Raw genomic sequence first — 114,041 nt, 5'->3', positions numbered from 1 at the left:
CCGTTCGTCCCCGTCGTCCCGGACCAGCACCCGCCGTGCCACGCCCGCGGAGTCCACCTCCGCCACGTCCACCGGTACGTTGTCCAGCCACTCGTTGGCGAACAGCAGGCCCGTCACCCCGCCGCCCGGCGGCTCGGCGAGCCACTCGATCCGGTGGTCCAGTCCCTCGGGACGGCCGGCGACCTCGACGGCGTACGCGCGCGTGCGGGCGGCCACGCCGGCGGGCAGCGCGGCCAGTACCCCGGCGACCAGCTCCCCCCGGCCGGCCGCCATGTCCACGAAGTCCAGCGACGCGGGCCGGCCCAGCGCCTCGTCGACCCGGCACAGCAGCCGTGCCACGGCACCGGCGAACTGCGGCGACGCGTGCACGGAGGTGCGGAAGTGCCCGGCCGGCCCCTCGGACGCGCGGTAGAAACCGGCCGGTCCGTAAAGAGCGTCGTGCGTCGCTTCCCTCCAGCCCCGCCAGTTCTGTTGCGCTCCTGAAGCCCCTCTGACCCCTGTTGTCCCTCGTCTCACAGGGCCAGGCTAGGCGCACAGGAGAACGGAGCCTCCACCTTGCGGAGTATGCGCGGGGGACGCGGATCGGCCCTCCGGTTGACCCCTGCACCTATCTCTCTTCCCTACGCTGGGTTACGTGCAGCGCCTCTACGACTTCCTCCGCAGACACCCGATCGGGTTCGACTGTTTCTGGGCCCTCGTCCTGCTCGGCATCTCCGTCATGTCCGTGGCTCCGCAGGAGGAGGCCCGGGGGACGGACACGACGGCGCTGATCGTTCCCTTCGTCCTGCTGCTGTGCCTGGTGATCGCGCTGCGCAGGCTGATGCCGGAGAGGATGCTGCTGCTGGCCGTCGCGCTGGGCCTGGGGCAGGTGGTGCTGGACGTGCCGACCATGCCGGCCGACTTCGCCCTCCTGGTGATCGTCTACACCGTGGCCGCGACCGGCGCCCGCTGGGCCTCCCGGACCGCGCTGGCCACGGGGCTGTGCGCCGCCCCCGTCGCCCAGCTCCGCTGGCCCACGGACGACGCGGGCATAGCGAGCAACATCGCCATAACGGTCTTCCAGGCGGTGCCCTTCGCCCTCGCCTGGGTGCTCGGCGACTCCATGCGCACCCGTCGCGCCTACTTCGCGCAGTTGGAGGAACGCGCCGCACGGCTGGAGCGGGAGCGCGAGGCGCAGGCCAAGGTCGCGGTCGCCGCCGAACGCGCCCGGATCGCGCGCGAGCTGCACGACGTCGTCGCGCACAACGTCTCCGTGATGGTGGTGCAGGCCGACGGTGCCGCCTACGTCCTGGACGCGGCCCCCGACCAGGCCAAGAAGGCCCTGGAGACCATCTCCTCCACCGGCCGCCAGGCCCTCGCGGAGATGCGCCGCCTGCTCGGCGTGCTGCGCACCGGCGAGCACCAGGAGGCCGGCGAGTACGTCCCGCAGCCCGACGTCCAGCAGATCGAGGACCTCGTCGAGGAGTGCCGCGGCTCCGGGCTGCCCGTCGACTTCAAGGTCGAGGGCACCCCGCGCCGGCTGCCCAGCGGCCTCGAGCTCACCGCGTACCGCATCGTGCAGGAGGCGCTGACCAACACGCGCAAGCACGGCGGCCCCAACGCGGGCGCGAGCGTGCGCCTGGTCTACTTCGACGACGGCCTCGGGCTGCTCATCGAGGACGACGGCAAGGGCGCCCCGCACGAGCTCTACGAAGAGGGCGGCTTCGACGGCCAGGGCCACGGCCTGATCGGGATGCGCGAGCGGGTCGGCATGGTCGGCGGCACCCTGGACGCGGGCCCGCGGCAGGGCGGAGGATTCCGCATCAGTGTGCTGCTGCCGCTGAAACCCGCACACTGACACCCGCGCCCACACGCACGTACCGCGTTGACACCTGTAAGGAAGAGGCCCCGATGGCTATCCGCGTAATGCTCGTCGACGACCAGGTGCTGCTGCGCACCGGGTTCCGGATGGTGCTGGCGGCCCAGCCGGACATGGAGGTCGTCGCCGAGGCGGGGGACGGCGTCGAGGCCCTCCAGGTGCTGCGTGCGACCGCCGTGGACGTGGTCCTGATGGACGTCCGGATGCCCAAGCTCGACGGTGTCGAGACCACCAGCCGGATCTGCGTGGACCCCAACGCGCCGAAGGTGCTGATCCTGACCACCTTCGACCTCGACGAGTACGCCTTCTCGGCGCTGAAGGCGGGCGCCTCCGGCTTCATGCTCAAGGACGTGCCGCCGGGCGAGCTGCTCGCCGCGATCCGCTCCGTGCACAGCGGCGACGCGGTGGTCGCCCCGTCCACCACCCGCCGGCTCCTGGACCGGTTCGCGCCGATGCTGCCGGCCACCGGCCAGGAGCCCCGGCACAAGGAACTCCAGCGGCTCACCGAGCGCGAGCGCGAGGTGATGGTGCTGGTCGCACAGGGTCTGTCCAACGGGGAGATCGCGGCCCGGCTCGTGCTGTCGGAGGCGACCGTCAAGACGCACGTGGGCCGCATCCTCACCAAGCTCGGGCTGCGGGACCGGGTGCAGGTGGTGGTCCTCGCCTATGAGACCGGGCTGGTGCGCGCGGGCGGCGGACAGGGCTGACCGCGCCCCGAGACGGGGCCCGCGTCGGTAAGGTGCCCCGCATGCTCCTGTGGATCAACGGCCCCTTCGGGGGCGGCAAGACACAGACCGCACACGAGATACGGCGCCGGCTCCCCGGCAGTGTGATCTGCGACCCCGAGCACGCGGGCTTCGGCCTGCGCCGCATGCTGCCGCCCGAGCTGCGCGGCGCCCGCGGCCGGAGGCCGCTGCTGGACGACTTCCAGGATCTGGCCTCCTGGCGGCAGGGCGTGGTGGAGGTCCTCGACCTGGCCCTCACCCGGCACGACGGTGTGGTGATCGCACCCATGACGGTGACACACTCCGGTTATTTCGCCGAGACCGTCGGCCGGCTGCGCGAACTGGGCCACGACGTCCGCCACTTCACCCTCCTCGCGCAGCGCGAGACCGTACTGCGACGGCTGCACGCGCGGGGTTTCGGGCAGGTCCTGCGGTACGTCGCCGGGAAGGACGCCGGACTGCGCCGCGAGAGCTGGGCCGTGCGGCGACTCGACCACTGCCTGGAGCGGCTGGCCGAGCCGGAGTTCGCCGAGCACCTGTGGACGGATCACGCCACCGTCCCGAAGACCGCTGACCGGATCGCCGTGCTGGCGGGACTCACCCTGGAGCCCAACCGCGAGGGCGCGCTGCGGACACGGCTGCGGCAGGCGGGCGTGGGACTGCGGCACATCCGGTTCGACTGACCGCGCTCCCGCGGCCGTTCAGCGGCGGTTCACCGGAGGATCCCCTCCAGGAAGTCGCTGCCCAGCCGGGCCACCACCGTCACGTCCAGTTGGTGCAGGACGTACCGCCCGCGGCGCCGGGTGGTGATCAGGCCCGCCTTCTTCAGGACGCCCAGGTGCCGGGATATCTCCGGGGGCGTCATGCCGTGCGCCTGCGCCAGCTCGCTCGTGGTGTAGGCGCTGCGGGCCAGGTGGCGGCAGATGCGCATCCGCACCGGGTGGGACAGCGCGGTCATCCGCAGCGTGAGCTGCTCGACCGACGGCGGTGAGGCCAGCTCGGGGGAGCCGACGGGGTAGTGCAGCACCGGCTGCCAGTCGTGCCGGTGCAGGACCATCAGGTGCGGCCAGCCCAGGCTCGTCGGGACGAGCAGGAGCCCGCCGTCCGCCGTCGCCGAACGGCCGTCGCCCAGCTTGTCGACCGTGATCCGCGCGGCGCTCTCGTCCAGCGTGACCGCCGGGGACACGGCGGCCAGCGCCTCGGCGAGGCCCTTGCGGTGCAGCAGGTCCGTCTTGTGGCGGGCGTCCGCCGCGAGCTGGTGGCGCAGCCGCGCCCAGGCCTCCGCGAAGAACGCCTCGTCGCAGTCCCGCGCGAACTGCCTCAGCCAGCCGCGGATCAGCGGCGGATCGGCCAGCAGCCGCTCGCTGAAGCGCAGTTGCTGCGGTCCGCGCGCGGCGGCCAGGTCCAGCGCGCGCCGGCGCACCCCGGCGTCCGTGAGCGCGCAGGCCCCACCGGTGCTGTACGGCAGGGCGCAGGTGAACTCCAGCGCCGCGTCCACGAACTGCTCGTCGGACAGCTTGTCGAGCAGGTCCAGATCCTCGGCGAGGGTGGCGCCGGGCAGGGTGCTTCGGCCGGGCACGCCGGCGAAGGGCATGAACAGGTCCGAGAAGGTCGTCCGCCACAGGAAGTCGGCCTCGCACATCCGGTCCGCCAGATGCGAGTCGAGCCGGGCGGTCACGCCCGTAGCCCAGCCCTGCAGGCCCGGGTGGTGCCCCGGCTCGGACAGCGCGTGCAGCGCCATGCCCAGCTCGGCCAGGGGGGAGGGCACGACGGCGATCCTCTCCGGCCGCAGCCCCGTGATGTCGATGCGCACGCTCATGTCCTCATGGTGCACCCCGCCACCGACAACGCCGCCGCCGATTGACCGCCGCAGTCAATCGGCGCGACCGCGGCACCGTACCGGAGCAGTCTGGAGTGACCGGGGCCGCCGCGGAGCCCGTTCCTTCCTCACCCCTACGTCTCCCGAGAAGGCGATCCCCATGAGCATCACGCAGCAGTACCTCCTCGACACCTACCGTGCCCGGCAGCTCGGCGAGCCGGCGCCGCCCGCGCCCGGCGCCCACGACTGGCAGGTCGTGCGCGAGTGGCACGACCGCCGCCAGTTCCAGGCCGCGCTCGCCGGCCGCCCGGCGCACGGCCGCCCGGTCCACGGCCGCGTGCGGCGGGCCCTGCGACGGTGGTGGTCCCGGTGGCCGCGCGCTCTCGGCTGACCCGGGCAGCCGGCGCCCTGGCGGTCAGGCTTCCAGCCGGGCCGCGAAGTCGGCGACCGCCGCCTTCACCTCGTCGGCCGTCCAGTCGAGGCCCGCTATATCCACCCCGACCTCGGTGATCGCGAGCCCCGGCCCGGGCGTGCTCCAGCCCCGGGAGAAGAGCAGGGTCCCCGTCTCCTCGCCCTGCCGGACCGCGGCCTCGCCGACGACATCGGCGTCGTACGGCAGCCAGACCTGGAACTCGTGGGTGTGCGGCTCCTCGGGGTGCACCCGCGCCCACGGCAGTCCGGCCGCCGCGAAGCCCTCCCGCAGCGCGGCGGCCACCACGCGCGCGTGGGCGACGTACTCCGGCAGCCGGGGCAGCTCCCGCTCCAGGCCGGCCAGGGCCGACAGCACCGTGGGGAACTGCTGGAACACCGCGCCGCCGTACCGGTGCCGCCAGGCCCTCGCCTCCTCGACCAGCGTCCGGGGGCCGGCCAGGGCGGCGCCGCCGTAGCCCTTGAGGGACTTGTAGAACGAGACGTACACGCTGTCCGCCAGGCCCGCGATCTCGGCCAGTGGACGGCCGAAGTGGACGGTGGACTCCCACAGGCGGGCCCCGTCGAAGTGGACCACCGCGTCGCGCTCCCGCGCGGCCTCGACCACCTCGGTGAGTTCCTCCCAGGTGGGCAGTACGAAACCGGCCTCCCTGAGTGGCAGCTCCAGCATCAGCGCCCCGAACGGCTCTTCGAAGTCGCGCACCTCGTCGGCGGTCGGCAGCCGGGGCTCGCTGGTCACCCGCACCGGGCGCAGCCCGCTGACCCGGCTGAAGGCGTTGCGCTCGTGCATCTCGGGATGGCTGAGCCCGTGCAGGGCGACGACCGGATTGCCGGTGCGGCCCGCCCAGCAGCGCAGGGCCACCTGCTGGGCCATGGTGCCGGTCGGGAAGAAGGCGGCGGCCTCGGTGCCGAACAGGGCGGCGACCTTCTCCTCCAGGGCCTCCACGACGCCGTTGCCGTAGAGGTCGGACGGCTCGTCGAGGTCGTACAGCTCGGCGGCCCCGTCCAGCAGGGCGAGCCGCTCGCGCAGGGTGGCCGAGAACCCCGGGCTGACGAGCACGCGGCGGGCGCCGCGATGGGCGGCCACGCGCCGTTCCCGGAGCCGCGCGCCGCGCTCCTCCGCCGCTTCCGCCTGATGTGCCTGGTCCGCTTGTTCCGCCGTATCGCTCATGCCGGGATCATGCCGCGCTGACGTCGGCGCGGGCATCCGGTTTCCCCACAGGTTTCACACGTTCCCGCGCGGGTCGGGGCGTGCCCCGGCGTCTTCTCCACGCGCGTGTGGGTGTGCCCCGTCGCCGCACGGAAACCCACAGCCTGTGGACAACCGGACGTCCTCCGAACCAATCGCGTTAACATGACGAGAAATCGTCCGGTACCCGGAGCGGACTGGAACGGGAAGGCCGCCGTCGCGTGAACACAACCCCACAGCCAGACCCCAGGGACCGCCCCGCGCGGCTCACGGTAGGCGTCGTCGGCGCCGGACGCGTGGGCCCCGCGCTGGCCGCGTCCCTCCAGCTCGCCGGGCACCGCCCGGTGGCCGTCTCCGGTGTCTCCGACGCCTCCAGACGGCGCGCCGCGGCGCTCCTGCCCGACGTGCCGCTCATGCGGCCCGCCGAGGTTCTCCAGCGCGCCGAGCTGGTCCTGCTGACGGTCCCGGACGACGCCCTGCCCGGCCTGGTGACCGGGCTCGCCGAGACCGGCGCGGTGCGGCCGGGCCAACTGCTCGTGCACACCTCCGGACGGTACGGCGCGAGGGTCCTGGACCCCGCACTGCGGGCCGGCGCGCTGCCGTTGGCCCTGCACCCGGCGATGACCTTCACCGGCACCCCCGTGGACGTCCAGCGCCTGGCCGGCTGCTCCTTCGGCGTCACCGCGCCCGAGGAGCTGCGGCTGGCCGCCGAGGCCCTGGTCATCGAGATGGGCGGCGAACCGGAGTGGATCGCCGAGGACAAGCGGCCGCTGTACCACGCCGCGCTCGCCCTCGGCGCCAACCACCTGGTCACCCTGGTCGCCCAGTCCATGGAGCTGCTGCGCACGGCCGGCGTCGAGGCCCCCGACCGGATGCTCGGCCCGCTGCTGGGCGCCTCCCTCGACAACGCCCTGCGCTCCGGCGACGCGGCCCTCACCGGCCCCGTCGCGCGCGGTGACGCGGGCACGGTCGCCGCGCACATCGTGGAGCTGCGCGCACACGCCCCGCAGGCCGTCGCCGGCTACCTGGCCATGGCCCGCGCGACCGCCGACCGGGCACTGGACCACGGGCTGCTGAAGGCGGAGTTCGCCGAGGACCTGCTCGGCGTACTCGCCGACGGCACGGGCGCCACCGACGGCACGGGCGGCACGGGCGCCACCGACGGCACGGTCGGCACGGGCGGCACGGACGGCCCCGACGGCCCCGACGGCCCCGACGGCCCCGACGGCCCCGACGGCCCCGACGGCACTGACGGTACCGACGGCCTCGGAGGAGACGCCCGATGACCACCGCCCCGCCCGCCCTGCTGCGCACCGCCGGCGAGCTGCACGCGCGCGTGCGCCACCGCCGACGGGCCGTGGTGATGACCATGGGCGCCCTGCACGAGGGCCACGCCACCCTGATCCGCACGGCCCGCGACCTCGCCGGCCCGGACGGTGAGGTGGTCGTCACCGTCTTCGTCAACCCACTGCAGTTCGGCGCCGGCGAGGACCTCGACCGCTACCCGCGCACCCTGGACGCCGACCTGGGGATCGCCGGGCAGGCGGGCGCGGACGCCGTCTTCGCCCCCTCCGCCGACGAGGTCTACCCCGGCGGCGAGCCCCAGGTACGCGTCACGGCGGGCCCCATGGGCGAACGCCTCGAGGGCGCCTGTCGCCCCGGCCACTTCGACGGCATGCTCACCGTCGTCGCCAAGCTGCTCCACCTCACCCGCCCCGACCTCGCCCTCTACGGCCAGAAGGACGCCCAGCAGCTCGCCCTGATCCGCCGCATGGTCCGCGACCTGAACTTCGGCGTGGAGATCGTCGGCGTCCCCACCGTGCGCGAGGAGGACGGCCTGGCCCTGTCCAGCCGCAACCGCTACCTCTCGACCCGGGAGCGCCGCACCGCCCTCGCCCTCTCCCAGGCTCTGTTCGCCGGCCTGGACCGGCACGCCGCTCAGGAGGCGCTGCGCGCCCGGGCCCGCGAGGTGCCCGCCACACAGGCACGCGCCGAGGCGCTCAGCGCCCTGGGCGAGTCCCGCGCGGCGGCCGACGCCCACGCCGTCGCCACGTCCGCGCCCGGCAGCGCGACGGCCGTGCGGGCCGCCGCCCGCCTGGTACTGGACGACGCGGCCCGCGCCAACCCGCCGCTGGAGCTGGACTACCTCGCCCTGGTCGACCCGTCCGACTTCACCGAGATCGGCGACGACCACACCGGTGAGGCCGTCCTCGCCGTCGCAGCCCGGGTCGGCACGACCCGGCTGATCGACAACGTCCCCCTCACCTTCGGAGCCGCCTCGTGACCAGCACAGGCATACGACTGCACGCACCCGCGCCCGGCTGGGCCATCGCCGCGGACGTGGTGGTCGTCGGCTCCGGCGTCGCCGGCCTCACCGCCGCCCTGCGCTGCGAGGCGGCCGGCCTGCGGACGGTCGTCGTCACCAAGGCCCGCCTCGACGACGGCTCCACCCGCTGGGCCCAGGGCGGCATCGCGGCGGCCCTCGGCGAGGGCGACACCCCCGAACAGCACCTGGACGACACCCTGGTCGCCGGCGCGGGCCTGTGCGACGAGGAAGCCGTCCGCATCCTGGTCACCGAGGGACCCGACGCCGTACGGCGGCTCATCGAGACCGGCGCGCACTTCGACGAGTCCACCGAGGGCGGCCTGGCCCTCACCCGCGAGGGCGGCCACCACCGACGCCGCATCGCCCACGCCGGCGGCGACGCCACGGGCGCGGAGATCTCCCGCGCCCTGGTCGAGGCGGTACGCGCGCGCGGGATGCGCACGGTGGAGAACGCCCTCGTCCTCGACCTGCTCACGGACGCGGACGGCCGCACCGCCGGCGTCACCCTGCACGTCATGGGCGAGGGCCAGCACGACGGCGTCGGGGCGGTCCACGCCCCCGCCGTGGTCCTGGCCACCGGCGGCATGGGCCAGGTCTTCTCGGCGACGACCAACCCGTCCGTCTCCACGGGCGACGGCGTCGCGCTCGCCCTGCGCGCGGGCGCCGAGGTGAGCGACCTCGAATTCGTCCAGTTCCACCCCACCGTCCTCTTCCTCGGCCCGGACGCAGAGGGCCAGCAGCCCCTGGTCTCGGAGGCGGTACGCGGCGAGGGCGCCCACCTGGTGGACGCCGACGGCGTGCGCTTCATGCAGGGGCAGCACGAACTCGCGGAACTCGCCCCCCGGGACATCGTCGCCAAGGGCATCATGCGCCGCATGCGGGAGCAGGACGCCCAGCACATGTACCTGGACGCCCGCCACTTCGGCGCGGCGATGTGGGAGCACCGCTTCCCCACGATCCTCGCCGCCTGCCGCGCGCACGGCCTCGACCCGGTCACCGAGCCGGTCCCGGTCGCCCCGGCCGCCCACTACGCCTCCGGCGGCGTCCGCACCGACGCCCGCGGCCGTACGACGGTCCCCGGCCTGTACGCGTGCGGCGAGGTCGCCTGCACCGGCGTGCACGGCGCCAACCGCCTGGCCTCCAACTCACTCCTCGAAGGCCTGGTCTACGCCGAGCGCATCGCCGCCGACATCGCGGCGAGCCACGCGGACGGCACCCTCCACGCGCGCGCGGCCGCCCCCCTCCCGCAAGCCGCCCACCCGGCGAACCCCCTCCTGCCGCCCGAGTCCCGCCTCACCATCCAGCGGATCATGACGGAGGGCGCCGGCGTCCTGCGCTCGGCGGGCTCCCTCACCCGGGCCGCCGACCGGCTCCACCACCTCCACAGCGAGGCCAGCGAAGCCCTGCACGAGAACGGCAAGACGTCCGAGCCGGGCGTCGACACCTGGGAGGCCACCAACCTCCTGTGCGTGGCCCGCGTCCTGGTGGCCGCGGCGGCACAGCGTGAGGAGACCCGCGGCTGCCACTGGCGCGAGGACCACGCGGACCGCGACGACACGACGTGGCGCCGTCACATCGTCGTACGCCTGAACCCGGACCGATCCCTCGCCGTGCACACCACGGACACGCCAGAATTCCCCTCGACCACCCACAGTCCCCAGCCGGCGCAGCGTCCCCAGGAGCAGTGACAGCAGTGAACACCCCCGATCTTCCCCTCGCCTCCACCGGAGGCTGCGGCGACGGCTGCGCCTGCGGCGCGGACACCGACGAAGAGGCCTTCATGGAGTGCGGCCTCGACCCCGCGCTCGCGGCCCTGATGCTGGACTCCGGACTCGACCCCGTGGAGGTCGAGGACCTCGCGAACCTCGCCGTCCAGGAGGACCTGGCCGGCGGCGTGGACGTGACGACGGTCGCGACCATCCCCGAGGAGGCCGTGGCCACCGCCGACTTCACCGCGCGCGAGGCGGGCGTGGTGGCCGGCCTCCGGGTCGCCGAGGCGGTGATGTCGGTCGTCTGCACGGACGAGTTCGAGGTGGAACGCCACGTCGAGGACGGCGACCGCGTCGAAGCCGGCCAGAAGCTCCTGTCCGTCACCACCCGCACCCGCGACATCCTCACCGCCGAGCGCAGCGCGCTGAACCTCCTGTGCCGCCTGTCGGGCATCGCGACGGCCACGCGCGCGTGGGCGGACGTCCTGGAGGGCACGAAGGCGAAGGTCCGGGACACCCGCAAGACGACCCCCGGGCTGCGCAGCCTCGAGAAGTTCGCGGTCCGCTGCGGCGGCGGCGTCAACCACCGCATGTCGCTCTCGGACGCGGCCCTGGTCAAGGACAACCACGTAGTGGCCGCCGGTGGCGTGGCAGCGGCCTTCCAGGCCGTCCGCGAACGCTTCCCGGACGTGCCCATCGAGGTCGAGGTAGACACCCTGCACCAGCTCCGCGAGGTGGTGGACGCGGGCGCCGACCTGATCCTCCTGGACAACTTCACCCCGGACGAGTGCGAGGAAGCCGTCGCCCTGGTCGCCGGCCGGGCCGCCCTGGAGGCCTCGGGCCGCCTGACCCTCGACAACGCCAAGGCCTACGCGGCCACGGGCGTCGACTACCTGGCCGTGGGCGCCCTCACCCACAGCTCCCCGATCCTGGACATCGGCCTGGACCTGCGAGCGGCGGAGTAGAACCCATGCTGCTGACGATCGACGTAGGCAACACACACACCGTCCTGGGCCTCTTCGACGGCGAGGACATCGTCGAGCACTGGCGCATCTCCACCGACTCGCGTCGCACGGCCGACGAGCTGGCGGTCCTCCTCCAGGGCCTGATGGGCATGCACCCGCTCCTCGGCGGCGAGCTGGGCGACGGCATCGACGGCATCGCCATCTGCGCGACGGTCCCCTCGGTCCTGCACGAACTGCGCGAGGTGACCCGCCGCTACTACGGCGACGTCCCCGCGGTACTGGTCGAACCGGGCGTGAAGACGGGCGTCCCGATCCTCACCGACCACCCCAAGGAGGTCGGCGCCGACCGCATCATCAACGCGGTCGCGGCCGTCGAGCTCTACGGCGGCCCGGCGATCGTCGTGGACTTCGGTACGGCGACGACGTTCGACGCGGTGAGCGCGCGCGGGGAGTACGTCGGCGGGGTCATCGCTCCCGGCATCGAGATCTCGGTCGAGGCACTCGGCGTCAAGGGCGCCCAGCTCCGCAAGATCGAGGTGGCCCGGCCGCGGAGCGTGATCGGCAAGAACACGGTGGAGGCGATGCAGTCCGGCATCGTGTACGGCTTCGCCGGCCAGGTCGACGGGGTGGTCAACCGCATGGCCCGCGAGCTGGCCGACGACCCCGACGACGTCACCGTCATCGCGACGGGCGGGCTGGCACCGATGGTCCTCGGCGAGTCCTCGGTCATCGACGAACACGAGCCGTGGCTGACGCTGATCGGGCTCCGCCTGGTGTACGAGCGGAACGTGTCCCGCATGTAGCGGCCGAGGTGGGTGACGCGGCCCGGAGCCACCGGGGCGCCTCCCCGGCCCCACACGCCGAGCCCGGTCGGGCACGGGGGGACGCACGACCGGGCGCGGCCGCACGGACGGGAGCCGCGTACGGCGGGCGGGAAGGGCACGTGTCGGGGTGCCCGCCCGCAGCGGTTGGCGCGTCGTGCCGGCACAACCATGGCCGACCGGTTCCGCACCGTCCCGAGGGCGGACACCCCCGGCGCGGCCCCCGCCCTCAACTTGACCCAACGCGCTACCCGCCGCCCACCGGCCCTGGTCGCCCGCAGCGGTTGGCGCGTCGTGCCCGGCACAACCATGGCCGACCGGTTCCGCACCGTTCCGAGGGCGGACGCCCCCGGCGCGGCCCCCGCCCTCAACTTGACCCAACGCGCTACCCGCCGCCCACCGGCCCTGGTCGCCCGCAGCGGTTGGCGCGTCGTGCCCGGCACAACCATGGCCGACCGGTTCCGCACCGTTCCGAGGACGGACACCCCCGGCGCGGCCCCCGCCCTCCACCTGCCTCAACGCGCTACCCGCCGCCCACCGGCCCTGGTCGCCCGCAGCGGTTGGCGCGTCGTGCCCGGCACAACCATGGCCGACCGGTTCCGCACCGTTCCGAGGACGGACACCCCCGGCGCGGCCCCCGCCCTCCACCTGCCTCAACGCGCTACCCGCCCCCCCACCGGCCCAGGCCAGCCGCCGCAGCCGCTCGGCCCCTACTGCCCTCTCCCACCGGCCCCGCCCTGGCCCCCCTCGCCCGCTCCGGTTCCCGTCGCCCGCGCCCTGGCCCTCGTCGCCCGCGCCCCGGTCCTCGTCGCTCGTCCCGGCCGACCGCCGCGGGTGCCCCGCCCCCCGGCCGAACCCGCACAGGCCGCCGCAGGCACCCCGCCCCCACCACCGCCGGAGGCGCACGCATACGAGTGGCCCCCCACGCCACACCCACCCCTTATGTCGAGTTTGTCTGATTAGCGCGTATCGTCGCCACATGCCCACGCCCTACGGATCTCGCGGCGGCATGGCGTTCGGTGCTCAGGAGCTGCGTGTGCTCCGGCGCGCCCTCGCCCTCGCCCTGAACCCCAGCCCCGTCTCGGCGGAGGAGGCCCAGGACTGTCTCCGCCTCGCAGAGTCGCTCGACGAGGCGACGCGGGAGAGCGCCCGGCTGCGCGCCTTCCTGGTGGCCGACCTCGCCCGGTACCGCGCCGCCCTCCCCGGCACCGTCACCGGCTACCTCGCCCTCCTGGACGAGGCGCTGGGTGCCGGGCACCGCCCGGACGCGGACGACCTCGCCGCCCTCGGTGCCCTGCGCGGCAATCCCGCCGCGGCCGCCCTCCTGGCCCGGTGCAGACCCCCGGCGACCACGGTGACCACGGTGACCACGGCGGCCAACGTGGCCACGGTCGTCCTGCCCGCCGCGCGCACCCGTCTGCACGCTCTCCCCGGCGGCCGGCAGCCCGACAAGAAGCCCGCGCAGAAGCCCGCCCAGAAGCCGGCCCCCGGCCCCGCCCCGGCCACCCCCAAGCGCCCCGTCCCCACCCCGGGCGAGGTCTTCCCCCGCCGCAGGCCGGCGCCGCCCGCCCCCGGCTCCCGGCACCACCTCGCCGCCGGCTGACACGGCCTGGCTACCCTGGATCCATGGACTACGTCTCCGCGCTCCTGCCCCCGGCCGTCATGGCCGTGTTCTTCATCGGCGTGATCAGGGTGATCGTGAAGACCCAGGGCGGCGCCAACAAGGCCAAGGAGGACGCGGCCGTCGACGCCGCCCTCGCCCGAGCGGAGGGCGCCCGCCAGACGCCCGCCCACCCCGAGGCCTGACCGGGCCCCCGGACCCGCGTACGACTCCCCGCACCCGTCATGGGGAGTCGTGCGCTTCTTTTGTGCCCATTTGCTGACAAAAGTGCACGTCCGGCAAGCGATGTCCGAGATCTACCACTATCGTGCAGAGCGTGCCTCGCCCATTGGGAGAACTCGAAGACGCGGTCATGACGAGGGTGTGGAAGTGGAACCGCCCCGTGACCGTTCGAGAAGTCCTGCAAGATCTGCAGCAGGAACGGTCCATCGCCTACACCACGGTGATGACCGTTTTGGACAATCTCCATCAGAAGGGCTGGGTGCGTCGCGAGTCGGAAGGCCGGGCCTATCGATATGAGGCGGTCTCCACCCGCGCCGCCTACGCCGCCGCGCTGATGAACGACGCATGGTCCCAGAGCGACAACCCCACCGCCGCCCTCATCGCCTTCTTCGGCATGATGAGCGAGGAACAGCGCGAGGCACTCGGAGACGCCATCCGCATCGTGCAGGGACCGGAAACCCCCGCGCCCAACCCCGGCTCGGTACCGGACGCGGGCGAGCGATAGCGTCCCCACATGTCAAAAGCCATCACCGTCCGACGGGCCCGCACCAGCGATGTCCCGGACGTACGCCGGCTCCTCGACACGTACGTCCGTGACCGCATCCTGCTCGACAAAGCGATGGTGACGCTTTACGAGAGCATCCAGGAGTTCTGGGTCGCCGAACGGGACGACAACGCCGAGGTGGTCGGCTGCGGCGCCCTGCACGTGATGTGGGAAGACCTCGCGGAAGTGCGGACTCTCGCGGTGAAGCCGGGCCTGAAGGGCGCCGGCGTCGGACATCGGTTGCTGGAGAAGTTGCTGGACACCGCCCGCTGGCTCGGTGTTCGGCGCGTATTCTGCCTGACCTTCGAAGTGGACTTCTTCGGCAAGCACGGCTTCGTGGAGATCGGGGAGACACCCGTCGACACCGATGTCTACGCGGAGCTGCTGCGTTCCTATGACGAGGGCGTAGCCGAGTTCCTGGGTCTCGAACGAGTGAAGCCGAACACCTTGGGTAACAGCCGGATGCTTCTGCATCTGTGATCGTCGGGCAACGGCGGGCATCGGTAGACATCGGTAGGCATCGGCAGCTCTTCGCGGCCCTTCGCCGGGTTTATTCCGCCGACGGACCGCTCACGGGTTCGCACGGGTTCCCTATGTCCGAAACGCGCACCTTTTCGGGCCGGAGCAGGGGTGCCGGTCTCCGCCGAGGGTTTGTGTTTTTCCGGCAAAAGCGGTTTGCTTTCCGACGTACTGCAGTACTGCATATAACAAGGGGCGGAGATACGGCGGACGCCGACGACCTCCGGCCCTCAAGTTATCGATGAAAGGAAATCCGGTGGCACAGAAGGTTCAGGTCCTTCTTGTCGATGACCTCGACGGCGGCGAGGCAGACGAGACCGTGACGTTCGCGCTCGACGGCAAGACGTACGAGATCGATCTCACCACCGCCAATGCGGACAAGCTGCGTGGTCTTCTCGAGCCTTACCTGAAGGGTGGCCGCCGTACCGGGGGCCGTGCTTCGGGCGGTCGCGGCAAGGCGCGCGCCTCCTCCGGCGGCAGCCAGGACACCGCGGCGATCCGCGCGTGGGCGAAGGAGAACGGCTACGAGGTCAACGACCGCGGCCGTGTTCCCGCGATGATTCGTGAGGCGTACGAGAAGGCCAACGGCTGATCACCCGACGCGCGCCACGGACTGCGTCCGGACCGCTCTCAGCGCGTCGCCGGGCGGGACTCGCGGCGCTGACGGGACTCGCGGGACTCGCGGGCCTGGACAGGCCCGGGCAGCCGGGGGAGTCCAGAGGGCCGAGAGGGCTGGGAGAGGCGGGAGAGCCGGATCCTGTGGCACTGAGTCGCCAGCGTGAGGACCAGCCGCGCGAGATCGGGGGCGGTTCCCGCGCCCCCCATGGCCGACAGCGTCGGCAGCGAGGCCTCGACCTCGCACCCCGGCTCCGGGGGACGCAGCCATACGGCGTCCCCCCGCAGGCCGTCGCGATCCGGGGGACGCGGCGGCGGCCAGGCCGGGCCGGACTCGGTCGAGCCGGCCTCGGAAGCCAGGGGCGCCTCCATGAGGCCGCCCGCGCCGACCGCCGTCAGGTCGAGCGGCAGCGAGCCCCACTCCAGCCACTCCAGCAGTCCGGGCAGCTCCTCCGCGCCGCCGGCCGCCACGAGCAGCAGCATCCGCTCGCCCCGGACGGCCACCGGAAAGCCGGGGCGCCACGGGACCGGACCGGGGCGCCGGAAGGGTCCGAGCCGCTCCAGCGCCGCACGGCCGGCCTCGGCGGGAACGTCCAGCACGTCGAAGCGGACGCCCACGCGCAGCCGCACCGGGTTCCCGGGCGCCGTCGGCCAGCCGAGCCCGCTCTCGTAGTACCACCGCACCCGCTCCCACGTGCCGCCCGGGTCGAGCGGCCGACGGGGGAACGGCACCGAAGGTGCGGCGGGGGCGGGGGCAGGGGCGGGGGCTGTCCGGGCCGCTGGGTCCGGAGGAACCTGGGAAACCGGGGGCTGGGCGCCGACCATGCCAAGTGCAACAGCCGGAAGGGCACTGAGGTTACGCTGGGTGGTGCGGTGAATGCGTAGAGTACGGAAAGTGGGGGTGCGCGGGGGTGCGGTCAGGCGCAAGGTTGTTCGCCCGTAGCGGAGGGAACCGGTGCGCGCGGCATGGAGTGTCAGTCCCAGCGGGTAAGACATGCCTAGTGGGAGGGGGCGACACGCAGATTGGGCCGTCTCACGTTCGCCATCGGCGTACTGGCGAGTGGGGTAAGTGCCTGGCCTGCGGGAACATCGTCTCGCACCATCGGGTTGTGGCAGATGTCGGCGTCAGGGGTCAGGAGGCCATCGACGGTGTCGGCAGTTGGAATGAGCGGTCCCCGCTTGCGGGACTAAGCTGCGGAAGGACAGGGAGGGGAAGTTCCCCTTACTGCCTGACCGCTCTGAGGAGCGATTAACGATGTTCGAGAGGTTCACCGACCGCGCGCGGCGGGTTGTCGTCCTGGCTCAGGAAGAAGCCCGGATGCTCAACCACAACTACATCGGCACCGAGCACATCCTCCTGGGCCTGATCCACGAGGGTGAGGGTGTCGCCGCCAAGGCCCTTGAGAGCCTCGGGATTTCGCTCGAGGCGGTCCGCCAGCAGGTGGAGGAGATCATCGGGCAGGGCCAGCAGGCCCCGTCGGGTCACATTCCCTTCACCCCCCGTGCCAAGAAGGTTCTGGAGCTTTCGCTCCGCGAGGCCCTCCAACTGGGTCACAACTACATCGGCACGGAGCACATCCTGCTCGGCCTGATCCGTGAGGGCGAGGGCGTCGCCGCCCAGGTCCTGGTCAAGCTGGGCGCAGATCTGAACCGGGTGCGGCAGCAGGTCATCCAGCTACTCTCCGGTTACCAGGGCAAGGAGACCGCCACCGCCGGCGGTCCTGCGGAGGGCACGCCTTCCACGTCCCTGGTCCTCGACCAGTTCGGCCGGAACCTCACCCAGGCCGCTCGTGAGTCCAAGCTCGACCCGGTCATCGGGCGCGAGAAGGAGATCGAGCGGGTCATGCAGGTGCTGTCCCGCCGTACCAAGAACAACCCGGTGCTCATCGGTGAGCCCGGCGTCGGCAAGACCGCCGTCGTCGAGGGCCTCGCGCAGGCCATCGTCAAGGGCGAGGTGCCCGAGACCCTCAAGGACAAGCACCTCTACACCCTGGACCTCGGCGCGCTGGTCGCCGGCTCCCGTTACCGCGGTGACTTCGAGGAGCGCCTGAAGAAGGTGCTCAAGGAGATCCGCACGCGCGGCGACATCATCCTGTTCATCGACGAGCTGCACACGCTGGTCGGTGCGGGTGCCGCCGAGGGCGCCATCGACGCCGCGAGCATCCTCAAGCCGATGCTGGCCCGTGGTGAGCTGCAGACCATCGGTGCGACCACGCTCGACGAGTACCGCAAGCACCTGGAGAAGGACGCGGCCCTCGAGCGCCGCTTCCAGCCGATCCAGGTCGCGGAGCCGTCGCTGCCGCACACGATCGAGATCCTCAAGGGCCTGCGCGACCGCTACGAGGCGCACCACCGCGTCTCCATCACGGACGAGGCCCTCGTGCAGGCGGCGACGCTCGCCGACCGCTACATCTCGGACCGCTTCCTGCCGGACAAGGCGATCGACCTGATCGACGAGGCCGGCTCCCGGATGCGCATCCGCCGGATGACCGCGCCGCCGGACCTGCGCGAGTTCGACGAGAAGATCGCCGGTGTCCGCCGCGACAAGGAGTCCGCGATCGACTCGCAGGACTTCGAGAAGGCCGCCTCCCTCCGCGACAAGGAGAAGCAGCTCCTGGCCGCCAAGGCCAAGCGGGAGAAGGAGTGGAAGGCCGGCGACATGGACGTCGTCGCCGAGGTCGACGGCGAGCTGATCGCCGAGGTCCTCGCCACGGCGACCGGCATCCCGGTCTTCAAGCTCACGGAGGAGGAGTCGTCCCGCCTGCTGCGCATGGAGGACGAGCTCCACAAGCGGGTCATCGGCCAGGTCGACGCCGTCAAGGCGCTGTCCAAGGCGATCCGCCGTACCCGTGCCGGTCTGAAGGACCCGAAGCGTCCGGGTGGCTCGTTCATCTTCGCCGGCCCGTCCGGTGTGGGTAAGACGGAGCTTTCCAAGGCGCTCGCGGAGTTCCTCTTCGGTGACGAGGACGCGCTGATCTCCCTCGACATGTCGGAGTTCAGCGAGAAGCACACGGTCTCCCGTCTCTTCGGTTCGCCCCCCGGCTACGTGGGCTACGAGGAGGGCGGTCAGCTCACGGAGAAGGTCCGCCGCAAGCCGTTCTCGGTCGTCCTCTTCGACGAGGTCGAGAAGGCCCACCCGGACATCTTCAACTCGCTGCTGCAGATCCTGGAGGACGGTCGCCTGACCGACTCCCAGGGCCGGGTCGTGGACTTCAAGAACACGGTCATCATCATGACGACCAACCTCGGCACCCGGGACATCTCCAAGGGCTTCAACCTCGGCTTCGCCGCCGCGGGTGACACGAAGAGCAACTACGAGCGCATGAAGAACAAGGTCCAGGACGAGCTCAAGCAGCACTTCCGGCCCGAGTTCCTCAACCGTGTCGACGACGTGGTCGTCTTCCCGCAGCTCAGCCAGGACGACATCCTGCGGATCGTCGACCTGATGATCGACAAGGTCGACGAGCGCCTCAAGGACCGGGACATGGGCATCGAGCTCTCCCAGTCCGCGAAGGAGCTGCTGTCCAAGAAGGGCTACGACCCGGTGCTGGGCGCGCGTCCGCTGCGTCGCACGATCCAGCGCGAGGTCGAGGACACGCTGTCGGAGAAGATCCTCTTCGGCGAGCTGCGCCCCGGTCACATCGTGGTCGTGGACACCGAGGGCGAGGGCGACGCCAAGACCTTCACCTTCCGGGGTGAGGAGAAGTCGGCGCTCCCCGACGTCCCGCCGATCGAGCAGGCGGCCGGCGGTGCCGGGCCGAACCTGAGCAAGGAGGCGTAGCCCTCCGGGGGTGAGCCTGGAAAGGGGCCGCTCCGGGACTTCGGTCCCGGGGCGGCCCCTTTCGTCGTGCTGACGTTCTCAGTCCACGGTCACTTCGGCGTCCGGAAAGAGTGCGGCGATCCGTTCGGTGTCCAACGGGGCGTCGGAGGCGGAGTCGAGGACGACGGTGCGCACGTCCGGGAGACGGGGCGCGAGCACCGACAGGTCCTCGTCTCCCTTGCAGCCGATGAGGCTGAGTTCGAGGATGCCCGGCAGGGGCGGCAGCGGCCCGATGCCATCAGGGAAGAGGGAGCCGTGCAGCAGCAGGCCCCTGAGCTGAGGCAGACGCTGGACCTCGGCCCAGTCCTCGGCGGTGAGCGGCGTGGTCGGGGACAGGTACAGGGTGCGTAGCGTCCCCCAGTGCGCCAGTCCCCGCAGACCCGTGCCGAGGGTGGCGTCGGCGCCGAGGTGGAGGTACTGCAGAAGCGCCCCCGCGGGAAGGGCATCGGTCAGCCGGACACCGGGGAGTCGGTCCGCCACCGACAGATGAACCAACGAGGTCAGCTCCGAGAGCCCGGCGAGATCGGCGGCCCGGCCGATCACGAGATCTGTGAGCGACAGCCGCGCCAACTGCTCCAGCTTCCGGGCCGACGGGCAGTTGACCAGGAGCACCCGCAGGGCGGGGAAGGCCGCCAGACCGCCGAGCTCGGTCACTTGCGGGTTGTCGACGAGTTGCAGCGACGTCACCGCTCCCGGATCCGGTGCGGAAGCGATGACGTCGGCCATGCGGCACGCCCCGCGCAACGTGAGCCGAGCCCACGGCGCCATCGAGGCGGCCGCCTCACGCTGGGCCGGAGTCCTGCACACCACGAACAGGTCTGTCTGGTCGAGGTGGTCCAACACCTCCGCCGCGTACTCCCGCGCATCGAACCGGTCCCACGTCCCCGCCAACTGCCGCCGCACATCGAGCGAAAGATGCTCCCGGAACCGGCGCAGCACGGCGAGTGCTCCGCCCGGTTCGTGTTCGGCCAGGAGGGAGGCGGTCACCGTCACCCCGTGCGCCTCCGCGTCCGTGAGCCCCTCCGGGCCCGGCAGCAGCTCCAGCACCAGTGGCCCGGCCTCCGCCAACGCCCTGGCGTCCTCCTTCGAGCCCGGCGGGATCAGCGCCCCCGCCCGCGCCTCGACCTCCGCCCGCACCGCCGGGTCCAGCGCGGTGGCGTGCTCCAGGCAGGCCAGAGCCAGCAGGGTCAGCCGCGGGGTGTTCTCCGCGAGGAGCCGCCGTAGCAGCACGGCCCGCTCGCCGGGCCGGGCGTGGGCCACCGCCATGCGGATCACGTCTTCCCACTGGGTGTCGTCCGCGTGGCCCGCGATGACGTCGAGGTGGCCCTCCTCGACCGCGTACCGCGCGCCCAGGTAGTCCTGGAAGGTGCGGTGGACGAAATCCAGCACCTCCTCGGCGGGCCGCCGGAGCAGCCCGCTGCGCAGGACCAGCGCCCGCAGGACCGTCGACGCGTCGCCCTGCCCCGCCGCCGAGGCGACCGACGGCAGCGCGCGTTCCACGATGCCCTCGGCGCTCTCCACCTCCATCTCCGTACGCCCGCTCAGCACCAGCGCGTACGCCAGCCGCTGGAGCAGCTCCAGTTGGGCCTCCTCGCTCAGTTCGACCGCCGCCATGCCACGCTCCCGGTCCCGGCGGGCGAGCAGCATCGTGAGGGCGGCGTCGTACAACTCCTTGCGCCCCGTGGGGAGGTAGCCGCGGCGCTCGCGGTGCAGGGCGCAGATCAGGCCGCACATCAGCGGGTTGGTGGCGAGGCGGGCCAGGTCGCGCTTGGTGCGCAGGGCGTCGAGCAGTTGCGTCTCGTACCCGGGGGCGTCGGCCGCCGCGTGCCAGCGCCGGACGAAGGTCGTGACGTCGGCCCCGCGCATCGGGGTGAGGGCGAGTTCCCGGAAGCCCTCGGCGGCCAGCCAGTCGGGGCGTACGGCGGTGGGGCGGGAGGTGAGCAGCCAGCGGTTGCCGGGGAAGGCGCGGATGAGGGCGAGCAGCCAGTCGCGGGTGCGGTGCCGTTCGGCGGCGGGGATCTCGTCCAGGCCGTCGACGAGGACCAGGCCCCGGCCGGCCGTGAGGACCCGCTCGGCCCAGCCCTCGGGCGGGGTGAGCGGGCAGCCCACGGCGGTGAGGAAGGCCGCCGGGGAGGGAAGGGCGCCCGCACGGATCAGGGTGCGCAGCGGCAGGACGTACGGGACGCGGTCGCCGTCCCGGGCGGCGGTCACGGCCAGCCACTGCACGAGGGTGGTCTTGCCGGAGCCCGCGTCGCCGCGCAGCAGCACGCGGTCGCAGGTCAGGAGGGCGTCCTCGGCGGAGAGGCGGACGGTGCGTTCCGGTTCGGTGTGCTCTCCCGGGAGGACGGCCCGTTCCTCGATGGCGGTCGCCTCCAGGCTGAGGTAGGCGACCTCCAGCGGCCACCTGTCCGGAGAGTCGCGCAGGTCGATGCCGTAGATGGTGATGCGGTTGTGCTGCTCGGCCGCGTAGGGCAGGTACCGGCGCTCGAAGGCGGTGTCCCGGGAATCCGGCCGGGGCGTGCGGGTGATCAGCTCGTCGACCTTGGCGATCAGCTCGGCCTGTCCGCGGGTCTGTTCCACCAGCGTGCGGGCGACGAAGGTGGAGCGCCGGGTGAAGAACTCCAGGATGTGCAGGCAGGCCCATTCCGTCGCGGAGTCGAGGAAGTAGCAGGCGTCGGCGGATAGGACGCCGAAGGCGCCGTCCCCCCGGTACTGCAACCGCTTGGCCAGTTCCCGGTGGCCCAGCCGCACCGCCTGCACGTCGTCCATGTCCAGGTCGCCGAGGGCGAGCAGCCGGGCGGTCAGGGCGTCGGCGACGGCGGTCTCCTCGTCGCGCGGGAAGGGCGGCTCGCCCGGGGAGTCCAGGGAGTCCCCGACCAGCCGCCCCGCCAGCCTGCGCACCTCCTTCTCGCCGAGCGTGCGCCGCTCGCCCCGGAACGCCACGAGGTGGGTCAGCCGGACCGGTCTGTCGACCAGCCCGGCACCGGGGCCGCCCGTGACGAAGAGCTTCCGCACCAGCGGGGCGACCAGGCTGGACGCCAACTTCCCGCCGAGTACCGCCGGTTCCATGCGCCACCCCCGTGGTCGGTCTACGAGGGGAGCCTATCGAGGGTCAGGAGAGCCGGCCGTCGTAGTCCGGGAGTTTGAAGGTCTTCTCGGCGTGGCCGCCGGACAGGTCGGTGGCGCTGTTGCCGATGTTCGCGATGATCGTGTAGCCCTTCGACTCGATCTCGGCGCGCTGTTCGGTCTTGTACTCGGCGACGTCGCGGAACAGGTCGAGGAAGCCGCGGACGTACAGACCGGAGGACTCGTAGCCGGCGTGGTCGAGGTTCCACTCGGTGGGCGCCTCGATGATGCCCGGACGGGCGGTCACGAAGAACAGGGCGACGCCGTGCTCCTGGGCGTACCGGGCGGCTTCCAGGACCGGCCGGTTGGCGGGCTGCGGGTAGCTGAAGCCGAAGTCGGTCTCCAGGGAGGTGTTGTCGATGTCGAGGACGATCGCCTGCTTCTCGCCGGGTCCGGCGTCGGCGATCCGTTTCTTCAGGTAGGGCATGGCCTGGTCCATCACGGCCCGGCAGTCCTTCTGCCAGGTGTCGTAGTCGACGTCCGCCGCTGCCGCGGCCGCGGTGACCGTGGCGCGCGGCGTCTCGGCCGGGGCGGCGACGGACGGCGTGACCGTCGCGGTGAGCGCCGCCGCGGTGACGGCGGCCGTGCCCGCGGCCAGCTTCCAGGTACGCCGGGTCTGTCTGGTCTGTCCGGTCTGTTCGGTCATGGGGGGTGGGGTCCTCTCATGCCTGCGCGGATGCCTGACGGCAACAAAGTTGTCGCGTGCATGCTGGCCCGAACAAGTGGCCGGACGGCAACGATTGGGTTACTGAGCAGTAGTCGGCCGGCGGGCGCCCGTCGTCACGCCGTGATCTCCACCCCGTCAGGCACGTTCCGCACCCGCGGCAGACGGGGGTTGACCCGCAGTACCCGCAGCCGGGGGAAGCCCGACAGCCAGGAGACGTCCGTGTCGGGGAGCTCCGCGTTGAGCCACAGGTGGGTCAGTTGGCCGGGGGACAGGCCCGCCAGCAGTTCCTCGGCGCGCATCACGCCGGCCACCTGGATGCGCGGGCGCCCGCCGAGCTCGCGCAGGGCGGCCAGTTCGGCGGTGTCGGCGACGGGGAAGTAGAGGCCGTCCTGGTCCAGGTGGGCGATGATCTCGTGGGCGTACCGCTCGGTGTCGAAGTGCCGCCAGCCCCGCGCGAGTTCGGTGCGGACCGGGAGGGCGGAGCGGGACCGGAGACGGACCAGGTAGTCGATGGCGGCGTCGTCCTGGACGCGGGTGGCGGTGATGGCGAGCAGCAGCGCCTGCCGGTCGTCGGGGACCTGCCCGGGGTCCGGCAGCAGCTCCAGGACGATGGGCCCGACCCAGCCCAGGCCGCGGGCGGCCGGCTCGGTCGTGGGGCGTACCAGGTTCTTCGTGCGTTCGTGGACGAGCCGCTGGACGGCCGGGTCGAGTTCGGTGACGTGGTCCAGGCAGGCCGCGGCCATCAGCCGGCGGTGGTTGATCTGCGGGCGGCGCAGTCCGGGCGCCGCCGCGAGCAGCCGCTCCAGGAACTGGGAGCACTCCTCGGGGCGGGCGTGGGCGGCGGCCATGCGGATGACCTCCTCCCACTCGGACTGGTGGGCGTGGTCCACCAGGGTGGGGAACCGGCCGCGCGCCACGATCTCCTTGGCGGCCAGGTAGTCCTGGAAGGTGCGGTGCACGAAGTCGACCGACTCGCCCGAGCGTTCACGCAGCAGTCCGGTGCGGTGCAGCAGATGGCGGAAGATCTTCGCGCCGTCCCCCTGCGCGCGGGCGGCGGGCATGGCCGGCAGCGCGGCGTCCAGGATGCCGACCGCCCGCTCGCGCGTCAGCTCGGAGGCGTCCTCCTCCAGCATGGCGTGGGCCAGCTTCTGCAGCAGCCGTTCCCGGGTGCTCTGCTGGAGCCGCACGTCGTCGGCGTACAGCACGTCCCGTTCGGGGTCGCGGCGCTGCAGCAGCATCTCCAGGGCGGCGTCGTAGAGCTCCTTGCGGCCGCTGGGCAGGGAGCCGGCGCGGTCCCGGTTGAGTGCGCATATCAGGCCGCACATCAGGGGGTTGGTGGCGAGCTGGCGCAGCTCGCGGTAGATCCGTACGGAGTGCAGCAGCCGCTGCTCGTACTCGTCGAGCGCGGCCCGCTCCCGGGCCCCCGGTGACCTGCTCTGCTCGTCCAGCCGGGCCGCCGAGTGCCAGTCCCGGATGAACCGCGTCACCTGGTCCCGCGACATGGGCGCGAGGGACAGCTCGACGAAGTCCTCCTCGGCGAGCCCGCCGCCGGAGAGCCAGCCGTCCGACACGGCGGAGGGGCGGGAGGTGACCAGGCAGCCGTTGCCGGAGAAGACGCGCAGCAGCCGGCGGAGCCGGTCGCGCAGTTCGCCGCGCGCCTTCTCCGGCGCCTCGTCGATGCCGTCGACCAGCAGCAGGGCACGGCCGGAGAGCAGGGTGCGCACCACCCACCCCTCCGGCGCCCGGTCGGCCAGCGGGTGCCGGACCGCGTGCAGGAAGTCGTCCGGGGCGGGGAAGCCCTCGCGGGCGAAGCGGCGTACGGGCAGGACGAAGGGCACCCGGGAACCCTGGCGGGCGGCGGCCACGGCGAGCCACTGGACCAGGGTCGTCTTGCCGGAGCCCGCGCCGCCGCGCAGCAGCACCCGTTCGTGGTCCTCCAGGGCGCGGTCCGCGAGCAGGACGGTGCGCTGCTCGTCCTCCGCGCCGGCCACGCCGCCGCTGCGCTCCTCCGCCTCCAGGCTCAGGTAGGTCTCCTCCAGCGGCCAACGGTCGGGCGCGTTGGGGAAGTCCACGCCGACGATGGTCAGCCAGCCGTACCGCCGGGCCACCCACTGGGCGTACTCGGCCTCGAACGCCGCGTCCTGCTGGGAGCGTTCGGGCTGCCGGGCCGCCGCCTCGGCGTCGCCCAGGTCGACGAGCTGGGCGATCCGGCCGGCCCGCCCCGCCAGGTGGCGCTGGAGGTAGGGCGAGCGCCGCACCAGGTGGTGCAGGACGTGCAGGCACACCGAGACCAGCAGCGCGTCGTGGAACCAGGCGGCGTCCGGTGACAGTTCCCGGTCCGCGCCCTGCACCGCGCCCCGCAGGCGCCGCGCGTAGTCCTGCGGCCCGAGCCGTACGGCGTCGGCGTCGGTGACGTCGACCTGCGCGATCGCGAGCAGGGTGCGGGCCAGGACGTCGACGACGGGGGCCAGTTCGGCGGTGGGCGCGGCGTGCCGCTCGGCGGCGAGGTGGACCAGGTCGGCGGCGGTGCGGTGGACGTCGTCCTCGGTGGCGGACGCGTCCCGGCCGTGCCAGGCGACGAGGCCGGGGACCGGTTCGGAGAACACGGGCGGCCGGACGGGGTCGCGGAAGAGCCGGTGGACGAGGGGGGCGGCGAGGTGGGAGGGCGTGCGGACGACGGCATCCATGTATGTGGGTTACCCCTGTGGTTGGGAGGACGAGCCGGGTGAGGCGATCTGGACCTTCACCGCGTCCGGCACCTGCCGGACCGCGGCCGCGTCCGTCTCCGTCAGCACGGTGACGGTGCGCAGACCGGGGAACGCCGACAGCCAGGCCAGCCCCTCCACGGGATGCGCCGCGTCCAGCGTCAGGTGGACCAGGCGCTCCGCGACGATCAGTTCGGTCAGGTCGTCGACCCGGTACGCGCCGCGGACGTGGACGTGTTCCCAGCCGCCGAGCGAGCGCAGCGTGCGCAGGTCGTCGGCCGTGGACACACCGACGGCCCACTGCCGGGGCAGGTGGGCGAGGATCTCGTGGGCGTACTGGTCCCGGTCGAACCCGTGCCAGGCGGCGGCGAGGGTCTGCTGCACGCCGGAGCCGGGGTGATCGCGGAAACGGCGCAGGAACTGCAGCGCCGCATCGCTGCCCACGCTGACCGCCGTGTGCACCACGCGGGCCGCCGTGCGCGGATCGACCTCTTCCGGCCCCGGCAGCAGCCCCAGCACCAGGTCGCCCCCGGCGCGCGCCACCTCCCGCGCCGCCTCGAAGTCCACCGGCGGTATGTGCGCCCGCAGGCCGTCCTCCACCCGCTCGCGCACCCCGGGTTCCACTTCCGCCACGTACCGCAGCCCGGCCGCCGCCAGCAGCGTGCCGCGCGCGGGCCCCGAGTCCGCCAGCCGGCGCAGTATGTACTCCGCCTCCCTGGGCCGGGCGTGCGCGAGGGCGAGCAGGATGACGTCCTCCCAGTCGTCCAGCTCCGCGTGGTTGACCAGCAGGTCGAAGTCCATCTCCTGCACGGCCAGCCGGGCCCCGAGATAGTCCTGGAAGGTGCGGTGGAGGAAGTCCACCCGCCCCTCGGCGGGCTCGCGCAGCAGTCCGGAACGGAGCAGCAGCGCGCGGTAGACCTCCTCGTCGCCGGTGTCCGCCAGGTTCAGCGCGGGCAGCGCACGGCCGATGATCCGCAGGGCGTCGGCCCGGTCCATCTCCTGGCGGCCGTTGCGGATCAGCCACCACGCCAGCTTCTGCAGGAGCTGCACCTGGACGGCGTACGGCAGTCGCGCCTCGTCGGAGTCGTGCAGCTCGCGCTCCCGGTCCCGGCGCTCCAGGAGCATGGTCAGGGCGGCCTCGTACAGGGACCTGCGGTCCTGCGGCAGGAAGCCGCGCCGGTCGCGGTGCAGGGCGCACAGCATGCCGCACATGAGCGGATTGGTGGCCAGTCGGTTCAGCTCGGCCGTGGTCCGCACGGACCGCAGCAGCGACTCGCCGGTCGCGGGTTCCGCGTCGGCCGCGCGGTGCCAGCGCCGTACGAAGGTGGTGACGTCGTCCTGGGACATCCGGGCGAGCACGCGCTCACCGAAGCCCTCGGCGGCCAGCCAGTCCTCCGGTACGGCCGAGGGGCGGGAGGTGACCAGCCACAGGTTCCCGGGGAAGGCCCGCACCAGCTCGCGCAGCCAGCGCCGGGCGGCGGCGCGGCGGTCGCCGGCGATCTCGTCGATGCCGTCGACCAGCAGCACCCCGCGCCGGGCCCGCAGGACGCGCTCCGCCCACCCCGGCGGCTGCTCCCCGGCGACCGGACAGCCGACCGCCCGCAGGAAGTCGCCGGGGAAGGGCAGCTCGGCCCCCGGCCGGACGATCCGGCGCATCGGCAGCACGAACGGCACCCGTCCGATGAGGTGGGTCAGCCCGTGGTCGTAGGCGCGGCTCGCCGCCGTCACCGCGAGCCACTGCACCAGGGTGGTCTTGCCGGAGCCGGCGACGCCGCGCAGGAACACCTGGTCCTGGCCGGCGAGCACCTGCTCGGCGGCCACGGTCGGGTACTCCGTGTCGCGGCGGCCGTCCTCCCGCCCGGACCGCGCCCGGGTCGCCTCCAGGCTCAGGTAGGCCGTGTCCAGCGGCCACTCGCGGGTCCCGGCGTCCAGCCCGTAGATGGTGAGCGTGCCGTACCGGCCGGCGATGTGGTCCGCGTAGCGCTCCTCGAACCCGGCGTCCTCGGCCGACTGGGACGGCAGCCGTTCCAGCAGTACGTCGACGGCCTGGACCAGCTTGGCGAGCTGCTGGGTCTGGACGGTCTGCTGGCGGGCGACGTAGGTGGAGCGCTGGGTGAGGAAGTTCAGGATGTGCAGCGAGGCGGTGTGCAGCACCCGCTCGTACAGCAGCAGGCCGTCCTCGCCCAGGCCGTACGGGGACAGCGGCACGTTCGCGCGCAGCTCCCGGGCGAAGCGTTCCGGTCCGAGCCCGACGGCCTCGTAGTCCTCGATGGTGATCTCGCCGAGCCGGGCGAGGGTGCGGGCCAGGGCGGCCTTGACGGCCGGTGCCTCGGCGGCGTCGACGGGCCGCTCCCCGGGGCCGACCGCCGTCAGCGCCCTGCGGACCAGCTCCCCGGCGACCTTGTCGACGTCCCTGGGGGTGACGCTGCGCTTCTCGCTGCGGAAGGACACCAGCGCCGATATCCGCACCGGCCGGTCGACGAGCCCGGCCCCCGGCCCGTCCCGGACGAAGAGCCGGCGGACGAGCGGCGCGACCGCGCTGGACGCGACACGGGCCCCGAGTGCTGTGACGTCGACCATGGTCCGAGCCTAGGTGAACCCCCTTGAACGGGGGGCGGGTTAGCCGGGACGGGAGTAGCCCCGGTCACATTCACCGGGCCTTCGATCATGGCCGCCGGTGACATGCCGCACAGGGGGTTCGGGCTGTACTACCCGGAATAGTGTAAGCCGCAAGAACTACGAAAACGGACACATCGGACTGGAGGGGCGGTCGTTTTCCGGGGCCCTGAGCTGGTTTTGTCCAGAATGGGGGCTCTGTCGAGACTCGTGAAGTTTCGTGCTGAAGTACTAAATAGGGTCGTAGGTCACACCTTTGTGCGGTTCGGGGCCGCCGGGTTACCAAGGTGGAGCCCGCCCGACGAGCGCCCTGTGCGTCCCGCCGGAGGGGCTTTCCTCTGTTCCCGTCCCCATGAGGTTCGAATGTTCCCGCGTGTCACGTCCCGTTCTTCCCGTACGACCATCCGCACCCGCGCCGCGGTGATGGCCGCAGGCCTCGGAGCCTCGGTCGCACTGGGAGCCGGGGTCGCGGCCGCCACCGGCACCACGGCGGCTTCCAGCACCTCCACCGCCGCGAGCGCCGTCGAGGCCCAGGCCGCGGCGCAGGCCAAGGCGGCGAAGGCCGAGAAGGCCACGAGCGCGAAGACCGTCGCCGCCAAGAAGACGGTCACCAAGAAGAAGGCCGCCTCCTGGGTGGACCCGGTGAAGAAGTACAAGCTCACCGCGAGCTTCGCCCAGAACGGCGGCATGTGGGCGAGCAAGCACAGCGGCCAGGACTTCGCCGTGCCGATCGGCACCAACGTCGTCGCCGCGCACGGCGGCACCGTCGTCAAGGCCGGCGGCAACGGCGCCGGTGACGGCCCCGCCTACGGCAACGCCATCGTGATCAAGCACGGCAACGGCACGTACTCCCAGTACGCCCACCTGTCCAAGATCAACGTGAAGGCCGGCCAGATCGTGAAGACCGGCCAGTCCATCGCCAAGTCCGGCAACACCGGCAACTCCAGCGGCCCGCACCTGCACTTCGAGATCCGGACGACCCCGAACTACGGCTCGGCCGTCGACCCGGTCGCCTTCCTGCGCGACAAGGGCGTGACCGTCTAAGGAGCGGGTGCCGCGCGCCCGGCCGAGCCCCGGTGCGCCTGGGTCACCAGATCGGTGGCGACCTCGAGAACGGCCGCGCGCTGTTCCTCGGGGTCGCCCTCGAGGTCGCTCAGGACGAACATCCCGGCGTGCAGCGTGAACAGCGCACTGACACAGCGGACCTGGTCGACCAGGTCCGCTTCCGGGTCTATGAGGCTGTCGCGCAGCCCGAGCATGCGGGTCTTGAACATCTCGCCGATGCGCAGGTCCCGGACCGTCGCCTGGTTCTCCTGCATGAAGCGGAACAGTGGCGCCGCGCCCGCCAGCGCCTCGCTGTAGCGGCGGATGATCTCCTGTTTCGTCTCCAGGGTGTGCGGCTGCTCCCGCGCCCACGCGATCAGGTCCTCCATGGGCCGGGAGAGATCCTCGAAGATGCCGACCAGGATCTCTTCCTTGGTCTTGAAGTGGTAGTAGAGCGCGGCCTTGGTGACGTCGAGGCGCTCGGCGATCTCGCGCAGCGAGGTCTTCTCGTACCCCTGCTCGGCGAAGAGTCCGAGCGCCACGTCCTGGATGCGCTGGCGGGTGTCCCCGCGGCGTCGCTGCTGCTTGGTGCCGTCCATCGTGCCGCCCATCCTCCTACGCACCTCCTGTTCCGCGCACTTTCCGAAAAACTTACTTGACGCCCGGCTAGTTACGCGTCTACCTTCCCGAGTGTAGTCAGCTTGCCGGGCGGCAAGTAAGTGGGCGAGTGGAACAGCGGTAGCTGGGGGAGTGGGAGCGATGGCGGACACACCGGGGAAACGGGCGGGCACACCGGAAGGGCCACCGGCCGGTGGTGGCAAGCAGCCGAGAAGCGTGCGGGTGGTCCTGCTCGCGCTCATGATCGCGATGATGCTCGCGATGCTCGACAACATGATCATCGGTACCGCGATGCCGACGATCGTGGGCGAGCTGGGCGGCCTGGAGCACCTCTCCTGGGTGGTCACCGCCTACACCCTCGCGACCGCGGCCTCCACCCCGCTGTGGGGCAAGCTCGGTGACATGTACGGGCGCAAGGGCTCGTTCATGACGTCGATCGTGATCTTCCTGATCGGCTCGGCCCTCAGCGGCATGGCCCAGGACATGGGCCAGCTCATCGGCTTCCGCGCCGTCCAGGGGCTCGGCGCCGGCGGTCTGATGGTCGGCGTCATGGCCATCATCGGCGACCTGATTCCGCCCCGGGAGCGCGGCAAGTACCAGGGCATGATGGCCGGCGTCATGGCGCTGGCGATGATCGGCGGACCGCTGGTCGGCGGCACCATCACCGACCACTGGGGCTGGCGCTGGTCCTTCTACATCAACCTCCCGCTCGGCGCGGTCGCGCTGGTCGCCGTCAGCGCCGTACTGCACCTGCCGAAGAAGCGCAGCCAGGCGCGCATCGACTATCTCGGCGCCGCGCTGCTGACCGTCGGCATCACCGCCGTCGTGCTCGTCACCACCTGGGGCGGCACCGAGTACGCCTGGACCTCCGCGCGGATCATGGAGCTGATCGGCATCGGCGTCGCCGCGCTGGTCGGGTTCGTGTTCCGGCAGACCAGGGCCACCGAGCCGATCATGCCGCTGCACATCTTCCGCAACCGCAACTTCACGCTGATGTCCCTCATCGGCTTCATCGTCGGCTTCGTGATGTTCGGCGCCACCCTCTTCCTGCCGCTCTACCAGCAGTCGGTGCAGGGCGCGTCCGCCACCAACTCCGGGCTGCTGCTCCTGCCGATGCTGGGCGCGATGCTCGTCACGTCGATGGTCGCGGGGCGGATCACCACCAACACCGGCCGCTACAAGATCTTCCCGGTGGTGGGCGGCGCGCTGATGACGGTCGGGCTGTACCTCCTGTCGCTGATGGACACGGACACCAGCCGGTTCACCTCCGGGGTGTACATGGCCGTCGTCGGTCTCGGCATGGGCTGCCTGATGCAGATCACCATGCTGGTGGCGCAGAACAGCGTGGAGATGAAGGACATGGGCGTCGCGTCCTCCACCACCACCCTCTTCCGCACCCTCGGTTCCTCCTTCGGCGTCGCGATCATGGGCGCCCTGTTCAACCACCGGGTCCAGGACGTCATGGCGGAGAAGGCCGGCGCGCTGGGCTCCAAGGTGACCGAGCAGTCGGCGCAGTTGGACGCGGCGAGCCTGGCCAAGCTGCCGGAGGCGGCGCGCGTGGCGTACCAGGACGCGGTGTCCTCCGGGACGCACGGCGCGTTCCTGCTGGGCGCCGCGGTGGCGGTCGTCGCGCTGGTGGCGGCGGTCTTCGTGAAGGAGGTGCCGTTGAAGGGGGCGGGCCCGAAGGCGGCCGACGCCCCGGCCGACGGCGACGACGACACGGCCACGGCGAAGGCACCGGTGACCGAGGCGGTGTGACGCCTGCCCGCCGCGAGGGCCTCCGGGTGGTTGTGGCCACCCGGAGGCCCTTTGTCGTCGGTCCGGTCAGTTCCGGCGCGCGGTGACCAGGGCGAAGGAGAGGAACTCCCCACCGTCGGTGGTGAGCATGTCGATGACGGCCCGGTCGTCCGCGTTCCGGCCGTCCGCCCGGTACTCGGCCCCCGCCCGGGCCCACAGCAGCCAGTCCCGCCAGGCGTCCGGCTGCAGCCGCGCGGAGGTGACGTCCACCAGCTCGGTGGTCCCCCACTGGAAGCGCCACCACTCGGCGGTGTGCCAGGCCATCGCCTCCCAGCCGACCACGTCCTTGATGTGGGGCGGGATGGCCCCCAGCTCGCGCACCTCCCGCGTCAGGGCGGGGGTCGCCATGCCCAACTGCCCACCGGGACGCAGGAACCGGACCAGGTACGGCAGGTAACCGTCCGCCGTACCGAAGTACTCGAACGCGTCGACGCTGACGACGGCGTCGAAGCTTTCCTCCTCGAACGGCAGGGCGTGCGCCTCCGCCCGCACGGCCGTCACCCGGTCGCCGACCCCCGCGCCGGCGAAGACGGCCGCGGCCTCCTCGGGGGCGACCCACCAGTCGGCCGCGACGACCTCGGCGCCGTACTCACGGGCCAGGAACACGGACGTGGCGCCCTTGCCGGAGCCGAGGTCGAGGATGCGCGTCCCCGGCCGCAGATCGAGGTCCCGGGCGAGGTCCTCCAGCAGCCACAGCGGGTTCGGTCCCATGTCGAGGCCGAGCAGCCAGGCGGGGTCGTAGCGGGAGGAGCGCGGATAGCGGTCGGGACGTACGAGATCATTCAAGGCGGTCACGATCACGGACCCAAGCGGATCGCGCTCCCGGGCACAACCGGGTTTCGCCGCCCCGACGGCCCGGGCGGCGGGTACGAAGGCGCCGGAGCGAGCGGGAGCCGGGGCGCCGCCACGAGAGGCGCGAGGCCGGGAACGTGCTGCCGGTACCGGCGGTCGCCGCCCGGGAGGTACGCCTCGCCGCCCCGTGGCACGCGGCCGGCCGGCGGTCGGTTCACGGACGCGGCGCGGGCGGAGCCGCGCGGCTGCCGCACTCGAACCACACCGTCTTGCCCCGCCCTTCGGTATGCGGTGCGACCCCCCACCGGTCGGTCACGGCCGCGACGATCACGAGTCCGCGCCCGCCGTCGTCCAGCGTGTCGGCGGCTGCCGGGACCGGCAGCTCCGGGCAGCCGTCGGCGACCTCGACCCGTACTCCGCCGGGGCGAAGCAGGAAGCACACGCGGCAGCGGCGGCCCGGCACGTGCCGTACGACGTTGGCGACCAGCTCCGTGAGCGCGAGCTCGGCGGCGTCGGCGCGGATGGCGGGCCGAGTGCGCGCCCATGGCGAAGTCGGCGTGGTACTGGCTCTCAACGTCCGTCACCTGCGGACCTGTTACGTGATGGGCTCGGCGAGATCATCTTCTGCGCCGGCTCACTGGTCGGTCAGATCGAGACCACGAAGAAGGTCCCGACGCGGGACTTCTCCGAGCGGGTGGACGCCGCGCTGGAACGCTATGAAGACCGCACCGAGCGAGACCCAGTGGCGTAGGTCCAGCTACAGCGGCCCCAACGGCGGCGACTGCGTCGAGGTCGCTGAGAAGTGCCCCACCGGGGCCGTGCCCGTGCGGGACAGCAAGGTCCCGGGTGGTCCGGTCGTCACCGTTGGTGCCGGTGCTTGGCAGTCGTTCGTCGACGGCCTGCGATAGCCCCCACACCCTCCCCCTCCAAAAAGCGTGAGCACATCACCCCCAACTGTCATCGAACCGCTCATCCGAGCGGCTCGATGACAGTTGCCCCCAAGTTGCTCACGCTTGCCACTACTCACCCCGGTCTGCCTGCCGGGCAAGGAACTCCTCGAACGCCGCCTTCTGCCTCGGGTCCATGAAGCCCTGGCGGACACTGCGGGCCTGCTCCTCCAGCCAGTGCGCCTCGCCCGGGTCCATGAGCTCGGCGACCACCACGCCGTCGCGGGCGACCGCCGTACGGCCTCCCACACGACGGCGGAAGAGCGTGAAGGCGCCGTGCTTCACCGGATGAGCCAGCTCCGGCTCCTCCTTGTCCTCCGCCTCGGCCCGGTCGGCGGCGACCCGCGGCGGGTAGGCGGCGGGAGACCAGTGCTCCCAGAGCGCCAGCGTCGCCGCGGGCACCAGCACCGCGTGCTCCGAGGGCCGGCCTCCCTCCCACACGAACGTGACCGTGACCGGCTCGCCGACGGCCTCGGCCAACCCGAGCACCCGCTCCACCTCGTCGTTGATCGGGTAACTCACCTCTGCGTCGATCCGTATCCCCATGGCGCCCAAGGCTACGGGCGGCCTCTGGCGCCGCCCGCGCCTCCACCGGCCGCTGTCAGTGCCCCGTGCCACCATCGGCGTATGGACAAGTTGCGGCAGTTGCGGCTGGCGAAGGACGCCATGGACCGCGACTGGGCCGACCCGGCGCTCGACCTCGACGCCGTCGCCGCGCACGCCGGGTACTCCCGGTATCACTTCCTGCGCGCCTTCAAGGAGGCGTACGGCGAGACACCCGGCCAGTACCTCACCCGCCGCCGCATCGAGCGCGCCGAGGACCTGCTGCGCACCGCCAACCTGTCCGTGACCGAGATCTGCCACCTGGTCGGCTTCAGCAGCCTGGGCACCTTCTCCACCCGGTTCAAGGCGTGGACCGGACTGACCCCGAGCGAGTACCGGACGAAGCACGTGGGCCGGGGGACCGCCCTCATACCCGGCTGTTACGTCATGCACTGGGCGGGCGGGGTGCGGCGCAATTCCGGAGAAGCGGACTGAGACCCCCGCTGCCTACCGTGGCAGAGCAAGCGGGAACGGCCGCGGAAGCAGCGCGAACAAACAGGAGCACGCCATGATCAAGGGTCTCGCCATCTCGACCGTCTGGGTCCTCGACCAGGACCGGGCCAAGCAGTTCTACACCGAGAAGCTGGGCCTGGAGGTCCGCACCGACATGACCATGGGCGAGGGCGGCATGCGCTGGCTCACCGTCGGCTCTCCGAACCAGCCCGACGTCGAACTGACGCTGATGATTCCGTCCGGCCCCTCGATGGACCCCGAGTCCGCCGAGATGATCGAGAAGCTGGTCGCGAAGGGCGCGCTCGGTGCCGGCGTGCTGACCACCGACGACATCCACGGCGACTACAAGAAACTCAAGGACCGTGGGGTCGAGTTCCTCCAAGAGCCGCAGGAGCGCCCGTACGGCACGGAGGCCCTCTTCCGCGACGACTCCGGGAACTGGTTCTCCTTCACCCAGCCCCGCGAGGGCGGCCTCGACATGGACCAGGACTTCGCCTGCTGAGCGGCTGAGCCGGGTCTAGGGCCGGCGGCCCGGGGGGCCGCTGTGGGTCCGGTCCGGCAGCATCGGGTAGCTCCCGGTGTTCGTCGGCGCGTGCTCCGGCAGCCACAGCACGGCGACCGCGCCCTCGGCCGGTACGTGCTCCGGTGCCCCGGCGGGCCGGACGTTGCGGAAGGTGAGCCGTGCGCCCAGTACCCGGGCCTGGCCGGCCGCGATGGTCAGGCCCAGCCCGTGTCCGCGCCCCGCCCGGTCCGTGCTGCCGGTGCGGAAGCGGCTCGGCCCCTCGGCGAGGAGGTTCTCGGGGAAGCCGGGCCCGTGGTCGCGGACCCGGATCACCCGGCCCTCGACGCTGACCTCGACGGGGGGCCGGCCGTGCCGGGCGGCGTTGGCGAGCAGGTTGAACAGCACGCGCTCCAGGCGCCGCGGGTCGGTGGTGACCTCCGACTCGTGGATCACCCGCACCTCCACGTCCGGGTCCTTGGCCGCCACCCGCCGGGACACGAAGTGGCCCAGCATGATGTCCTGCAGCTCGGCCCGCTCCGAGGCCCCGTCCAGCCGGGCCACCTCCAGGACGTCCTCGACGAGCGTGCGCATCGCCTTCGCCCGGTCCAGCACCAGCTCGGTGGGCCGGCCCGGCGGCAGCAGCTCCGCGGCGGTGAGCAGACCGGTCACCGGGGTGCGCAGCTCGTGCGCGATGTCCGCGGTGACCCGGCGCTCCGCCTCCAGCCGCTTCTGCAGGGCGTCCGCCATCGCGTCCACGGCACTCGCGAGGTCGTCGGTCTCGTCCCGCACGACCCCGCCGATGGCGTCCCTCACGCGCACGTCCGGCTCCCCGTTGGCGACCTGGTGCGCGGCGGCGGCCGCCTTGCGCAGCCGGCGCGACAACTGGCCGCCGATGAGCACGCCCAGCGCGCTGCCGCCGAGCACGACCGCGATGGATCCGATGACCAGGGCCTGGTCGAGGTCGTCGAGGATGTCCGCGCTGCGGTCGGTGAACCCGGAGTGCAGGGACATCACGTGCCCGTCCTTGAGCGGCACGGCGGCCCAGATGTCCGTCACCCCGTCGGCCCGCTCGGAGACGTACGTCGCCCGCCGCCCGGCCTCGGCCTTGCGGCGCAGCTCCGCGGGCAGCTCGGGATCGTCGATCTTGGCGTTCGGGAAGTTCTGCCGGCCGGACAGCTCGTAGTTGCGCTGGGCGATCAGGACCCGGTCGTCCGCGAGGTCACGCGCGTTGTCCAGCATCGACACCCGGGCCGCGTTGTGCACGACCAGGCTCAGCGCGACCGCCACCAGAGCGCCGACCAGCGCGATGGCCGCGCTGAGCTTCCAGCGCAGCCCGGTACGGATGCTCAGTCCCGCGCGGATGCCCGGCACGGTGCGGACGCCCGGCACCGTACGGCTGTCCGGCACCGTACGGCTGTCCGGCACGGTGCGGCTGTCCGGGCGCCCCGGTGACGAGGCGGTCAGGCGTCGGAAAAACCCCCGCATGTCCCTGTATCCCCGTATCCCCGCTCAGGCCTTCAGCTTGTAGCCGAAGCCGCGGACCGTCTCGATACGGTCCTGACCGATCTTGGTGCGCAGCCGGTGCACATGGACGTCGACGACGCGGGTGTCGCCACCCCAGCCGTAGTCCCACACGCGCTCCAGGAGCTTGTCGCGCGAGAGCACCGTGCCCGGCGCGGAGGAGAACTCCAGCAGCAGCCGCATCTCGGTCGGGGTGAGCGCCACCGGCCGCCCGGCGCGGCGCACCTCCATGCCCTCGGTGTCGACCTCCAGCTCGCCGAAGACGAGCACACCCCCGGTGTCCGCGGCGCTCCCCGCGTCCCCCCGGTCGCCGCCGCCGGCGTGCCCGAAGCGGCGCAGCACCGCACGGATCCGGGCGACCAGCACGGCCCCGTCGAACGGCTTGGTGACGTAGTCGTCGGCGCCCGCCTCCAGCCCCAGGACGACGTCGATGGAGTCCGCCCGCGCCGACAGCATGATCACCGGCACGGTGGACTCGTCCCGGATCCGGCGGCACAGACTGACGCCGTCGAGGCCGGGGACCATGACGTCGAGGAGCGCGATGTCGGGGCGGTCGGCGCGGAACGCCTCCAAGCCCGACAGTCCGTCGGGCATCGCGGTGACCGCGAAGCCGTCCCGCTCCAGGGCGAGCTGCGTGGCCTCGCGGATGACGTCGTCGTCCTCGACGAACAGAACGTGGGTCTGGTCTGCCATCCGGATGCTCTCAGTCCTCGTGTGCGGTCACTCGGTAGACGCGCAGGGCGTGCGCCGCGTTCATTTCTCCGCCGGTCCTCATGTCCCGGCCGGGTGTTCATGTCTCCATCGGTCCGAGCGGCCCGGTCGGTTCACGCGGCCCGGTCGGTTCACTCGCCGTGGGTGTCAGCTCTCCGGTTCGGGGACCGGGGTCGGCACGTTCCCGGCGGCGTTGCTGTAGTCGTTGTGGGTGCGGAACTCCTCGGTGAACCGGCCCGAGGCCCAGCGGTACGTGATCACGTTCTCGCCGGACGGACTGGACACCGGATCGCCCTTCTCGTACACCTGCTTGGTCACCACCAGGTCGCCGCGGTCGATCTCCGCGTAGACCGGCGGCTCCTCGGCCTTGAACACATTCTGGTACGCGCCGTCTTCCTCGCGGTACACGTAACTGCCCACACCCACCGCGTCACCGCACGTCAGCACGTTGACGACGACGTCATCGGCCGACCCCCCGGTCAGCTCCCCGTACGACACGTCGACGGGGTACTCGTCGGCGACGCACGGCTTCAGCTCGCGCTTGACCTCCGCGGAGACCCTGGGGTCGGCCTTGACCAGCCGGACCGGGTCCACCCGGTCGGGGACCTTGGAGGGAGAGGCCGCGGGCGAGGAGGAGGCGGCGCCGCCCACCGCGTCCGCGTGGGCCGGCCCCTCGTCACGGGCGCCGGTGCCGCCCGCGCCGCAGCCGGAGAGGGAAACGCCGAGGGCGACGAACACGGCCACCGCCGTACTCGCCGCCTGCACGCTCTTCCGGGCCTTGCCGGGTGATCGACCGACGGTCAGGCCGCGCAACGCTCCCGCTCCTCACGCTCCAGCGCCCGTGCGTCCAGATCGCGGGCGACCAGCTCCTCGCGGAGCCGGGCGAGCGCCCGGTGCAGCGTGCTCTTGACCGTCCCCGCCGACATGCCGAGGGCGGCGGCGGTCTCCTCCGTTGACATCTGCTCCCAGTGTCGCAGCACCACGACGCTGCGCTGCTTCGGGGCGAGCACCTTCATGACGTCCATCAGCAGGGCGCGGTCCGCGTGCTGCTCGGTGGAGTCGTCCACGCAGGACTCCGGAAGCTGCTCGGTCGGCACCTCCTCCAGCTTCCGGGCCCGCCACCACTCGGTCCGCGTGTTGATCATCACCCGGCGCAGGTAGGCGTCCGCGAGCCGCTTGTCCTCGATGGTGGACCACCGGCGGTACGTCCGCGCCAGCGCGGTCTGCAGCAGGTCCTGGGCGTCGACGGGGTCCGGGACCAGGCGCCGTGCGCTGCGCAGCAGCGCGTCCTGCCGGGTGCGGACGTACTCCTCGAACTCGAGCACCTCGCCCATGGTCAACCGCCTTCCGATCCCCGTACTCCGGCGGTCTGGTCGCCGCCGGGCCACTGCCTGTGGTCCGTAGCCCCCTGTGCCTGGGGGCCACGGAAACGAAGGTAGGCAAGCGTTGTCACGGCGCTGTGCGAAGCAGCCTGCGGCAGACCCTCGGCTGTCCGTCGGTTGTGTAACGGAAGGAGGAACCGGCCAAAACGAAAGCCCACTTGGGGGTGGTAATCGACAATTTGCCCGATATGTGAAATGTCACGGAAGCACCCGCCACCGCTGTGCTCCGGCTGTACGTCAGGTCAGCGGCAGCCGGTACAGCCCGTCCGCCAGCGGCTCCGCCAGACCGTCGGCGACGAGACCGTCCAGGGCCCGGGCGCGCTGGACCGGTTCGTGCCACACCTGGTCGAGGACCGCCTGCGGCACCGGACCGTGCGCCTCCCGCAACACCGCGAGCAGCCGGCCGCGCACCTGCCGGTCGGTACCCGCGTACGTCTGGCCGCGCCGCGGCGGCCCGTCGTGCGCGGGCTTGCCCGCCAGCCGCCAGGCGCACCGGTCCGCGATCGGGCAGCGGTGGCACGACTCGTTCTTCGCCGTGCAGACGAGCGCGCCCAGCTCCATGGAGGCGGCCGCCCAGCGTGCCGCGCGCGCCTCGTCGTCGGGCAGCAGCGCCCGCGCCAGCTTCCGCTCGGCGGCGGTGGTCGCGTTCGGCGGGTACTGCGCACCGGTGACCGCCCGGGCGAACACCCGGCGGACGTTGGTGTCCAGTACGGCGTGCCGCTGGCCGTAGGCGAAGGAGGCGACCGCGGCGGCCGTGTACTCGCCGATGCCGGGCAGCGCCAGCAGTTGGGCGTGATCCGCCGGTACGTCGCCGCCGTGCCGTTCCGTTATGGCCGCGGCGGCGCCGTGCAGGCGCAGGGCGCGGCGCGGGTAGCCGAGCCGGCCCCAGGCGCGGACGGCCTCGCCGGGCGCCTGAGCGGCGAGGTCGGCGGGGCGCGGCCAGCGGGCCAGCCACTGCTCGTAGACGGGCAGGACACGGCTCACCGGCGTCTGCTGGAGCATGAACTCACTGACCATCACACCCCACGCGCCGGCTTCCGGGCGCCGCCACGGCAGATCGCGGGCGTGCTCGTCGAACCAGTCGATGACGGGGGCGTGCAGCGGCACACCGGAGGCGGTCCGCTCACCGGCCGGGACGGCGGCGGAGGCCGGCGCACCGGAGACGGCGGCGGAGGCGGGGGTCCCGGAGACGGCTGCGGAGGCCGGGGCCGCGGCGGGGTCGGAGGGGCCGTTGTACGGGGGCTTCGTGGGCGCAGTCATGACCCTCCGATCCTGCCACGGGAGGACCGCCGCACGGGCGCACCGCCACCCGGTATCGGCCACGACCCCTGACGATCGGCAGGGGCGCCGCCCTGCCCGCCGCTTGTAGCGTCGGCCCCATGGAAGGTACGCGACCGGCCGCCTCGGCGCGCCTCGCCCCCCTCGGCAGAGGCGCTCTGCTCTGGGCCGCCCTCGCCCTCCCCGCGGTCACCGCGGACCGGATCGGGCTGAACGAGCCGCGCTCCCCGGGGCAGCAGCTCGCCGGCCTGGGCGTGCTCGCCGTGGCCGTCGCGCTCTCCCGGCGGTGGCCGCTCGTCGCGTTCGCGCTGACGGCGGGCCTGAGCCTGGCCGCGGCCCCGGCCCTGTTCAGCGTCTCCTACGGCCCCGCCCTCGGCACCCTCGCCCTGCTGCTCGGCCTGCGCGCGCGGCGGCCGCGCCCCGCGGTGGCCGGCTTCGCCGGTGTCGGCGCCGTCGGCACGGCGCGGATCGCGCTGGCCGGAGTCGATCCGGCGCCCGAGTGGCTGGTCATGACGGGCACGCTGCTCTTCGGCTGCGTCTTCCCCTGGCTCGTCGGACGCTACTGGCGGCAGAGCCGGGCACTCGCCGAGGCCGGCTGGCTCCGGGCCGCCAAGCTGGAGGACGAACAGCGGCACGCCGAGGAACGGGCCCGACTCCGCGAACGGGCCCGCATCGCCGAGGACATGCACGACTGGCTCGGTCACGAGCTGAGCCTGCTCGCCCTGCGCGCCGCCGCCCTCCAGGTCGCACCGGGCCTCGCCGCCGGCCACCGCGCCGCCGCGGCCGACCTGCGCGCCGCCGCCGCCGACGCCACCGACCACCTGCACCGCATCATCGGCGTACTGCGCGACGTGTCCGTCGACGACGAGCCCGCACCGCTGACCCCGGCGGGCGAGAGCATCGAGGACCTCGTCGCCCGGGCCGCGGAGTCGGGCCTGACCGTCCGCTGGGAACGGCGGGACGACGCCACCGCCCCGGCCCCGGAACCCGGCGGCATCACCGAACGCCTGCTGCACCGGGTGGCGCGCGAGGCGCTGACCAACGCCGCCCGGCACGCGCCGGGCGCCCCCGTCGTCGTGGCGGTCACCGGGCACGCCCGCGGCACGACGGTCACCGTCACCAACGGACCGGCCGCCCAGGAGGCGTCTCCTTCGTCGGGCGGTTCGGGCCTGCTCGGGCTGCGGGCCGCCGTCGCCTCGGTCGGCGGCGACTTCGGCGCGGGCCCGCACGGGGACGGCTTCCGCGTCCGGGCGTACGTCCCCGCACAGCAGACCCCCGCCCTCGTGCCCGCTTCCCGGCCCGCCCCCTCGGCGCCCTTCGCCCGCGCCCGCCGCCGCGTCGTCCTCGGCCTGGGCGCCGCCGCCGGCGCGGGCGTCGTCCTGGTCGGCGCGGCCTTCGGCTGGTACGCGTACACCGAGACCCACTCGGTGCTCAGCCCCGCCGCGTACGCGGCACTGCGCCCGGGCACGCCGCACGACGAGGTCGCCGACGTACTGCCGGACCGCACGGTCGGCGACCCGCCCGTCGAGCGCGCCCCCGCGCCCCCGGCGGGCGCCGACTGCCGCTACTACCGGTCGAGCGGTGAACTCCTCGTCTCCGTCGACCACTTCCGGCTCTGCTTCGACGGAGCGGGACGGCTGGCCGCCAAGGACGTCATCCCCCGCGCCGGACCGTCCGGCGAGGAACACGAGCCCTACGAGCGATACGAGGAGTACGTACGGTGATCCGGGTACTGCTGGCCGACGACGAGGCGATGGTGCGGGCCGGTGTGCGCGCCATCCTGGCGAGCGGCGGGGAGAGCGAGGTCGTCGCCGAGGCGGGCAACGGCCGCGAGGCGGTCGAACTGACCCTGGCCCACCGCCCCGACGTCGCCCTGCTGGACATCCGCATGCCCCGCCTGGACGGCCTCACGGCGGCCGAGGAGATCGTACGGACCGCCCCCGGCACCGCCGTCGCGATGCTGACCACGTTCTCCGAACAGGCCTACGTCGCCCGCGCACTGGCCGCCGGTGCCACCGGCTTCCTGCTCAAGTCCGGGGACCCCTACGAACTGATGGCGGGCGTACGGGCGGTGGCCGAGGGCGCCGCCTTCCTGTCCCCGAAGGTCGCCCGGTACGTCGTCGAGGACCTCGGCAGGGGCGGAGGCGGCGGCCGGCTCGCCCGCGAGGAACACGCACGGGCGCGCGTGGCGCGGCTCAGCCCCCGCGAACGCGAGGTGCTCGGCCTCGTCGGCGCCGGACTGTCCAACCCCGAGATCGCCGCCCGGCTGCACCTCGTCGAGGGCACGGTGAAGGCGTACGTGAGCGCGGTCCTGGACCGGCTGGAGGTACGCAACCGGGTTCGGGCCGCGATCGTCGCGTACGAGGCGGGACTGGTCGACCCGGACGCCTGAGGCGTGCTCAGCGCCGCCGGTGCGAGGCGGCGTACGCGGTGGCGGGGGCGGCGGCCGGGCCCGGCCCGGTCAGCCACCGCACCGCGGGCGCCGACGACGCGCGCATCGCCTCGGCCAGCCGCGTCGCCGGACGCCTGCCCAGACGTACGGCCGCGGCGGCGACCACGGTGCCGAGCAGCAGCCCGGCGGCGACGTCGTGCGGGTAGTGCACGCCGACGAAGACCCGGGAGAAGGCCATCAGCAGGGCGAGCGGAGCCGTCAGCCAGACGACCGCCCGCCGGACCAGGGCCAGGGCGACGGCCGAGGCACCCGCTATCGTCGCGTGGTTGCTGGGGAAGGACCAGTCACCGGGCGGTGGGCATCCGGCCAGGGACGGCGCCGCCGCGGCGACCGCCCGGCACGGACGGTCCTGCGTGAAGCCGGACTTGAGCAGCTCACTGCACACGTACGCCACCACCGTGGCCAGGGGTGCGAGGGCCGCGATCGCGAACGCGTGGTGACTGTCCCGGCGCGACCGCCACCAGGCGACGACGAACAGCGCGCCGAACACCAGGATGCCCGCCTCCGTCCACACCTCCGCCGTGTGCTGGACCCACGCCGGGGAGTCGTGGGCGAAGCCGGTGATGTCGCGGTACAGCTCGTCGTCGAAGGTCATGCTCACGGACGGTAGGCGGACCGGCGATTCGGTCACACCCTGCGATGGACATGTGCGGCACCTGACGATCGGCAGGGGGTCGGGGGCGGTCTCCGGAATGATGATCCGTAAAAGTTGCGGCCCCGAACGGCGGGTGGGACAGGGGAACGCACCGATCTCTCGTACAGTTTGCGCCGTGGGATCTCTGCGCAATCCGGTCGGGCCGCTTCCCTCCTCCATCTACTGGCGACGGAGGGCCGTACTGCTGTCCCTGTTCGCCCTGTTGGCGCTGCTGATCACGTGGGTCGTGGTCGCCGGCGGGGGTGGCGACGGCAAAGGCCGCGAGGACGGCGCCGACGGCAAGAACCCGGCACCCTCGATCACTCCCGGTCCCTCGGGTTCCGGACCGGCGATCAGTCAGGCGCCGGGCGGCCGCGAGGAGTCGGGAGGCGGGGACTCCAACGGGACGGGCTCGGGGACGGGTTCCGGGAGCGGTGACGGGTCCGGTGCCGGTTCCGGCGGCGGCGAGTCCGGTGGCGACGGCGGCGGGTCCGGTGGCGACGGCGGCGGGTCCGGCGGAGCGGGCAGTGCCGGCGGAGGCGGTTCGGGTGGCGGTTCGGCGACCGGCGTCGGCGCGGGTGACGCGCTGCCGGGTGGCTCGAGTCTGCCCGACTGCACGCCGGGCGCGGTGAAGTTGAGCCTGCGCAGCGTCCGCAACAACTACTCGCCCGGCCAGACGCCCGCCTTCGAACTGACCGCGCGGAACACCTCCAAAAGCGACTGCGAGATCGATCTCGGCCCGAAGCGCGCGGTGTTGACGATCACCCCGGCCGAAGGCGACGACGCCTACTGGTCGTCCGACGACTGCGTCGAGGGCGCGGGCAGCCTGCGGTACCGCGTGGCCGCCGGCAGCGGCATCACCTACACCGTGAAGTGGGACCGGGGGCCGAGCGCCCCCGAGTGCGGGACGCCTCCGGCGGGGTCGGCCAAGGCGGGGACGTACCTGGTGGAGGCCAAGGCGGCCGGCTTCGAGAAGGTGCGGACGTCGTTCGTGCTGAAGAGCGACTGACCGCGCTCAGCCGGTGACCGGAGCCCGGCGGCGCCGCGGCCCCCGGCCGCGCCGCCGCGCCGGCCTCAGACGTACCGCTCCAGAATCGACGACTCCGCCAGCCGCGACAGGCCCTCCCGCACACTGCGCGCCCGCGCCTCACCGACGCCGTCCACCGTCTGCAGGTCGTCCACGCTGGCGGCGAGCAGCTTCTGCAGGCCGCCGAAGTGCTCCACCAGCCGGTCGATGATGGCGCCCGGCAGCCGCGGGACCTTGGCCAGCAGCCGGAAGCCGCGCGGCGACACCGCCGAGTCCAGGGTCTCCGGAGAACCGGTGTAACCCAACGCGCGGGCCACCGTGGCCAGTTCGAGCAGCTCGGCGTGGCTGAGCTTGTCCAGCTCGGCGAGCGCCTCCTCGACCGTGCGCGAGCGCTTGGCGGTCGGCTCGGGCACGTAGTCCCGCACGACCAGCTCGCGCTCGGGCTCGACACCGGCGATCAACTCGTCCAGTTGGAGCGCCAGCAGCCGCCCGTCCGTGCCCAGCTCCACCACGTACTCGGCGATCTCGGTCGCGATGCGGCGCACCATCTCCAGCCGCTGCGCGACCGCCGAGACGTCCCGGACGGTGACCAGGTCCTCGATCTCCAGCGCCGACAGCGTGCCCGCGACCTCGTCGAGCCGCAGCTTGTAGCGCTCCAGAGTAGCCAGTGCCTGGTTGGCCCGGGACAGGATCGCCGCGGAGTCCTCCAGCACCCGCCGCTGGCCGTCGACGTAGAGCGCGATCAGCCGCATCGACTGCGACACGGAGACCACGGGGAAGCCGACCTGCTTGCTGACCCGGTCCGCCGTACGGTGCCGGGTGCCCGTCTCCTCCGTGGGGATCGTCGGGTCGGGGAGCAGTTGCACCCCGGCGCGCAGGATCTTGGACAGGTCCGAGGACAGCACGATGCCGCCGTCGAGCTTGCACAGCTCGCGCAGCCGGGTCGCGGTGAACTCGACGTCCAGCACGAAACCGCCGGTGCACATCGACTCGACGGTCTTGTCGGACCCCAGCACCATCAGGCCGCCGGTATTGCCGCGAAGGACCCGCTCCAGGCCGTCCCGAAGGAGCGTGCCGGGCGCCACCGCGCTCAGGGAGGCACGCATCAGGCCATCGGCACCGGCACTCCCACCGGACTTTCCGGGAGCTGCTGCCCGGTCGTTGGCTGCCACTGCACTCCTCCGGTCGCAGGTTCTTCAGGCGCTCCCGTGTCGCACACTCGGTCGTACGGACGGACGAGACCAGGGCAAAGTCTACCGGCGGTCCGCGTCCTCCCGTGGGGCCTCTCGCCGACGCGAGCGCGGAAGCACCCGCAGGGCGTCCCCTATGTCCGCGACTTCCAGCACCTTCATGCCGTCGGGGACCCTGCCGGGGTCGGTCGGCACCAGGGCGTGGGTGAAGCCCAGGCGGTGCGCCTCGGAGAGCCTGCGCTGCACGCCGGTGACCCGTCTCACCTCACCGGCGAGGCCGACCTCGCCGATCGCGACGAGGTTCTTGGGCAGCGGGGTGTCGCTGGCGGCCGAGGCGAGGGCGAGCGCGACGGCCAGGTCGGCGGCCGGCTCGGAAAGCTTCACACCGCCGACCGTCGCCGAGTAGATGTCCCTTTTGCCCAGGGCGCTGATGCGGCCGCGCTGCTCCAGGACCGCCAGCATCATGGACACGCGGGAGGTCTCCAGACCGGAGGTGGTGCGTCGCGGGGACGGGATCTGGGAGTCGACGGTCAGCGCCTGCACCTCCGCCACCAGCGGGCGGCGGCCCTCCAGGGTGACGGTCAGGCAGGTGCCGGGCACGGGCTCCGCGCGGCGGGTCAGGAACAGCCCGCTGGGGTCGGTCAGGCCGGTGATGCCCTCGTCGTGCAGCTCGAAGCAGCCGACCTCGTCGGTGGTGCCGTACCGGTTCTTGACGCCGCGCACCAGGCGCAGGCGGGCGTGCCGGTCGCCCTCGAAGTGCAGGACGACGTCCACGAGGTGCTCCAGCAGCCGCGGACCGGCGATGGCCCCGTCCTTCGTGACATGGCCCACCAGCAGGGTGGACATGCCGCGGTCCTTGGAGGCGCGGATCAGGGCGCCCGCCACCTCCCGCACCTGCGCCATGCCGCCGGGGGCGCCGTCGATCTCGGGCGACGCCACCGTCTGCACGGAGTCGAGGATCAGCAGCGACGGCTTGACCGCGTCCAGGTGCCCCAGCACCGCCGCGAGGTCGGTCTCGGCCGCGAGGTACAGGTGGTCGTCGATGGCCTTGATGCGGTCGGCGCGCAGCCGGACCTGGCTGGCCGACTCCTCACCGGTGACGTAGAGGGTCTTGTGCTCCTCGCTCGCCGACTTGGCCGCCACGTCCAGCAGCAGCGTGGACTTGCCGACGCCGGGCTCGCCCGCGACGAGCACCACGGCGCCGGGCACCAGACCGCCGCCGAGCACCCGGTCCAGCTCGGGCACGCCGGTCGAGCGGGCGGTCGCCTGACGGCCGTCGACCTGGCCGATGGGCAGCGCGGAGGTGGTGACGCGCCCCGGCGTCGTCGTACGGACCGCGGGTGCGCCGTACTCCTCGACCGTGCCCCAGGCCTGGCATTCGGGGCAGCGGCCGAGCCACTTGGCCGTCTGCCAGCCGCACTCGGTGCAGCGGTAGGACGGCCGTTCCTTGGTGGACTTCGCACGGGCAGCCATGCACGAACCGTAACCGCCCCCACTGACAACGTGTGCCGCGGCCAAGCGCCGTCGTCGCCCGAGGGGCCTCCGGCGCCGGTACGGACCGGCGGTCGGCGCCTCCGCCCCGCCTCCGCCCCGGCGCCGCCGCGGCCGACGGCAGCCGGCCGCACCCGCCCCGACGGCCGACCGGCCCGCCCCACTCGGCACGCACCCCCGGCACCCCGAAGGGACCACCCGGCACCCCGAAGGGACCACCCGGCACCCCGAACGGACCACCCGGCACCCTGAACCGGCCGCGGAACCACAGCCTCCTGTCCCCTTATGAGGGATCGTTTCACCCGTACGGGTTAAAAGTGCCCAACGCGCCAGTTCGCGCCACCCATAGCCCCCTACGGTCGCCGAGTGATGAGGAGCAGTCCGGAGACCACGACCCGCACGACCGGTGCACACCGGGCGCACCGGGAAGCGCGTGACCGCACCGCGGCGCGCACGCTGGCGCAGCGGCCGCCCGCGCGCTACGACGCGCACCTGGACGGCCTGTTCACGTACTGCCTGTCCGTGCTCTGCGACCACGACGCCGCGACCGAGGCCCTGGGCGACGTCCTGGTGCTCGCCGAGCGCCGCGGCCACCGCGCCCCCGGAGCCGCCGGGGACCGGAGGGCCTGGCTGTACGCGCTGGCCCGCTGGGCCTGCCTGCGCCAACTGGCCGAGGCCAAGCAGAAACGTCCGAGCAGCCACGCGGCGGGCCGCCCCGGCGCCGCCCGGCGCCGCCCGGCACCGCAGCAGCCCACGCCCCCGACCGCCGCTCGGAACGGCCGCGACGGACGTGACGCACCCAGCGCACCCGGCGGACGTGACGGACACGGCGCACACGACGCACCCGGCGGACGTGACGGATCTGACGCACACGGCGGACGCGACGGGAACGACGAGGAACAGCAGCGCCACCGCCGCGAACTCGCCCTCCTCGCCTGGCCGGAGGCCGCGGGCACCACCCCGGAGCAGCGCGAGGCCCTCGAACTCGCCGTGCGCCACAACCTCGCCGCCCACGAGGTGGCAGCCGTCCTGGGCATCGACCTGGCCGCCGCCCGTGAACTGCTCGCCTCCGCCGCCTGCGAGGTCGAGCGCACCCGCGCCGCCCTCGCCGTCGTCGAGACCGGCACCTGCCCGGGCGTCGCCCGCCTCACCGGCGACAACCGGTACGTGCTGAGTGCCGCCCTGCGCCGCGAGCTGGTCCGGCACGTCGACGACTGCCCCCGCTGTCGCCGCACCGCCGAGCGCGCCATCCCCGGCCGCTGGCCCGGCACGAGCGTCACCCCCGCCGAACTGCCCGTCCTGGAGGCACCCCGCGCGGCGCTGCACATGGCCATGGCGCACGTCCCGCGCGCGCGAGGCGCGGCCCCCCGCTTCGACCGGCGCGGCTTCCCGATGGATCCCAAGGACCGCGCGGCCCGGCGGGACCGCCTGCGCGCCCGTGCCGTCACCACGACCGTCGTCGCCACCGTCGTCGCCGCCCCCGTGCTCGCCCTGTGGGCGGCCTACCGCGGCACCCCGGTCGTCGAGGGCGAGGGCGGCCGCTCGGCCAGCGCCACCGAGGCGCAGAGCCCCGACGGCCTGGAGGGCGCGTCCGCGGGCGGCGGCTACGGCTACGAGAACGCCGGCAACGCCAGCACCACCCCCGGCACCCGCTTCGGCCGGAACGGCAAGGCCGACGTCTCCGTGGAGGTCGTCAGCGTCTCCGGCGCGGGCGAGAAGGGCACCGGACGCCTGGAGGTCACGGCCGGCCACGACGGCGACACCACGCTCGTCACCCTGACGGCGGCCGGCGACGCACCGGTGCGCTGGTCCGCGTCCACCGGCGCGCCCTGGCTGTACCTGAGCCAGTCGTCGGGCACCCTCGGTCCCGGCGAGACGCTGACGATCAGGGTGTACGTCGACCACCTGCGGGAGCCGTCCGGCCACTGGAGCGCACGGGTGGCCGTCTCACCCGCCGGCGCCGTCGTCTCCATCGAGGGCTACGGCACCGCGCCCAGCCCTTCCCGCCCGGACCCGCGCCCCAGCGGGCCCGACGACTCCCCGCCCCCGTCCGACCCGGGCCCGGACCCGTCCCCGTCGGCCTCGGCGCCTCCCGACCCCACCCCCACGGACGACCCGCCGCCCACCTCGCCCGGCCCGGACCCGACACCGACCGGCGACCCGTCTCCCACCGGCGGCACGGGCGGCTCGTCACCGCCGCCCGGCGAGGGCGGCGACCCGATCCCGTCCACCTCGTAGAACGCGTCGTGCAACGGTGTTCGGCGCACCGGATTCGGTGCACGGTGTTCGGCGGGTTCGCCGCGCGGTGTTCGCCGCGCGGTGTTCGGCGAGCGGGCACACGGCGAGCGGGCACACGGCGAGCGGGCACACGGGGAGCGGGCACTCGGTGAAAGCGGTCCGGTGAACGGGGCTCAGCGGGCCGGGTCCGCCGGATGCGGTGCCACCAGCGGCAACTGCGAGGCCAGCCGCTCCTCGCACAGCTCCACCAGCCGGTCGTAGCCCGCCTTGCCCATCAGCTCGATCAGCTCCGGCCGGTAGGAGACGTACACCGGGTCGCCCGCGCCGTGCGCCGAGGTCGCCGAGGTGCACCACCAGTGCAGGTCGTGGCCGCCCGGGCCCCAGCCGCGCCGGTCGTACTCGCCGATCGACACCTGGAGCACGCGCGTGTCGTCGGGCCGGTCGATCCACTCGTACGTCCGGCGGACCGGAAGCTGCCAGCACACGTCCGGCTTGGTCTCCAGCGGCTCCCGGCCCTCCTTCAGGGCCAGGATGTGCAGCGAGCAGCCCGCGCCCCCGGCGAAGCCGGGCCGGTTCTGGAAGATGCACGAACCCTGGAAGGGCCGGGTCTGCCGGGAGCCCTCGTCGTCCTCGGAGGTCCAGCCGTTCCGCGTGCCCTCGGCGTGGTGCTGCCAGACGTCCGGCGTGAGCCGCGCCACGTGCCCGGCGACCCGCTTCTCGTCGTCCTCGTCGGAGAAGTGGGCGCCCAGCGAGCAGCACCCGTCGTCCGCGCGGCCCGCCTGGATGCCCTGGCAGCCGCTGCCGAAGATGCAGTTCCAGCGGGAGGTCAGCCATGTCAGATCGCACCGGAAGACCTGCTCGTCGTCCGCCGGATCCGGGAACTCCACCCACGCCCGCGCGAAGTCGATGCCCTTCTCGTCGCCCATATTGCGCTTCTTGTCCTTCTTGGCCGACTTTTCGTCCTTCGCCTTTTTCGTCTTTGGCACGGCTCCAGGGTAAGACGCCCGGGCCGGATGACGGCACCGCCGCACTCCCCGCTGGCAGTAGCGTGCCGTACATGAGACTCGGTGTCCTCGACGTGGGTTCGAACACGGTGCATCTGCTGGTGGTGGACGCACACCCGGGCGCGCGCCCGCTGCCCGCCCACTCGCACAAGGCGGAACTGCGCCTGTCCCAGCTCCTCGACGAGGACGGCGCGATCGGCCCCGACGGCGTCGACCGGCTGGTCGCGGTCGTCCGGGAGGCGCTCGAGGCCGCCGAGGACAAGGGCGTCGAGGACCTCCTGCCGTTCGCCACCTCCGCCGTGCGCGAGGCGAGCAACGCCGACGACGTCCTCGCGCGGGTACGGGACGAGACCGGCGTCGAGCTGACGGTCCTCAGCGGCGCCGAGGAAGCCCGGCTCACCTTCCTCGCCGTCCGCCGCTGGTTCGGCTGGTCCGCCGGCAAGCTGCTGGTCCTCGACATCGGGGGCGGTTCCCTGGAGATCGCCTACGGCATCGACGAGGAGCCCGACACCGCCGTGTCGCTGCCGCTCGGCGCCGGCCGGCTGACCGCCGCCCGGCTGCCCGGCGACCCGCCCCACCCGGACGACGTCCGGGCGCTGCGCCGGCACGTCCGCACCGAGATCGCCCGCACGGTCGGCGACTTCAGCCGCTTCGGCGCCCCCGACCACGTGGTCGCCACCTCCAAGACCTTCCGGCAGTTGGCCCGCATCGCCGGCGCCGCCCGCTCCGCCGAGGGCCTCTACGTCCAGCGCGAGCTGAAGCGGGCCTCCCTGGAGGCCTGGGTGCCCCGCCTGGCCGCCATGACCACCGCCGAGCGGGCAGAGCTCCCCGGCGTCTCCGAGGGCCGCGCGAACCAGCTCCTGGCCGGCGCCCTGGTCGCCGAGGCCGCGATGGACCTGTTCCACGTGGAAAGCCTGGAAATCTGCCCGTGGGCCCTCAGGGAAGGCGTGATCCTGCGGCGCCTCGACCACATGGGCCAGGGATAGCGCGCCCGAAGGAGCGCGGGGCCGTGGCGGTGTGCGGCTCCGCCGCGTGGTCGCGACGAGCGACGAGCCACGACGAAGCCGCACCCCGTCCTGTGGCGGTCAGACCCATGGCGGTCAGACCCATGGCGGTCAGTCCTGCGGCGGTCAGTCCTGTGGCGGTCAGTCCTAGTGGCAATCACCACAACGGCGAACGGGCACCCCGCGCCCACCCGACCCCACCCCGTAACCTGGCCCTCGTGGCACAACCAAGGGACGTAGTCCGCATCCCGGATGCGAAGGTCGCCCTGTCGACGGCTTCCGTCTACCCGGAGTCGACGGCGACGGCCTTCGAGATCGCCGCACGCCTCGGCTACGACGGAGTCGAGGTCATGGTGTGGACCGATCCCGTCAGCCAGGACATCGACGCGCTGCGCAGACTCAGCGACTACCACCGGATGCCGATCCTGGCCGTGCACGCGCCCTGCCTGCTCATCACCCAGCGCGTCTGGTCCACCGACCCCTGGGTCAAGCTCCAGCGCGCCCGCGCCGCCGCGGAGAAGCTCGGCGCGTCCGCCGTCGTCGTCCACCCGCCGTTCCGCTGGCAGCGGCAGTACGCCCGGGACTTCGTCAGCGGCATCTGGCGGATGGCGGACGAGACGGACGTGCGGTTCGCCGTCGAGAACATGTACCCCTGGCGCTACCGCGACCGCGAGATGCAGGCGTACGCCCCCGACTGGGACGTGACGAAGGAGGACTACCGTCACTTCACGATCGATCTCAGCCACGCCGCCACCTCCCGCACCGACACCCTCGACATGCTCGACCGCATGAGCGACCGACTCGGCCACGTCCACCTCGCCGACGGCAAGGGCTCCGCCAAGGACGAGCACCTCGTTCCGGGCCGCGGCGGCCAGCCCTGCGCCGAGGTGCTGGAACGCCTCGCGCACACCGGCTTCGACGGTCACGTCGTCATCGAGGTCAACACCCGTCGCGCGATGTCCGGCGCCGAACGCGAGGCCGATCTCGCCGAGGCACTGGCCTTCACCCGCCTGCACCTGGCGTCGCCGGGCTTGTCGGGCCCGTCGGGTACGGCAGGCCCGTCGGGTACGGCAGGCCCGTCGGGCTCGACCCACTCCGCGGGTTCGACGGACTCCGCGGACCCGGCGGGGAAGGCGCACCGGCGGTGAGCGACGCCGCCGGGGGGACCCGACGCCGCGGCCGCCCCCCGCGCACGGAATCCGCCGGCACCCGCGACCGCATCCTCACCGCGGCCCGCGAGGAGTTCTCCGAGCGCGGCTACGAGAAGACGTCCGTCCGCGGCATCGCCAAGGCGGCCGGCGTGGACCCGGCGCTGGTGCACCACTACTTCGGCACCAAGGAGCAGGTCTTCGAGGCGGCCGTCGAGGTCGCCTTCGCACCGGTCCTCGGGGCTCCCGAGACGATCGGCGACGGCCCCCTGGACGGGGTCGGCGAGCGGCTCACCCGCTTCTTCTTCGGCCTGTGGGAGAACCCGGCCACCCGTAAGCCGCTGCTGGCCATCGTCCGGTCCGCCGTCAACAACGACACCGCCGCCGCCGTCTTCCGCCGCCTGATCGCCGCCCAGTTGCTGCGCCGCATCGCCGCCCAGCTCGACCCGCCCGACGCGGAGCTGCGCGCCGAACTGGCGGCCGCGCAGTTGGTCGGGTGCGCGGTGCTCCGGTACGTGATCAAGGCGGAGCCGCTGGCCTCGGCGGACCCGGAGCGGATCATCGCCCGCCTGGCACCGGTCGTACAGGGCCACCTCACCGGACCCTGAGGCCATGCGTCCCACCGGCCCCCGAGGCCACTCGTGAGCCGCCGCGGCCGAGACGGTCGTCCCGCATTCCGGACGGCCTGTCCCGACACCTGGATGAGCGGCGTACGCTCGACGTCAGTCATTACTCTCCAACGAGCGAGGCGAGCGACGATGCCCGAGCTGAGGTCCCGCACAGTCACCCACGGCCGCAACATGGCGGGCGCCCGCGCCCTTATGCGTGCCTCCGGTGTACCCGGCGCGGACATCGGCCGGAAGCCGATCATCGCGGTCGCCAACAGCTTCACGGAGTTCGTGCCGGGCCACACGCACCTCGCCCCGGTCGGCCGGATCGTCGGCGAGGCGGTCGCCGCGGCCGGCGGCATCCCGCGCGAGTTCAACACGATCGCCGTCGACGACGGCATCGCGATGGGCCACGGCGGCATGCTCTACTCCCTGCCCTCCCGCGACCTGATCGCGGACAGCGTGGAGTACATGGTCGAGGCCCACTGCGCCGACGCCCTGATCTGCATCTCCAACTGCGACAAGATCACCCCGGGCATGCTCAACGCCGCCCTGCGGCTGAACATCCCCACGGTCTTCGTCTCCGGCGGACCCATGGAGTCCGGCCGCGCCACCCTGGTCGACGGCACGGTCCGCACCCTGGACCTGGTCGACGCGATGTCGGAGGCGGTCAACGACAAGATCTCCGACGCGGACATCCTCCGGATCGAGGAGAACGCCTGTCCCACCTGCGGCTCCTGCTCCGGCATGTTCACCGCCAACTCGATGAACTGCCTGACCGAGGCCATCGGCCTCTCCCTCCCCGGCAACGGCTCGGTCCTGGCCACCCACACCGCCCGCAAGGCGCTCTACGAGAACGCCGCCCGCACGGTGCTGGACCTGACCCGCCGCTACTACGAGCAGGACGACGACTCGGTCCTGCCCCGCAACATCGCCACCCCGGCGGCCTTCGGGAACGCCATGGCGCTGGACATCGCGATGGGCGGCTCGACCAACACGATCCTGCACCTGCTGGCCGCCGCCCAGGAGGCGGAGGTCCCCTTCGGCCTCACGGAGATGGACGCCCTCTCGCGCCGCGTCCCCTGCCTGGCGAAGGTGGCGCCCAACGTCGCCAAGGACCGTACGTACTACATGGAGGACGTGCACCGTGCCGGCGGCATTCCCGCCCTCCTCGGTGAACTGCACCGCGGGGGCCTGCTCAACGAGGACGTGCACTCCGTGCACAGCCCGTCCCTGGCCGACTGGCTGAAGACCTGGGACGTGCGCGGCGGCTCCCCGTCGCAGGATGCGGTCGAACTGTGGCACGCGGCTCCCGGCTGCGTCCGCTCCGCCGAGGCCTTCTCCCAGTCCGAGCGCTGGGACTCCCTCGACGAGGACGCCGAGGGCGGCTGCATCCGCTCCGTCGAGCACGCCTACTCCGAGGACGGCGGCCTCGCCGTCCTGCGCGGCAACCTGGCGGTCGACGGCTGCGTCGTGAAGACGGCCGGCGTCGACGAGTCGATCTGGACCTTCGAGGGTCCGGCGGTCGTCTGCGAGTCGCAGGAGGAGGCCGTCGAGAAGATCCTCACCCAGCAGGTCAAGGAGGGCGACGTCGTCGTCATCCGCTACGAGGGCCCCAAGGGCGGCCCCGGAATGCAGGAGATGCTCTACCCGACCTCGTACCTGAAGGGCCGCGGCCTCGGCAAGGCCTGCGCCCTGGTCACCGACGGCCGCTTCTCCGGCGGCACCTCGGGCCTGTCCATCGGCCACGCCTCGCCCGAGGCGGCGGCCGGCGGCGCCATCGCCCTCGTCGAGGACGGCGACCGGGTCCGCATCGACATCCCGAACCGCTCCATCGAGCTGCTGGTCGACGACGCCGAGCTGGCCCGCCGCGAGCAGGCCCTGGGCGGCGTGTACGCGCCGAAGAACCGCGACCGCAAGGTCTCCGCGGCCCTGAAGGCGTACGCGGCGATGGCGACCAGCGCCGACAAGGGCGCCGTGCGCGACGTGAGCAAGCTGGCCTGACCGCCTGACCGCCTGACCGCCTGACCGCCTGACCGCCGGCTGCGGGCCGTCCGCCTGACCGTGGACCGCTGGCCGCAGCCGGCGGACCGCCCGCCTGACCGCCTGACCGCTCGCTGCGGGCCGTCCGCCTGTCCGTGGACCGCTGGCCGCAGCCGGCGGACCGCCCGCCTGGCCGCCTGACCGCCTGACCGCTGGCTGCGGGCCGTCCGCCTGACCGTGGACCGCTGGCCGCAGCCGGCGGACCGCCCGCCGGGCCGCCTGACCGCCCAAAACGCGCTGCCCAGGCGGTCCGCCCGCCCGCGCTACCAGGCGGCCGGGCCGGGGTCCCGCCCCGCTACCAGGCGGCCGGCGGCCCCGCCCCCGCTACCAGGCGGCCGGGTCCCGCCCCGCCACCCCGAACACGGTGCCGTCGGGCGCACCGGCGTAGACGTGGCCGCCCGCGAGCACGGGCCGGGGGAGCGAGGCGGGGACGCGGTCCGACTCGGCGCCGAGCCGCGGCCGCGTCTGCCCGAGCAGCCGCCCCTTCCGGGCGTCCACACCGAGGAGCCGCCCGTCCGGAGCGGTGACGTACACGTGCCGGCCGTCGGAGACGGGCACCGAGCCCCGGCTCACCCCCGTCTCCAACCGCCACGCCTGCTTCCCCGCCGCCATGTCGACGGCCACCAGCGAGCCGCCCGCGCCCATGAGGTACACGGTGTCCCCGCGCACACCGGCCGCCGCCTGTTCGACCGGGACGGGCAGCGTCACCCGGCGGGTCGCACCGGTGGCGGGCGTGTAGCGGACCACGGCCTCGACGTCGCCGTGGGCCGCCCCTTCGGCGACGAGGAACACCGACCCGTCCGCCGCCCCCACGGGCGTCAGCGTCCCCGCCGGCTCCGCGTCCCAGCGCACCTCCCCGCTCGCCGGGTCCACCGCGGTGACCCGGGTCCGCTTCCCGTCCGCGCTCCGGCTCGTCGCGTACGCCGCCGGCCGCCGCTCCCCGGCGAACGAGGTGAAGTACGGCACGGGCTGCCCGGGGATCCGGCGCGTCCACCGCGTCCGCCCCGAAGCGCTGTCCACGCCGGTGACCGTCCCGTCGGCGCGGGTGAGCAGCAGCATGTCGCCGACGGTACGCAGCCCGTCGTACGCGGGCATGTCCTCCTGCCACTCCGGCTCACCCGTCGCGGGGGCGAGCGCCTCCAGCGGGCCCAGCAGACCGACCTCGGGCTGCACGAGCCCGCCCGACACGACCGGCGGTTCGCTCCGCACGGCCTCCTCGACGGGGTGCCGCCACAGCGTGCTGCCGTCGGCCGGATCGAGGGCGAAGACCAGTCCGGGCCGGGCGCACAGCAGCTTCCGTGCCCCGAACGAGCACTGCGGCATCCCGCCGCCCTTCGTCGCGGGCACCGCCTCCCACGACCCGAACCCGCCCGACGCACTCTGCGCGGCGGGCGCGCCCGCGGGCTCGGCACCGCCGAACGCCTGCACGGCCACGAGGCCCCCGATCACGGCGAGACACAACGCCCCGGTGACGAGCGCCGACCGCTTCCCCAGCCGCCGTACGACCCGCCCGGACCGTACGACCCGCCCGGACGGTACGACCCGCCCGGACCGTACGGCCGGTTCGGCGGGAGCCTGCGGTGCGGGTTCCCCACCGGCCCCCCGCGAAATCTCGGGCCGTTCCGTCCGCGGCGCCGGCAGGAACACCTGCGTGTCGTAGGCCGCCGCCACCGACCGCAGCTCCCGCATCAACTCGTCCGGCGTCGGCCGGTCCTCGGGTTCCTTGGCGAGGCAGCGCAGCACCAGCGGCGCGAGCGAGTCCGGTACGCCGGTCAGATCGGGCTCGTCGTGCACGACCTGGTAGGCGACGACGTACGGGCTGTCGGAGTCGAAGGGCCCACGCCCGGTCGCCGCGTGCACCATCAGCGAGCCGAGCGTGAAGACGTCGGCCGCGGGCCCCACCTCCCGGGGCCGACGGAACTGCTCGGGTGCCATGTACGGCGGCGTGCCGATCAACTTGCCGGTCTCGGTGCGCAGTTCGCTGTCTTTCGGCCGGGAGATGCCGAAGTCGATGACCTTCGGACCGTCGTCGGCGAGCAGGACGTTGCTCGGTTTCAGGTCCCGGTGCACGACGCCGACTCGGTGGATGTCGCGCAGCGCCTCGGCGAGCCCGGCCATCAGCCGGCGCAACTGGGGCTCGTCCATCGGCCCGTTCCGCTTCACCTGCTCCGAGAGCGTCGGGCCGGGGATGAACAGCGTGGCCATCCAGGGCCGTCCGGCCTCCGGGTCGGCGTCCACGACCGGCGCCGTGAAGGCCCCGCTCACCCGCCGGGCAGCGGCCACCTCCTGCCGGAAACGCCCCCTGAACTCGGGGTCCCTGGCATACGACGCGTGGACGACCTTGACCGCGACGCGCATCCCGGAGGTGCTGCGGGCCAGATGCACGACGCCCATGCCGCCCGAGCCCAGACGGGACTCCAGACGGTAGTGACCGGCGTATTCCGGAAGTTCCGCTTCCGCGTCCGCTCCGGCATCCCGCTGCGGCGCCATGGAACCACCCCCGTGCTGTTCGTTCGCGCGAGCGATGCTCGGAGCCTAGTCGATGGGGCGTACCGGACAGAGGCGGCCTGCCGACCTGCGTGTGCGAGTTGCGAACTGGTGTTTCATGGCTTGTTCTTGGGGTATCAACGGTGCCCCACGAAAGTCGTGGGGTTCGACGGGGGGAGCTTCTACATGTCGGTCGACCAGGTCAAGAACACCGGCGGCGGGGAAGAGCAAGCAGACGGAGCGAACGAGGGGGTCGCCGCGGCGGCCGCGGCCCTGCGCTCCTACCCGGTCGCTCCGGGCTACCGCCTGAACGTCCGCAGCGGTCCGGGCACCAACTACCCAGTGGTGCGGGTCCTGTCCGAGGGCGCCAGGATCGCGATCAACTGCCAGCGCGCGGGGGAGTGGGTCTCGGGCCCCTACGGCACCTCGAACATCTGGGACAACATCGGCAGCGGCCAGTACGTCTCCGACGCGTACATCCTCACCGGCAGCGACGGCTACGTGGCTCCTCGCTGCTGAGCGTGCCGCTGCCGACCTTGTAACAGCGCTGTCTCAGGGCCGTATTAGGAGGTCGGCGAGAGGAACGGCGTGCCGGGCCGAGCGGCTCTTGATGCTCGGAAACGCCGCTCGCACCGATGGGTACGAGCGGACCGGCACGCCAACCGACTCTGAGGTAGACAACGATGCGCGTTCGCAAGCTCACCCTCGCCGCCATGGCCCTCGCCGCCGGTCTCTCGCTCACGGCCTGCCAGAACGACGACGGCACGGACGAGAGCGCCGCCCCGCCCGCCTCCATCCCGTCCTCCTCGAACGGCGGCTCGGGATCGGCCGGCTCGGACCAGGAGGGCGGAACGGACTCCGCGGGGAAGGCCCCCAACGGGACCGGCGGGACCGGCGGGACCGGCGGGACCGGTGGGACGGGCGGGGCCGCCGAGGACGGCAAGGCCGCCAAGTGCCGCACCGACGAACTGGAGATCACGGCGATCGACGCCACCGTCGGCGGCGACACCGAGGGCACCGTCGCGGTGGACCTGAAGAACGGCGGCGGCCGGGACTGCACGCTCGCGGGCTACGCGGGCGTCGACCTGAAGACGAACGCGGGCTCCCTGTCCGCGAAGCGCACGGGCGAGCAGGCCCCTGCGGTCGTCCTCGCGGACGGGGAGACGGTGACCTTCGGCATCACCTACCCGATCAACGACTCGGGCGGCTCCGGCGTGCGCATCACCGCTCTGGTGGTGACCCCGCCGAACGAGACCGAGTCGGTCACTCTCGACTGGCCGGGCGCCGCCACGCTGCCCGTCACGGACGGCTCGGGCACCCCGGTGCGGGTCGGCCCGATGGGCAGCGCCGGCCAGGGCGGCTGACCGCACCGCACGTCCCGCGGGGCTCGTCCGGTATGCCGGGCCCGCCCGAGGCTCGCGCCGCCCCGGCGCCATAATCGACCCGTGAGCGCAGAGAACGGCAAGAACGGCACCCCGGACACCCTCGCGGGCCCCCGCCCCGAACCCCTCCGGTTCTACGGCACGACCTGGGTGGAACACGACAACGGCTACACCGCCCGCAGGGTGGGCCTCGCCGTCGGCTCGCTCGCCGCGGCGGCCGCCGCCTGCTTCGTGCTCCGCGTCGCCTACCAGGGCCTCCAGATCGCCGACATCGGCAGCTTCGTCTCGCTGCTGATGATCGTGATGTTCGCGATCTGCAGCGCCCTGGCCTTCCGTCACACCTGGTCCGGCTTCGGCACCCGCCCCGACCCCGACCGCCAGGCCTCCCTGCGCGGCCTGCTGGCCATCGGCTTCGTCGGCTCGCTCCTCGCCTACTTCTTCCGCACCTTCACCGAGGCCCCGGGCGAGAAACTCCACCGCGCCGAGTACGAAAGGGCCCGCGAGGACTACGAGAAGCGCACCACCCGCCGCTCGGGCAACCCGTCGAAGAAGCGCCGCCGCCGGTAGGGCCGGCACGAGGACTCGAACGCCGCGCACGACGACGGTGGCGCCGGCAACGGCCACACCGACCGTGGCCTGTACATGGACCCTGCCTGTCACACGGGCCCTGCCCGACACACGGGCCCTGCCCGACACACGGGCCCCGCCAGGCACACCGGCCCCGACCGTCACACCAGCCCCGACCGTCACACCGGTGTCGCCTGTCACGTCGGCCCCGGCCGCCCACGCTCCCGAAAAGCCACCTGCGCGCCAAGGCCCCCGGCCACCATGGCCGTATGACGACACCCGGGCCCGTCCCGCCACCCACCCACACCCCCACCCACGCCGCCGCCCCAGCTCCCACCCCCGCTCGGGCGACCACCCACACCGCCCGAGCCCACTCCTTCAACGCCGCCGCGGCCCAGTACGCCGCCGGCCGCCCGTCCTACCCGCCCGCCCTCTTCGACGCGATCGGTGAACTGGCAGGCCGCCCCCTCGCCGGCGCCCGAGTCGCGGACATCGGCGCCGGTACCGGCATAGCCACCGCCCGCCTGCACGCGCGCGGCGCCGACGTGATCGCGGTCGAACCCGGCGCAGGCATGGCCGCCGAGTTCCGCCGCACACGTGCCGACGTGCCGATCGTCCGGGGCAGCGGCAACGCCCTCCCCCTCGCCGACCATTGCGCCGACCTCCTCACCTACGCCCAGGCCTGGCACTGGACCGACCCGGCTCGCGCGGTACCGGAGGCGCTGCGCGTGCTGCGTCCCGGCGGCGCGCTCGCGCTGTGGTGGAACACCGACGCCCTCGACGTGCCGTGGATCGCGGCGTCCGCCGCCCGCGTCCAACGCCACTTCGGCCTCGACATCGCCGCCGAGAAACGCGACGTCGACGCCGGCGCCGCGGATCCCACCGGCCGTCTGCGCTTCACCAGACGCGAGATCCGCTGGAGCCGCCGCGTCCCCCTCGAGACCCACCTGGCCAACATCGGCAGCCACTCAATCTTCCTGACCCACGGCGAGGAACACAGCGCGGCCTTCCTGGCCGAGGAGCGGCGCCACCTCCTGGCCGCCTTCCCGGACGGAGCCGTCGAGGAGACGTACGACACCGTCCTCCTCCTCGCCACCACGCCGACGGCCTCGACGGCCTCGACGGCCCCGACGATCCCTCCCCCACCGCACCCTCCAACGGCTTGACGCCACCCGCACCCGGGAGGAGTATTCATCATATGATGAATTACTCCTCCCGCCCACCCGAACCCCCGGACGCCGACGCCGGCCCACCCGCCGTCCGAGCCGAAGACCTCACCGTCGTCCGCGGCCCCCGCACCGTCCTGCGCGCACTCCGCTTCACCGTCCCGCGCGGACGGATCACCGGCCTCCTCGGTCCCTCCGGCTGCGGCAAGTCGACCCTCATGCGCGCGATCGCCGGCACCCAGGCGAAGGTCACCGGCACCCTGGACGTCCTCGGCCGCCCGGCCGGCCACCCGGCCCTGCGCACCCGCATCGGCTACGTCACCCAGGCCCCGTCCGTCTTCGACGACCTGAGCGTCCGCCAGAACCTCGACTACTTCGCCGCGATACTCGCCCCCGGCCGCGCGGCCGCCGACCACCGCCACGCGACCGTCAGCCGAGCCATCGCCGACGTGGACCTCACCACCCACGCCGACGCGCTGGCCGGCAACCTCTCGGGTGGCCAGCGCAGCCGCGTCTCCCTCGCCGTGGCCCTCCTCGGCGCCCCCGAGCTCCTGGTCCTCGACGAACCGACGGTCGGCCTGGACCCCGTCCTGCGCCGCGACCTGTGGAACCTGTTCCACTCCATCACCGCCGACCGCGGCGCCGCCCTCCTCGTCTCCTCCCACGTCATGGACGAGGCCGAGCGCTGCCACCGTCTGCTCCTCATGCGCGAGGGCGAGATCCTCGCCGACGACACCCCGGACGCCCTGCGCACCCGCACCGGCGCCGAGACGGTCGAGGAGGCATTCCTGCACCTGGTCGACGAGGCGACGGCGGCGGCCCGCACGAAGGAGACCACCCCATGACCACCCCCACGCCCCAACCGGCCCTGCACCCGGCCCCCACCCACCCCCTGACCCTCTCCCGCACCACGGCCACCGCCACCCGCGTCCTGCGCCAGTTGAGCCACGACCCCCGCACCATCGCGCTCCTGATGCTGATCCCCTGCGTGATGCTGTTCCTGCTCCGCTACGTCTTCGACGGCAGCCCGCGCACCTTCGACAACATCGGCGCCTCGCTCCTCGGCATCTTCCCGCTGATCACGATGTTCCTGGTCACCTCCATCGCGACCCTGCGCGAGCGCACCTCCGGCACCCTCGAACGCCTGCTCGCCATGCCCCTGGGCAAGGGCGACCTCATCGCGGGCTACGCGCTCGCCTTCGGTGCCCTCGCCATCGTCCAGTCGGCCCTCGCGACCGGCCTGGCGGTCTGGTTCCTCGGCCTCGACGTGACGGGCAGCCCCTGGCTCCTCCTCCTGGTCGCACTGCTGGACGCCCTCCTCGGTACCGCGCTCGGCCTCTTCGTCTCGGCCTTCGCGGCCTCCGAGTTCCAGGCGGTGCAGTTCATGCCGGCCGTGATCTTCCCCCAGTTGCTCCTGTGCGGACTCTTCACACCGCGCGACCAGATGCACCCGGCCCTGGAGGCCGTCTCCGACGTCCTGCCGATGTCCTACGCGGTCGACGGCATGAACGAGGTCCTGCGCCACACCGACATGACCGCCGCCTTCGTACGGGACGTCGTGATCGTCGCCGGCTGCGCCCTCCTGGTCCTGGCCCTGGGCGCCGCCACCCTCAAACGCCGGACGGCGTAACCGCCCCGCCGGCGTTCCGCCCACCGGACGCCCCCGCCCCGCCCTCCCCTTGGATGCGAGGATGGCGACGACGGACGAAGCACCCCCAGAGGGCACCGGAGGGCACCGAAAGCCATGACCCAGAAAGTCGCAGTCCTCGGCACCGGCAAGATCGGCGAAGCCCTGCTCAGCGGAATGATCGGAGCCGGCTGGGCACCCGCCGACCTCATGGTCACCGCCCGCCGCCAGGAACGGGCCGACGAGCTCCGCACCCGCCACGGAGTCACCCCGGTGACCAACGCCGAGGCCGCCAAGACCGCCGACACCCTGATCCTCACGGTCAAGCCGCAGGACATGGGCACCCTCCTCGACGAACTCGCCCCGCACGTCCCCGCCGACCGACTGGTCATCAGCGGCGCGGCGGGCATCCCGACCTCCTTCTTCGAGGAGCGCCTGGCTCCCGGCACCCCGGTGGTCCGCGTCATGACGAACACCCCGGCCCTCGTCGACGAGGCCATGTCCGTCATCTCCGCCGGCACGCACGCCACCGCCGGCCACCTCACGCACACCGAGGAGATCTTCGGCGCCGTCGGCAAGACCCTGCGCGTCCCCGAGTCCCAGCAGGACGCCTGCACCGCCCTCTCCGGCTCCGGCCCGGCGTACTTCTTCTATCTGGTCGAGGCCATGACCGACGCCGGCATCCTCCTCGGCCTGCCCCGCGACAAGGCGCACGACCTGATCGTCCAGTCCGCGATCGGCGCCGCCAAAATGCTCCGCGACAGCGGCGAACACCCGGTCAAGCTCCGCGAGAACGTCACGTCCCCCGCCGGCACCACCATCAACGCCATCCGCGAACTCGAGAACCACGGCGTCCGCGCCGCCCTCATCGCCGCCCTCGAAGCCGCCCGCGACCGCAGCCGCGAACTGGCCTCCGGCGCCAAGGACTGACTCCCCGCGCCGCGCCTCCCACTCACCCGCAGCAAAGGCGTCGGGGCCCGGCCCCGCCCGCCTACTCCGCCCCGGCCACGACGTCCTCCGTCATCACCACCTCCGCGAACCCGCCCCCGTGCAGCGACACCGCCGTCGCACGCGCCAGTTCGTCCGCGCTCTGCCGCCAGCCGAAGGGCCCCTCCAGGCCGAAGGTGTACGTCGCGTCGAACGCGACCACGACCTCGTACCCGAGGTTCCCGCCCATACGCGCCGTCGTCTCGACGCACATGTTCGTCTGGATCCCGGCGAGCACGATCTGCGAGATCCCCGCGCCCCGCAGCCAGGCACCCAGGTCCGGCGTCCCGAGGAACGCGGAGTTCACGCTCTTCGTCACCAGCAGCTCGGCCCCGCCCCCCTTCCCGCGCCGCGTTTCCACGTACTCCTTGAACCCGTTGCCCTCGCCCCCGGCCCGCAACGGCGACCCGGCCTTCACCGAGTCGTGCCGTACGAAGACGACCGGCCGCCCGGTCGACTGCCATACGTCGACGAGCGCGGCGATGTTGTCATCCGCCGCCGGGTTGTTGCGCGTACCCCAGAAGCCGACCTCCTCGAAGCCCTTCTGCACGTCCACGACCACCAGTGCTGCGTTCTCCGCGATGTCCATGCCCCCGATCGTGCCGCCGGACGGCACCACTCCCCAGAGGTCCGGAAGTCAGCGATCGATGGTTTACTGCCACCCATGCCAGCCGCAGCCGCAGCCGCAGTCACCGACGCCGTCCCGGACCCCTACCGCGTCGCCCTCGTCGCCTTCCCCGGCATCCGGGCCTTCGACGTCTCGGTCATCACCGAGGTCTGGGGCGCCGACCGCACCGACCGGGGCGCCCCCGCCTTCGACCTGCGCCGCGTCGCCGCGGACGGCACCACCGCGATCCCGATGCGCGGCGGCCTCGCCCTCCACCCCGACCGCACTCTCGACTGGCTGGACGGCGCCGACCTGGTCCTGATCCCCGGCCTCGACGACCACCTCACCCCGGCCCCCGCCCCCGTCCTGGAGGCCCTTCGCCGGGCCCATGCCCGCGGCATCACGGTCGCCGCCCTGTGCGGCGGCGCCTTCACACTCGCCCAGTCGGGCCTGCTCGACGGCCGCCGGGCCATCACCCACTGGCGGCTGATCGACCTGCTACGGGCCCGCCACCCCCGCGTCACCGTCGTCCCCGACGCCCTCTTCATCGAGGACGACAACATCTGGACCGCCGCCGGCACGGCAGCCGGCATCGACCTCTGCCTCCACCTGGTCCGCCTGGCCCACGGTGCCGAGGCCGCCGCCACCATCGCCCGCTCGATGGTCACCGCCCCCTTCCGCACCGGCACGCAGGCACAGTTCATCGAGCACCCCACACCCCGGACCGACCGGGACGCCGACACCCTCGCCGCCGTTCGCGAGTACGCCCTGCGCCACCTCCACGAGCCGCTCACCGTCGCCGGCCTGGCCGTCCGTGCCGGCATGTCGCCACGCTCCTTCGCCCGCCACTTCACCGCGGCCACCGGCACCACCCCGCTCCGCTGGCTCCTCGACCAGCGCGTCGCCGCCGCCCAGAGACTCCTGGAACGGACCGACCTGCCCATGCCCGAGGTCGCCCGCCGCGCCGGGTTCGGCAGCGAGGTCACGATGCGCCAGCACTTCGCATCGCGCCTCGCCACCAGCCCCCGCGCCTATCGCGCCGCGTTCACGGGAGGCAACAGCCCGATCGCCCGGTAAGCGGCATCCACCGTCGGCCGGGCCATGCCCCGGGCCTTCTCCGCACCCTTGCGGAGCACGCCCTCCACATACCCGGCATCCGCGCACAACTCCTTGTGCCGCTTCCGCACCGGCCGCAGCACCTCGACGACGGCCTCCGCCGTGTCCTTCTTCAACGCGCCGTACGAGTCGTACGCGCCCGCCAGCTCCGCCGGCTCCCCACCCGTGCAGGCGGCGAGGATGTCCAGCAGATTCGCGAGCCCCGGCCGAGCCCCGGGGTCGTACACGACCTCGCGCCCGCTGTCGGTCACGGCCCGCATGACCTTCTTCCGCACCACGTCCGGCTCGTCCAGCAGATAGACGATCCCCGGCCCGACGTCGTCGCTCTTCCCCATCTTCGACGCCGGCTCCTGCAGGTTCATCACCCGCGCCGCCACCGTGGGATTGGTCGCCCGCGGCACCACGAACGTGTGCCCGTACCGCTGGTTGAACCGCACGGCGAGGTCCCGTGCCAGTTCCACGTGCTGAGTCTGGTCGTTTCCGACCGGCACGTCGTCCGTCCCGTACGCCAGGATGTCGGCCGCCATCAGCACGGGATACGTCAGCAGCGACAGCCGCACGCTCCCGCCCCGCTCCCGCTCCCGCGCGGCCTTCTCCTTGTACTGGATCATCCGCCGCATCTCCCCGTCGGTGGCGACGCACTCCAGTACGTACGACAGCCGGGCGTGCTCGTCCACGTGACTCTGTACGAACACGGTGCACAGCTCCGGATCCAGCCCCGCCGCCAGCAGCAACGAGGCCGCCTGCCGGCTCAGCCTGCGCACCCGCGCCGGATCGTGGTCCACAGTCAGCGCGTGCAGATCGACCACGCAGAACAGGGCGTCCGATCGGTGCTGGTCCTCCGCGGCCCACTGCCGCACCGCTCCCAGATAGTTCCCCAGCGTCAGATGCCCGGTCGGCTTGACCCCACTGAAGACCCGTGTCATCTCTCCACCTCCTGGTCAGGGCCGCCGCCACCCGCCGGCCGCCCCTCCTGGAGGGAGATACGAGAACGGCCGCCGAAGCGGCGGCCGTTGAGTGCATACGTGTGTGCGGCCGCCGTCAGGCGGCCCACCAGAGCTGGCTACACGTACGCGTCATCACGCCTCCCACCGTACGCCGCCGGGCACCGCCCGGCCCGGCATTTGACACGCCGGTCCCGCACTCGTAGTGTTCTCCGAGTTGTCCGACGTGAGCGTCGACTCCGGTCGGTCCCCGGACAGCGATTCCGCAAGTACCCACCACTTCTCGACGAACAGTCGCGCTGTCGGCGTCGTCGTATTGTCGGTGTGCGTATTTATGGAATGAGGAATCCACGTCCGTCAGGACGCGGCCCCCGATTAGCTCGGGAGCCGGGAATCCGCTAGAGTCTCACTCGTCGGAACGGCCCAACAGCCGGGAAGACAACCCCCTCTGACGGGGAATCGGAGCCCGAAAGGATCTGATAGAGTCGGAGCCGCCGGAAAGGGAAACGCGAAAGCGAGAACCTGGAAAGCACCGAGGAAATCGGATCGGAAAGATCTGATAGAGTCGGAAACGCAAGACCGAAGGGAAGCGCCCGGAGGAAAGCCTGAGAGAGTCTCTCGGGTGAGTACAAAGGAAGCGTCCGTTCCTTGAGAACTCAACAGCGTGCCAAAAGTCAACGCCAGATATGTTGATACCCCGACCTGATCGGATCACTGATCGGGTTGAGGTTCCTTTGAAACACAACAGCGAGGACGCTGTGAACGGTCGGATTATTCCTCCGACTGTTCCGCTCCCGTGATGTAAAGCATTCACGGAGAGTTTGATCCTGGCTCAGGACGAACGCTGGCGGCGTGCTTAACACATGCAAGTCGAACGATGAACCACTTCGGTGGGGATTAGTGGCGAACGGGTGAGTAACACGTGGGCAATCTGCCCTGCACTCTGGGACAAGCCCTGGAAACGGGGTCTAATACCGGATACTGATCCTCACGGGCATCTGTGAGGGTCGAAAGCTCCGGCGGTGCAGGATGAGCCCGCGGCCTATCAGCTAGTTGGTGAGGTAATGGCTCACCAAGGCGACGACGGGTAGCCGGCCTGAGAGGGCGACCGGCCACACTGGGACTGAGACACGGCCCAGACTCCTACGGGAGGCAGCAGTGGGGAATATTGCACAATGGGCGAAAGCCTGATGCAGCGACGCCGCGTGAGGGATGACGGCCTTCGGGTTGTAAACCTCTTTCAGCAGGGAAGAAGCGAAAGTGACGGTACCTGCAGAAGAAGCGCCGGCTAACTACGTGCCAGCAGCCGCGGTAATACGTAGGGCGCAAGCGTTGTCCGGAATTATTGGGCGTAAAGAGCTCGTAGGCGGCTTGTCACGTCGGTTGTGAAAGCCCGGGGCTTAACCCCGGGTCTGCAGTCGATACGGGCAGGCTAGAGTTCGGTAGGGGAGATCGGAATTCCTGGTGTAGCGGTGAAATGCGCAGATATCAGGAGGAACACCGGTGGCGAAGGCGGATCTCTGGGCCGATACTGACGCTGAGGAGCGAAAGCGTGGGGAGCGAACAGGATTAGATACCCTGGTAGTCCACGCCGTAAACGGTGGGCACTAGGTGTGGGCAACATTCCACGTTGTCCGTGCCGCAGCTAACGCATTAAGTGCCCCGCCTGGGGAGTACGGCCGCAAGGCTAAAACTCAAAGGAATTGACGGGGGCCCGCACAAGCGGCGGAGCATGTGGCTTAATTCGACGCAACGCGAAGAACCTTACCAAGGCTTGACATACACCGGAAACGGCCAGAGATGGTCGCCCCCTTGTGGTCGGTGTACAGGTGGTGCATGGCTGTCGTCAGCTCGTGTCGTGAGATGTTGGGTTAAGTCCCGCAACGAGCGCAACCCTTGTCCCGTGTTGCCAGCAAGCCCTTCGGGGTGTTGGGGACTCACGGGAGACCGCCGGGGTCAACTCGGAGGAAGGTGGGGACGACGTCAAGTCATCATGCCCCTTATGTCTTGGGCTGCACACGTGCTACAATGGCCGGTACAATGAGCTGCGATACCGCGAGGTGGAGCGAATCTCAAAAAGCCGGTCTCAGTTCGGATTGGGGTCTGCAACTCGACCCCATGAAGTCGGAGTCGCTAGTAATCGCAGATCAGCATTGCTGCGGTGAATACGTTCCCGGGCCTTGTACACACCGCCCGTCACGTCACGAAAGTCGGTAACACCCGAAGCCGGTGGCCCAACCCCTTGTGGGAGGGAGCTGTCGAAGGTGGGACTGGCGATTGGGACGAAGTCGTAACAAGGTAGCCGTACCGGAAGGTGCGGCTGGATCACCTCCTTTCTAAGGAGCACTTCTTACCGGGTCCTTCGGGACACGGTCAGAGGCCAGTACATCGGCGAATGTCTGATGCTGGTTGCTCATGGGTGGAACGTTGACTATTCGGTCCGGACTCGGGCCGGTGGCTGCCAGTACTGCTCTTCGGAGCGTGGAACGCATGATCACCGGACGGGACTTGGCCGGGCACGCTGTTGGGTGTCTGAGGGTACGGCCGTATGGCTGCCTTCAGTGCCGGCCCCAGTGCACTCGGGAGTCTCCCGGGGTGATGGGTGGTTGGTCGTTGTTTGAGAACTGCACAGTGGACGCGAGCATCTGTGGCCAAGTTTTTAAGGGCGCACGGTGGATGCCTTGGCACCAGGAACCGATGAAGGACGTGGGAGGCCACGATAGTCCCCGGGGAGTCGTCAACCAGACTTTGATCCGGGGGTTTCCGAATGGGGAAACCCGGCAGTCGTCATGGGCTGTCACCCGCTGCTGAACACATAGGCAGTGTGGAGGGAACGCGGGGAAGTGAAACATCTCAGTACCCGCAGGAAGAGAAAACAACCGTGATTCCGGGAGTAGTGGCGAGCGAAACCGGATGAGGCCAAACCGTATACGTGTGAGACCCGGCAGGGGTTGCGTGTGCGGGGTTGTGGGATCTCTCTTCCACGGTCTGCCGGCCGTGGGACGAGTCAGAAACCGTTGATGTAGGCGAAGGACATGCGAAAGGTCCGGCGTAGAGGGTAAGACCCCCGTAGTCGAAACATCAGCGGCTCGTTTGAGAGACACCCAAGTAGCACGGGGCCCGAGAAATCCCGTGTGAATCTGGCGGGACCACCCGCTAAGCCTAAATATTCCCTGGTGACCGATAGCGGATAGTACCGTGAGGGAATGGTGAAAAGTACCGCGGGAGCGGAGTGAAATAGTACCTGAAACCGTGTGCCTACAAGCCGTGGGAGCGTCGGACATCAAGCTTGCTTGGTGTCTCGTGACTGCGTGCCTTTTGAAGAATGAGCCTGCGAGTTTGCGGTGTGTTGCGAGGTTAACCCGGGTGGGGAAGCCGTAGCGAAAGCGAGTCCGAACAGGGCGGTTCAGTAGCACGCTCAAGACCCGAAGCGGAGTGATCTAGCCATGGGCAGGTTGAAGCGGCTGTAAGAGGTCGTGGAGGACCGAACCCACCAGGGTTGAAAACCTGGGGGATGACCTGTGGTTAGGGGTGAAAGGCCAATCAAACTCCGTGATAGCTGGTTCTCCCCGAAATGCATTTAGGTGCAGCGTCGTGTGTTTCTTGCCGGAGGTAGAGCACTGGATAGGCGATGGGCCCTACCGGGTTACTGACCTTAGCCAAACTCCGAATGCCGGTAAGTGAGAGCGCGGCAGTGAGACTGTGGGGGATAAGCTCCATGGTCGAGAGGGAAACAGCCCAGAGCATCGACTAAGGCCCCTAAGCGTACGCTAAGTGGGAAAGGATGTGGAGTCGCACAGACAACCAGGAGGTTGGCTTAGAAGCAGCCACCCTTGAAAGAGTGCGTAATAGCTCACTGGTCTAGTGATTCCGCGCCGACAATGTAGCGGGGCTCAAGCGTACCGCCGAAGTCGTGTCATTGCAGCAATACGGCCAACGCCGGCTGTGATGGGTAGGGGAGCGTCGTGTGCCGGGTGAAGCAGCCGCGGAAGCGAGTTGTGGACGGTTCACGAGTGAGAATGCAGGCATGAGTAGCGATACAAACGTGAGAAACGTTTGCGCCGATTGACTAAGGGTTCCTGGGTCAAGCTGATCTGCCCAGGGTAAGTCGGGACCTAAGGCGAGGCCGACAGGCGTAGTCGATGGATAACCGGTTGATATTCCGGTACCCGCTGTGAAGCGTCAAACATCGAGCATCGTGATGCTAAGGCCGTGAAGCCGTTCCGGACCCTTCGGGGGAAGGAAAGTGGTGGAGCCGCCGGACCAAGCGGTTAGTAGGTGAGTGATGGGGTGACGCAGGAAGGTAGTCCATCCCGGGCGGTGGTTGTCCCGGGGTAAGGGTGTAGGCCGTGCGGTAGGTAAATCCGTCGCACATGTGGCTGAGACCTGATGCCGAGCCGATTGTGGTGAAGTGGATGATCCTATGCTGTCGAGAAAAGCCTCTAGCGAGTTTCATGGCGGCCCGTACCCTAAACCGACTCAGGTGGTCAGGTAGAGAATACCGAGGCGTTCGGGTGAACTATGGTTAAGGAACTCGGCAAAATGCCCCCGTAACTTCGGGAGAAGGGGGGCCATTCCTGGTGATGAGATTTTCTCTCTGAGCTGGGGGTGGCCGCAGAGACCAGCGAGAAGCGACTGTTTACTAAAAACACAGGTCCGTGCGAAGCCGTAAGGCGATGTATACGGACTGACGCCTGCCCGGTGCTGGAACGTTAAGGGGACCGGTTAGCTCCATTTCGGTGGGGCGAAGCTGAGAACTTAAGCGCCAGTAAACGGCGGTGGTAACTATAACCATCCTAAGGTAGCGAAATTCCTTGTCGGGTAAGTTCCGACCTGCACGAATGGCGTAACGACTTCTCGACTGTCTCAACCATAGGCCCGGTGAAATTGCACTACGAGTAAAGATGCTCGTTTCGCGCAGCAGGACGGAAAGACCCCGGGACCTTTACTACAGTTTGATATTGGTGTTCGGTTCGGCTTGTGTAGGATAGCTGGGAGACTGTGAACTCTGGACGCCAGTTCAGGGGGAGTCGTCGTTGAAATACCAGTCTGGTCGTGCTGGATGTCTAACCTGGGTCCGTGATCCGGATCAGGGACAGTGTCTGATGGGTAGTTTAACTGGGGCGGTTGCCTCCTAAAGAGTAACGGAGGCGCCCAAAGGTTCCCTCAGCCTGGTTGGCAATCAGGTGTTGAGTGTAAGTGCACAAGGGAGCTTGACTGTGAGACCGACGGGTCGAGCAGGGACGAAAGTCGGGACTAGTGATCCGGCGGTGGCTTGTGGAAGCGCCGTCGCTCAACGGATAAAAGGTACCCCGGGGATAACAGGCTGATCTTCCCCAAGAGTCCATATCGACGGGATGGTTTGGCACCTCGATGTCGGCTCGTCGCATCCTGGGGCTGGAGTCGGTCCCAAGGGTTGGGCTGTTCGCCCATTAAAGCGGTACGCGAGCTGGGTTTAGAACGTCGTGAGACAGTTCGGTCCCTATCCGCTGTGCGCGTAGGAGTCTTGAGAAGGGCTGTCCCTAGTACGAGAGGACCGGGACGGACGAACCTCTGGTGTGCCAGTTGTCCTGCCAAGGGCATGGCTGGTTGGCTACGTTCGGGAGGGATAACCGCTGAAAGCATCTAAGCGGGAAGCCTGCTTCGAGATGAGGACTCCCACCCCCTTGAGGGGTTAAGGCTCCCAGTAGACGACTGGGTTGATAGGCCGGATCTGGAAGCACCGCAAGGTGTGGAGGTGACCGGTACTAATAGGCCGAGGGCTTGTCCTCAGTTGCTCGCGTCCACTGTGTTGGTTCTGAAACCACGAACAATCAGACCTGTGTTGGTCACCGGGTTGGTTGTCTGTTTCATAGTGTTTCGGTGGTCATAGCGTAGGGGAAACGCCCGGTTACATTTCGAACCCGGAAGCTAAGCCTTACAGCGCCGATGGTACTGCAGGGGGGACCCTGTGGGAGAGTAGGACGCCGCCGAACAATTATTGCGAGGAAACCCCGCACCGGAAACGGTGCGGGGTTTTCTGCGTTTACTGTCTTTGTATGAGCTACGACCTGGTTATCTTCGACAACGACGGCGTCCTCGTCGACAGCGAGCCGATCTCCAATCGGCTGCTGGCCGGCTACCTGACCGAGCTGGGGCACCCGACGTCGTACGACGACTCCCTCAGGGACTACATGGGTGCGGCGATGCACCGGGTTCACGACCTCATCCTGGATCGGACGGGCCGGCGGTTGCCCGAGGATTTCGACGACGTGTTCCACGGGCGGGTGTTCGCCGCCTTCGAACGGGATCTGGAGCCCGTGCCCGGTGCCGTCGGTGTGCTCGAGAAGCTGGCGGCGGACGGGACGGCGTACTGCCTGGCGTCGTCCGGCAGCCATGAGCGGATTCGGGTGGGGCATCGGAAGACCGGGCTGAACCGGTGGTTCGACGACGAGCGGATCTTCAGTTCCCAGGACGTGGGGCGGGGCAAGCCGGCACCGGATCTCTTCCTGCACGCCGCCGAGCGGATGGGCGTCACGCCCGAGCGGTGTGTCGTCATCGAGGACAGCCCGCTCGGAGTGCGGGCGGCCGTCGCGGCCGGGATGGACGTGTACGGGTTCACCGCGATGACGCCCGCCGCCAGACTCGCCGGGGCCACCCGTCTCTTCGGCGGCATGGGGGAGTTGGCCGATCTGCTGGTGCGCTGACGAAGCTGAGGGCAATTCACCTTTGGCTGGATCTACCCATGGGTAAGCCGGAGCTCTACGCTCGCCGCCATGACTGATGTGCTGCGGCGCGGCAGGGCCTCGTTGGCGTTCGGCTTCTTCGCCCAGGGCGTCGCCTTCGCACTGCTCGTCACGCGCATCCCGGCCGTCCAGGAGCGGTACGGCGTCTCCGACGCGCTGCTGCCCGTCTTCCTGGCCGCCGTGCCGATCCTGGCCGGTGTCGGGAGTGTGGCGACCGAGCGCCTGGTGCGACGGGTGCCGCCGAGCCGGCTGCTGCGCTGGTCCCAGCCCGCGGTGCTGTTGGCGCTCCTCGGGGTCGGGGCGGGGGACCGGGTGGCGGTGCTCGCCGTCGCGCTGGGCGTCTTCGGGCTCGCCGTGGGCGTGTTGGACGCGTCGATGAACATGCTCGGGGTGAGCCTGCAACGGGCCTACGGGCGCAGCATCATGCTGGGATTCCATGCGGCCTACAGTCTGGGCGGGATTCTGGGGGCCTCGCTGGCCTGGGCGGGGGCGCACTGGGACCTGGCGCTGTGGGTGTCGTACCTGCCGGTCGTGGCGGTGTTGTTGCCGGCCGCGTTGGTGGGCAGCCGCTGGTACGTCGACGGTGAGGGCGGTGGTGGCGGGGCCGCCGGGGCGCGGAAGCGGGAGGGCGGTTCGGGCGTCGGGTTCAAGGCGCTGTTGCCGCTGTGCCTGGTGATGACGTTCGCGTACATCGGGGACTCGACCGTCTCCAACTGGAGCGCGAAGTACCTCCAGGACGTGCTGGGGAGTTCGGAGCAGTTGGCCACGGTGCCGTACAACGTGTACATGGTGACCACGCTGGTGGGGCGGGCCGTCGGGGACTTCGGGGTGCGGCGGTTCGGAGCGGTCGCGGTGGTGCGGGGTGGCGCTGTCGTCGCCGCCGGTGGGTTTGCCGTGGTGGCGGGGGCGCCCGGGGCGTGGGTGGGGATGCTCGGGTTCACGTTGCTGGGGCTGGGACTGTGTGTGCTGGTGCCGCAGACGTTCGCCGCGGCGGGGCGGCTCGCCGCGGAGGGCGACGGCCGTCCGGGGGCGTCCGACGCGGCGGTGGCGCGGCTCAACGTCTTCAACTACGTCGGTTTCCTGATCGGTTCGCCGTTGGTGGGGGCGCTGGGGGATGCCTGGAGTTACCGCGGGGCCATGCTCGTACCGATGGTGTTGGTGCTGGTGACGGTCGTGTACGCCCGGTCGTTCGAGGCTCGACCGGACCGATACGGTGGCGGGCATGAGCGGCCGCGCACAGTTGATGTGGGACGAGGCAGTAACGGGCTATGACTTCGGCCCGGACCACCCGATGGACCCGGTCCGGCTCGCCCTGACGCGGGGGCTGGTCGGTGCCCTGGGGCTCGACCGGGAGCTGGAGGTCGTCTCGGCGCGGCCGGCCGGGGAGTCGACGCTGCGGCTCGTCCACCGGGAGGACTACATCGACGCGGTGAGGGCGGCGTCGGTGGATCCGGGGGCGGCGGACGGTGCGTACGGGCTCGGGACGATCGACGATCCGGCCTTCGCCGGGATGCACGAGGTGTCCGCGCTGATCGCCGGCCAGTCGGTGGGGGCGGCCGAGGCGGTGTGGCGCGGGGACGCGGCGCACGCGGTGAACTTCGCGGGCGGCCTGCACCACGCGATGCCGGGCGCGGCCTCGGGGTTCTGTGTGTACAACGACGCGGCGCTGGCGATCGCCCGGCTGCTGGAACTGGGCGCCGAGCGGGTCGCGTACGTGGATGTGGACGTGCACCACGGGGACGGGGTGCAAGCGGCGTTCTGGGAGGACCCGCGGGTTCTGACGGTCTCGCTGCACGAGCATCCGCGGACGCTGTTCCCGCAGACCGGGTGGCCGGAGGAGACCGGGGCGGACTGTGCGCAGGGGTCGGCGGTGAATGTCGCGTTGCCGGCGGGGACCGGGGACGCGGGGTGGCTGCGGGCGTTCCACGCGGTGGTGCCGGAGGTGATCGCGGACTTCCGGCCGCAGGTGCTGGTGACGCAGCACGGTGCGGACACGCACTTCGAGGACCCGCTGGCGCATCTGGCGGTGTCGCTGGACGCGCAGCGGGCGGTGCAGGTGGCGTGCCATGAGCTGGCGCACGAGTACGCCGACGGGCGGTGGGTGGCGCTCGGGGGCGGCGGGTACGCCGTGGTGGATGTGGTGCCGCGGTCGTGGACTCATCTGGTGGGGATCGCGGCGGGGCGGCCGGTGGAGCCGGAGACGGTGATTCCGGAGGGGTGGCGGCAGGAGGTCTTCGCGCGGACACGGCAGTTGGCGCCGATGCGGATGACTGACGGGCGGTGGCCGGTGGCCTGGGCTTCGTGGGAGGCGGGGTACGACCCCGCGGACCGGCTGGATCAGTCGGTGGTGGCGGCTCGGCGGGCAGTGTTCCCGTTGCGGGGGCTTCTGGCCTGACGGGGGCGACTGGCGGTTGGCGGTTGAGTGGTGCCGGGTGCCGGGTGCCGGGTGCCGGGTGCCGGTGGCCGTGTGGGCCGGGGTGAGGGCGTGACCCGGCGGTGTGGCCCGGCGGTGCGGGGCGGCGGGAGTTACGCCGACCGTGGGTAGATTCACGCGTTCACCGGTCCGGGGGCGGGAGCACGCGGCAGCATCGCTTCCGTGCTGACCCGCGGAGCTCTTCGGGCTCATCTTCTGGACGTTCGTCTTGCCGGGGTCGTGGCGACCTCTCGGGAGGTGAGTCTGCGGAGTTACCGGTTGTTCGCCGCGCGGGATCCGCGGGTGCTGATCGGGATCGACCCGGCGGGGGACTGGGGGCAGCGTGACCTGCTGGGGCTGATGGCGCAGCGGTGTGGGGTCTCGGCCGACCCGTACGACAATTCGGGTCAGGATGTGATCGACCCGGCCAGGACACTGGCCGCCCTCGACGCCTTCGCCGGCCGGCTCGCCGCGGTCGCTCAGCGTCGCGGACCGGTCCTCCTCGGCACCGGGCACCCGCATCGACTGCTCGGTTTCTACGCAGCCTTGGCCGAGGCGCTGTCGGCGGCGGGATGTGCTGTCCTCACCCCTGCGCAGGGTCGCCGTGTCGACATAACGACCCGGTTCGGTCTACGCACGTACAACCTCGACTACGTCCGGGGAGTCGCGTTGGTGCGGGAACCCGGCGCCGGGCACGCCGGTGGTGAGCCCGGCGCACACACGCATTCGCCGCTCCCGGTTCGTACCGTGCTGGCCGCCGCGGCCGAGGCCGGCGGACCGCTTCCCGAGCTGGTGATCGGGGACCACGGCTGGGCCTGCGGAGCAGGTCAGCTCGGGTTCGAGGCGATCGGGCCGGCCGATACGGACGATCCCGCGCTCTTCGTCGGTGAGGCGGAGGGGGTCGTGTCCGTGGCCGTTCCACTTGATGACGCCGTGCGGTCCGAGTACTACCGGCCGCTTACCCGCTACGTACTCAATCGGGCGTGTCTGTCACGGTAGGGAAGCGATGGGTGCACCTCTTCCCCATTCGCATCACCCGCCCCTACATTGGGGAGTGAGCACGCAACGACGAAGAGTCACCGGAAGGGGAAGCCGGTGGCCGTCGAGTGCGGAAGGTTCAGGTGTGTCATGGCTGCAGGTGACGAAAGGCCTCTGAACGAGGTTCAGTTCCTTACCGTGGCGGAGGTCGCCTCGGTGATGCGCGTGTCCAAGATGACCGTGTACCGGTTGGTGCACAGCGGTCATCTGCCCGCGATCCGGGTAGGACGGTCGTTCCGCGTCCCGGAGCAAGCGGTTCACGAGTACCTCCGCGAGAGCTATGTGGGGGTGGAAACGGCCTGACGGCCTCGATTACGAGCTCAGCGCTCGGGCGGGTAGGCTAGCCCCTCGTAGGTCGTGTGGGCCCATGGCGCCCAACAACCGAGTGATGAGAAGTGAGCGAGGGTAGTCGTGGGCTCTGTTATCAAGAAGCGGCGCAAGCGGATGGCCAAGAAGAAGCACCGCAAGCTGCTCAAGCGCACGCGCGTTCAGCGTCGCAACAAGAAGTAAGCGACGCTGCGCCGTCAGCGTGTTCTGTGGCCCCCCACCGCATCCGGTGGGGGGCCACAGTCGTATCCGCGGCGCGAGTGCGCGGCACGACCGCGAATTCTCGTCACTTGCTGCATCCGGTGGTCATCACAGCGCGACACCGACCGGCTAAGTTGGCCCGCGGACGGGGAACGCGGCAGGGTACGGAGTAGGGCGGAAGGAAGGCGCTGATCTTGGGCAAGGTCGTGCTCGTGACCGGAGTGGCCCGTCAACTGGGGGGCCGGTTCGTGCGGCGCATCCAGCGTGATCCCGACGTGGACCGGGTCGTCGGCGTGGACGCCGTCGCGCCCGAGCATCATCTGGGCGGCGCCGATTTCGTCCAGGCCGACATCCGGCAGTCGGCCATCGGCCGGGTGCTGGCCGAGACGGGCGCCGACACGGTCGTCCACCTGGACGTCACGGGTACGCCGCTGGGCAGCGGCAGCCGTACGTCGGTCAAGGAGACCAACGTCATCGGCACGATGCAGTTGCTCGGGGCGTGCCAGAAGTCGCCGACCGTGCGGCGGCTCGTGGTGAAGTCCAGTACGAACGTCTACGGGTCCGCGCCCCGCGATCCGGCCGTCTGCACCGAGACCACCGCGCCCAAGTCGCTGCCGAGCGGTGGCTTCGCCAAGGACGCGGTCGAGGTCGAGGGGTACGTACGGGGGTTCGCGCGGCGTCGGCCGGATGTCGCGGTGACCGTGCTGCGGTTCGCCAACATCCTCGGCCCGGCCGCGGACACGCCGCTCGCCTCCTACTTCGGGCTGCCGGTGCTGCCGACGGTGTTCGGCTACGACCCGAGGCTGCAGTTCGTGCACGAGGACGACGTGATCGAGGTGCTGCGGATCTCGTCGCACGAGCCGCGGCGGTCCACGCTGAACAGCGGCACTTTCAACATCGCCGGCGACGGGGTTCTCCTGCTCTCCCAGTGCTCGCGCCGGCTGGGCCGCCCCACGGTGCCGCTGCTGCTGCCCGCGGTCACCTGGGCGGGCTCGCTCGTGCGTACGCTGGGGATGACGGACTTCTCCCCCGAGCAGATCCGGCTGCTCACCCACGGGCGGGCGGTGGACACCACGCAGATGCGCGAAACCCTGGGTTTCCGGCCGAAGTACACGACGGCCGGCGCGTTCGCGGACTTCGCGCGCGGCCGCGGTGCCGGACTGCTGCCGCCCGAGGCCCTCGCGGGGGCCGTCGACCGGATCGCGGAGCTGTCCCGGCGGGGCAGCGGCCACCTCCCGACGCAGAGCGCCAACTGAGGAGCGCATCAACGATGGCGGACGCCAAGGTCATTCCGTTCGACGACGACCGGTCGCGGGGGAGCGGTGGGAGCGCGGGGAGCGCGGGGAGCGCGGCGCAGCGCCCACGGCGCCGCGGTGCGGGGAGCCGGCGCAAGGACGCGGCGGAGTCCGCGCCGGTAGGCGAGGTGCAGCCGCTGCCGGTGCGGGGTGCCGCGCAGGACGATGTGCCCGTGACGGACGAGCCGCCGGGGGAGCCCGGCCCGCGGCCGGAGGAGGCCGACGGCGGCTTGGAGCGGCGTATCGCGGGCGGGCTGGCCTTCCTGCGCCGCCGCCTCACCGGCGACTACGAGGTCGACGACTTCGGCTACGACGCCGAGCTCACCGACCAGGTGCTGATGTCCCTGCTGCGGCCGGTGTACGAGAGGTACTTCCGGGTCGAGGTGAAGGGTGTGGAGAACATCCCGGCCGAGGGCGGTGCGCTGATCGTCGCCAATCACTCCGGGACGGTGCCGCTGGACGCTTTGATGATGCAGGTCGCCGTGCACGACCATCATCCGGCCGACCGGCATCTGCGGCTGCTGGCGGCGGACCTGGTGTTCGTGCTGCCGGTGGTCAACGAGCTGGCGCGCAAGCTCGGGCACACGCTGGCCTGTGCGGAGGACGCCGAACGGCTGCTCGGTCAGGGCGAGCTGGTCGGGGTGATGCCGGAGGGCTTCAAGGGCATCGGCAAGCCGTTCAGCGAGCGGTACAAGCTCCAGCGCTTCGGGCGTGGCGGCTTCGTGTCCACGGCGCTGCGGCAGCGGGCACCGATCATCCCGTGCTCGATCGTCGGGGCGGAGGAGATCTACCCGATGATCGGCAACGCCAGGACGGTGGCGCGGCTGCTCGGGTTCCCGTACTTCCCGCTGACGCCGACCTTCCCATGGCTGGGTCCGCTGGGTGCGGTGCCGTTGCCGACGAAGTGGACGATCCAGTTCGGTGAGCCGATCCCGACGGACGGCTATCCGCCGGAGGCGGCCGAGGATCCGATGCTGATGTTCAATCTGACCGACCAGGTGCGGGAGCAGATCCAGCACACGCTCTACAAGCTGCTGGTGCAGCGGCGGTCGGTGTTCTTCTGATCGGTGCCGTTGAGCGGTGTCCTTCTGGGCTGTGGCGGTGCGGCGGTGGGGGTGCCCCTTGTGCGGTGTGGGGCACCCCCCAGCGGGTCAGTCCGCCCGGATCAGTCCGCCCGGATCAGTCCGCCCGGATCAGTCCGCCCGGATCAGTCCGCGTCCTCCGCCTCGATGCCCAGGCCGGGCAGGAGGCCCGGCAGGAGGGGCGGGAGGGTGACGTCCGGCTCGGTGGGCGGGGTGTCGTCGCCCGTCGACGGGGAGGCGGTGCCGGTGCCGGTGTCCTTCGGAGGGTCGAGCAGACCGCCCGTGCCGCCGCCGAGCAGGCCGTCGTCCTCCTGGCCGGAGTCGGCCGACTCGCTGGGGCTGCCGCTGCCCGTACGCCCGCGCTCGGACGTCCCGTCGTCGCCGTTGCCCGGGGCGGACGAGTAGCCGGAGCCGGGCGCGTCGGTGGTCGCCGACTCGGAGGTGCCCGGCCGGCGGCCGTCTCCCTCGTCGTCGTCCCGGGCGGGCGGCTGCGGCAGCATGGACCGCAGCGGTGCCACGTCGTCCTCTATGGCGTCGAAGACCGACGACACCTGCTCGCTGACGTCCCCGAGCTGCACGGGCAGCCGCTCGCGCAGTGCTCCCCAGGCCTCCCGGTGGGAGCGGGAGAAGGCGGAGAGGGCCTGCATGGGGGCCAGTGAGCCGGGGTCGCGGGCGTAGGCCGCGCTGAGGAGGCGATGGCCCTCGGACGCGTCGTGCCGCATGCCGGACAGGGCGCGGCGGACCTCGCCGAGGGACTCGTGGTCGAGGGGCCCGCTGCGACCGCGCTCCATCAGCCGGCGTGCCTCGTTCAGCCGGGTGGACGCGAGGTCCAGGTAGGCCCGGCCGCGCTCGTCGTCCCCGTCGGCGAGGCCGAGGCGGAAGTCCTCTATGCCGCGCTTGAGGCCGTAGAGCGAGTCGCCGGGCAGGGCGTCCGAACTGGCCGCGGCGACTCCGCCGAAGGCTCCCGCGGCCACGCTCACGCTCAGTCCGCCCGCGGTGAGGCCCTTGGCCAGCCGCGAGCGCGGCCGGAACCTCTTCAGCGGGGCCGCCCGGTGGGTACCGCGCGCCCGGCGTTGCTCCGGGACCGAAGTGTCCGCCGCCCCGCCGCCCGCGGTGCCCTCCTGCAGCATGGCCTCGAACGCGGCCACGAGCCGGGCCCGCTGGACGACCTTGACCTCGGGATCCAGCTCGGGCCGGGGCAGCGTCTCCAGGCCGGTGGCGAGGGTCAGGAGACGACCCTGCTCGGTCTGTTCCGCGGTGGCCCCGGCAGTCGCCGGTCCTCCGGACTGCTCGGCCGCCGCCCCGGGATCGGACTGCTCCTCCAGAGCCTGGGCGAAGGCGTTCGCCCGCCGGTGTGCCGATACGTTCGCGATCACTGGCGGCACCTCCTCTCGTCATGACGGTCGACTCCCCAGGGGGTCCTGAGGGTTGCACCCCCTGATGGGAAGCCCCCGATCGGGTGATCGGAGTCGGCCAAGGAGTGACCACAGGGAGTCTGCATCCCGCACAACGAGCGTCGCGGCGCTTGGGTTACGGACGGTGGATGATCGGACCGCGGACTCAACGGGCTTTCACCGATGGTGATTTGACGATCGCGGAGGGTTGCGGCGGCTGGCTGCTGCTGCGGGTCGTGGTGGTCGCGGCGCCTCGGGGGCGTCCGAGGCTCAGCGCGCGTCGTCCGGCAGGAGCCGGGCGAGGGTGCGCACGGCCCGGTACTGGAGCGTTTTGATGGCGCCCTCGTTCTTGCCCATGACCCGCGCGGTCTCGGCGACCGAGAGGCCCTGGAGGAAGCGCAGGGTCACGCACTCCTGCTGCTGCGGGTTGAGCCGGCGTACGGCCTCCAGCAGGGCGGCGTTGGAGAGCGATTCGAGGACGGAGTCCTCGGGGGACCGTTCGACCTCGTTGGCGTCGAGCATCTCGCCGGTGGTGACCTCCAGCCGGAAACGGCTGGACTTGAAGTGGTCGGCGACGAGGTTGCGGGCGATGGTCACCAGCCAGGCGCCGAAGTCGCGGCCCTGCCAGGTGAAGGTGCCGATGCGCCTGAGCGCCCGCAGGAAGGTCTCGCTGGTGAGGTCCTCGGCGGTCGCCTTGCCGCCCACGCGGTAGTAGATGTAGCGGTACACGGTGTCGCTGTACTGGTCGTAGAGCCGCCCGAAGGCGTCGGCCTCGCCGGCCTGGGCCCGCTCGACCAGGTCCATCATGCGGGCGCTGTCGCTGTCCGCGGCGGGGCGGCGGTGGGTGGTGGCGGCGGCCCCGGACGAGGACGACCGCGCTCGTCTGCCGACGGCGGCGCTTCCGTCGGCCAGTGCATAGCACGGGCCCACGGGGGCGGCGGCCGCGGCGAGGGCGGGTACGGCGTACGCGGTGGGGACGAAGCCGCGCAGCAGGTCTTGGGCTGATTTGACCGTTGCGCGCAGCGTAGCCAGGCCCGAGGCGTCAACCCCGACGTGTGGGTACACGGGACTCCCAGAGGCAGAGCTTCCATCACGTGCAGTACGGAACCATTCACCCGTCGTAGCGAAGGTGGGGTACCGGAATGCGTCTGAGGAGAATAACGCTTCGTGCAGGCACTGCTACGCCCAGTTGCTCAAATCATCGATTACGTCGCTTCCGTGCCCGATTGACGCTCGATCAGATGCGACAGAGTGATCGGTTGATGACCGGAATGGTTCGGGTTCCGTGTGACTACAGAGCGTGTTGTGGTCGATGTGAGGAAAGGGGACTGGAGAGGGGGGCCCGCGGGTACGTCACACCGATTGGGCCGGCGGCCGGCCGGGTCAACGGCGGCGGCGGTGCAGCGCGATGGCCGCCGCGGTGCCGCCCGCCACGGCGCCGACGCCCGCGGCCGCCGGGATGCCGACCTTGGCCGCCTTGCGGCCGGTGCGGTAGTCGCGCAGGCGCCACTCCAGCTCCCGGGCGTGCTTGCGCAGCTTGGAGTCCGGGTTGATCGCGTACGGGTGTCCGACCAGCGACAGCATCGGGATGTCGTTGTGGGAGTCGCTGTAGGCGGCGCAGCGGGTCAGGTCCAGGCCCTCCGCCGCGGCCAGCGCCCGTACCGCCTCGGCCTTCGCGGGGCCGTGCAGCGGCTCGCCCACCAGCTTGCCCGTGTAGACGCCGCCGATCGACTCGGCGACCGTGCCCAGTGCTCCGGTCAGGCCGAGGCGGCGGGCGATCACCTGGGCGATCTCCACCGGGGCCGCCGTGACCAGCCAGACCTTCTGCCCCGCGTCCAGGTGGGCCTGGGCGAGGGCGCGGGTGCCGGGCCAGATCCGCTCGGCCATGTACTCGTCGTAGATCTCCTCGCCGATCGACTTCAGCTCGGAGACGCGGTGGCCCTTGACGATCGACAGCGCGGAGTCGCGGGCGTCCTGCATGTGCTCCGGGTCCTCCAGCCCGGCGAGCCGGAAGTACGCCTGCTGCCAGGCGAACCGGGCGAGGTCCCGGGTCTCGAAGAACTTCCGCTTGTACAGGCCCCGCCCGAAGTGGAAGATCGCGGCGCCCTGCATCACGGTGTTGTCGAGGTCGAAGAAGGCGGCTGCCCTGTCGTCGCCGTGGACCGGGAACTCCGCTTCGGCGCCCGTGCCGGGGGCCGTGTCCGCGGCGGACTGCGCGGACTTGCGGGCTGCCTCCGCCGAGGCCTCGCCTGCCAACACGCTCCGCGCCGTGGCGGAGCGCCTACGGGGAGTGAGCCATCGAAGAGCGGCCATGTCCGTGAGCATAGCCAGTTTGTTCGGAGGCTTCGGAGTCAAGGGGTTCGGGGGCCGTGAACTCTGGGCGACCGTGTCGTTAAAGGGGCGCCCGCGCGGGCGCGTCGGCGTGTCGGCCCGGCAGGCGGACCGGCGTCCGCCGAAGGGTCGGCGTACGCCGCCGTGCGCGCGAGAATGGCCGGCATGAGTCCCCTCTTCCGCCGAAAGCCCTCGCAGAGCCCGGGGGCCCCGCAGCCCGCGCAGTCTCATGAGCACTCCGAGAACCATCTCGTCACCCTCATCCGCAAACCCGGCTGTCATCTGTGTGATGACGCACAGCTCGTCGTCGAGAAGGTCTGCGCCGAGCTGGGCGTCCCCTGGGAGGGGAAGGACATCACCCGGGACCGCCGGCTCCACGACGAGTACTGGGAGCAGATCCCGGTCGTCCTGGTCGACGGCAGACAGCACACCTTCTGGCGTGTGAACGAGGAACGGCTGCGCAAGGCACTGACCGACGAGTCCAAGTAGTCCGGATGGTCGCTTAGGATCGATGGTGACTGGGTCTCGGGGGCGTTGATCGTGAGGAGCGTGTGCGGCTTTGCCCCCGATGGGAGAGGAGCGCGTGCGTGTATGCGCCGGTTCCCGCTTCGTGTGCCGGGCGCGCGTGAGCCCGGTCACGTTGGCCGGGCAAATCGGACACCATCTTTGTGCACGCGTTCACAAAGACATAGCCTGCATTCGACGGGGCGGTCATGTAGGGACGTATGACCGCCTACAGCCCCGCTCTACCCGCAGGAGCACCGTGGCAACTGGCCGAACACACCGACCGGCGACCCGCAGCCGAGGAATTCCCGAGGCCACCGTCGCCAGGCTTCCGCTGTACCTCCGCGCCCTGACCGCGCTCTCCGAGCGCTCGGTGCCCACGGTCTCCTCCGAGGAGCTGGCGGCCGCGGCGGGAGTCAACTCCGCGAAGCTGCGCAAGGACTTCTCCTACCTCGGTTCCTACGGGACCCGGGGCGTCGGCTACGACGTCGAGTATCTCGTGTACCAGATCTCCCGCGAGCTGGGGCTCACGCAGGACTGGCCGGTAGTGATCGTCGGTATCGGTAACCTCGGTGCCGCGCTCGCCAACTACGGCGGGTTCGCCTCCCGTGGTTTCCGGGTCGCCGCCCTCATCGACGCCGATCCGGGAATGGCCGGAAAGCCCGTCGCCGGCATACCGGTGCAGCACACCGACGAGCTGGAGAAGATCATCCGGGACGACGGTGTCTCGATCGGTGTGATCGCGACCCCCGCCGGTGCCGCCCAGCAGGTCTGCGACCGGCTCGTGGCCGCCGGTGTCACCTCCATCCTGAACTTCGCGCCGACCGTGCTGAACGTCCCCGAGGGCGTCGACGTGCGCAAGGTCGACCTCTCCATCGAGCTGCAGATCCTCGCCTTCCACGAGCAGCGCAAGGCGGGCGAGGAGGCCGCGGCCGACGGCGTCGCGCCGCCCGTCGCCGCCCGCAGGCAGCAGCCCTCCACCGACCAGGGACCCGACGGGGACGTGCCCGCCGTGATGCCGGCATGAGCCTCCTCGTCGTCGGACTGAGCCACCGCAGCGCGCCCGTCAGCGTGCTGGAGCGGGCCTCGCTGAGCGCGGACGCGCAGCTCAAGCTGCTCCAGGACACGGTCGCCGCCGAACCGGCCACCGAGGCCGCGGTGCTGGCCACCTGCAACCGCATCGAGCTGTACGCCGACGTGGACAAGTTCCACGCCGGTGTCGCCGAGCTGTCCACGCTGCTCGCCCAGCACAGCGGGCTCGGCCTGGAGGAGCTCACTCCTCATCTTTACGTGCACTACGAGGACCGGGCCGTCCACCACCTGTTCTCGGTGGCCTGCGGGCTCGACTCGATGGTGGTGGGCGAGGGCCAGATCCTCGGCCAGATAAAGGACTCCCTGGCCCGCGCGCAGGAGCTGCACACCGCCGGCCGGCTCCTGAACGACCTGTTCCAGCAGGCGCTGAGGGTCGGCAAGCGGGCCCACTCCGAGACCGGCATCGACCGCGCCGGGCAGTCCCTGGTCACCTTCGGCCTGGAGCAGCTCGCCGCGGGAGCCGACGTCCAGCAGTGGGCGCGGGGCAAGAAGGCCCTGGTCATCGGCGCCGGTTCGATGTCCTCGCTGGCCGCCGCCACGCTGGCGCGCGCCGGGGTAGCCGAGATCGTCGTCGCCAACCGCACCTTCGAGCGCGCCGAGCGGCTCGCGCTCCTGCTCGAAGAGCAATATGGACAACGTCCGACCGAGGGCGACGACACGGACGTGCTGGCCCGCGCGGTACCGATGGACTCGGTGCCGCTCGAGCTGACACGTGCCGACGTGGCCGTCTCCTGCACCGGTGCGACCGGGCTGGTCCTCACGGCCGGCGCCGTGGCCGAGGCGGTCGAGGGGCGCACCGGCGCTCCCGCCGCCGCGCCGGACGACGGGCGTGCCGCCGTGCACACCGCCGCCCCCGCCGCCGTACGGGAGGGTGGCGAAACGCCACTGCCGAGTACCGGCACCGACGAGAACTGCCCGCTGGACCTGTCCTCCGTGCAGTCCGGCTTCTCCGTCATGGGGGAGGCCGCCGTGGCCGGCATGGACGCGGCGACGCTGGAGCAGCACGGGGCCTGGGCGGCGGGCGGCGCGGTCGTGGACCGGCCGCGCGAGTCCGGGCGGCCGGGCGCCGAGGCGGACGCCGAGCTGATCACCGCGCTCGCCGCGACGGCGACGCGGATGGGCCGCGTCCCCGAGCGCCGCCGGCCCGAGCCGGTGGCCGAGGTGCCGCGTCCGCGGCCCGTGCTCTTCCTCCTCGACCTCGCCATGCCGCGCGACATCGACGGCGCCGCGCACCGGCTGGCCGGGGTGCGCCTGGTGGACATCGAGTCGCTGGCCGACGCCTCCGCGGACGCGCCCATGGCTTCCGACGTCGACCTGGTCCGCCGGATCGTCGCCGACGAGGTCGCCGCGTTCGGGGCGGCCCAGCGAGCCGCGCACATCACGCCCACCGTCGTCGCGCTGCGCAGCATGGCGGCCGATGTCGTGGCGGGCGAGATCGCCCGGCTGGAGGGGCGGCTGCCGGGCCTCGACGACAAACACCGCGCCGAGATCACCCAGACCGTCAAGCGTGTGGTCGACAAGCTGCTGCACGCGCCGACGGTACGGGTCAAGCAGCTCGCCGCCGAGCCCGGCGGCGCCGGGTACGCGGACGCGCTGCGCACCCTGTTCGACCTCGACCAGGAGACGGTGGCCTCCGTCTCCCGCGCCGAGAACAGCACTGAGAAGAACCGAGGGCCGGCATGACTGAGAAGGCACTGAGGCTGGGGACCAGGCGGAGCAAGCTCGCCATGGCCCAGTCCGGGCAGGTGGCGGACGCCGTGAGCCAGGTGACCGGTCGGCCCGTTGAGCTGGTCGAGATCACCACGTACGGCGACGTCTCGCGTGAGCAGTTGGCGCAGATCGGCGGCACGGGCGTGTTCGTGGCCGCGCTGCGTGAGGCGCTGCTGCGGGGTGAGGTCGACTTCGCGGTTCACTCGCTCAAGGACCTCCCCACCGCGGCGCACGAGGGACTGGTGGTGGCGGCCGTACCGGAGCGCGAGGACCCGCGGGACGTGGTCGTCGCCCGGGACGCGCGCAAGCTGACCGACCTGCCCCGCGGGGCGCGCATAGGTACGGGTGCGCCGCGTCGCATGGCACAGCTCAACGCGTACGCCCGCACCCACGGGATGGAGATCGAGACGGTCCCGATCCGGGGCAACGTCGACACTCGCATCGGATACGTCCGCAGCGGCGAGCTCGACGCGGTCGTGCTGGCCGCCGCCGGACTGAACCGGGTGGGCCGCATCGACGAGGTGACCGACTTCCTGTCGGTCGACACGGTTCTGCCCGCCCCCGGCCAGGGGGCACTGGCGATCGAGTGCGCTGCGGACAACGCTGAGCTCATCGCCGCGCTCGCCGAACTCGACGACCCGTTCACGCGGGTCGCCGTGACGGCCGAGCGGTCACTGCTCGCCGCCCTGGAGGCCGGCTGCAGCGCCCCTGTGGGCGCGCTGGCCGACCTTCCCCCACTCTCGGCTCCGCTCGAGCGGGGGGACTCCCAGGCCGACGGGCAGACTGTCAAGGAAATGCGCCTGCGCGGCGTCGTCGGCACGACCGACGGCTCGACGCTGGTGCAGCTGTCCACCACCGGTCCCGTGCCCCAGACGCACGACGCGGCACTGGCACTCGGTCGCGAACTCGCCACCGAGATGCTCGCCCAGGGCGCGGCCGGTCTGATGGGGGAGCGAGCACAGTGAGCCCCACCGCATTTCCCGCCGGTCCGGAACACGGGCACGTCACCTTCCTCGGTGCCGGACCCGGAGATCCGGGACTGCTGACTCTGCGCGCCGTGGAGGCGCTGACGCACGCGGACGTACTCGTCGCCGAGCACGAGGTGCTCGACGTCGTACGCACGCATGCGAGGCAGGGCGTGTCCGAAGTGCACACGGATGCCGATCCGTCGGATCCGGGCACAGGAGCGCCCCAACTGAGGGTAGTTGACGGAGCGTCAACGACCCCGGGCGTCCCCGCTGTGCGGGATGCCGCACATCTTGTCATGGAGGCCGCGCGGGGCGGCAGGCGGGTCGTGCGTGCGGTGACCGGTGACCCCGGTCTCGACGCGTACGCCGCCGAGGAGATGCTGGCGTGCGCCGCGGCCGGGGTGCCCTTCGAGGTCGTCCCCGGTATCGCGAACGCCGTCGGTGTGCCCGCGTACGCCGGTGTTCCGCTGCGGGACGCCGAGGGTGCCGACGTGCGGTTCGTGGACGCCCGTACGGCGTCGGACCGCTGCTGGACCGAGGTGGGCGCCTCCGACGGCACGGTCGTGGTGTCGACGACGCTCGACTCGGTGGCCGCGGCCGCCGGTGAGCTGGTGTCGGCCGGCCGCAAGCCGGACACCCCGATGACGGTGACGATCGCCGGTACGACGACGCGGCAGCGCACCTGGGCGGCGACGCTCGGCACGGTCGCGCAGACGCTGAAGCAGGCGAAGGTGCTGCCGTCCCCGGACGGTGGCCGCCCGGTGATAGCCGTGGTCGGCGAGCGCTCCGCCTCCGCCCGGCGCGACCAGCTCTCGTGGTTCGAGTCCAAGCCGCTGTTCGGCTGGAAGGTGCTCGTGCCGCGTACGAAGGAGCAGGCGGCGTCGCTCTCCGACCGGCTCAGGTCCTACGGGGCCGTGCCGAGCGAGGTCCCGACCATCGCGGTGGAGCCGCCGCGCACGCCCCAGCAGATGGAGCGGGCGGTCAAGGGCCTGGTGACGGGCCGGTACGAGTGGATCGCGTTCACGTCGGTCAACGCGGTGAAGGCGGTCCGGGAGAAGTTCGAGGAGTACGGGCTGGACGCGCGGGCGTTCGCCGGTATCAAGGTCGCCGCGGTCGGGGAACAGACGGCGAAGGCGCTCATCGCCTTCGGCGTGAAGCCGGACCTGGTGCCGAGCGGCGAGCAGTCGGCCGCCGGTCTGCTGGAGGACTGGCCGCCGTACGACCCGGTCTTCGACCCGATCGACCGTGTCTTCCTGCCCCGTGCCGACATCGCGACCGAGACGCTGGTCGCCGGGCTCATCGAGCTGGGCTGGGAGGTCGACGACGTCACCGCCTACCGGACGGTGCGCGCCTCGCCGCCGCCGGCCACGACGCGGGAGGCGATCAAGGGCGGCGGTTTCGACGCGGTGCTCTTCACCTCGTCGTCCACGGTGCGGAACCTGGTCGGTATCGCGGGCAAGCCGCACAACGTGACGGTGATCGCGTGTATCGGCCCGGCGACGGCCAAGACGGCCGAGGAGCACGGGCTGCGGGTCGACGTCATGGCTCCGGAGCCGTCGGTGCTGAAGCTGGCGGAGGCCCTGGCCGACTTCGGCCTGCGGCGCCGTGCGGCGGCCCTGGAGGCCGGGGATCCGGTGACGCGGCCGAGCGAGCGGCGGCCGGGGGCGCGAAGGCGCCGGTCTTCGACGTGAGGTGAGGCGGGGCGCTCCTCGGGGGGCGCCCCGCCGCGTTCGGCCCCGCGCGAGTCGTACGGCGGGACGGCCGTTCAGCGGCAGAGTTCCTCGATGTCCTCGGCGAAGGCCGGGAAGGCGGCGCGGGCCTCGGTGATGATGTCCGCGGCGGGTCGGCGCGGGGTGGTGGCGTGGCGTTCGGCGAGTGCGGTGAGCGCCGGGTCCGGGCGTGCCCCGTGCTCGTCGTACAGGACGGCCTCCAGCGGGCCTGTGCCGTCGGCGAGCACCCACAGGAAGTCGGAGAGGTTCCCGGCGACGACGCCGCACTCGCCCTCCGAGCCCATGAACACGACGGGCTGCTCGGCGAGGGGCCGCCCGGGCCGTGCGTACCAGACGGCCGCGAGCCCGCCGGTGCCGTCCTGGCCGAACACGCGGTAGGCGGCGCCGTCGAGTTCGGGGTTTCCGGTCCACTGGCGCAGCCAGCCGGTGGTCTCCTCGGCCGAGTCGAAGGCGGCGTAGGGCTCGAAGTCGATGCCCTCGCCGTCGTCGTAGTCGAACGCGACGCGGGCCACGTCGGCGAGGGCGGGCGGAAGTCGGCGGTCGTCGCCGGTCATCTCGTTCACGCGCGTACGGTAGCCGCCCGGACCGACAGGGGGCGGCGCCCGGGCGGGCGTTGACAGGTGGCGGGCGGGTGCGTGTAATGAGGGTGGTGCCGCGTGGCGCCGGTCAAAGAGCAGTGGGCCGACCGGTGTTCGGGCGAGCGCCCTTCACCCAAGGGGTACGTGATGAGTTCCCACTCCGCGCCCTGACACGACGTAGCGCGTTCGCACGTCGTCGTCCTCTTCTTCTCTACAACCCTTTCCGGCACCGTGCCGCACGCGCGTCGCGGGCTGCCGTCATGGAGACACGGAAAACGTATGCCCACGTCTTTCAACCAGTCCGTCATCGAGGAGTTCCGCGCCAACGCCGGTAAGGTCGGTGGTCCCTTCGAAGGCGGCGACCTGCTCCTGCTGACGACCACCGGCGCTCGGTCGGGAGTATCGCGGACCACCCCCCTCGGATACGTCCGCCACGGGGACTCGCTCCTGGTCGTCGGGTCCAACCTCGGCGGTCCGCGGCATCCCGGCTGGTACCACAACCTGCTCGCCCATCCCGTGGTCCAGGTCGAGATCGGCACCCGTTCCTTCGAGGCTCTCGCGGTCCCCGCCGAAGGCGCCCGGCGCGACGCGCTGTTCGCGCACGTCGTGCGGGCGGCGCCCGGCTACGGCGACTACCAGGCCGCCACCGATCGGCTCCTGCCGGTGGTGGTGCTGGAGCGGGCCGAGCCCGACGGGTGGGAGGCGCCCGGCGAGGTCCGCACCCTCGCCGACAAGCTCATGGAGGTCCACACCTGGCTGCGGGGGCAGTTGGCCCAGGTGCGGACGGAGGTCGACGCGCACTTCGCCGCCCGGGCGGCGCACCAGGGGCCCGGTGCGCCGCCGGCCCCGGGGCTCGGGCTGCAGATCCGGCAGCGGTGCCTGGCGTTCTGCCAGGCGCTGGAGTTCCACCACACGAGCGAGGACGGGCACCTGTTCCCGGGGATCGCCCGCCACCATCCCCACCTGGCCGACGTCTTCGACCGGCTCGGCGACGAACACCGCACGATCGCCCGCCTCCAGGGTGAGCTGGCGGCGCTGCTGGCCGGCGTCCACATCGCCGAACCGCGGCGTTTTCGTGCGGAACTGGAGGCGATGTCGGCGGAGCTGAACGCGCACCTCGACCACGAGGAGGAGGCGCTGATCCCACTGCTGGCCGACGTGCCGTGGCCGCCTGCCGGTCCCTAGGCCGGACACGGCCTAGTGGTGCCAGGCCTGTCCGCCGGTGTTGTGGATGAAGCGCTGGAGCACCTTCACGGTGGTCAGGTACTCCTCGTCGGATATGCCGGCGTGGCGTTCCGTCCACAGTTCGTCCTGGAGGGCGGCCGCCTCCTCGTAGAACGCCCTGCCTTCGGGGGTGAGGGTCAGGTGGCCCTCGGGGGTCTGGGCGGTCCAGCCGTTCGTGAGGGTCGCGTCGATCTCCGCCTCCATCGACTCCGGGCCCGTGTCGAGGTAGTTGCGCAGGAGGCGGGAGATCTCGTCGCGGGATTTCGGGGTGCCCGCGTGGGCCGCCTGGGCGAGGACCCACCACTGGGGCTGGGTCGTGCCGATCCCGGCGAGGGCCGCCCGGGTGCGGGTGACCACGGCCTTGTAGGCCGCCCAGCTCCAGTAGCCGATGGGCTGTCGGACCAGTTCCGCGTCGGTGTGTGAGTAGTTCATGGAGCCGACCGTAGGAACTCGACCAAGGTTGAGGTCAAGCGTCGCGCGGGCCGACTCTCCGTCGGCAAAGGCACGGGGGGGACGGGCGTAGCGTAGGTGGTATGTCGACGTACGGATCCTTCCCCGGCACCCGGCCCCGGCGGCTGCGGAGCACTCCTGTCATGCGTCGGATGGTCGCCGAGACCCGGTTGCACCCCGCCGACCTCATCCTCCCGGCCTTCGTGCGCGAGGGCGTGAGCGAGCCGGTGCCGATCGCGGCGATGCCCGGTGTCGTGCAGCACACCCGGGACACGCTGAAGAAGGCGGCCGCGGAGGCGGTCGAGGCGGGGGTCTCCGGGATCATGCTCTTCGGGGTGCCGGAGGAGGAGAAGAAGGACGCGGCCGGGACGACCGGTACCGATCCGGACGGGATCCTGCAGGTCGCCCTGCGTGACGTGCGGGCCGAGGTCGGGGACGAGCTGCTCGTCATGTCCGACCTGTGTCTCGACGAGTTCACGGATCACGGGCACTGCGGGGTGCTGGATGCTCAGGGGCGGGTCGACAACGACGCCACCCTTGAGCGGTACGCCGAGATGGCGCAGGTGCAGGCCGACGCGGGCGCCCATGTGGTCGGACCGAGCGGGATGATGGACGGGCAGATCGGCGTCGTCCGCGACGCGCTCGACCAGATCGGGCGGGAGGACGTCGCCGTCCTCGCCTACACCGTGAAGTACGCGTCCGCCTTCTACGGGCCCTTCCGGGAGGCCGTCGGGTCCTCGCTGAAGGGGGACCGGAAGACCTACCAGCAGGACTCCGCCAACGCGCGCGAGGCCATCCGGGAACTGGCCCTCGACCTCGAGGAGGGCGCCGACATGGTGATGGTCAAGCCGGCCGGGCCCTACCTCGACATCCTCGCCAAGGTCGCCGAGGCCGCGGACGTGCCCGTCGCCGCCTACCAGATCTCCGGCGAGTACTCGATGATCGAGGCCGCCGCCGAGAAGGGCTGGATCGACCGCGACCGCGCCATCCTGGAGTCGCTCACCGGCATCAAGCGGGCCGGCGCGCGCAACATCCTGACCTACTGGGCCACCGAGGTCGCTCGCACCCTGCGCTGAGCGACCTGTGCCGGTCCCGCACGCAGCGGGCGCGCGTCCGGGGATCCCTTCAGTACTCGAGGGCGTTCGAAACGCTGGTCTGCCAGTAGGTGACCGTCAGGGTGCTGTCGACGTACACGCCGCCGGAGGGCAGCTTGACCGTGGCGATGGAGCCGTCCTCGAACGGGATGGTGAGGGTGCTCGTGTCGTACCCGCCCTCGCCGCTGCCGTCGCCGGACGACAGCCGCACACCGGCGTAACCGGACTCGCCGGGCGCCAGCGTCGTCAGCGCCTGCGGCTTGCTGGACTCGGCGACGGGCGGCACCGACTGGGCCTCGCCGAACCGCGCCGCCGGGTACGTCGGCAGCGCGCAGGTCTTCGAGCCGGTGTTGGTGGCGGTCAGCAGCAGGTGGTTGATCGGGCGGGGCGCGTTCGCCGCGGTGATCCGCACGTTGGACGCGGAGCACTTCCCGACTACGTCCGTGTCGGATCCCTTGTCGGCGCCCGCACCGGAACCGGAACCGGAGCTGCCGCTGCTGGAGTTCGACGCGTTGCCGTTGCCGCCGGATCCGGAGGAGCCGTTCGAGCCCGAGGAGCCGTTCGAGCCCGTGGAGCCGTTCGAGCCCGTGGAGCCTCCCTTGCCGGTGTCGTCCTTCGCGCCGGCCTGGTCGGGCGCCGGCCGGCTGTTCTCGGCCGCCGGGGTGGAGGTGGAGGTGGAGGCCGCCGGGGCTCCCGTGTCCGATCCGTCGCTCTCGCAGGCCGTGAGGGAGAGCGCGGCCAGCGCGACCGTGGTGGCGGCGAGCAGGCGGGTACGGGTGATGCGTGCGGACATGAGAGTTCTCCTCGGAAGTGGCATTGAGGTGAGTCGCTCGACCGTTGGCCGGGAGCGGCTGCTTGGATGACCACAGCTTGGGCCCGGGGCCGTCCCAGTCGCCAGCAGTGCCGGGAGATGCGGGATACTGGGACGCCGGGAACGGCTCTGACCTGCGGGAACGGTGTCCTTCTGGGATGCCGCACGGGGATACGGGAAGAGGGAGAAACGGGTGGCGGGGGACGACTTCGCAGTACTGCTGCGGGAACTGAAGGAGCGGTCCGGGCTCAGTTACGGGGCCCTGGGCAAGCGGCTGCACATGAGTGCGTCGACCCTCCACCGATACGTCAGTGGGGAGGTCGTGCCCACCGAGTTCGCCCCCGTCGAACGCCTCGCGCGCGTATGCCGGGCGACCCCCGAGGAACTGCTCGAACTCCACCGCCGCTGGATCCGCGCGGACGCGCTGCGCGGCGTGAAGAAGGAGGAGAGGGAGGAGACGGGGGAGACGGGGGAGACGGGGGAGAAGGAGACCCAGGAAAAGGCGGAGACCGAGGAGAAGCGGAAGGACCGGGAGGACCGGGAGGACCGGGAGGACCGGGAGGACCGGGAGGACCGGAAGGACCGGAAGGACCGGAAGGACCGGGAGGACCGGGAGGAGGCCGGCGTCTCCGTCGCGGCGGAGGGCACACCGCCCGCACCGCCGGGACCGCCCACGCCGGACGAACGGTCCGCGCCCCACGACCCGCCCACGCTCGGCGAACCCGAACCGCCCCGTCGCCGGGTCCCGCGCGCCGCGCTCTACGCCGCGACCGGACTCGTCGCCGTCAGTGCCGCCGTGGCGCTCGTGGCGAACCTCGTGTCGGGCACGGGCGACGACGGCCGGCGCGGTCCGGCCGGGGCCGTCGCACAGACCTCCGCGACGGTGTCCGGGACGGCCACCGGGCCGGCGTCCCCGAGCGCGAGCGCCTCCTCGTCCCCGTCCGTCTCCTCGTCCCCGTCCGGGTCCCGCTCCCCGTCCGCGTCCGCGTCCCCGTCGCGTCCGGGCACCGCCTCGCCCAGCCGCGAGGCACCCGCCGACGGCCCCGCGCTGGCCGTGTCGACCAACCCGTACCACTGGGACGTCCCCTGCGAACACGCCTTCCTGGTCGACCGCAGCCCGCAGAACGTGCTGCCGCCGCCCGCCCAGCGGGACGCCGTCGGCTGGGCCACCACGTACGGTGCGGTCTCCGCGAACCGGCAGATGGCCGTCCTCACCGTGCAGGGCACCGGTGAGGAGACGGTGGTCCTGCACGACCTGCACGTCCGGGTGGTGAGCAGCAAGCCGGCGCTGGACTGGAAGCAGTACGTGATGGGCAACGGCTGCGGCGGCGGGGTGACCCCCAAGTCCTTCGACGTCGCCCTCGACCTGGGCACCCCCCTGGCGATGCCGGTCTCGGGACAGCAGGACTTCCCGTACAGCGTCACCGAGTCCGACATCGAGGTCTTCAAGGTCAACGCGCACACCAGTGGCCACGACGTGAGCTGGTACCTGGAGCTGGAGTGGTCCAGCGGCGACCGGCACGGCGTCATGCGCGTCGACGACCACGGAAAGCCGTTCCGCACCAGCGCCTCCCGGGACGACTCCTACTACGCGTACCCCCTCGGCAGTGACGCCTGGGAGTTGGTCGTCGACGAGGACTGACGCGGACCGGGTACGGAGTACGGACACCGGACTCGAGCACCGGTGCGTCGCCAAGTCGGTCCGGAGGCTAGGTTGTTGGCCACCACTCCGATTCGCTTCGTCAGGAGACGCCCATGCCCGGTGACGCCCTCAGCCAGGACCCCGCGGAGCTGAGAAGGAGGATCGACAGCAGCAAGGCGCACCCGGCCCGCGTGTACGACGTCTTCCTCGGCGGCAAGGACCACTACCCCGCGGACCGCGACGCGGCCGCCGCCGGGCTCGCCGCCAACCCGCGCGGCTACCTCGACGTACGGCACAACCGCGACTTCCTGCGCCGCGCGGTCACCACGCTGGCCGAGGAGCACGGCATCCGGCAGTTCCTCGACATCGGCACCGGCCTGCCGACCGCGGAGAACGTGCACCAGATCGCCCAGCGCATCGCCCCCGAGTCGCGGGTGGTCTACGTCGACAACGACCCGGTCGTCCTCACCCACGCGCGCGCCCTGCTCACCAGCGGCCCCGAGGGACGTACGGACTACGTCGACGCCGATCTGAAGAGCCCGGCGCGGATCCTCGAACAGGCGGCGGCGACCCTGGACTTCAGCCGGCCCGTCGCGCTCTGCCTCGTCGCGATCCTGCACTTCGTCGAGGACGAGGAGGCGTACCCCATCGTCCGCGGGCTGATGGACGAGCTGCCCGCCGGCAGCCGGCTCGTCCTCAGCCATCTCACCGAGGACCTCAACCCGGAGAACATCCGCGCGGTCCAGCGGACGTACACCGAGCGGGGCTTCACCTTCGTGCTGCGCTCCCACAAGGACGTCGAGCGCTTCTTCACGGAGGCCGGGCTGGAACTCGCCGAGCCGGGTGTCGTCCCGGTGCACCACTGGCGCCCGGACCACGCGGCGCCGGTGCCGGAGCAGCCCGAGGAGTCCTACCTGGCGGGGCTCGACGACATCGAGAAGGTCCGGTACAAGGACATCAACGACGTCACGGACGCCGACATCAACGTGTACGGAGGGCTGGCCGCCAAGGGCTGACGGCCCGCCAGCCGTGCAGGCGTCCGGATCGCGGAAAGTCTCTTGTAGGCGGCACGTACTTATTTAGGGTGCGGGCATGACCGTGACCGAGAACGTGTCCGCCCCCGCTCCCGCCGCCGCCCTGCCGCCGCTCGCCGCGCGGGCCCGGTCGATCGGCGGTTCGCCCGTACGTGACATCCTCGCCGTCACCGCACGCCCCGAGGTGATCAACTTCGCGGGCGGGCTGCCGGCCCCCGAGCTGTTCGACGCGGAGGGCATCGCCGCCGCGTACCGGGACGTCCTCGCCGAGGCGCCCGCGCGGGCACTCCAGTACTCCACCACCGAGGGCGTGCCCGCGCTCAGGGCCGCGCTCGCCGCCCGCACCACCGTGCGCGGGCTCGACACCGGCCCCGACGAACTCCTCGTCACCACCGGATCGCAGCAGGCCCTGTCCCTGCTCGCCACCGCCCTGATCGAACCCGGCGACACCGTCCTCGTCGAGAACCCCTGCTACCTGGCCGCCCTGCAGGCCTTCGGCTTCGCGGGCGCCCGGGTCGTCGCCGTGCCGGGCGACGAGGACGGGATCGACCCGGCGGCCCTGGAGGAGCTGGTGGTGCGCGAGCGGCCCAAGCTGCTCTACACCGTGCCCACCTTCTCCAACCCCACCGGACGCACCCTGCCCGTCGACCGCCGGGCCGCGGTGGCCCGGATCGCGGGGCGGTGCGGGGTGTGGATCGTCGAGGACGACCCGTACGGCGAGCTGCGCTTCGAGGGCGAGCGGGTGCCGTGGATCGCGTCGTACGACGGCGCCGGGGACCGGACCGTGCTGCTGGGCTCCTTCTCCAAGGTGATGGCACCCGGTCTGCGCCTCGGCTGGCTGCGGGCGCCCGCAGCGCTGCGCCGGGCCTGCGCGGTGGCCAAGCAGGCCGCCGACCTGCACACCCCGACCGTCAACCAGCTCGCCGCCGCCCGGTACCTGGCCGACCGGGACCTGGACGCGCATGTCGCGCGCGTCGCCGCCGTCTACGGCGCACGCCGGGACGCCATGCTCGCGGGCCTGGCGGACGCGCTCCCGGCGGGTTCGGCGTGGACCCGCCCCGAGGGCGGCATGTTCCTGTGGGCGCGCCTGCCGGAGCACTACGACACCACGGCGCTGCTCCCCGGGGTGGTCCGGCACGACGTGGCGTACGTCCCCGGCGCCCCCTTCCACGCCGGTGAGCCGGACCGCGCCACGCTGCGGCTGTGCTTCGTGACGCAGACGCCGGACGAGATCGCGGAGGGGCTGCGCCGGCTGGGGGAGGGGCTGCGGGAGGTACGGCGGTAGGTACTGCGGTGGGTACGGCAAGAGGCCCGGCGGTGGCCGTCGTGGGAGGCGACGCGGGAGGCGGCGGGCGGGAGGGCCCGAGCCCCCGGCCCAGGTCCCCGGCCCAGGTCCCCGGCCCAGGTCCCCGGCCCAGGTCCCCGGCCCAGGTCCCCGGCCTAGGTCCCCGGCCTAGGTCCCCGGCCTAGGTCCCCGGCCTAGGTCCCCGGCCCAGGTCCCCGGCCTAGGACCAAGAGCCGAGGCGGGGGCGCCGCGCCCGCACGTACGGTGAAGCCATGCCCGACAGCACACGGACGACGACGCCCTTCGACCTCGACGCGTACCTCGGCCGGATCGGCTGGGAGGGGGAGCGGCGGCCCGACGCGGCCACGCTGCGGGGCGTGCACCTCGCCCATCTGAGGGCCGTCCCGTTCGAGAACCTGGACGCCCTCGGCGGTACGGCCCCCTCCCTCGACCTCGCCGACCTGACGGCCAAGCTGGTCCACGGCCGCCGGCGCGGCGGCTACTGCTACGAGCACAACACGCTGTTCGCGGCGGCCCTGGAGGCGCTGGGTCTCCGGGTGACCCGGCTGGCCGCGCGGGTCGTCGTCGGCGCGGACCGCTTCGAGGACCGCCCGCGCACCCACATGGCGCTGCTGGCCGAGATCCCCGGCGACCCGCGGCCGTACCTGGCCGACGTCGGATTCGGAGCCGTCGGCTCCCTGCTGGAACCGGTGCCGCTGACGGCGGACACGGAGTTCCACGACGCCGGACGCCGGCACCGGCTGGTGCACGCGCCGCGCTCCGGGCCGCTGGAGATGTGGGTCCTGGAGTCGTACCAGGGCCGCGAAGGGGCTTCGGACGGTGACTGGGTGGCGCAGTACGCCTTCACCCTGGAGCCGTTCGAGCAGCCCGACTACGAGGTCATCAACTGGCACATCGCCACGAACCCGCGCTCTCCGTTCTCCCGGCGCCCGTACGCCCAGTTCCTCACCCCGGACGGGCACGTACTGCTCGACGGCGACCGTTTCACCGCGACCGGCGACGACGGAACGGTGACCGAGCGGAAACTGACGGACGAGGACGAGGTCCGGCGCCTGCTCGCGGGGGACTTCGGCATCGACGTCCCCGAGGGCCTGGTGCTACTGGGGTGAGGGCGGCCGGGTCAGGGCGGCGGTCTCGCCCACGCGGGCCTCGAAGCACTCCCGCTCGCCGACCGCCGGCCCGGGCAGGAAGCAGGCGCGGACCGTGCTGCCGGGGTGGGCCACCGTCATCGCGGTGTAGACGTAGGCCTCCGTGTCGGCCTGGTCCTTGACGCGCACCTCGCGGGTCGGGCCGCCCACGGTGACCTCCACCCGGTCACCGGGCCGGGCCCCCCAGGACCGGGCCCAGCTCGCGCCGCACTTCGCGCTGTAGCGCAGCTCGACGTGGGCGCCGGTGGCGGTGCGGTACGTGGTGAGGGTGTCGGGGTCGATGCCGCAGATCATGCGCATCGGGTCCCGGCCCTCGCAGGCGGCGCCGTGGCACTGGGGGGCGAGGGAGTACGGGGCGGAGGCCGGCAGCGGTTCGTCCCCGGGGGTGTCCCGGCCCGGCAGCAGGAGGAGCACCAGCACCACACCGCCGACGAGTACGGCGTACACCGAAGCCAGCACCATCAGGAGCCGCCCGCCGCGGCCGGGCGGGCGCCCGGTCCCGGCGGGCCGGGGCGGGTTGTGCGGCTGTGGCTGTGGCTGTGGTTGTAGTCGTGCCTGTTCCTGCGCCTGTTCCTGTTCCTGTGCCTGCGGCTCGGCGGTGGCCGGGGTGGGAGTCGCCGCGCGTCCGCTCCAGTCCGACTCGGCGATCTCCCACAGGGCCAGCAGCCGTCCCTCCGGCTCGTTCGCGACCCGGCACAGGTCCTGGACGGCCTGGCGAGGGGGCAGGCTCTTGCCGTTGAGGTAGCGCTCCCACGAGGACTTGCTGTACGCCGTGCGCTCCGCCAGCGCCGCCAGGCTCAGTCCCGTACGGACCCGCAGTTCCCGGAGCGCGGCGGTCAGCGGGGTGTGTCGCGCGGTCACTTCGCCGCTGCCTCCCGTAGGGCCTTCCAGGTGTGCGGGCCTATGACACCGTCCACGACCAGCCCGTCCCGGGCCTGGACGCGTTCGACCGCGTGTTGTGTCTTCGGGCCGAAGATGCCGTCGACGTCCCCCGGTGGGATGCCCGTCCGGCGTAGCAGGCACTGTGCCTCGGCCACCTCCGGCCCCGTGTGGGTGTACGCCAGGATGGCGTCCGTGGTGGGGCTGAGCCCCGCGTACCAACGGCCGTCACGCCGCTCCAGCCGACAGGTGTAGACGACCGGTATCAAGGACTCCGACACGGTGGCGGGGGCGGCCGCGCCCGCGTCGGCGCGGACGTCGGCCAACTCGGCGCGGGCCTCGGTGAGCCGCACGGCCAGCAGGAGCGCCGCGGAGACGGACAGCACCAGGGCCACCGCGCCCGCCGTGACCAGGGAGCGGGGGTAACGCCCGTACGGCTGCCGCCCGGTGGGCACGGTCACCCGGGTGTCGGAGGCGTCCTGCGGTGCGTCGGCCATCGCGTCGCGTCCCCGCGCCCAGTGTTCGGCGGCGACCTCGTGCAGCACCAGCAGGCGGGTCGGATCGTCACCGCCGATGCGGGCCATCGCCTCCACGGCCTGCCGGGGCGGCAGTGCCCCGCCGTTCAGGTACCGCTGCCAGGACCGCGCGCTGTACCCGGACTTCGCGGCCAGTTGACGCGTGCTCAGTTCACTGCGGTCCTTCAGCTTGCGCAGCCGCACGATCAACTGGCGGACCTGTGGATGCAGCTCTGCGGGCAACCCCTTCCAACGCGACATGCTTCCCCCCGTTCGCGTCCGGGGACCGCTGGTCCGGCGCTCCCCTCGTGTCCCAGCCTCATTCTGCATCAGCCGTCACGGCACGCCCGCAAGAACGGCCCCGCCCCGATGCGGGACTTGGCCGTCCCCCCGTGCCTGGCCGTCCCGCCGCAGTGACACGGCGAGCGACGTCCTGGCTGGTCAGCGGCCGGGACGTCCCAGGAGGGCGCCACTTCCGCGTGAGCTGTGGCCGGACGCCGCGCCCGACCGGCAGGCTCGTTGCGGAGCCGGCCGGTGCGGTCGGCTCCGACCGGCGCACGTCAACCGAGGGGAACAGTATGCGAGCTCTCACCAAGGCACTCGTCAGTGCCACCACCGCCGTCGGGATCGCCGTCGGGGGCCTGGCGACCGCGGGCGCGGCGACGGCGGCTCCCGCGCCGGCCCCGCAGCAGGCGGCGAGTGCCGAGGTCGGCACCCTCGCGGTGGTCAACCTGGGGCTGACCACCACGCAGGCGAAGAAGTGGCAGTGCTACCTGCGGGACTGGAATTTCGACCCGGGCAAGATCGACGGATACCTGGGTACCAGCAGTTGGAAGGCGGCGCAGCGGCTTTTCAACCGGTACGGCTATGACGCCGGTACCGTCGACGGGATCGTCGGAACCAGGACGATCAAGGCGTTGCAGAAGTTCCTGGACGGGCGCCCCGGGATGAACCTCGACATCGACGGGATCGCCGGACCGGAGACCAAGGCCGCGTTCGCGACCTTCGCCGGCTGGCAGTCCTGCTGAGGAAGGCCGACGGCCGCTCACCCACCGCGGCCCGCCCCTCCGGGGAGGAGGGGCGGGCCGCGGTGGGTGAGCCGGCGGAACGCGTCAGAGCCGCTCGGGCGTCCTGATGCCCAGCAGGGCCATGCCCTGGTGCAGGGTGCGGGCCGTCACGTCGGAGAGGAAGAGGCGGTTCTCCGCCACGTCGCGCGGGGGCGCCGGCTTGATCACCGGGCACTTGTCGTAGAACGACGTGAACAGGGACGCCAGTTGATAGAGGTACGCCGTCAGCTTGTGCGGGGCGTACTCGCGGGCCGCCTCCGCCACCGTCTCCGCGAAGGCGTCGAGGTGCAGGCCGAGGGAGCGCTCCGCCTCGTGCAGCTCCAGCTCCGGGTGGGCCCCGGGACGTACCTCGCCGGCCTTGCGCAGGATCGACTGGATCCGGGCGTAGGCGTACTGGAGGTAGACGGACGTGTCGCCGTTCAGCGAGACCATCTGGTCCAGGTCGAACTTGTAGTCCCGGTTCGCCGACGTCGACAGGTCCGCGTACTTCACCGCGCCGATGCCCACCTGGGTGCCCCGCTCGGCGATCTCCCGCTCGGAGAGGTCCTGTGCCTTCTCCCGGACGACGGCGGACGCGCGGTCGATCGCCTCGTCGAGGAGGTCGACCAGGCGGACCGTCTCGCCCTCCCGGGTCTTGAACGGCTTGCCGTCCTTGCCGAGGACGGTGCCGAAGGCCAACTGCTGCGCCGTCACGTCGTCGTTCAGCCAGCCGGCCCTGCGGGCGGTCTCGAAGACCATCTTGAAGTGCAGGGACTGGCGGGCGTCGACCACGTACAGCAGCGTGTCCGCCTTGAGGTTGAACACGCGGTCGCGGATCGCGGAGAGATCGGTGGCCGCGTAGCCGTAACCGCCGTCCGACTTCTGCACGATCAGCGGGACCTGCTTGCCGTCCGGGCCCTTGACGTCGTCGAAGAAGACGCACAGCGCGCCCTCGGAGCGGACGGCGACGCCGGACTCCTCCAGCATGCGGCAGGTCTCGGCCAGCATGTCGTTGTACCCGGACTCGCCGACGATGTCGGGGTCGCGGATCTCCATGTCCAGCTTCTCGAAGACGGAGAAGAAGTAGATCTTCGACTCGTCGACGAACTTCTGCCACGCGGCGAGCGTCTTCGGGTCCCCGGCCTGGAGGTCGACCACTCGGCGCCGCGCCCGCGTCTTGAACTCCTCGTCGGAGTCGAAGTGCCTGCGCGCGGCCTTGTAGAGGCGGTCCAGGTTGGACATGGCCTCCTCGCCGGAGACCGCGCCGTCGTCGGCGCCCTTGTGGTCCAGCTCGTGCGGGTGCTCGTCGAGGTACTGGATGAGCATGCCGAACTGGGTGCCCCAGTCGCCGATGTGGTGCCGGCGCACGACCGTCTCGCCGGTGAACTCCAGGAGCTGGACGACCGAGTCGCCGATCACCGCGGAGCGCAGGTGGCCGACGTGCATCTCCTTCGCCACGTTCGGCTGGGCGTAGTCGATCACCGTGGTGCCGGGGTGCTCGGCGTGCGGCACACCGAGGCGGCCGGTGTCGTCCGCGTACCGCGCGGCGAGGTTCCCGGTGATCGCCCGGTCGCCGATCGTGATGTTCAGGAAGCCGGGCCCGGAGACCTCGACGTCCTTGATCAGGTCGCCCGTGACGATGTGCGAGACGACCTCGGTCGCCAGCTCCCGCGGGTTCGCCTTCGCCTTCTTGGCCAGGGCGAGGATGCCGTTGGCCTGGTAGTCCGCCCGGTCGCTTCGGCGCAGCAGCGGGTCGACGCCGGCGGCCTGGGGCCGGGTGGCCGTCAGGGCGGACGCGAGGTGCTGCTGGACGGAGTCGCTGAGGGACGTGACCGAGGCCATGGAGTGGCTGCCGTTCTGCTCGGGTTCGGGAGTACTACGGAAACCGAGTATCCCACGCGGTGAAAAGCGGTTTTCGCGGAAGCGGGCCGGGCTGGGAGAATGGAGCGGTCAGCCGTGCGACCGTACCGGCTGCTCCAGGAGAAGTCTCAGGAAAGAGGACGTGCCGATCGTGGCTCAGAGCACAGAGACCACCGACTGGGTCTCCCGTTTCGCGGACGAGGTCATCGCCGAGTCGGAGCGTCGTGCCCCGGGCAAACCTGTGGTCGTCGCGTCCGGGCTCTCCCCGTCCGGTCCCATCCACCTGGGCAACCTGCGCGAGGTCATGACCCCGCACCTGGTCGCCGACGAGGTCCGCCGCCGCGGCCACCAGGTCCGGCACCTGATCTCCTGGGACGACTACGACCGCTACCGCAAGGTGCCGAACGGTATCGCCGGGGTGGACGACTCGTGGGCCGAGCACATCGGCAAGCCCCTCACCTCCGTCCCGGCGCCCAAGGGCTCCGCGCACCCGAACTGGGCCGAGCACTTCAAGGCCGCGATGGTCGAGGCGCTCACCGAGATGGGCGTGGAGTTCGACGGGATCAGCCAGACCGCGCAGTACACCTCCGGGGTCTACCGCGAGCAGATCCTGCACGCCATGAGGCACCGGCGGGACATCGACGCGATCCTCGCCCAGTACCGGACCAAGAAGGCTCCCGCGAAGAAGTCGCAGAAGCCCGTCGACGAGGCCGAGCTGGAGGCCGCCGAGGGCTCCGGCGCCGCGGCCGAGGACGACGGTTCGGGCTCGGCCGCCGGGTACTTCCCGTACAAGCCGTACTGCGGCAACTGCGAGAAGGACCTGACGACGGTCACCGCGTACGACGACGACTCGACCGAGCTGACCTACGCCTGCACCGCGTGCGGTTTCTCGGAGACGGTCCGGCTCAGCGAGTTCAACCGCGGCAAGCTGGTCTGGAAGGTCGACTGGCCGATGCGGTGGGCCTACGAGGGCGTGATCTTCGAGCCGAGCGGGGTAGACCACTCGTCTCCCGGGTCGTCCTTCCAGGTCGGCGGGCAGATCGTCGGCATCTTCGACGGCGAGCAGCCGATCGGGCCGATGTACGCCTTCGTCGGCATCAGCGGCATGGCGAAGATGTCCTCGTCCAAGGGCGGCGTGCCCACCCCGGCCGACGCGCTGCAGATCATGGAGCCCCAGCTCCTGCGCTGGCTGTACGCCCGCCGCAGGCCCAACCAGTCCTTCAAGATCGCCTTCGACCAGGAGATCCAGCGGCTCTACGACGAGTGGGACCGACTCGACGCCAAGGTCGCCGACGGCAGCGCCCTGCCCGCCGACATCGCCGCCCACTCGCGTGCCGTGCGCACGGCCGCCGGTGAGCTGCCGAGGACGCCCAGGCCGCTGCCGTACCGCACGCTCGCCTCCGTGGCCGACATCACCGCCGGGCACGAGGACCAGGCGCTGCGCATCCTGAGCGAGCTGGACCCCGCGGACCCGCTGGGCGCCCTGGACGAGGCCCGCCCCCGGTACGACAAGGCCGAGGCGTGGATCAACACCCACGTCCCCGCCGACCAGCGCACCATCGTGCGCGACGAGCCGGACGCCGAGCTGCTGAAGTCCCTCGACGAGCGGGGCCGGGCCTCGCTGCGGCTGCTGCTCGACGGGCTCGCCGGCCACTGGTCCCTGGACGGGCTCACCCACCTCGTCTACGGCGTGCCCAAGCTCCAGGCCGGCTTCTCCGCCGACGCCACGCCCAAGGAACTGCCGCCGGAGATCAAGACCGCCCAGCGGTCCTTCTTCGCGCTGCTGTACCACCTGCTGGTCGGCCGCGACACCGGCCCGCGCCTGCCCACGCTGCTGCTGGCGGTGGGCCAGGACCGGGTGCGGACCCTGCTCGGGGAGTAGGACGGGACCGTACGGACACGGCGACGGGGGCGCCCGGCTTCGGCCGGGCGCCCCCGTCGCCGTGAGGAGACAAGGGGCGCGGCGGAGCGGTGTCACCGTTACGGGACGCCGGCCGCCCAGCCCGAGCCCACCGCGCCCAGTACCGGCAGCAGGAAGAGCGCCAGGCCCATCGACCGGGGGAACCGGCCACGGTCTCGTTCCACCTCGCGTGCCGTGAACGCCTTGCGCTGCGCCGCGGCCGTCGGCTTCGTGGACAGCGGGATCAGCGAGCCCAGCAGTACGAGCACCGCCTCCGACCACCGCAGACGCGCGTCACCGTGCACGGGGAGCGTCCACGACGAGACCCAGCCGCGGAAGGGCAGCAGCGCCACGACGGTTCCGCACACGAAACCGGTGCACGCGGCGAGCGCGGCCGTCCACGACACCTGGGCGCCGAACCGGAGGGTCAGCGCCAGCACCGCGAGCACCGGCAGGGTGACCGCGGCCACCCACCGCTCCCGTCGTTGCGGCAGCCACCGCATCAGCACGCAGGTGAGCACGAGGTCGGACACCAGGAGGGCGAACACCCAGAGGGGCAGTACCACCGCGGGTTCCTCAGCTTCCCAAGAGATCCGTCATCGCTCAGCCGATGAGGAAGGCCACCAGGACGGCCGCGGCGACGAAGGCGAGCAGGAAGACGGCGAGTTGCTTCTTCGTCACCTCGTCCGCGGGCTCGCCCGCACGGTACAGAGCGATCTGGCGTACCAGGTACCTGTGGTAGACCACCCGCAGGATCACCAGGACGAGGGCGACCAGGGTGAACAGGAAGAACGGTTGCTTCCCCTCGTAGTCGCGGGCCGCGGACTGCCCGACGACGGCGGCGGCACCCGCCAGCGGGACGACTACGGAGGAGATCCGCTGGGCGGTCGTGACGGCCAGGGACTGCGCGGCCAGCGCGAGGGCGACACCGGAGACGAAGGCGAACACCCACCACTGGGTGATCGACATGTCGGGTGTCAGCATGGTGTCTCCCTTGTCCCGGCGGTCCTCTGCTCCAGGCGGTCCTCGCGACCGCTCCGCGTTTCCCGGTGCGGGGCGGAACAGGAGAACCCCCCGTTCCGCCCCGCCGGTGTGCGCTGCCTTTCTACCAGGTGAGCCAGCCGACGACCGTGGTCACCGAGTCCCCCACCACACTGGAGATCTTGGCACCGACCTCCTCGGCCACGGGGCGCAGTGCGTCGTCGACGCCGCCGAACTTGCTGAGCAGAGCCCCCTTGCCCAGGAAGATCCCGCCGACCGCGAACATGCCGAGCGCGCTGTGGAAGTCGCTGCCCTGCCAGTTGTCCGCGATGCCGTGGAGCAGGGCACTCGCCCCCTGGAGGCCCCAGGAGACCAGGCCGACCGCGCCGGCGGCCGCCAGCAGGGCGGGGGCGGCGGGCGGGAACAGCAGGGCGCCCACGCCCAGTACGACGCCGGCGGTGCCGACGATCGCGCTCCAGTGCCCGGTGACCGTCGCCCACTGCTTGGGGTCGCCGATGTCCTCCGGCCACAGCTCCCAGTCCCAGTACCAGGGCTTGTCCTCGTCGGAGTTCTGGGAGGGGTTGGTCCCGTTCTCCTCGTCCTGCTTCGCCTTCTCGGCGGCCTTGCGCGCGGCCTCGGCGGCCTCGGCCCTCCGCTTCGCGGCCACGATGGAGCGCGCCTCGCTGGCTGCCGCGGCGGCGGCCTGCGCGTCCTTTCCGGCCTCGATCGCCGAGGCCCGCGCGCTGGACGCGGACGCCTGCGCCTCCGCCGCGTACGAGACCGCCTGCCGGGCGGACGCCGACGCCTGCCGCATCGAGTAGTTCGCCGTCCTGGCCGCGCCGCGGGCCACGGAGGCCGCCTGCTTGGCGCTGGCGGCGGAACGGGCGGCGTCGGCCGCGGACTTGTCGGCGGCGTCCGCGTTCGCCTTCGCCTCGGTGGCCGACTCGGAGGCGTCCGACGCGTACCCCTGGGCCTTCTGAGCCCACTCCGTCGCCTCGGACGCGGCCTGCCGGGCTTCGGCCGCCGCCTTGGAGGCGAGCGCGGCGTCCTCCAGGGCCTGGGCGGCCACCTTCGCGGCGTGCGCGATGGCCGCGCGGATGGCGGCGACGTGGGTGGCGTGGTCCTGGTCGAGGCGGGCGATGTTGTACTTGTCGCGGGCGACGAAGTACCGCCGCATACGGGCGGAGCCCTCGAGGACGATCTGCGCGGCCGACTTCATGTACGGGCCGCCGGAGTCGAGGAGACGGAAGATCTCGACCTGGTCGTCCTGCTTGACAGCCTCCGCCAGTTCCACGTTGAGGAAGCGGTGCAGGGCCATGGCGCTGCCGTCGTTCAGGGCCGCCTCGGCCTTCGCCCGGACGGCCTTGCCCGGGTCCTCGTTGAGGATCGAGAACACGGTGACGCGGTTGTCGGTGGCCGCCGCCTCGATGACCCCGGTGGCGAGGAAGTCACCCGCGGCGTCCGGGTCTTCACTGGCCAGCGCCCGGTGCGCGGCCTCGGCGACCGCGGGCTTGGCCGCCTGGGCGACGGTCAGGACCGTCTCGCGGTCGTCCTGCCGCTGGGCGAGGAGCCGGTCGGTGTCGATCCAGTTGACGACGTCCTCGTCCGCCCCGGAGAGGGCGAACTCGGCGGCCTCCCGCGTCCAACTGCCGGTGGCGTTCAGAAGCTGGACGGCGGCCTTGCGGCCCTCGGTGACGGCCGTGGCGGTGTCCCCGCCCTTCAGCGCCGTCTCGGCCGCGGCGATGAGGTCCTTGATCTCCGTGCTGGTCTTGTCCGCCTGGGTGCGCTGGTTCTCGGCCCGGGCGGCGTCGTCGATCTCGGCCTTTGCCCTCAGGCGGGCCTCCTCGACGCCGAGTTCGGTGTCCTGGGCGATGCGGGCCGTCTCCGCGGCGCGGGCGGCGGCCTCCACCTCCTGGGCCTCCTTGACGGCGTCGGCGGCCGTGGTGGCCGCCTCCACCGCCGCCTCCGCGTAGGCGGTGGACCGCTTGGCGTACTCGACCGCCTCGCCCGCGGCGTCCGCCGCCTCGTTCGCGGCGGCGGCCGCCTTGTCGGCGTGGTCGGCGGCGCTGTTGGCGGCGTCGCGTGCCACGCGCGCCGCGGCGGCGGCCCGGTTGGCGAGGGTCTGGGCGGTGCCGGCGGCGCGGGTGGCACGCGCGGCGGCGGCGTTCGCCTCGGCGGCGGCCTGCCGGGCCTTGGCGGCCTGGGACTGGGCCACGCCCGCCGAGGCGGCGGCGTCGGCGGCGGCGTTGGCGGCCGCGGCGGCGTTCTGGGCGGCGCTCGCGGCGGCGGAACCGGCCGACGAGGCCTGCTGGGAGGCGATCGCGGCCTGGTCGGCGGCCTTCGCGGCGGTACGCGCACGGTCGGCGGCACGGGTGGCGCCCTCGGCGGCGCGGCGGGCGGCGTCCGCCTTGTTCGCGTCCTTGGACGCGGCGATGGCGGCACCGTAGGCGCGGGAGGCGGCGTTGCCGGCCGCGGCGGCGGCAGCGGCGGCGGCCTGCGCGGCTCGGGCGGCGCGGGCGGACGCCGCCTGCGCGGTGCGGGAGGCGGAGATCGCCGTGTTCGCGGCCGAGGCCGCGCCGCGGGCGGCGTTCGCGGCGTCGTTCGCCGCCCGGGCCGACTTGCGGACGTCGTCCTTGGCGGCCCGCGCCTCCTCGGCCGCCTTCAGCGCGGCGGCCTTCGCCTCCGCCGCGGCCTTCTTGGCGTGGTCGGAGGCGGCCACGGCCTGATCGGTCTTGAGCTTGGCCTGCTTGCCCTCCCGCTCGACGACGGCGATCAACTGGTCGATCGTCGCGGCCTCCTCGTCGCGGGCCCGGGCGATGAACTGGCCCGAGACGAGGAACTGGTGGACGGCCGCGGCCGACCCGTCGTTCAGAGCCTGTTCGGCGTACTTCTTGACCTCGGGGGAGGCGGTGTTGAGGATCGTGAAGAGCTCGACCCGCTCGTCCTCCGCCTGCGCCGTGTACTGGGTGTCGTCCAGGAACGTGCGCAGCGCCTGCGGGGTGCCCAGATCCAGTGCCTTGGTGGCCTCGCGCCTGACGCCCGGCCCGCTGTTGTTCAGCAGGGTGAGCACCTCGACGCGCAGGTCCGTGGTGACGGGCTCGGTGTAGCCGGTGCTCAGGTAGGCGGCGATGGCCTCGTCGCCGGAGGTCAGGGCGGCCTGAGCCGATTCCTGGGTGGACTTGCCCGCGTGGGGCAGACCCGTGAGAACGGCGAAACGGTTGTCCTCCGCCTGTGCCACCGGGAGTTCACCGGTGAGGAAGGAGGACACGGCGGCCGAGGAGCCGACCAGGGCCGCGGCGGCGGCCTCGCGGACCGCGGTGCCGCCGATCTTGTACTGCCAGACCGCCTTGCCCCGGTCGGTGTCGGGCAGTCCGGTGTCCGTCTCGTCGGTGTCCGTCCCGGCGGCCCGGGCGGGTGTGGCGGTCAGGGTGGCGAGGGCCGGCAGGGCGGGAACGACCGCCGCCGCCCCGGCGACGGTCGTGAGTATGCGGCGTCTGCTCCACAGTGACGCTGACAAATGAGCATCCTTCCCGGGATACGACGGTGCAGCTACGGATGCGGCGGCCCGACTTCCCGCCGGTCGGCGGGAGGTGAGAGGCCGTCACCTGGTTGCGGGTACGGACCGGAACATTACCCGGACAACAGAAATTCGCCATTGGTTGGCCATGAGGTGAAAAGTTCGTGGAGGGTAATCGATGGCGGGTGAATTATTCGAAGTACTGAACAGGAGTTATGAGGCATTTATAAAGCATTCACGATTCCTTCACGGCGACCTCTACAACCTTCCCGCAGGTGGCGTAGGTCACGTCCGATCCGAACCGAGTGGCCCGTTTGTGACGATTGGTGTATTGGACAAACGTCGGAGTGGCGACTTCCATGCCTGAGGCTGGGGACGCGAGTGCCGTCTCGTCGGCCCCGAAAGGTCAGCCGCAGCTCAGTGGGGGTGGGGGTGAGGTGTGGGCGCCTGTCGCGCTATGCGTGAGGAATGTCCCTCATATGTTGAGCGGTACCTGACTCTGTGCCTTTCCCGCCCTTTTTGAGCATGTTCTGGATATACGGTTCGAATCGACCACAAGGACTGTCATGAAGGCAAAGGCACGTAACAGAATCGCGTCCAAAACCGGACGCCTCGTAACGCGAACGGCCGCTGTCGCCGCCGCGGCGGGCGCCCTGGCCTGGCTCGTCGCCGCGAACGGCGCGGGGACGCCCGAAAAGGGTGACGCCGCCTCGACGCGGGCGGTCGCCGAAGCGGCGCCGGGGTACGCCGTCGAGGACTTCGCCTACCCGCAGGCGGACAAGGTCCTGGAGGAGGAGGGCATCCTCCTCAAGCGCGGCGACGGCCACATCGTCCTCGCCGAGTGCGCCCCCGGCACCGGCCAGTTGGAGGTCTACTCCCGGGTGGCGTCGAGCGTGTGCTTCGAGGTCACCGGTGCCAGCGGCTGGCTGACGATGGAGATCCCGTCGGTCTACGGCGTGAAGGCGAACGAGTACCAGACGGAGGTCGACATGACCGTCGGTGAGGAGGAGAAGTCCTTCGACGTCCCCGCCAACTCCTGGAAGGCGGTGGGCGAGAGCGCCGACGAACAGGGGCGCCCGCACATGCTGGTGGAGATCAGGACCTCCAAGTAGCGACCAGCCGACCCAACCTGCCGGATCTGCCACCAAGGAACTGACACATGTCGCATGCCAGACCCGTGCGCCTCGCCGCACTGGCCGCCTCGCTGATCGCCGGGCCGATCGCGCTGACCGCGGTACCCGCCGCCGCCGTGACGGGCCCAGCCGTTCCCGACTCCGACACCACCCGCGCCTACGCCGCCCAGGTCATCGTCGGTGACCACGACCGCGGCTGCTCCGGCGTCCTGGTCGACACCGAGTGGCTGCTCACCGCGGCCAGTTGCTTCGCCGAGAACCCCGCCGAGAGCCTCGCGGTGCCCGCCGGTAAGCCGGCGCTGAAGACCACCGCCACCATCGGCCGCTCGAACCTCACCGGCACCGGCGGCGCGGTCCGCGACATCGTGGAACTCGTGCCCCGCGCCGACCGCGACGTGGTGCTGGCCCGGCTGAGCCGCCCGGTCACCGGCGTCGCCCCGATCGCCCTGGCCGCCACCGCGCCGACCGCGGGCGAGGAGCTCACGCTCGCCGGGTACGGCCGCTCCAAGACCGAGTGGGCACCGCTCAACCTGCACACCGGCACCTTCTCGGTGGACGCGGCCGACGCCACCACGGCCACGGTCACCGGCCAGGACGGCGTGGCCGCCTGCATGGGCGACACCGGCGGCCCCCTGGTGCGCACGGTGAACGGCACCCCGCAACTGGTCGCCCTCGGCAGCCGCTCGTACCAGGGCGGCTGCTTCGGCATCGACGAGACCGAGACCCGCACCGGCGGAGTCGTCGCCCGCGTCGACGACCTGGCCGCCTGGGTCGGTTCCAAGACCGGCGCCAACCGCGCCACCGACTTCAACTGCGACGGCGTCGCGGACATCGCCGTCGCCGACCCGCAGGCCACCGTCGGCGGCGACGCCAAGGCGGGCCTGGTCCGGATCGTGTACGGCGGGGGCAAGGGCACCGCCGAGATCTCCCAGGACCTCGGCTGGGTGGGCGGCGGTTCGGAGGCCAACGACCAGTTCGGCGAGGCCATCGCCACCGTCGACTACGACCAGGACGGCTGCACCGACCTCCTGGTCGGCACGCCCCGCGAGAACCTCGGCGACGCCGTCGACGCCGGCATGGTGGACCTCCTGCACGGCGCCCCCGGCGGTCTGGGCACGGGAGCGACCAAGGACACCAACTTCCAGCAGGCCACCGGCAACGGCTCCATCTCCGCCTCCACCCCCGAGACCGGCGACCTCATGGGCGCGGCCCTCGCCGCCGGCACCTCCGCCGCCGGTGAGCCCTTCCTGGTGATCGGCACGCCCGGTGAGGGCCTCAGCGGTGCCGCCAAGGCGGGCGAGGCGTTCTACGTGAGCCGCGGCACCAACGTCTCCGTCCACCAGGACAAGCTGGGCGTGCCGGGTGCCGTGCAGGCGAACGACGGCTTCGGCGCCTCCGTCGCGGCCGACGCCAACCACATCGCGATCGGCGCCCCCGCCGAGAGCATCAACGGCGACAACACCGCCGGCAACCTCGCGGTCTTCTCCCACGAGCTGAACTCCGAGAACCGGCCCACCCCGCTCTTCGGCCTCGACCAGGACCTGGACACGGTCTCCGGCGGCGCCGAGGCCGGAGACCGCTTCGGCGCGGCCCTGGCCCTGGCCCCCTACCGGCCCTCGGGCTCGGCGACCGCCGACGAGTCGATCCTCGCGGTCGGCACGCCGGGCGAGGCCCTGACCGTGGATGGCGTCAGCAAGGCGGAGACGGGCGCCGTCCTCACCTTCCGCGTCACCGCCTCCGGCACCTACACCCAGCTCAACGGCCTCTCCTCGGGCACCGGTAGCGACGACGTGTCCGGCACGTCGGAGGCCGGCGACCACTTCGGCACCACCCTGACCGCCGTGAACACCGCACCGCGGGCGGTCAGCACCGAGGCGACCATGAAGCTGGCCGTCGGTGTCCCGGACGAGGCCCTCGGCTCGGTGCCGAAGGCCGGCGCCGTGCACGTCTTCTCGCTGCTGGGCTCGCCCGGCGCCAACGACAAGTGGGTGGAGTCGGGCGACGGCGACGGCATCCCCGGGGCCCCCGGAGCCGACCAGCGGCTCGGTTCCAGCATCCACTTCACCGGCACCCACCTGTACGTCGGCATGCCGTACGGTCCGAGCAGCACCGGCGCCCTCTACGCACTGCCGATGTCCAACGTGACCCTCGGTGAGCCCACCGCCCCGGTCACCGTGTACCAGCCGGGGCAGGGCGGACTCCCGCCGGCCGGTACCGCCTTCGGCTACGCGGCGCGCTAGTACCACGGCAACGCGAAGGGGCGCCCGGTGAACCCACCGGGCGCCCCTTGTCGTCGTCCGCACCGCCGGTCAGGCGATGTGCTCGTCCTCCAGCTCGGCGCTGTGCCGGTTGGTGAAACGGCTCACCAGCCGCTTGGCCTCGGGATCGGCGAGCGGCGTGCCGAACGTCGCCTCCACGTTGTCGCCGAACTCGCGGGGCGTCGGGTAGCTGCCGTTGATCGACTGCTTGAAGACCTGGTAGTAGGCGTCCTCGTCCGGGGCCCGGGGCTCCGGCGTGCCGCCACCCTCGCCCAGCTCGCGGGTGCGGTGGGGGCCCACCGGTATGGGGAAGCTGCCGGTGTCCTCCGGGGAGGGCTCCTGGACCGGCGGCTCCTCCTCGAACTGCTGCCGGTACTGCTCGGCCTGCCGCTGTTCGGCCTCCCACTGGGCGTACTGGTCCGGGTCGTAGGCGGGGTCGTAGTCGCCGTGGTACTCGACGGACTGCGGGTCCCGGGCGTGCAGCCACGGGTTCTGGTCCACGGCGGGGTTCCGGTCCGCGGCGGGGCCCGGGTCCCCCGCGGGGTCCTGGTGCGCCCCGCCCTCCTCCCGCACGGGTCGCGGAGCCGTCTCCCGGCCGCCGACCAGCTCGGGACGCTGCCCACCGGCGGGGTCCGCCTTGTGCAGGGAGGGCGCCGTCCCGGTGGGGGCCCCGCCCTCCGTGAGCGCCTCGGGCTGCGGTGCCGGCGGCAGCAGCGCCGGCTCGATGCCCGCCGCTGCCAAGCCCGCCGGGGCCGTCTGCGCCAGGGGCACGCCGTAGCGGGCCAGGCGCAGCGGCATCAGCGACTCCACGGGGGCCTTGCGGCGCCAGCCGCGCCCGAACCGTGAGCGCAGCCGGGCCTGGTACACCAGGCGCTCCTGCTCCAGCTTGATCACCTGCTCGTAGGAGCGCAGCTCCCACAGCTTCATGCGGCGCCACAGCAGGAAGGTCGGCCCCGGCGAGAGCAGCCAGCGGGTGAGGCGGACGCCCTCCATGTGCTTGTCGGCGGTGATGTCGGCGATCCGGCCGATCGCGTGCCGGGCGGCCTCGACGGACACCACGAACAGGATCGGGATCACCCCGTGCATGCCCACACCCAGCGGGTCGGGCCACGCCGCCGCGCCGTTGAACGCGATCGTCGCCGCCGTCAGCAGCCAGGCCGTCTGCCGCAGCAGCGGGAAGGGGATGCGGATCCAGGTCAGCAGCAGGTCCAGGGCCAGCAGCACGCAGATGCCCGCGTCGATGCCGATCGGGAAGACGTAGCTGAAGTTCCCGAAGCCCTTCTGCAGGGCCAGTTCCCGCACCGCCGCGTACGAACCCGCGAAGCCGATCCCGGCGATGATGACGGCGCCGAAGACGACCATGCCGATGAGAACGCGATGCGTCCGTGTCAGCTCAAGTGGCGCGGCCACCCGTACTCCCCTCCCAGTGCCTGTCGTTGCGCGCAACAGAGTGGCACATGTGTGCGGGGGACGCGTGGCCGGTGGGTGTTTCGGAGCTTCGCCGCCCCGGCGTCAGGGCCGCGGCTCCCGGGCCGCGCCCGGTTCGAGGAGGCCGGGGAACCGGGCGCCCAGGTCCTCGACGCGCACGGCCGCCACCGGTCAGCTCGACTTCGAGGTCTTCGACGACGACTTCGACGACGACTTCGCCGCCGACTTGGACGACGACTTGGACGGCGTCTTCGAGTCCGAGCCGGCCGCCGACCCGGAGGGCGACGGCGAGGTGCCCGACTTGCCGGTGCCGTTGGCCTTCGTCACCGCGGCCACCGCCTCCTTGGCCGCCTTCTGGGCGTCCTTGGCCAGGTCGTCGGCGTCCGGTGTCTTGTCGCCGGCCAGGCCCGCGCCGTTGTAGTCGACGGTGACGACGACGTTCTCGACGCGTGCCACGACCGTCTGCTGCTTGAAGGTGCCTTCCTTCTTCTTCAGGTCGTAGCGCACCATCGACGCCTCGTCGCCCGTGCCGCTCACCGGCGTGGTCTTCACGCTCTTCGCGCCCTGCGCGGACTGGGCGTCCTGCAACTGCTTCGTGTAGTAGTCGCGCGCCAGCTTGTCGCCCTCGCCGCGGGTCACGTCCGACTCGAAGCGCAGCATCGACACGCTCAGCCAGCGGAACTGAGAGCCCTTCACGCCGTTGTCGTCCAGGCTGTCCCAGGAGCAACCGGCGCGCGTCGCCGTGTCGTTGGACGTGCCCT

Annotated in this window: 97 protein-coding genes, 3 rRNA genes and 1 pseudogene (2 of these 101 cut by a window edge); 63 read left to right on the top strand and 38 right to left on the bottom strand. The window is 71.8% G+C overall.

Annotated elements, in window-relative coordinates:
* On the bottom strand, positions 1–516 hold the beginning of the coding sequence (locus B1H29_RS16575; RefSeq protein WP_055418620.1) for an SAM-dependent methyltransferase. The gene continues 573 nt to the left of window position 1, outside the view; 516 of the gene's 1,089 nt are visible here — the first part of the coding sequence; its start codon is at positions 514–516; its stop codon lies off the left edge, out of view.
* Positions 517–634: 118 nt separating this feature from the next.
* Here B1H29_RS16575 and B1H29_RS16570 point away from each other — a divergent pair, with 118 nt between their 5' ends.
* The 3 genes from B1H29_RS16570 to B1H29_RS16560 are packed head-to-tail and all read left to right on the top strand — an operon-like array spanning position 635 to position 3,266.
* The gene (locus B1H29_RS16570) at positions 635–1,837 is read left to right on the top strand and encodes a sensor histidine kinase (protein ID WP_055418619.1); all 1,203 of its coding nucleotides are present in this window, start codon (positions 635–637) and stop codon (positions 1,835–1,837) included.
* A 53-nt stretch (positions 1,838–1,890) separates the two neighbouring features.
* The gene (locus tag B1H29_RS16565) at positions 1,891–2,565 is read left to right on the top strand and encodes a response regulator (protein WP_055418618.1); all 675 of its coding nucleotides are present in this window, start codon (positions 1,891–1,893) and stop codon (positions 2,563–2,565) included.
* Positions 2,566–2,606: 41 nt separating this feature from the next.
* On the top strand, positions 2,607–3,266 hold the full coding sequence (locus tag B1H29_RS16560) for an AAA family ATPase (protein WP_055418617.1): 660 nt from the start codon (positions 2,607–2,609) through the stop codon (positions 3,264–3,266).
* Between the two features lie 29 nt (positions 3,267–3,295).
* Here the strand turns inward: B1H29_RS16560 and B1H29_RS16555 are convergent, their stop codons facing one another.
* The gene (locus tag B1H29_RS16555) at positions 3,296–4,402 is read right to left on the bottom strand and encodes a DUF5937 family protein (RefSeq protein ID WP_055418616.1); all 1,107 of its coding nucleotides are present in this window, start codon (positions 4,400–4,402) and stop codon (positions 3,296–3,298) included.
* Positions 4,403–4,562: 160 nt separating this feature from the next.
* On the opposite strand from B1H29_RS16555, the gene B1H29_RS38575 reads away from it, so the two are divergent.
* Positions 4,563–4,793, top strand: coding sequence for a hypothetical protein (locus B1H29_RS38575; RefSeq protein WP_055418615.1), 231 nt, complete (start codon positions 4,563–4,565; stop codon positions 4,791–4,793).
* Between the two features lie 24 nt (positions 4,794–4,817).
* Here B1H29_RS38575 and B1H29_RS16540 read toward each other — a convergent pair whose 3' ends face one another.
* Complete coding sequence (locus B1H29_RS16540) at positions 4,818–6,002, bottom strand: threonine aldolase family protein (protein WP_055418614.1); 1,185 nt, start codon at positions 6,000–6,002, stop codon at positions 4,818–4,820.
* Between the two features lie 239 nt (positions 6,003–6,241).
* On the opposite strand from B1H29_RS16540, the gene B1H29_RS16535 reads away from it, so the two are divergent.
* The 10 genes from B1H29_RS16535 to B1H29_RS16490 all read left to right on the top strand — a co-directional run bounded on the left by B1H29_RS16535 (position 6,242) and on the right by B1H29_RS16490 (position 15,339).
* Complete coding sequence (locus tag B1H29_RS16535; RefSeq protein ID WP_055418613.1) at positions 6,242–7,306, top strand: Rossmann-like and DUF2520 domain-containing protein; 1,065 nt, start codon at positions 6,242–6,244, stop codon at positions 7,304–7,306.
* Positions 7,303–8,304: a pantoate--beta-alanine ligase gene (gene panC / locus B1H29_RS16530; RefSeq protein ID WP_055418612.1), complete on the top strand. Its 1,002-nt coding sequence runs from the start codon at positions 7,303–7,305 to the stop codon at positions 8,302–8,304. The genes B1H29_RS16535 and panC overlap by 4 nt, the downstream gene beginning before the upstream one ends.
* Positions 8,301–10,034: an L-aspartate oxidase gene (locus tag B1H29_RS16525; RefSeq protein WP_055418611.1), complete on the top strand. Its 1,734-nt coding sequence runs from the start codon at positions 8,301–8,303 to the stop codon at positions 10,032–10,034. Before panC ends, B1H29_RS16525 begins: the two co-directional genes overlap by 4 nt.
* Positions 10,035–10,039: 5 nt before the next feature.
* A complete protein-coding gene (nadC, locus tag B1H29_RS16520) occupies positions 10,040–11,020 on the top strand; it encodes a carboxylating nicotinate-nucleotide diphosphorylase (RefSeq protein WP_055418610.1) in 981 nt (326 codons plus the stop codon).
* 5 nt (positions 11,021–11,025) lie between these two features.
* A complete protein-coding gene (locus B1H29_RS16515) occupies positions 11,026–11,823 on the top strand; it encodes a type III pantothenate kinase (protein ID WP_055418609.1) in 798 nt (265 codons plus the stop codon).
* A gap of 997 nt (positions 11,824–12,820) precedes the next feature.
* Complete coding sequence (locus B1H29_RS16510) at positions 12,821–13,444, top strand: hypothetical protein (protein ID WP_079160263.1); 624 nt, start codon at positions 12,821–12,823, stop codon at positions 13,442–13,444.
* A 23-nt stretch (positions 13,445–13,467) separates the two neighbouring features.
* Entirely contained in the window at positions 13,468–13,647 is a 180-nt protein-coding gene (locus B1H29_RS16505; RefSeq protein ID WP_055418607.1) for a hypothetical protein, read from the top strand.
* Positions 13,648–13,778: 131 nt separating this feature from the next.
* Positions 13,779–14,189 carry a BlaI/MecI/CopY family transcriptional regulator gene (locus tag B1H29_RS16500; RefSeq protein WP_267891949.1) on the top strand — a complete coding sequence of 137 codons (411 nt, stop codon included), beginning with the start codon at positions 13,779–13,781 and terminating at the stop codon, positions 14,187–14,189.
* 9 nt (positions 14,190–14,198) lie between these two features.
* Positions 14,199–14,708: an amino-acid N-acetyltransferase gene (locus B1H29_RS16495; RefSeq protein WP_055418605.1), complete on the top strand. Its 510-nt coding sequence runs from the start codon at positions 14,199–14,201 to the stop codon at positions 14,706–14,708.
* Between the two features lie 295 nt (positions 14,709–15,003).
* Positions 15,004–15,339, top strand: coding sequence for a histone-like nucleoid-structuring protein Lsr2 (locus B1H29_RS16490; RefSeq protein ID WP_055418604.1), 336 nt, complete (start codon positions 15,004–15,006; stop codon positions 15,337–15,339).
* Positions 15,340–15,377: 38 nt separating this feature from the next.
* Here B1H29_RS16490 and B1H29_RS16485 read toward each other — a convergent pair whose 3' ends face one another.
* Positions 15,378–16,187 (bottom strand): SCO3374 family protein, encoded by an 810-nt coding sequence (locus B1H29_RS16485; RefSeq protein WP_055418603.1) that lies wholly within the window; start codon positions 16,185–16,187, stop codon positions 15,378–15,380.
* Positions 16,188–16,617: 430 nt separating this feature from the next.
* Here B1H29_RS16485 and B1H29_RS16475 point away from each other — a divergent pair, with 430 nt between their 5' ends.
* A complete protein-coding gene (locus B1H29_RS16475) occupies positions 16,618–19,143 on the top strand; it encodes an ATP-dependent Clp protease ATP-binding subunit (RefSeq protein ID WP_055418602.1) in 2,526 nt (841 codons plus the stop codon).
* Between the two features lie 78 nt (positions 19,144–19,221).
* Here the strand turns inward: B1H29_RS16475 and B1H29_RS16470 are convergent, their stop codons facing one another.
* The 4 genes from B1H29_RS16470 to B1H29_RS16455 all read right to left on the bottom strand — a co-directional run bounded on the left by B1H29_RS16470 (position 19,222) and on the right by B1H29_RS16455 (position 28,260).
* Complete coding sequence (locus B1H29_RS16470; RefSeq protein WP_055418601.1) at positions 19,222–22,251, bottom strand: NACHT domain-containing protein; 3,030 nt, start codon at positions 22,249–22,251, stop codon at positions 19,222–19,224.
* A gap of 43 nt (positions 22,252–22,294) precedes the next feature.
* Positions 22,295–22,954, bottom strand: a complete 660-nt coding sequence (locus tag B1H29_RS16465) for an HAD family acid phosphatase (protein ID WP_055418600.1) — start codon at positions 22,952–22,954, stop codon at positions 22,295–22,297.
* Between the two features lie 134 nt (positions 22,955–23,088).
* Positions 23,089–25,662: an NACHT domain-containing protein gene (locus tag B1H29_RS16460; protein WP_055418599.1), complete on the bottom strand. Its 2,574-nt coding sequence runs from the start codon at positions 25,660–25,662 to the stop codon at positions 23,089–23,091.
* Between the two features lie 9 nt (positions 25,663–25,671).
* Positions 25,672–28,260 (bottom strand): NACHT domain-containing protein, encoded by a 2,589-nt coding sequence (locus tag B1H29_RS16455; RefSeq protein WP_055418598.1) that lies wholly within the window; start codon positions 28,258–28,260, stop codon positions 25,672–25,674.
* 399 nt (positions 28,261–28,659) lie between these two features.
* Between B1H29_RS16455 and B1H29_RS16450 the strand changes: the two genes are divergently transcribed.
* A complete protein-coding gene (locus B1H29_RS16450) occupies positions 28,660–29,340 on the top strand; it encodes a M23 family metallopeptidase (protein ID WP_055418597.1) in 681 nt (226 codons plus the stop codon).
* On the opposite strand, the gene B1H29_RS16445 is transcribed toward B1H29_RS16450, so the two are convergent.
* A complete protein-coding gene (locus B1H29_RS16445; protein WP_199832345.1) occupies positions 29,337–29,951 on the bottom strand; it encodes a TetR/AcrR family transcriptional regulator in 615 nt (204 codons plus the stop codon). The two genes, B1H29_RS16450 and B1H29_RS16445, sit on opposite strands and share 4 nt — an antisense overlap.
* A gap of 148 nt (positions 29,952–30,099) precedes the next feature.
* On the opposite strand from B1H29_RS16445, the gene B1H29_RS16440 reads away from it, so the two are divergent.
* Positions 30,100–31,716, top strand: coding sequence for an MDR family MFS transporter (locus B1H29_RS16440; RefSeq protein WP_055418596.1), 1,617 nt, complete (start codon positions 30,100–30,102; stop codon positions 31,714–31,716).
* A 66-nt stretch (positions 31,717–31,782) separates the two neighbouring features.
* On the opposite strand, the gene B1H29_RS16435 is transcribed toward B1H29_RS16440, so the two are convergent.
* Together B1H29_RS16435 and B1H29_RS16430 are read right to left on the bottom strand one after the other, a co-directional pair.
* On the bottom strand, positions 31,783–32,550 hold the full coding sequence (locus B1H29_RS16435; protein ID WP_055418991.1) for an SAM-dependent methyltransferase: 768 nt from the start codon (positions 32,548–32,550) through the stop codon (positions 31,783–31,785).
* Between the two features lie 211 nt (positions 32,551–32,761).
* On the bottom strand, positions 32,762–33,121 hold the full coding sequence (locus B1H29_RS16430) for an ATP-binding protein (protein WP_167392537.1): 360 nt from the start codon (positions 33,119–33,121) through the stop codon (positions 32,762–32,764).
* A 27-nt stretch (positions 33,122–33,148) separates the two neighbouring features.
* Between B1H29_RS16430 and B1H29_RS39355 the strand changes: the two are divergent.
* Both B1H29_RS39355 and B1H29_RS16425 read left to right on the top strand, forming a co-directional pair.
* Positions 33,149–33,256 (top strand): annotated as a pseudogene (locus B1H29_RS39355) (XRE family transcriptional regulator); the annotation flags it as partial.
* A 7-nt stretch (positions 33,257–33,263) separates the two neighbouring features.
* Complete coding sequence (locus B1H29_RS16425; protein WP_055418595.1) at positions 33,264–33,455, top strand: DUF397 domain-containing protein; 192 nt, start codon at positions 33,264–33,266, stop codon at positions 33,453–33,455.
* 111 nt (positions 33,456–33,566) lie between these two features.
* Here B1H29_RS16425 and B1H29_RS16420 read toward each other — a convergent pair whose 3' ends face one another.
* Positions 33,567–34,040 carry a hypothetical protein gene (locus B1H29_RS16420; protein ID WP_055418990.1) on the bottom strand — a complete coding sequence of 158 codons (474 nt, stop codon included), beginning with the start codon at positions 34,038–34,040 and terminating at the stop codon, positions 33,567–33,569.
* 81 nt (positions 34,041–34,121) lie between these two features.
* On the opposite strand from B1H29_RS16420, the gene B1H29_RS16415 reads away from it, so the two are divergent.
* Positions 34,122–34,532, top strand: a complete 411-nt coding sequence (locus tag B1H29_RS16415) for a helix-turn-helix transcriptional regulator (protein WP_055418594.1) — start codon at positions 34,122–34,124, stop codon at positions 34,530–34,532.
* A 73-nt stretch (positions 34,533–34,605) separates the two neighbouring features.
* The gene (locus tag B1H29_RS16410; protein WP_055418593.1) at positions 34,606–35,052 is read left to right on the top strand and encodes a VOC family protein; all 447 of its coding nucleotides are present in this window, start codon (positions 34,606–34,608) and stop codon (positions 35,050–35,052) included.
* 15 nt (positions 35,053–35,067) lie between these two features.
* Here B1H29_RS16410 and cseC read toward each other — a convergent pair whose 3' ends face one another.
* From cseC to B1H29_RS16385, 5 genes are all read right to left on the bottom strand, one after another.
* The gene (gene cseC, locus B1H29_RS16405) at positions 35,068–36,537 is read right to left on the bottom strand and encodes a two-component system sensor histidine kinase CseC (RefSeq protein ID WP_055418592.1); all 1,470 of its coding nucleotides are present in this window, start codon (positions 36,535–36,537) and stop codon (positions 35,068–35,070) included.
* Between the two features lie 24 nt (positions 36,538–36,561).
* Positions 36,562–37,266, bottom strand: a complete 705-nt coding sequence (gene cseB, locus B1H29_RS16400) for a two-component system response regulator CseB (RefSeq protein ID WP_055418591.1) — start codon at positions 37,264–37,266, stop codon at positions 36,562–36,564.
* A gap of 165 nt (positions 37,267–37,431) precedes the next feature.
* Positions 37,432–38,097 (bottom strand): hypothetical protein, encoded by a 666-nt coding sequence (locus B1H29_RS16395; RefSeq protein ID WP_055418590.1) that lies wholly within the window; start codon positions 38,095–38,097, stop codon positions 37,432–37,434.
* On the bottom strand, positions 38,085–38,624 hold the full coding sequence (locus tag B1H29_RS16390; protein WP_100048447.1) for a SigE family RNA polymerase sigma factor: 540 nt from the start codon (positions 38,622–38,624) through the stop codon (positions 38,085–38,087). The genes B1H29_RS16395 and B1H29_RS16390 overlap by 13 nt, the downstream gene beginning before the upstream one ends.
* Before the next feature lie 279 nt (positions 38,625–38,903).
* Positions 38,904–39,926, bottom strand: coding sequence for an A/G-specific adenine glycosylase (locus B1H29_RS16385; RefSeq protein ID WP_055418589.1), 1,023 nt, complete (start codon positions 39,924–39,926; stop codon positions 38,904–38,906).
* A 119-nt stretch (positions 39,927–40,045) separates the two neighbouring features.
* Here B1H29_RS16385 and B1H29_RS16380 point away from each other — a divergent pair, with 119 nt between their 5' ends.
* Together B1H29_RS16380 and B1H29_RS16375 are read left to right on the top strand one after the other, a co-directional pair.
* Positions 40,046–41,668 carry a sensor histidine kinase gene (locus tag B1H29_RS16380; protein WP_055418588.1) on the top strand — a complete coding sequence of 541 codons (1,623 nt, stop codon included), beginning with the start codon at positions 40,046–40,048 and terminating at the stop codon, positions 41,666–41,668.
* Positions 41,665–42,336 carry a response regulator transcription factor gene (locus B1H29_RS16375; RefSeq protein WP_055418587.1) on the top strand — a complete coding sequence of 224 codons (672 nt, stop codon included), beginning with the start codon at positions 41,665–41,667 and terminating at the stop codon, positions 42,334–42,336. Before B1H29_RS16380 ends, B1H29_RS16375 begins: the two co-directional genes overlap by 4 nt.
* A gap of 7 nt (positions 42,337–42,343) precedes the next feature.
* On the opposite strand, the gene B1H29_RS16370 is transcribed toward B1H29_RS16375, so the two are convergent.
* Positions 42,344–42,991 carry a phosphatase PAP2 family protein gene (locus B1H29_RS16370; protein WP_055418586.1) on the bottom strand — a complete coding sequence of 216 codons (648 nt, stop codon included), beginning with the start codon at positions 42,989–42,991 and terminating at the stop codon, positions 42,344–42,346.
* A gap of 175 nt (positions 42,992–43,166) precedes the next feature.
* Between B1H29_RS16370 and B1H29_RS38570 the strand changes: the two genes are divergently transcribed.
* Positions 43,167–44,039, top strand: coding sequence for a hypothetical protein (locus tag B1H29_RS38570; protein WP_055418585.1), 873 nt, complete (start codon positions 43,167–43,169; stop codon positions 44,037–44,039).
* A gap of 65 nt (positions 44,040–44,104) precedes the next feature.
* Here B1H29_RS38570 and disA read toward each other — a convergent pair whose 3' ends face one another.
* Positions 44,105–45,229 carry a DNA integrity scanning diadenylate cyclase DisA gene (disA, locus tag B1H29_RS16355; protein ID WP_055418584.1) on the bottom strand — a complete coding sequence of 375 codons (1,125 nt, stop codon included), beginning with the start codon at positions 45,227–45,229 and terminating at the stop codon, positions 44,105–44,107.
* An 81-nt stretch (positions 45,230–45,310) separates the two neighbouring features.
* Positions 45,311–46,720 carry a DNA repair protein RadA gene (gene radA, locus B1H29_RS16350; protein WP_055418583.1) on the bottom strand — a complete coding sequence of 470 codons (1,410 nt, stop codon included), beginning with the start codon at positions 46,718–46,720 and terminating at the stop codon, positions 45,311–45,313.
* 384 nt (positions 46,721–47,104) lie between these two features.
* Here radA and B1H29_RS16340 point away from each other — a divergent pair, with 384 nt between their 5' ends.
* Positions 47,105–48,976 (top strand): BACON domain-containing protein, encoded by a 1,872-nt coding sequence (locus tag B1H29_RS16340; RefSeq protein ID WP_409350909.1) that lies wholly within the window; start codon positions 47,105–47,107, stop codon positions 48,974–48,976.
* 173 nt (positions 48,977–49,149) lie between these two features.
* On the opposite strand, the gene B1H29_RS16335 is transcribed toward B1H29_RS16340, so the two are convergent.
* On the bottom strand, positions 49,150–49,962 hold the full coding sequence (locus B1H29_RS16335; protein WP_055418581.1) for a hypothetical protein: 813 nt from the start codon (positions 49,960–49,962) through the stop codon (positions 49,150–49,152).
* Positions 49,963–50,033: 71 nt separating this feature from the next.
* Between B1H29_RS16335 and B1H29_RS16330 the strand changes: the two genes are divergently transcribed.
* The 4 genes from B1H29_RS16330 to ilvD all read left to right on the top strand — a co-directional run bounded on the left by B1H29_RS16330 (position 50,034) and on the right by ilvD (position 54,744).
* Positions 50,034–50,966 (top strand): Ppx/GppA phosphatase family protein, encoded by a 933-nt coding sequence (locus B1H29_RS16330; RefSeq protein WP_055418989.1) that lies wholly within the window; start codon positions 50,034–50,036, stop codon positions 50,964–50,966.
* A 236-nt stretch (positions 50,967–51,202) separates the two neighbouring features.
* Positions 51,203–52,132, top strand: coding sequence for a TIM barrel protein (locus B1H29_RS16325; RefSeq protein ID WP_079160258.1), 930 nt, complete (start codon positions 51,203–51,205; stop codon positions 52,130–52,132).
* Positions 52,129–52,740 (top strand): TetR/AcrR family transcriptional regulator, encoded by a 612-nt coding sequence (locus tag B1H29_RS16320; RefSeq protein ID WP_055418580.1) that lies wholly within the window; start codon positions 52,129–52,131, stop codon positions 52,738–52,740. The genes B1H29_RS16325 and B1H29_RS16320 overlap by 4 nt, the downstream gene beginning before the upstream one ends.
* 150 nt (positions 52,741–52,890) lie before the next feature.
* The gene (gene ilvD, locus B1H29_RS16315; protein WP_055418579.1) at positions 52,891–54,744 is read left to right on the top strand and encodes a dihydroxy-acid dehydratase; all 1,854 of its coding nucleotides are present in this window, start codon (positions 52,891–52,893) and stop codon (positions 54,742–54,744) included.
* Between the two features lie 363 nt (positions 54,745–55,107).
* On the opposite strand, the gene B1H29_RS16310 is transcribed toward ilvD, so the two are convergent.
* The gene (locus tag B1H29_RS16310) at positions 55,108–57,273 is read right to left on the bottom strand and encodes a serine/threonine-protein kinase (RefSeq protein ID WP_055418578.1); all 2,166 of its coding nucleotides are present in this window, start codon (positions 57,271–57,273) and stop codon (positions 55,108–55,110) included.
* Positions 57,274–57,456: 183 nt separating this feature from the next.
* On the opposite strand from B1H29_RS16310, the gene B1H29_RS16305 reads away from it, so the two are divergent.
* From B1H29_RS16305 to proC, 7 genes are all read left to right on the top strand, one after another.
* Complete coding sequence (locus B1H29_RS16305) at positions 57,457–57,789, top strand: SH3 domain-containing protein (RefSeq protein ID WP_055418988.1); 333 nt, start codon at positions 57,457–57,459, stop codon at positions 57,787–57,789.
* A gap of 164 nt (positions 57,790–57,953) precedes the next feature.
* Positions 57,954–58,634 carry a DUF4232 domain-containing protein gene (locus tag B1H29_RS16300; protein WP_055418577.1) on the top strand — a complete coding sequence of 227 codons (681 nt, stop codon included), beginning with the start codon at positions 57,954–57,956 and terminating at the stop codon, positions 58,632–58,634.
* 81 nt (positions 58,635–58,715) lie between these two features.
* Positions 58,716–59,219, top strand: coding sequence for a hypothetical protein (locus B1H29_RS16295; protein WP_055418576.1), 504 nt, complete (start codon positions 58,716–58,718; stop codon positions 59,217–59,219).
* Between the two features lie 269 nt (positions 59,220–59,488).
* Positions 59,489–60,385, top strand: coding sequence for a class I SAM-dependent methyltransferase (locus tag B1H29_RS16290; protein WP_055418575.1), 897 nt, complete (start codon positions 59,489–59,491; stop codon positions 60,383–60,385).
* 32 nt (positions 60,386–60,417) lie between these two features.
* On the top strand, positions 60,418–61,230 hold the full coding sequence (locus B1H29_RS16285; RefSeq protein WP_055418574.1) for an ABC transporter ATP-binding protein: 813 nt from the start codon (positions 60,418–60,420) through the stop codon (positions 61,228–61,230).
* Positions 61,227–62,015, top strand: coding sequence for an ABC transporter permease (locus B1H29_RS16280; protein WP_055418573.1), 789 nt, complete (start codon positions 61,227–61,229; stop codon positions 62,013–62,015). The genes B1H29_RS16285 and B1H29_RS16280 overlap by 4 nt, the downstream gene beginning before the upstream one ends.
* Before the next feature lie 114 nt (positions 62,016–62,129).
* Entirely contained in the window at positions 62,130–62,942 is an 813-nt protein-coding gene (proC, locus tag B1H29_RS16275) for a pyrroline-5-carboxylate reductase (protein ID WP_055418572.1), read from the top strand.
* A gap of 61 nt (positions 62,943–63,003) precedes the next feature.
* Here proC and B1H29_RS16270 read toward each other — a convergent pair whose 3' ends face one another.
* Positions 63,004–63,588, bottom strand: coding sequence for a cysteine hydrolase family protein (locus B1H29_RS16270; protein WP_055418987.1), 585 nt, complete (start codon positions 63,586–63,588; stop codon positions 63,004–63,006).
* A 75-nt stretch (positions 63,589–63,663) separates the two neighbouring features.
* Here B1H29_RS16270 and B1H29_RS16265 point away from each other — a divergent pair, with 75 nt between their 5' ends.
* Positions 63,664–64,683, top strand: a complete 1,020-nt coding sequence (locus B1H29_RS16265) for a GlxA family transcriptional regulator (RefSeq protein WP_055418571.1) — start codon at positions 63,664–63,666, stop codon at positions 64,681–64,683.
* On the opposite strand, the gene trpS is transcribed toward B1H29_RS16265, so the two are convergent.
* Positions 64,638–65,648, bottom strand: a complete 1,011-nt coding sequence (gene trpS / locus B1H29_RS16260; RefSeq protein WP_055418570.1) for a tryptophan--tRNA ligase — start codon at positions 65,646–65,648, stop codon at positions 64,638–64,640. The two genes, B1H29_RS16265 and trpS, sit on opposite strands and share 46 nt — an antisense overlap.
* Before the next feature lie 827 nt (positions 65,649–66,475).
* Between trpS and B1H29_RS16250 the strand changes: the two genes are divergently transcribed.
* The 11 genes from B1H29_RS16250 (at position 66,476) to B1H29_RS16200 (ending at position 78,729) form a co-directional block, all read left to right on the top strand.
* A 16S ribosomal RNA gene (locus B1H29_RS16250) occupies positions 66,476–68,002 on the top strand.
* 313 nt (positions 68,003–68,315) lie between these two features.
* Positions 68,316–71,437 (top strand): 23S ribosomal RNA (locus B1H29_RS16245).
* 87 nt (positions 71,438–71,524) lie between these two features.
* Positions 71,525–71,641 (top strand): 5S ribosomal RNA (gene rrf, locus B1H29_RS16240).
* Together the 16S, 23S and 5S rRNA genes form the textbook arrangement of a ribosomal RNA operon.
* Before the next feature lie 63 nt (positions 71,642–71,704).
* Complete coding sequence (locus B1H29_RS16235) at positions 71,705–72,352, top strand: HAD family hydrolase (protein ID WP_055418569.1); 648 nt, start codon at positions 71,705–71,707, stop codon at positions 72,350–72,352.
* 69 nt (positions 72,353–72,421) lie between these two features.
* Positions 72,422–73,663, top strand: coding sequence for an MFS transporter (locus B1H29_RS16230; RefSeq protein ID WP_079160257.1), 1,242 nt, complete (start codon positions 72,422–72,424; stop codon positions 73,661–73,663).
* On the top strand, positions 73,614–74,786 hold the full coding sequence (locus tag B1H29_RS16225; RefSeq protein ID WP_055418985.1) for an acetoin utilization protein AcuC: 1,173 nt from the start codon (positions 73,614–73,616) through the stop codon (positions 74,784–74,786). The genes B1H29_RS16230 and B1H29_RS16225 overlap by 50 nt, the downstream gene beginning before the upstream one ends.
* A gap of 201 nt (positions 74,787–74,987) precedes the next feature.
* Positions 74,988–75,803 (top strand): phosphatase, encoded by an 816-nt coding sequence (locus tag B1H29_RS16220; RefSeq protein WP_055418568.1) that lies wholly within the window; start codon positions 74,988–74,990, stop codon positions 75,801–75,803.
* A 129-nt stretch (positions 75,804–75,932) separates the two neighbouring features.
* On the top strand, positions 75,933–76,145 hold the full coding sequence (locus B1H29_RS16215; protein ID WP_159027830.1) for a helix-turn-helix domain-containing protein: 213 nt from the start codon (positions 75,933–75,935) through the stop codon (positions 76,143–76,145).
* Positions 76,146–76,253: 108 nt separating this feature from the next.
* Positions 76,254–76,352, top strand: a complete 99-nt coding sequence (locus B1H29_RS16210) for a 30S ribosomal protein bS22 (protein WP_003948845.1) — start codon at positions 76,254–76,256, stop codon at positions 76,350–76,352.
* Positions 76,353–76,564: 212 nt separating this feature from the next.
* Positions 76,565–77,626: an NAD-dependent epimerase/dehydratase family protein gene (locus B1H29_RS16205; protein ID WP_055418566.1), complete on the top strand. Its 1,062-nt coding sequence runs from the start codon at positions 76,565–76,567 to the stop codon at positions 77,624–77,626.
* A gap of 14 nt (positions 77,627–77,640) precedes the next feature.
* Positions 77,641–78,729 carry a lysophospholipid acyltransferase family protein gene (locus tag B1H29_RS16200; protein WP_055418565.1) on the top strand — a complete coding sequence of 363 codons (1,089 nt, stop codon included), beginning with the start codon at positions 77,641–77,643 and terminating at the stop codon, positions 78,727–78,729.
* Between the two features lie 143 nt (positions 78,730–78,872).
* Here the strand turns inward: B1H29_RS16200 and B1H29_RS16195 are convergent, their stop codons facing one another.
* From B1H29_RS16195 to B1H29_RS16185, 3 genes are all read right to left on the bottom strand, one after another.
* Entirely contained in the window at positions 78,873–80,123 is a 1,251-nt protein-coding gene (locus B1H29_RS16195) for a DUF5667 domain-containing protein (RefSeq protein WP_055418564.1), read from the bottom strand.
* A 288-nt stretch (positions 80,124–80,411) separates the two neighbouring features.
* Entirely contained in the window at positions 80,412–81,206 is a 795-nt protein-coding gene (locus B1H29_RS16190; protein ID WP_055418563.1) for an ECF subfamily RNA polymerase sigma factor, BldN family, read from the bottom strand.
* Between the two features lie 318 nt (positions 81,207–81,524).
* Positions 81,525–82,454 (bottom strand): HAD family hydrolase, encoded by a 930-nt coding sequence (locus B1H29_RS16185; protein WP_079160770.1) that lies wholly within the window; start codon positions 82,452–82,454, stop codon positions 81,525–81,527.
* A gap of 174 nt (positions 82,455–82,628) precedes the next feature.
* On the opposite strand from B1H29_RS16185, the gene B1H29_RS16180 reads away from it, so the two are divergent.
* The 5 genes from B1H29_RS16180 to B1H29_RS16160 all read left to right on the top strand — a co-directional run bounded on the left by B1H29_RS16180 (position 82,629) and on the right by B1H29_RS16160 (position 88,437).
* Positions 82,629–82,961, top strand: a complete 333-nt coding sequence (locus tag B1H29_RS16180; RefSeq protein WP_079160254.1) for a glutaredoxin family protein — start codon at positions 82,629–82,631, stop codon at positions 82,959–82,961.
* Between the two features lie 274 nt (positions 82,962–83,235).
* Complete coding sequence (locus B1H29_RS16175; RefSeq protein WP_055418561.1) at positions 83,236–84,003, top strand: redox-sensing transcriptional repressor Rex; 768 nt, start codon at positions 83,236–83,238, stop codon at positions 84,001–84,003.
* Positions 84,000–85,751, top strand: a complete 1,752-nt coding sequence (locus B1H29_RS16170) for a glutamyl-tRNA reductase (protein WP_055418560.1) — start codon at positions 84,000–84,002, stop codon at positions 85,749–85,751. The genes B1H29_RS16175 and B1H29_RS16170 overlap by 4 nt, the downstream gene beginning before the upstream one ends.
* On the top strand, positions 85,748–86,743 hold the full coding sequence (gene hemC, locus B1H29_RS16165; RefSeq protein WP_055418559.1) for a hydroxymethylbilane synthase: 996 nt from the start codon (positions 85,748–85,750) through the stop codon (positions 86,741–86,743). The genes B1H29_RS16170 and hemC overlap by 4 nt, the downstream gene beginning before the upstream one ends.
* Entirely contained in the window at positions 86,740–88,437 is a 1,698-nt protein-coding gene (locus B1H29_RS16160) for a uroporphyrinogen-III synthase (RefSeq protein WP_055418558.1), read from the top strand. The genes hemC and B1H29_RS16160 overlap by 4 nt, the downstream gene beginning before the upstream one ends.
* Before the next feature lie 74 nt (positions 88,438–88,511).
* Here the strand turns inward: B1H29_RS16160 and B1H29_RS16155 are convergent, their stop codons facing one another.
* Complete coding sequence (locus tag B1H29_RS16155) at positions 88,512–89,039, bottom strand: hypothetical protein (protein WP_055418557.1); 528 nt, start codon at positions 89,037–89,039, stop codon at positions 88,512–88,514.
* A 294-nt stretch (positions 89,040–89,333) separates the two neighbouring features.
* Here B1H29_RS16155 and B1H29_RS16150 point away from each other — a divergent pair, with 294 nt between their 5' ends.
* Complete coding sequence (locus B1H29_RS16150; RefSeq protein WP_055418556.1) at positions 89,334–90,239, top strand: nitroreductase/quinone reductase family protein; 906 nt, start codon at positions 89,334–89,336, stop codon at positions 90,237–90,239.
* A 12-nt stretch (positions 90,240–90,251) separates the two neighbouring features.
* Here the strand turns inward: B1H29_RS16150 and B1H29_RS16145 are convergent, their stop codons facing one another.
* A complete protein-coding gene (locus B1H29_RS16145; protein WP_055418555.1) occupies positions 90,252–90,710 on the bottom strand; it encodes a MarR family winged helix-turn-helix transcriptional regulator in 459 nt (152 codons plus the stop codon).
* A 101-nt stretch (positions 90,711–90,811) separates the two neighbouring features.
* Between B1H29_RS16145 and hemB the strand changes: the two genes are divergently transcribed.
* The gene (gene hemB / locus B1H29_RS16140; protein ID WP_055418554.1) at positions 90,812–91,804 is read left to right on the top strand and encodes a porphobilinogen synthase; all 993 of its coding nucleotides are present in this window, start codon (positions 90,812–90,814) and stop codon (positions 91,802–91,804) included.
* Positions 91,805–91,853: 49 nt separating this feature from the next.
* Here hemB and B1H29_RS38565 read toward each other — a convergent pair whose 3' ends face one another.
* Positions 91,854–92,615 (bottom strand): DUF4232 domain-containing protein, encoded by a 762-nt coding sequence (locus B1H29_RS38565; RefSeq protein ID WP_055418553.1) that lies wholly within the window; start codon positions 92,613–92,615, stop codon positions 91,854–91,856.
* Between the two features lie 211 nt (positions 92,616–92,826).
* On the opposite strand from B1H29_RS38565, the gene B1H29_RS16130 reads away from it, so the two are divergent.
* From B1H29_RS16130 to B1H29_RS16115, 4 genes are all read left to right on the top strand, one after another.
* A complete protein-coding gene (locus B1H29_RS16130; protein ID WP_055418552.1) occupies positions 92,827–94,275 on the top strand; it encodes a helix-turn-helix domain-containing protein in 1,449 nt (482 codons plus the stop codon).
* A 113-nt stretch (positions 94,276–94,388) separates the two neighbouring features.
* Positions 94,389–95,291, top strand: coding sequence for an SAM-dependent methyltransferase (locus tag B1H29_RS16125; protein ID WP_055418551.1), 903 nt, complete (start codon positions 94,389–94,391; stop codon positions 95,289–95,291).
* A 76-nt stretch (positions 95,292–95,367) separates the two neighbouring features.
* The gene (locus B1H29_RS16120; protein WP_055418550.1) at positions 95,368–96,594 is read left to right on the top strand and encodes a PLP-dependent aminotransferase family protein; all 1,227 of its coding nucleotides are present in this window, start codon (positions 95,368–95,370) and stop codon (positions 96,592–96,594) included.
* A 272-nt stretch (positions 96,595–96,866) separates the two neighbouring features.
* On the top strand, positions 96,867–97,724 hold the full coding sequence (locus tag B1H29_RS16115; protein WP_055418549.1) for an arylamine N-acetyltransferase family protein: 858 nt from the start codon (positions 96,867–96,869) through the stop codon (positions 97,722–97,724).
* Here B1H29_RS16115 and B1H29_RS16110 read toward each other — a convergent pair.
* Both B1H29_RS16110 and B1H29_RS16105 read right to left on the bottom strand, forming a co-directional pair.
* Entirely contained in the window at positions 97,713–98,624 is a 912-nt protein-coding gene (locus tag B1H29_RS16110) for a helix-turn-helix domain-containing protein (RefSeq protein ID WP_055418548.1), read from the bottom strand. The two genes, B1H29_RS16115 and B1H29_RS16110, sit on opposite strands and share 12 nt — an antisense overlap.
* Positions 98,621–99,418, bottom strand: coding sequence for a peptidoglycan-binding protein (locus B1H29_RS16105; RefSeq protein ID WP_055418547.1), 798 nt, complete (start codon positions 99,416–99,418; stop codon positions 98,621–98,623). Before B1H29_RS16105 ends, B1H29_RS16110 begins: the two co-directional genes overlap by 4 nt.
* A 317-nt stretch (positions 99,419–99,735) precedes the next feature.
* Between B1H29_RS16105 and B1H29_RS16100 the strand changes: the two genes are divergently transcribed.
* On the top strand, positions 99,736–100,185 hold the full coding sequence (locus B1H29_RS16100) for a peptidoglycan-binding domain-containing protein (protein WP_055418546.1): 450 nt from the start codon (positions 99,736–99,738) through the stop codon (positions 100,183–100,185).
* A gap of 84 nt (positions 100,186–100,269) precedes the next feature.
* On the opposite strand, the gene argS is transcribed toward B1H29_RS16100, so the two are convergent.
* Positions 100,270–102,045, bottom strand: a complete 1,776-nt coding sequence (argS, locus tag B1H29_RS16095; protein WP_055418545.1) for an arginine--tRNA ligase — start codon at positions 102,043–102,045, stop codon at positions 100,270–100,272.
* Between the two features lie 160 nt (positions 102,046–102,205).
* Between argS and lysS the strand changes: the two genes are divergently transcribed.
* The gene (gene lysS / locus B1H29_RS16090) at positions 102,206–103,945 is read left to right on the top strand and encodes a lysine--tRNA ligase (protein WP_055418544.1); all 1,740 of its coding nucleotides are present in this window, start codon (positions 102,206–102,208) and stop codon (positions 103,943–103,945) included.
* A gap of 98 nt (positions 103,946–104,043) precedes the next feature.
* Here lysS and B1H29_RS16085 read toward each other — a convergent pair whose 3' ends face one another.
* The 3 genes from B1H29_RS16085 to B1H29_RS16075 form a co-directional block, all read right to left on the bottom strand.
* Positions 104,044–104,529 (bottom strand): hypothetical protein, encoded by a 486-nt coding sequence (locus tag B1H29_RS16085; protein ID WP_055418543.1) that lies wholly within the window; start codon positions 104,527–104,529, stop codon positions 104,044–104,046.
* A 37-nt stretch (positions 104,530–104,566) separates the two neighbouring features.
* On the bottom strand, positions 104,567–104,947 hold the full coding sequence (locus B1H29_RS16080; RefSeq protein WP_055418542.1) for a hypothetical protein: 381 nt from the start codon (positions 104,945–104,947) through the stop codon (positions 104,567–104,569).
* Positions 104,948–105,068: 121 nt separating this feature from the next.
* A complete protein-coding gene (locus tag B1H29_RS16075; protein ID WP_055418541.1) occupies positions 105,069–108,461 on the bottom strand; it encodes an ALF repeat-containing protein in 3,393 nt (1,130 codons plus the stop codon).
* A gap of 566 nt (positions 108,462–109,027) precedes the next feature.
* Between B1H29_RS16075 and B1H29_RS16070 the strand changes: the two genes are divergently transcribed.
* Together B1H29_RS16070 and B1H29_RS16065 are read left to right on the top strand one after the other, a co-directional pair.
* Positions 109,028–109,573, top strand: a complete 546-nt coding sequence (locus B1H29_RS16070; RefSeq protein WP_234393032.1) for a hypothetical protein — start codon at positions 109,028–109,030, stop codon at positions 109,571–109,573.
* Positions 109,574–109,620: 47 nt separating this feature from the next.
* A complete protein-coding gene (locus tag B1H29_RS16065; protein ID WP_055418540.1) occupies positions 109,621–111,834 on the top strand; it encodes a trypsin-like serine protease in 2,214 nt (737 codons plus the stop codon).
* 69 nt (positions 111,835–111,903) lie between these two features.
* Here B1H29_RS16065 and B1H29_RS16060 read toward each other — a convergent pair whose 3' ends face one another.
* On the bottom strand, positions 111,904–113,262 hold the full coding sequence (locus tag B1H29_RS16060) for a DUF2637 domain-containing protein (protein ID WP_079160253.1): 1,359 nt from the start codon (positions 113,260–113,262) through the stop codon (positions 111,904–111,906).
* A gap of 189 nt (positions 113,263–113,451) precedes the next feature.
* On the bottom strand, positions 113,452–114,041 hold the 3' portion of the coding sequence (locus B1H29_RS16055; RefSeq protein WP_055418538.1) for a DUF3558 family protein. 331 nt of this gene lie beyond the right edge of the window; the window shows 590 of its 921 coding nt (coding positions 332–921); its start codon lies beyond the right edge, outside the window; the stop codon is at positions 113,452–113,454.

The sequence above is a fragment of the Streptomyces pactum genome, from assembly GCF_002005225.1.
Lineage (GTDB): Bacteria > Actinomycetota > Actinomycetes > Streptomycetales > Streptomycetaceae > Streptomyces > Streptomyces pactum_A.
Note: the sequence above shows the minus strand (reverse complement) of the source record. Positions and strands in the feature narration are given on the sequence as shown.

Bases quoted from the DNA above. Each gene is read 5' to 3' on its own strand.
- B1H29_RS16565 (WP_055418618.1), top strand. From the start codon at position 1,891: ATGGCTATCCGCGTAATGCTCGTCGACGACCAGGTGCTGCTGCGCACC.
- B1H29_RS16560 (WP_055418617.1), top strand. From the start codon at position 2,607: ATGCTCCTGTGGATCAACGGCCCCTTCGGGGGCGGCAAGACACAGACC.
- B1H29_RS16555 (WP_055418616.1), bottom strand. From the start codon at position 4,402: ATGAGCGTGCGCATCGACATCACGGGGCTGCGGCCGGAGAGGATCGCC.
- B1H29_RS38575 (WP_055418615.1), top strand. From the start codon at position 4,563: ATGAGCATCACGCAGCAGTACCTCCTCGACACCTACCGTGCCCGGCAG.
- B1H29_RS16540 (WP_055418614.1), bottom strand. From the start codon at position 6,002: ATGAGCGATACGGCGGAACAAGCGGACCAGGCACATCAGGCGGAAGCG.
- panC (WP_055418612.1), top strand. From the start codon at position 7,303: ATGACCACCGCCCCGCCCGCCCTGCTGCGCACCGCCGGCGAGCTGCAC.
- B1H29_RS16515 (WP_055418609.1), top strand. From the start codon at position 11,026: ATGCTGCTGACGATCGACGTAGGCAACACACACACCGTCCTGGGCCTC.
- B1H29_RS16510 (WP_079160263.1), top strand. From the start codon at position 12,821: ATGCCCACGCCCTACGGATCTCGCGGCGGCATGGCGTTCGGTGCTCAG.
- B1H29_RS16505 (WP_055418607.1), top strand. From the start codon at position 13,468: ATGGACTACGTCTCCGCGCTCCTGCCCCCGGCCGTCATGGCCGTGTTC.
- B1H29_RS16495 (WP_055418605.1), top strand. From the start codon at position 14,199: ATGTCAAAAGCCATCACCGTCCGACGGGCCCGCACCAGCGATGTCCCG.
- B1H29_RS16485 (WP_055418603.1), bottom strand. From the start codon at position 16,187: ATGGTCGGCGCCCAGCCCCCGGTTTCCCAGGTTCCTCCGGACCCAGCG.
- B1H29_RS16475 (WP_055418602.1), top strand. From the start codon at position 16,618: ATGTTCGAGAGGTTCACCGACCGCGCGCGGCGGGTTGTCGTCCTGGCT.
- B1H29_RS16470 (WP_055418601.1), bottom strand. From the start codon at position 22,251: ATGGAACCGGCGGTACTCGGCGGGAAGTTGGCGTCCAGCCTGGTCGCC.
- B1H29_RS16465 (WP_055418600.1), bottom strand. From the start codon at position 22,954: ATGACCGAACAGACCGGACAGACCAGACAGACCCGGCGTACCTGGAAG.
- B1H29_RS16460 (WP_055418599.1), bottom strand. From the start codon at position 25,662: ATGGATGCCGTCGTCCGCACGCCCTCCCACCTCGCCGCCCCCCTCGTC.
- B1H29_RS16455 (WP_055418598.1), bottom strand. From the start codon at position 28,260: ATGGTCGACGTCACAGCACTCGGGGCCCGTGTCGCGTCCAGCGCGGTC.
- B1H29_RS16450 (WP_055418597.1), top strand. From the start codon at position 28,660: ATGTTCCCGCGTGTCACGTCCCGTTCTTCCCGTACGACCATCCGCACC.
- B1H29_RS16445 (WP_199832345.1), bottom strand. From the start codon at position 29,951: ATGGGCGGCACGATGGACGGCACCAAGCAGCAGCGACGCCGCGGGGAC.
- B1H29_RS16440 (WP_055418596.1), top strand. From the start codon at position 30,100: ATGGCGGACACACCGGGGAAACGGGCGGGCACACCGGAAGGGCCACCG.
- B1H29_RS16425 (WP_055418595.1), top strand. From the start codon at position 33,264: ATGAAGACCGCACCGAGCGAGACCCAGTGGCGTAGGTCCAGCTACAGC.
- B1H29_RS16420 (WP_055418990.1), bottom strand. From the start codon at position 34,040: ATGGGGATACGGATCGACGCAGAGGTGAGTTACCCGATCAACGACGAG.
- B1H29_RS16415 (WP_055418594.1), top strand. From the start codon at position 34,122: ATGGACAAGTTGCGGCAGTTGCGGCTGGCGAAGGACGCCATGGACCGC.
- B1H29_RS16410 (WP_055418593.1), top strand. From the start codon at position 34,606: ATGATCAAGGGTCTCGCCATCTCGACCGTCTGGGTCCTCGACCAGGAC.
- cseC (WP_055418592.1), bottom strand. From the start codon at position 36,537: ATGCGGGGGTTTTTCCGACGCCTGACCGCCTCGTCACCGGGGCGCCCG.
- cseB (WP_055418591.1), bottom strand. From the start codon at position 37,266: ATGGCAGACCAGACCCACGTTCTGTTCGTCGAGGACGACGACGTCATC.
- B1H29_RS16385 (WP_055418589.1), bottom strand. From the start codon at position 39,926: ATGACTGCGCCCACGAAGCCCCCGTACAACGGCCCCTCCGACCCCGCC.
- B1H29_RS16380 (WP_055418588.1), top strand. From the start codon at position 40,046: ATGGAAGGTACGCGACCGGCCGCCTCGGCGCGCCTCGCCCCCCTCGGC.
- B1H29_RS16370 (WP_055418586.1), bottom strand. From the start codon at position 42,991: ATGACCTTCGACGACGAGCTGTACCGCGACATCACCGGCTTCGCCCAC.
- radA (WP_055418583.1), bottom strand. From the start codon at position 46,720: ATGGCTGCCCGTGCGAAGTCCACCAAGGAACGGCCGTCCTACCGCTGC.
- B1H29_RS16330 (WP_055418989.1), top strand. From the start codon at position 50,034: ATGAGACTCGGTGTCCTCGACGTGGGTTCGAACACGGTGCATCTGCTG.
- ilvD (WP_055418579.1), top strand. From the start codon at position 52,891: ATGCCCGAGCTGAGGTCCCGCACAGTCACCCACGGCCGCAACATGGCG.
- B1H29_RS16310 (WP_055418578.1), bottom strand. From the start codon at position 57,273: ATGGCGCCGCAGCGGGATGCCGGAGCGGACGCGGAAGCGGAACTTCCG.
- B1H29_RS16305 (WP_055418988.1), top strand. From the start codon at position 57,457: ATGTCGGTCGACCAGGTCAAGAACACCGGCGGCGGGGAAGAGCAAGCA.
- B1H29_RS16300 (WP_055418577.1), top strand. From the start codon at position 57,954: ATGCGCGTTCGCAAGCTCACCCTCGCCGCCATGGCCCTCGCCGCCGGT.
- B1H29_RS16290 (WP_055418575.1), top strand. From the start codon at position 59,489: ATGACGACACCCGGGCCCGTCCCGCCACCCACCCACACCCCCACCCAC.
- B1H29_RS16285 (WP_055418574.1), top strand. From the start codon at position 60,418: ATGATGAATTACTCCTCCCGCCCACCCGAACCCCCGGACGCCGACGCC.
- B1H29_RS16280 (WP_055418573.1), top strand. From the start codon at position 61,227: ATGACCACCCCCACGCCCCAACCGGCCCTGCACCCGGCCCCCACCCAC.
- proC (WP_055418572.1), top strand. From the start codon at position 62,130: ATGACCCAGAAAGTCGCAGTCCTCGGCACCGGCAAGATCGGCGAAGCC.
- B1H29_RS16270 (WP_055418987.1), bottom strand. From the start codon at position 63,588: ATGGACATCGCGGAGAACGCAGCACTGGTGGTCGTGGACGTGCAGAAG.
- B1H29_RS16265 (WP_055418571.1), top strand. From the start codon at position 63,664: ATGCCAGCCGCAGCCGCAGCCGCAGTCACCGACGCCGTCCCGGACCCC.
- trpS (WP_055418570.1), bottom strand. From the start codon at position 65,648: ATGACACGGGTCTTCAGTGGGGTCAAGCCGACCGGGCATCTGACGCTG.
- B1H29_RS16235 (WP_055418569.1), top strand. From the start codon at position 71,705: ATGAGCTACGACCTGGTTATCTTCGACAACGACGGCGTCCTCGTCGAC.
- B1H29_RS16230 (WP_079160257.1), top strand. From the start codon at position 72,422: ATGACTGATGTGCTGCGGCGCGGCAGGGCCTCGTTGGCGTTCGGCTTC.
- B1H29_RS16225 (WP_055418985.1), top strand. From the start codon at position 73,614: ATGAGCGGCCGCGCACAGTTGATGTGGGACGAGGCAGTAACGGGCTAT.
- B1H29_RS16215 (WP_159027830.1), top strand. From the start codon at position 75,933: ATGGCTGCAGGTGACGAAAGGCCTCTGAACGAGGTTCAGTTCCTTACC.
- B1H29_RS16200 (WP_055418565.1), top strand. From the start codon at position 77,641: ATGGCGGACGCCAAGGTCATTCCGTTCGACGACGACCGGTCGCGGGGG.
- B1H29_RS16185 (WP_079160770.1), bottom strand. From the start codon at position 82,454: ATGGCCGCTCTTCGATGGCTCACTCCCCGTAGGCGCTCCGCCACGGCG.
- B1H29_RS16180 (WP_079160254.1), top strand. From the start codon at position 82,629: ATGGCCGGCATGAGTCCCCTCTTCCGCCGAAAGCCCTCGCAGAGCCCG.
- B1H29_RS16170 (WP_055418560.1), top strand. From the start codon at position 84,000: ATGAGCCTCCTCGTCGTCGGACTGAGCCACCGCAGCGCGCCCGTCAGC.
- hemC (WP_055418559.1), top strand. From the start codon at position 85,748: ATGACTGAGAAGGCACTGAGGCTGGGGACCAGGCGGAGCAAGCTCGCC.
- B1H29_RS16150 (WP_055418556.1), top strand. From the start codon at position 89,334: ATGCCCACGTCTTTCAACCAGTCCGTCATCGAGGAGTTCCGCGCCAAC.
- B1H29_RS16145 (WP_055418555.1), bottom strand. From the start codon at position 90,710: ATGAACTACTCACACACCGACGCGGAACTGGTCCGACAGCCCATCGGC.
- hemB (WP_055418554.1), top strand. From the start codon at position 90,812: ATGTCGACGTACGGATCCTTCCCCGGCACCCGGCCCCGGCGGCTGCGG.
- B1H29_RS38565 (WP_055418553.1), bottom strand. From the start codon at position 92,615: ATGTCCGCACGCATCACCCGTACCCGCCTGCTCGCCGCCACCACGGTC.
- B1H29_RS16125 (WP_055418551.1), top strand. From the start codon at position 94,389: ATGCCCGGTGACGCCCTCAGCCAGGACCCCGCGGAGCTGAGAAGGAGG.
- B1H29_RS16120 (WP_055418550.1), top strand. From the start codon at position 95,368: ATGACCGTGACCGAGAACGTGTCCGCCCCCGCTCCCGCCGCCGCCCTG.
- B1H29_RS16115 (WP_055418549.1), top strand. From the start codon at position 96,867: ATGCCCGACAGCACACGGACGACGACGCCCTTCGACCTCGACGCGTAC.
- B1H29_RS16105 (WP_055418547.1), bottom strand. From the start codon at position 99,418: ATGTCGCGTTGGAAGGGGTTGCCCGCAGAGCTGCATCCACAGGTCCGC.
- B1H29_RS16100 (WP_055418546.1), top strand. From the start codon at position 99,736: ATGCGAGCTCTCACCAAGGCACTCGTCAGTGCCACCACCGCCGTCGGG.
- argS (WP_055418545.1), bottom strand. From the start codon at position 102,045: ATGGCCTCGGTCACGTCCCTCAGCGACTCCGTCCAGCAGCACCTCGCG.
- B1H29_RS16080 (WP_055418542.1), bottom strand. From the start codon at position 104,947: ATGCTGACACCCGACATGTCGATCACCCAGTGGTGGGTGTTCGCCTTC.
- B1H29_RS16070 (WP_234393032.1), top strand. From the start codon at position 109,028: ATGAAGGCAAAGGCACGTAACAGAATCGCGTCCAAAACCGGACGCCTC.
- B1H29_RS16065 (WP_055418540.1), top strand. From the start codon at position 109,621: ATGTCGCATGCCAGACCCGTGCGCCTCGCCGCACTGGCCGCCTCGCTG.